The following is a 115,343-nucleotide window of genomic DNA, read 5'->3' as shown; positions in this document are numbered from 1 at the left end:
TGTGGATGTTCACGCCTTCGGCCTGGGCGGCAAGTGCGGGCCTTCTACCGCCGATGGCACCTGGGATAACGCCACCGGCAAGTTGGAAGCCGCCAATGTACCGATTGGCGAAGACTGCAAGATCAAGACGGTGTCGATCAAGATGCCGCCGAACTTCAAAGTTGTTGAATAGCGTGCTGCGGTAATTGAATTGAAATTTGGCTGGAAAGGGAAGTTCTGCAGTTTCACCGTGACCTCTCGTTCATGGCCATTACCCCCTGGCGAAATGACTCGCCATAACATGTGAGGAAAAACAATGAAAAGCTTGAAAACCCTCGTATCGTTGTCTGCTTTGGCTGTTTGCATGGGTGCTGCTTCGATGGCCAATGCCTATAGCATCACCCCGGTGAACTCGAGCTTCACTGCGCCAGGCACCATTTCGGTGAAGTCGCCATCGTCGTTCCAGGCCACTGTTAACTGCGGCGCAACTTTTACCGGGAACGTCGATGCCAGCGGTGTGGCAAAAATCACCGGTGTGGCGGTGACCGGCGGTGGTCTTTGTGCGCTGCCGAAAATCACCGGTCTGCCATGGACCTTGACCGCCACCGGTGCCGCTGCGGGCTCGGTCAGCAACGTTGGTTACACCATCGCCGCGTCGGTTCTGTATCCGGCGTCCAATTGCGGTCCATCCACCATCACCGTGGGCTACAGCGGGGGTGTGCTGACCGCCTCCAACCAGACCTTGAGCGGCAGCTGCACTGTGGTGAGCCTGAGCGTTACCCCAAGCCCGACATTTACCATCGTGCCTTGATGGGTAACTGACACACCGGGCTGATCACCTGTTGAAAGACTGGCGCCTCGATCGGGCGCCAGTTTGTGAACTGCCGGAAGCAAAACGAACCGGCGGGGCCGGCTCAGAGAAATAACAATAAGGAGTGCCGCATGAATAATAAGAAACAACACGTGCAGGTTTTGCTGGGGCTGGCACTGATAGGCGGGGCGATGGTGAACGCGCCTGCACAGGCCGGCGGTTTTTCAACACCGACCTACGGCGCACCCGGTTGGGGCCGGGCATTTGCCGGTGGCTCGTTGTTCAAGAACGATCCCAGTTCCGCGTACAACAACCCGGCGGCCATGGCGTTTGTCGAACACAACGTGGCGCAATTTACCGTCGACTACGCCCGCATCAAGATCAAATACAAAGGTGACGCCTCTGATTATGCAGGCAACCCGATTTCCAATACGCCCTTGGACGCCAATGGTTTTCCCGACGTCGCAGCGACCACGGTGAATAGCAACGACGGCGGTCAAGGCGGGTTCACTGCCTGGTTGCCAACCGGTTTCATGGTCATGCCCCTGGGGGATCGGTTTGCTTTCGGCCTGAGCCAGGTTGTGCCGCAAGGTATGCGCTCCACTTGGGATCAGGACTCGAAACTGCGCGACTTTGCAGTGGACACCAAAATTGAAACCGTAGGATTGACCGGATCCCTGTCCTTTAAGGTGAATGATCAATTTTCTATCGGCGGTGGCGTGATCGTGCAACACAGCAAGGGCTTCGTCAGCCAAAACGTGGACTTGTTGTCTGCCGCCGCGGTGTCCGATTCCGTGCTGGGCGGGATCAATTTTCCATCTGATGTCGGCAATGCCTTGATGCGTGTGAAGGTCGACAACATTTCAGCGGGCTGGTTTACCGGCATTGTTTGGAAACCCACGGAGCGAGACACCCTTGGCTTGAATTACCACGCCAAGATCAAGAACAAGATGACCGGCAAATACAATATTTACGCCGATCAGTTTTCCTACAACCTGATGACCCAGCCAAGTCCGTTTGGCGGTAGCGGTACGTTGGTGAATACCGCTTATCCAGGGTTAGAGCTGGCACCGGACGGCGCCCATGCCAGTGTCCAACTGGACATTCCTGCCACGGCCGGCCTGGACTGGGTGCACCAGTTCAACGATCGCTTCACGATGGGGGCCAGTGTGACCTGGACTGAGTGGTCCTCTTTCAAAGACCTGACGCTCGAGTCCGGTGGCACCACCATTGTGTCCATTCCCTACAACTACAAGAACACCTGGATGTACTCCCTCGGCGGTGACTACCGCTTGACCGATGAGTTGACCTTGCGTGCAGGTGTAGCCCTTGACCAGACACCTACACGCAATTCGACCCGCGACCCGCGAATCCCGGATGGCGACCGTACATTCCTGTCGTTGGGGGCTGGTTACGATGTGAAAGCAATCAAGGGCCTCAGTCTTGACTTGGCCTATTCCCACCAGTTCGTGCAAGAGGTCAAGCTCAAGACTCAAAACGTCGATCGCCTGGGTGGCGCAAGCCTGAATGGCAAGGCGGAGTCGTCGGGCGATGTGGTGAGCGTGTCGGCCACCTACGCGTTCTGATATTTCATAGAGGGTGATGGAAAAGGCACCAGGCGCATCTTGATGCCTTCACCCTCATTCCACGTCGACAGTTCCTTGAGTATTGGCATTCCAGGCTGATTCATTCAGCCGCTATTTTTTCGCCCAGGCATTAAATAAAAATTTCAAAACAAAATTTGAATTTGTCTTTCCAAGTTTGTAGTGTGGCTTTACGCCGCAGGTCGATCCGACCTTTCGCACGTAAACAACGCCCTGAATCGAGTAGAGGTATCCCTATGGTTATCTGGTTATTGGTGGGTGTCGCAGCCGCGATTGCCCTGGCGTATCGACAAGCTGCCGCCACCCTGTGGCTGGGCGCTGGCCTGATCTGGCTGACAGCGGGTTACCTGTTCAATGGGGTGGCGGCTTTCGGCGCCACCGTCGCGGCCGTGCTGGTGGTATTGCCGGCGTTGTTGATGAGCCTCAAACCGCTGCGCCGCGCGCTGTTGACCGGCAAGGCCCTCAATCTGTTTCGCACGATCATGCCGGCGATGTCCGACACCGAACGCGCCGCCATCGAGTCCGGCACCGTGTGGTGGGACGCCGAGCTGTTCAGCGGCAAGCCCGACTGGCAGCGCCTGTTGCAAGCGGCCCCGGCGAGCCTCAGCGCCGAGGAGCAAGCCTTTCTCGACAATGAAGTGGAAACCCTGTGCGACATCGCCAACGACTGGGAAACCACCCAGGTCTGGCAGGACATGTCCCCCGAAGGCTGGCAGTACACCAAGGACGCCGGCTTCCTTGGCATGATCATTCCCAAGCAGTACGGCGGCAAAGGCTTCTCCCACTATGCCCATTCCCAAGTGGTGATGAAACTGTCGACGCGCTGCTCGGCGGCGGCGATTTCGGTGATGGTGCCCAACTCCCTGGGCCCGGCCGAACTGCTGCTGCATTACGGCACCGATGCCCAGCGCAATTACTACCTGCCACGCCTGGCCCGGGGCGAAGACATCCCGTGCTTTGCCCTGACCAGCCCGTACGCCGGCTCCGATGCCGGGGCGATTCCCGATGTGGGCATCGTCTGTAAAGGCACCCATGAAGGCCAGGAGGTACTGGGGTTTCGTGTGACCTGGGACAAGCGCTATATCACCCTCGGGCCGATCGCCACGGTGCTCGGTCTGGCGTTTCGCGCGGAAGATCCGGACGGATTGCTGGGGCCGAAGGGCTCTCTCGGCATCACCTGTGCCCTGATCCCCACCTCCCATCCCGGCGTAAACAGTGGTCGCCGGCACTGGCCGCTCAACGCGGTATTCCAGAACGGCCCGACCACCGGCAAGGACGTGTTCATCCCGCTGGAGTGGGTGATCGGCGGCCGCGAACAGGTCGGCAACGGCTGGCGCATGTTGATGGAGTGCCTGGCCGCCGGCCGCGCGATTTCCCTGCCGTCGGCCAACGTCGGCCTGGGCAAGGTCGCGGTGCGTGGTACCACGGCCTACGCGGCGATGCGCAAACAGTTCGGCTTGCCCATCGGCAAGTTCGAAGGGGTGCAGGCGCCGCTGGCGCGCATGGCCGGGCATCTGTATGCCTGCGATGCGGTGCGCAAGGTCTCGGTGGCTTCATTGGATGCCGGTGAGAAGCCCTCGGTGATCTCGGCCATCGCCAAGTACCACGTCACCGAACGCGCGCGGATGATCGTCAACGACGGCATGGACATTGTTGCCGGCAAGGGCATCTGCATGGGCCCGAATAACTTCCTGGCCCGTGCCTATCAGCAAAGCCCCATCGCCATCACGGTGGAAGGCGCGAACATCATGACGCGCTGCCTGATCATCTTTGGCCAGGGCCTGATTCGTTGCCATCCCTATGTGTTCCGCGAAATGGAAGCGGCGCGCAACCCGGACCGGCGCCAGGCGCTGGAAGACTTTGATAGCGCGATGTTCGGCCATGTGAGCTTTGTATTGGCCAACACCGTACGTTCGGCGGTGCATGCCCTGACCGGCGGGCGCCTGATTTCCGTACCGGCCAAGACCGACCCGGCGCTGGCGTCCTACTATCGCCAGGCCAATCGCCTGTCGGTGGTGCTGGCGCTGATCTCGGATATTTCCATGGGCGTGCTGGGCGGTGCCCTCAAGCGCAAGGAAAGTATCACCGGGCGTTTGGGCGATATTCTGTCGCAGCTGTACATCCTGTCCTGCGTGCTCAAGCGCTTCGAGGATGACGGCCGGCCCCAGGCAGACCTGCCGCTGGTGCATTGGGCGGCACAGGACGCATTGCTGCGTGCCCATGAAGCCCTTGCCGAAGTGCTGGACAACTACCCCTCCACAGCGGCGGCGGCGGTGCTGCGTGGCTTGACGTTCCCGTTCGGTATTGCGTTGCGCAAACCTTCGGATCAGCTGCTGGCCCAGGTGGCCGATGTGGTGCAGACCCCCGGCGAAACCCGCGACCGCCTGCTGGCCAATTCCTACATTCCGCGTCCGGAAATCGACAAGCTGGCCTACGGCGAGTTGGGCTTGCGCCTGCTGCCGCAAGTCGAGCTGATCGACGCCCGGCTCAAGCCGGCCATCAGGCAAGGCCTGCTCGAACCGATGCCGATTGCCGCCACGGCCTTTACCGCCTGGCGCGTCAAGGCGCGGGCGCTGGACCTGATCAGCGACGACGAAGACGCCTTGCTGGCGCGCTATGTGGAATACGCCGACCACGCTATCCAGGTGGATGACTTCCCCCAGGACTTCGGTTTGCTGGAGGCGTTGCAGCAGCGCAGGCAGGCGTTGGAACCGGCGCCCAAACGCCGAGCCGCCCAAGGTGAAAACGCCCCGGTCAACTGATGTGGGAGGGGGCTTGCCCCCGATAGCGATTTGTCTATACCCATCCTGTGGTCTGACACACCGCTATCGGGGGCAAGCCCCCTCCCACACAGACCGGGTTTACACGGCAAGTTTGTGTGGTGAGTGGATCTATCTATGAGTGACAGCTACCTATCGTTCGTCAATTCCCCCTGGGGCCGTCGCCTGGCCCAGGTGGTGGGCTTGCCCCAGCCCGTGCCGTTGCAGCGCCATCGCAGCGGTCAGCCAGGCCTGGCCAACCCGGTGATTGTCGCCGGGGCAGGGCGCCTGGCTGCGCAGGTGCAACAGGTGTTCAGCGCCACCGACACGGTCACCGCCACCCCGGCGACGCCCAAGGCGCCGTCCACGGTCAAGGTGCAGGGCGCAGTGTTCGATGCCAGCGACATAACCGGCCTGCAGCAACTGGACGAGCTCTATGAGTTCTTCCACGCCAACGCCAGGCGCCTGGGCCAACACGGCCGCGTTGTGGTGCTGGGCACCGCGCCGGAACACTGCACCGAGTTGCCCCAGGCCATCGCCCAGCGTGCGCTCGAAGGCCTGGTACGTTCATTGGCCAAGGAGTTGCGCCGGGCGATCACCGTGCAGTTGTTGTACGTGGCGCCGGGAGCGGAAGACGCACTGGACAGCAGCCTGCGTTTCTTCCTGTCGCGGCGTTCGGCCTATGTGTCGGGGCAGGTGGTGCGCCTGGAAAAACCGGTGGATGGGCAGGTCGCCGTCAATTGGGACAAACCCTTCGCCGGCCGCCGCGCGCTGGTCACCGGTGCTTCCCGAGGCATTGGCCTGGCCATCGCCCAGGTCCTGGCCCGCGAGGGCGCCCATGTGGTCTGCGTGGACGTGCCCCAGGCCCAGGACTCGCTGCAACAGGCGGCCGCGAGTGTGGACGGTTCGGCGCTGCCGTTGGACATCACGGCAGCGGACGCCGCTGCCCAGTTGCATGCCCATGTCGGCCAATACGGTGCCTTCGATGTGGTGGTGCACAACGCCGGGATCACCCGCGACAAGACCATCGCCAAGATGCCTGAAGCGGCCTGGCGCAGCGTGTTGGCGGTCAACCTCGAAGCACCATTGCAGCTGAGCAGTGCCTTGTTGGACAGCCAGGGCCTGAATCCGGGGGGGCGTATCGTGTGCGTGTCGTCGATCTCCGGCATTGCCGGCAACCTCGGGCAAAGCAACTACGCCACCTCCAAGGCCGGCGTGATCGGCCTGGTGCAAGGCCTGGCCCCGCGTGCGGCGGCGCAACAGGTGACGGTGAATGCGGTAGCGCCTGGATTTATCGAGACCCAGATGACCGCCAAGATCCCGCTGATGATTCGCGAGGCCGGGCGGCGCATGAACTCGATGTCCCAGGGCGGGCAGCCGATCGATGTGGCCGAAACCATTGCCTGGCTGGCGCACCCGGCGTCGGGTGGGGTCAACGGCCAGGTCGTGCGCGTGTGCGGCCAAAGCCTGCTGGGAGCCTGAGCCATGGACTACGTGACGCAGATCATCGACCCACCGCCATCACGCGCGCGCCTGTTGCTGGACGGCGTACGTGCCCTGCGCAAACCCAAGCTCGACGGCGCACCGCTGTTGCCCAGGGAGCGCCTGGTGCGCTCGGCGGCGGAATTGTCCGCTGCGGGCATTGCGGCTTACGGCCGTGCCTGTGGCTTTCGCCGCGAACAGGGCGTGCCGCTGTCGTACCCCCATGTGCTGGCGTTCCCCCTGCACCTGATGCTGTTGACCCGTCCGAGTTTCCCGTATCCGGCCAGCGGCATGGTGCACCTGGCCAACCGCATTCGGCAGCACCAGCGCCTGCAGGAAGGCCAGGCACTGCGCCTGGAAGTCTTTTGCGAACGCTGGGTGGCCCATGCCAAGGGCCAGGCGCTGAGCATCGCCACCCGGGCCTACAGCAGCGGCACCCTGGTGTGGGAAAGCGACAGCCTGTACCTGCGCCGCGAGGTGAAAGGTCCCGTCGGCGAGCCATGGGAGGACGCGCTGGCGTTGCAGGAGGAGGGCCTGTTACGCACCCAGCGCTGGATACTGCCTGCGGACCTGGGCCGGCGCTTCGCCACGGTCTCGGGGGATTTCAATCCGATCCACACCTCGCTGATCGGCGCCAGGCTCTTCGGCTTTCGCCGCGCCATCGCCCATGGCATGTGGACCCTCGGCCGCGCATTGGCCGCTCAACAACCCCCCGGGGGCCTGGGTCAGGCCGAAGCCCATTGCGACTTCAAGCTGCCGATCTTTCTGCCCGGCCAGGTCGCCCTGTGGCAACACCCCGTGAGCGGCCCGCGGCGCGAATTCGAAGTGCGCAATTTCGCCGGCGACAAACCGCATATGCGCGGGCTATTTGTCTGGAATGAGAGCCCTACATGAGTGACTACAGCTTCAACCCGGCCCCGACCCGCCGCGTGGCGATCATCGGCGGCAACCGCATTCCGTTTGCCCGTTCCAACACGGTGTACGCCCACGACAGCAATCAGGACCTGCTGGTGGCGGCGCTGCAAGGCCTGGTCGACCGTTACAACCTGCACGGCCAGCGCCTGGGCGAGTTTGCCGCCGGCGCGGTGATCAAGCATTCGCGGGATTTCAACCTGGCGCGTGAATCGCTGCTGTCGACCACCTTGTCCCCGCAGACCCCGGCCTACGATGTGCAGCAAGCCTGCGGCACCGGCCTGGAAGCGGCCTTGCTGGTGGCGAATAAGATCGCCCTCGGCCAGATCGACGTGGGCATCGCCGGTGGCGCCGACACCACCTCCGACGCGCCCATCGGCATCAATGAATCCCTGCGCCACACCTTGCTCGCGGCCAACCGCGCCAAGGGCATGGGCGACAAGGTGAAGGCACTGCTGAAGGTGCGTCCGTCGATGTTGTTCAAGCCGCTGTTGCCGCGTAATGGCGAGCCGCGTACCGGTTTGTCCATGGGCGAACATTGCGAAGCAATGGCCCAACGCTGGCAGATCAAGCGCCTGGCCCAGGACGAGTTGGCCCTCACCAGCCACCAGCGCCTGGATGCCGCGTATCAGCGCGGTTTCTTCGACGACCTGATCAGCCCCCATCGCGGCCTGGCGCGGGACAACAACCTGCGCGCCGACGCCAGCCTGGAGAAACTCGCCGGCCTGTCCCCGGCCTACGACCGCCAGCACGGTACCCTCACGGCGGGCAACTCCACGCCACTGACGGATGGCGCCTCGGTGGTGCTGCTGGCCAGCGAAGAGTGGGCGGTGGCCCATGGCTGGCCGGTGTTGGCCTACCTGCGCACGGGCGAGACGGCGGCGGTGAATTTTGTCGACGGCAGCGAAGGCCTGCTGATGGCGCCGGCCTACGCCGTACCGCGCATGCTCAAGCGCGAAGGGCTGAGTTTCGCCGACTTCGATTTCTTCGAGATCCACGAAGCCTTTGCCGCCCAGGTGCTGTGCACGCTCAAGGCCTGGGAAGACGCCGACTACTGCCGCGAACGGCTCGGCCTGGAGGCGCCGCTGGGGGCCATCGACCGCGCCAAAATGAACGTCAACGGCGGTTCCCTCGGCTGCGGCCACCCGTTTGCCGCCACCGGTGGCCGGCAATTGGCGGCGCTGGCCAAGGCCATTCACGAGCGGGGCGGCGGTCGCGGCCTGATTTCCATCTGCGCGGCGGGCGGGCTGGGCATTACCGCTATCGTCGAAAAGTAGCCCCATCAAAAACAACAATAAGGAGACTGCCATGAACGCTATCAGCCTGGAACACACCGAACGGGTCTGGTTGAACGCTTACCTGCCCGGCGTCCCGGCGGACATCGATGCCGGTATCGAGGACTACCCGTCGTTGCGCGAGGTGTTCCTGGAGCACCTGGAGAAATTTCGCGAGCGGGTCGCCTACGTCAGCATCGGCACCGAAATGACCTACGCCGACTGGCAGGTGCAAGGCATTGCGTTCGCCGCCTGGCTGCAGGGCCAGGGCGTACAGAAGGGCGACCGCGTGGCGCTGATGATGCCCAACTGCTTGCAGTACCCGATCTGCCTGCTGGGCACGATCCTGGCCGGTGCAGTGGTGGTCAACGTCAACCCGTTGTACACCGCCCATGAGCTCAAGCACTTGCTCAAGGACAGCGGCGCTGAAACCGTGGTGATCTTCGAAAACTTCGCCCATACCCTGGAAAAAGTCATCGCCGGCAGCAGCGTCAAGCGCGTGGTGGTGGCCGCCATCGGTGATCTTCTTGGCAGCTTCAAGGGCGCGGCGATGAACTTCATCCTGCGTCGCGTGCAAAAGCAGGTGCCGGCGTTCAACCTGAGGGGCTCGGTGCGTTTCAACCAGGTGCTGAAACAGGGCCGCGCGCTCAACCACTTCCCGGTGGACATGCACCTCGACGACCTGGCCTTCCTGCAATACACCGGCGGCACCACCGGGGATGCCAAGGGCGTGATGCTCAGCCATCGCAATATCATCGCCAACCTGTTGCAGGCCAAAGCCTGGGTCGGCGACCAGCTGGACCAGGACAAGCAGGAAACCAACGTCACCCTGCTGCCGCTGTATCACATCTTTTCCCTGACGGTGAACTGCCTGATGTTCATGTGCCTGGGCGGGCGCAACATCCTCATCGCCAACCCGCGGGATGTGAAGCGGGTGCAGATGATCCTGCGCAAGGAGCGCTTCAATGGCATTGCCGGGGTCAATACGCTGTTCAACGGCTTGCTGGAGAATAAGGAGTTCTGCGCTCGGGACTTCTCCGACCTGCGCATGGTGATCGCCGGCGGCATGGCCACGCACACGGCGGTGGCCAAGCGTTGGAAGGACGTCACCGGGCTGCCGATCATCGAAGGCTACGGCCTCACCGAATGCTCGCCGGTGGTGAGCATCAGCCCGATCGACATTGCGCGCATGCGCGAAATGGAATTCACCGGCAGCATAGGTGTTCCTTTACCGTCGACCTGGGTACGGTTTATGCGTGAAGACGGCGAACTGGCCGATATCGGCGAGCAGGGCGAACTGCAGGTGCGCGGCCCACAGGTGATGCAGGGGTACTGGCAACGGCCGAAGGAAACCGCCGAGGTGCTGGACGCCGAGGGCTGGTTGTCGACCGGTGATATCGGCGTGATGGACGAACGCGGCTATATCCGCCTGGTGGACCGCAAGAAAGACATGATCCTGGTCTCGGGCTTCAACGTGTACCCCAATGAAATCGAAGACGTGGTGGCGCTGCACCCGGGCGTCGGCGAAGTGGCGGCCATCGGCGTGGAAGACGGCGTGACGGGGGAAAAGGTCAAGATCATCGTGGTGCGCAAGGACCCGAGCCTGACCCAGGAACAGCTCCTCGCCCATTGCCGGGAATACCTGACGGGCTACAAGGTGCCCAGGTATGTGGAGTTTCGCACTACCGAGTTGCCTAAAACGACGGTGGGCAAAGTGTTGCGTCGAGCCTTGCGCTAGAAAGGCAGGAACTGATTCGGACAGGCTTGCCACATAAGGACTACTTGCAACCCAGCGTTATCGCTGTGTATCTGCGTCCTGGTGCGACGCTGGACAGGCAGGTGAACACTTTTTGGCCAAACCGGACTGGAGACATCAAACGATGTTGGCGCCTGCTCTTGATAAACCTGTTACTTCCTCACGCCTGGACCCGGAGGTGGATCAGGGCAATAGCTCTTCCCCAAAACCAACGGCGAATGCGTCCGCCACTCCGCAAAAGAGCGCCTCAATCAGCTTTCAGTCGAGTGACACCCCGCGGTCGGCGGCGTTTTACGCGAACGCGGGTACCGCCGGCTTCGAGGCGCGTGACCGTGCACAGCAGATCAAAGCAGGTTATTGGCCGGCGGGGGTTATGAGCAATTTCAAGCAGTTCGTCCGTCACTGCTTTGGCGCCCATCGCCCTCCAAGGCCCGACCCGTTCCCCTGCAAGCCCTGCTACGGTTTTGGTAGCAAGAGCAATGCGGACCTATCACGCATGCTGCTCGACAGGTTCGATGACTTCAAGGCACCCCATGGGATCATCACCAAGGACGGCCTGAAGAATATGGCCGGCAAACCGCTGACCGGCGATTATGACAAAGACCAGAATATCCGCCTGGCACGGGAACTGATGAGGCGTGGAGACCTGGTCGACGATATGGACCGTCACCATATCACCGGCGGGCTGGATAGCCTGATCGATCGAAACAACCTCAACATCACGATGTTTAAAAACCAGAATGACAAAGAGTTGGCCCGAGAGCTGATGCGTGATTTCGATCTGTTCAAGGACCCGCAGTGGCCCATCCACCTCAGCCTCGAAAAACTGCATGAAGTTGCCAACTGGACCGTTACCAGGCATCCCTACTTCGGTCGCCAGGCCTGGCTGGCGAAGGAACTCCTCAGGCGTCCCGACATGCTCGACAGGCTTCACTTCCGCTGATTGAGAGGTGTGCAGGTGATCTGAAAGTTGGGAGGGGGCTTGCCCCTCCCACAAGGGTTTTGCATTGCGCTTCAGAGCGAGTTTAGGTTGACCCAGCGATCTTCACGGGCCGCCACACGAATCGCCGTCGCCAGCCGTTCCACCTCCCACGCCGCGTCAAAGTCGGTGCCATCCGCGCCTTGCCCCGCCACGGCCATGATCAACTCCTGCACCTCCAGGGTCTTCAGCTCGTTGTACCCCAGTTGATGCCCCGCCGCCGGGCTGAATGCCGCGTAGCCGGGCAGGGCAGGACCTGCCAGCAGACGCTGGAAACCGTCCTGGCCGACACGGCACAGGCGCAGTTCATTCAAGCGCTCCTGATCGAACGCCAAGGTGCCCTTGGTGCCGCTGATCTCGAAACTCAGGTGGTTCTTGTAACCGTGCTTGAGCCAACTGCTGCTCACCGTGCCGCGCGCACCGTTGGCGAAGCGCAGCAGGGCGTGCACCTGGTCATCCACGGCGATGGCTTTCTGCTCGGCGCTGCCTTTGACGGCCGGGCGTTGGGCGTGGACGGTCTGGGTGTCGGCACACACGCCGGTCACATCGCCCACCAGGTAACGCGCCATCGACAGCAAGTGGCTGCCCAGGTCCGCCAGGGCGCCACCGGCATGCTCCACTTCACAGCGCCACGACCACGGTGACGCCGGGTCGGCCATGAAGTCTTCGCTGAACTCGCCCTGGAAGCTGATGATGTCGCCGAGGTCGCCCTCGGCAATCAGTTGCCGCGCCAGGCCGATCATCGGGTTGTGCTGGTAGTTGTAGCCGACCCGCGTCACCACCCCGGCTTCGCGGGCGGCCTGGCGCATGGCATCGGCCTGCTCCAGGCTGACCGCCAGGGGTTTTTCGCAGTACACCGCCTTGCCCGCTGCAATGGCCGCCATCGCCATGGGAAAGTGCAGGTGGTTCGGCGTGGTGATGGCCACCACATCCACGGCCGGGTCGTCGATCAGCGCCTGCCAGTCGCCGTGGGCCTGGGCAAACCCCCAGGCCGTGGCACAGCGCTGGGCGCGCTCGGTATCGGCATCGGCCAGGGCGGCCAGCTTGAGGTGTACCGGCAGTTCAAATACCGCCCGGGCATTGTTGAATGCCAGGGCGTGGGCGCGGCCCATGAAGCCTGTGCCGATCAAGCCGATTCCGAGTTCACGCATAGCCGTGGTCCTTTGGATTATTGTTTTCAGGAAGGCTATTAATGGAATAAAAATTCCTAAATTTCAATAGATGGAATAAAAATTCATTAATCAGCCTGGTTGATACCCGCCTATTCAGGCATGGCCAAACGCCGTCAGTTAACAAAAGATAACGTAGCACCGATTGTCAGACGATTCGAAAGCCCGATAGGATGGCCCCTGCTTCCTCCAGGCGCTCTAGATTGCAGGTTTCAGGGCCCGGGAAGGCGAGACGACCTAACAATAATAAATGGGAGAAAGGTCTATGAGTGAGCCTGTCATGGGTTGGGTTGTTTGCCGCCCACGCGCCGCACGCAGGGTTGCGTTGCTGGCCGCAGCGCTCTCGCTGTTTGGGACTGTCGCGTTGCCGACCGTCGTCCAGGCCGCCAGCGATACCTCTTTTGCGATTGAATCCCCCAAGGCCGCCAAGGGCCTGATGATCGATGTCGTGCATGCCGGCAAGCGCCTGGTGGCGGTCGGTGATCGCGGGCACATCCTCTATTCCGATGACCAGGGCAGCACCTGGACCCAAGCCAAGGTCCCCACCCGGCAACTGCTCACGGCGGTGTATTTCGTCGATGACAAGCAGGGCTGGGCAGTCGGCCATGATGCGCAAATCCTCGCCAGCACCGACGGCGGTGCCACCTGGACCCAGCAGTATCAAGACCTCAAGCGTGAAGCGCCGTTGCTCGACGTGTGGTTCAACGATGCCCACCACGGCCTGGCCGTGGGCGCCTATGGGGCGCTGATCGAAACCACCGACGGCGGCAAGACCTGGGAAGACGTCAGCGACCGCCTCGACAATGAAGACCAGTTTCACCTCAACGCCATCGCCCGGATCAAGGACGCCGGCCTGTTTATCGTCGGCGAGCAGGGCAGCATGTTCCGCTCCAGCGACGACGGCCAGACCTGGGAAAAACTCGAAGGCCCCTACGAGGGCTCGCTGTTTGGCGTGATCAGCACCGCACAACCCCAAACCCTGCTGGCCTACGGCTTGCGCGGCAATCTTTACCGCTCCACGGATTTCGGCAGCACCTGGGAACAAGTCGAACTCAATGCCGCACGCGGGGCCCTGGAGTTCGGCCTGTCGGGGGCCACCTTGCTCGAAGACGGTTCGCTGGTGGTGGTCGGCAACGGCGGCAGCGTGGTGGTCAGCCATGACGACGGCCGGACCTTCAGCGTGTTCAATCGCCCCGATCGTATTTCATTGTCGGCCGTCACGGCGGCAGGCAACGGCAACTTGATTCTGGTCGGGCAGGGTGGTGTTCGCGTCGCCACACCCACTGGCGCCGAACCGACAAAACAATAAGAAGGCGGGGAACGCATGAGCAGTCATCACAACGATAAAGCGACCTTTCTTGAGCGCCTGATCTTCAATAACCGCCCGGCAGTCATCGTGATCTGCCTGCTGGTGAGCATTTTCCTGTTCTGGCAGGCGACGTTGATTCGCCCGTCCACCAGCTTTGAAAAGATGATCCCCCTCAAGCACCCCTTCATCGAAAAGATGATGGAACACCGCAACGACCTGGCCAACCTGGGCAACACGGTGCGTATCTCGGTGGAGGCCAAGGACGGTGACATCTTCACCAAGGAATACATGGAGACCCTGCGCCAGATCAACGACGAGGTGTTCTACATCTCCGGCGTCGACCGCTCGGGCCTTAAATCGCTGTGGAGCCCCAGCGTACGCTGGACCGAAGTCACCGAAGAAGGCTTCGCCGGCGGTGAAGTGATCCCGCAGAGCTACAACGGCTCGACGCAAAGCCTCGATCAACTGCGCAATAACGTGCTTAAGTCCGGCCAGGTCGGACGGCTGGTGGCCAACGATTTCAAGTCGAGTATCGTCGACATCCCGCTGCTGGAGTCCTACCCGGACCCGCAGGACCAGGGCAAGCTGCTGGCCCTGGATTACCGCAAGTTCTCCCATGAACTCGAAGACAAGATCCGCGACAAGTTCGAAGCCCAGAACCCCAACGTCAAGATCCACATCGTCGGCTTCGCCAAGAAGGTCGGCGACCTGATCGACGGCCTGGTGATGGTGGTGCTGTTCTTCGGCGTTGCCTTCGTCATCACCCTGGTTCTATTGCTGTGGTTCACCAACTGCCTGCGCAGCACCATCGCCGTGTTGAGCACCACACTGGTGGCGGTGGTCTGGCAACTCGGCCTGATGCACTTCTTCGGCTTCGGGCTGGACCCGTACTCGATGCTGGTGCCGTTCCTGATCTTCGCCATCGGGATTTCCCACGGTGTGCAGAAGATCAACGGTATCGCCCTGCAATCCAGCGAGGCGGACAACGCCTTGACGGCCGCGCGGCGCACCTTCCGGCAACTGTTCCTGCCGGGGATGATCGCGATCCTGGCGGATGCGGTGGGTTTCATTACCCTGCTGATTATCGATATCGGCGTGATCCGCGAACTGGCCATCGGCGCGTCCATCGGCGTGGCGGTGATCGTGTTCACCAACCTGATCCTGCTGCCGGTGGCGATTTCCTATGCGGGTATCAGCAAGCGGGCCATCGCCCGGAGCAAGAAGGACGCGCACCGAGAACATCCGTTCTGGCGCCTGCTGTCGAAATTCGCCAGCCCCAAAGTCGCGCCGGTCTCGGTCCTGCTCGCGCTGGTCGCCTTTGGCGGCGGCCTCTGGTACAGCCAGAACCTGAAGATCGGCGACCTCGACCAGGGCGCGCCGGAGCTGCGCCCGGACTCGCGCTACAACAAGGACAACAACTTCATCATCAGCAACTACTCCACCAGCTCCGACGTGCTGGTGGTGATGGTCAAGACCAAGGCCGAAGGTTGCTCGCGCTATGAAGCCATGGCGCCCATCGACCAGTTGATGTGGAAGATGCAGAACACCGAGGGCGTGCAGTCGGCCATCTCGCTGGTGACCGTGTCCAAGCAGATGATCAAGGGCATGAACGAGGGCAACCTGAAATGGGAAACCCTGTCGCGCAACCCCGACGTGTTGAACAACTCCATCGCCCGCGCCGACGGCCTGTACAACAACAATTGCTCCCTGGCGCCGGTGCTGGTGTTCCTCAATGACCACAAGGCCGAGACCCTCGACCGCGCGGTGCATGCGGTACAGGACTTCGCCAAGGAGAACAACAAGGACGGCCTGGAATTCATCCTTGCTGCCGGTAACGCCGGGATCGAGGCGGCCACCAACGAGGTGATCAAGGAATCGGAGCTGACCATCCTGATCCTGGTGTACCTGTGCGTGGCGACCATGTGCATGATCACCTTCCGCTCCTGGGCGGCGACCCTGTGCATCGTGCTGCCGCTGGTGCTGACCTCGGTGCTGGGCAACGCGCTGATGGCGTTCATGGGCATCGGCGTCAAGGTCGCGACCTTGCCGGTGGTGGCCCTGGGGGTGGGGATCGGCGTGGACTACGGCATCTACATCTACAGCCGCCTGGAAAGTTTCCTGCGTGCCGGTTTGCCGTTGCAGGAAGCCTATTACCAGACGCTCAAGTCCACCGGCAAGGCCGTGCTGTTTACCGGCCTGTGCCTGGCCATCGGCGTGTGCACCTGGATCTTCTCGGCGATCAAGTTCCAGGCCGACATGGGCCTGATGCTGACCTTCATGCTGCTGTGGAACATGTTCGGTGCGTTGTGGCTGCTGCCGGCGCTGGCACGCTTCCTGATCAAGCCCGAGAAGCTGGCGGGGCAGAAGGGTAACTCGTTGTTTGCCCACTGAGCCTGGCTAAAGAGCAGCGAGCGAACTGTGGTGGCGAGGGAGCTTGCTCCCGCTGGGCCGCGAAGCGGCCCCAACAATGGGACTGCTGCGCAGTCCAACGGGAGCAAGCGCCCTCGCCACAGTCCTGTCAGCGGGCCAGCGGCAGGAACCAGCGCTGCGCCAGCGCCTTGCCGATCAAGCCACGATGCACATCCACCACGGCCTGGGGGCTTTGGGCCCTGGCCAGTTGCGAGTAGTAACTGACCCGGCGCTGTTCGCGGGTCTTCAGGTGGGCGGCGGTGTAGGCCAGCTTGGGCGTGTCGGCTGCCGGGTAGTGGAAGTGGGCGTACCACAATGGGTAGCCACCCTGGTCGTTGATTGCGTATTCCTGGACAAAGTCCCGGCGGTCGCCGATCAGTTGAATGCGTTCGCCCAGCAGCGCCATGTTCGCGCGCTTTTGTTCGATCAGGAATTCCAGGTTGCCGTGGGTGGGGGGGAGCTCCAGGCACAGTTGAATACGCAGGGCCAGGCCGCGCTCGCTCAGGCGTGCCGCCGCCTGGCGCATGTCACGCTCCAGGTTCTGGTCCGCGAGCGTGCGGGCCTCGGCCGATTGGGCCTGGATGGCCTGATGCAGTTCGGTCGCCAACTTGTCGTAGCGCACCGACTCATACTGCAGCACCTCCTGGACCTCTTCCGGATGCCTGGAGATTTTCTTGTATTGATCGCCGCGTTTCAGGTGCTCTTCCAGCATGCCCAGCAGTTTGCGCGCTTCCCCCTTGACCAGGCTCAGGCTGCGGGGAGCCGGCGCGGTAGGTGAGGGCGGCGACTCCTTGAACTCGATCCATTGTTCGCCCCGTTGCGAGTAGGTGCCCAGCACCTCGCCCGTGACTTCCGAGCGAACCTCCACGGTTTCCAGCGTACCCAGCGGTTTGACCTCGCCGATAAAGGTGCCTTTTTTCGAGGTGCGGATGACCTTTTTCTGCGGTCTGCCCACCGCCGTCGGGCTGCGCCGGCTCGGGCGCGGGGCGGGCAGGGCAAGCGGCTTGATTTCGCTGGCCAACTGACTGGCGGCCTCCTCGTACAGCGCCTGCACCAGCTTGACCAGCTTGGCGAAATAGTCGACATCGAACTCATCGGCGTTGACGATGCCAACCCCCTGCAACGAGTCCAGCCCCCGGCCATAGTGCTCCACCAGGCTTTCCAGCACGTTGACGCGTTCCTCTGCCGACAGTTCCAGGTCGTTCAGGTCGGCCTGGGTACGCAAGTGTTCCTGGAGCGGCTCAAGGATATCGATCAGCACCTCCACCAAGGGATGACCAGGGTGTTTATGGGTCATCAGTTCGTAGTTGCGCATCAGCAGGTCCTTGACGGCCAGCACGCTGATTTCCTGGGGGCGTTCCGCGGTCAGGCGAATGTAGTCTTCCGCGCTGGCAGTGCCGAGGTTGAACAGCTGCTCGAGGTAGCGATCGCGCAGTTCGAGCCAGCGCACCGAGCGCTCATTGATGGCAATCATTGCGCGAATGAACTGGCGGTAGGCCGGGAAATCGGTCAGCACCGCTTCGGTCAGGCGGCCGCCCTTGGTAGTGAAGTGAGGGTGGCTGCGGTAGAGCGCCGCGCGGTCTTTTTCGGCCACCACCACGTGTTTGCGCACGTTGTTGATGACATTTTCCAACAGGCTCGCCACCGACCGGGGCGGCAGGGCAATCCCCAGCCTGCTGCGTTCCGGCAGGCTGTCCAGTTGCTGCTGGTAGCCCTGGGTCTGTTCCTGCAGTGCGGTATCGAATCGTTGGCGACTGTCGGCGTGTTGCGCTTCGCTGAAGCGCGAGTCTTCGGCGGTTCTGGTCATCACCGCCAGGATCACGTCGAGCCGTCCCTGCATGGCCACCTGGCCCTGGATGAACTGTTCGAAACTCTTCTTCAGTTCGCTGATGCGTTGCGCCTGGCGCTGGCGTTCGGCGGCAATCCGTTTCGGCGGCATGCCGCCACGCAGTCGCAGGCGGGTGTCTACCGACCACTCCCCGTGGCCGTCGCTGCGCAAGTACGGGCCGCTGAGGCTGGCGTCGCCAGGCATCACCACGCGGATATCGCCTTCCGGCTCCAGGGCAACTTGCAGCCACTGGTTGTCCACCAGGGCATGCCAGCGGTTTTCGACGGGGTAGAGCCCGCGGCGGGGCCCGTTCAACACCGGTTGGGGCAGGGGCGTTGGGCGAGGGGTGCTGAAACTGGCGAGGCGGCGGCGCTGGAGCGTGGTCAGGCGCGGGCGAGCCTGGGTAAAACTCAAGTCCAGCACGCTGTTTTCCACCCGCTCCAGCGCACCGGGCAGGATAACCGCGCCTTCGCGGATGGCGGGCGGGGGCGGTTGCGGCCACTGCTCGGCGACCCACGGGGCCAGGGGCGGGGGCAACGCTTGGTCCTTGAGCCCCGCCGCCAGCGCGGGGGGCGCGGCGGTGATCGCGGGCACGGCTTCGAACAACAGCAACCCCAGGTTGAGCAGCAGGTCGACGCTGGCCAGTTCGCGCGCTTGCGGGTCTTCGGAGGCCAGTGCCGGAATGTCCTCGCCCAGGCTGGCCATCAGGCCCCACAGCCAGCCGGTCAGCATGGCCGGCCCACGCAGCAGCGGAAGCAACAGGTTGCCGAACAACAGGCTGCTGCCTTCGCGCAGCACCTGCCAGCGGCTTTCGCTGTTGGACACCGATTCGCGGTTAGCCTGTTCGATCAGGGCCCGGGCGTGATCACTGTACAGGTACGTCATCAGGCGCCCGGTCACCAGGCACTGCTGCAACTCGTCATTGATGCCATCGGCGGCCAGGGTGGCCGGCGCCGGCCTGTGCAAGGGGGCAAACTCGTCGCCCTGGCCAAAGCGCAATGAGTGGGGCTCGCGGAACCCGCCATTGGCGTAGATCGGCCGGGCCCTGTCACTCAGCCAGGTCAATACGCTGTCCTGCAGCGGCCCGGTTTCGGCGATGGCCTCCAGCAGCGCCTCACGGCTGGCAAATTCCTGCAGCGCCTCGGCGTACAGCGGGCGATACAACACATGGGGGCCGCCGCCGATGTCCTGCGGCTCGATCAGGTACATGGCGCTGACCGTGTCCGGATGGGCGCCGGGTGCCGACAGCAGGGCCAGGTGACGGATCACCACCGGCTGCTGGTCGACCTTCTGGTTGGCGGCTTCGGGCTCCATCAGTGCCGCCACCAGGCGTGCGCCCCGGGCGCTCAGGCCGGCTTGCTGCTTGAGGGCCAATTCCAGGGCCAGCAACGGCAACTGCACGGCCTGTTGTTGGGCGAACAGGGTTTCGCGCCGGAGTGCCTCGGGGCTTTCCCCCAGCCAGTGGGCCTCCAGCAGCCGCGGGTAGTGCTGGCCGATGTCCACGCGCGCCACCGGGCCGTCGGCTCCCATCAGGTAGTCGGCGGTCAGCCAGGCCGGCAGGGGCAGGCCGTGGCGGTGGGTGAGGGTCACGCTGCCGCTGGGACGGCTGGACAAGTTGTCGATGGCCAGGTCGGTCAGGCTCATGCGTTCATGGCGAATGATCCCTGACGTACCTGGGTAGCCGGCGGCAATGGTGAAGGTCAGTTGCAGGTCATCGGGGTGCAAGGCGCCGACGGAAGGCAATGCGAGGGCCGAGCTGCCCAGGGTCACGGCATCCTGCTGCAAGGCCTGCAACAACGCCTTGACGGTGTAGGTGCGCAGGTCATCGATCTGGCTGAAGGCCGTACGCCCCGCCGCGCGCCGTTTGGCGCCGGCCATGGCGAGGGCGTAGCGCCTGTACGTGGCCTGGTCGTCGGCATCGGCGTCGCGCAGCCAGGCCGGCAGGTGCTGGCGCAGGGTGTCCAGGGTCTGGGGCGGGGCGGTTGGCGTGTCGCGGAAAAACCGCCCCGGGTCGGTGATCTCGGCGTACAGCGCCTGCCAGGTACTGAACGGCTGGCCGGTGGGCAGGCGCAGGTTGCCGAGGTCTTCGAGCTGGCGATCGAGGATCATCGACGCCTGGTGCTCGAAGATATCGCCATCGGGCTCGTAGCGTTGAATCAGGATGTCGTCGACCTGGTACTGGCGGCCCAGTCGCTGGCCACAGGCCTGGATCAGGGCGTCCATGCTCGGGAAAACCTCGGCGGTGTGCTGCGGGTCACACAGCACCACCGAGACCTTGCTGTTGACGGCACGAATCAATGCCAGCTGCGGCCCCATCCGTGTGACCGAGCGTTCGGCGTGGGTGAGGGTGGCTTGCAGGGCGTAGGCAAACACCGCATTCACCCCATGCCGCGCAAGGCGGGCCTCGCGGTCAGGGCAGTCGATCAATTGTTCCAGGGTTTCCCTGGCGGGTTGGTCCAGGCCGGCCTGGCCCAGGGCGCCGATGCGCAGGGTGTCCCGCAAGACGCCGGCCAGCCAGTGCCAGGGGCCGGTGTCCCAATACGCCGCCAGCGCATTCTGCAGGGCGATGGGCAGCGTTTGCGGCAGTTCGCCGACCTGCTTCGCGATGACCTGCATGTCGAGTTTTTCCTCGGTCAGGCCGGGCAGTTTCAGGCGTTTGGGTGGCTCGTCCGAAAGGTACCAGGGCGAGCCGTTGACCTCGCTGAAATCCAATGGCGCACCACTGGCCAGGGCATCGTGGACCACCGGCATAAAGGGTTGCAGCAGCCAGCCGCGGCGTTGTGGCCGGGCCAGGCGGGTGCGGCGCAGGTCCAGGCTGAGGCTGGGGTACGTGGCGCCGATGGCCGTGGCGAGTTGCTCGCGAATCACGGTTTCCAGCGCCGGGCGCTGGGTGAAGCGTGCGCTGACGGCGTGGGCAATAGGGTCAGGTAGTTGCATAAAAATCCTTTTCAGGCGATGCCATGCATGGCGGGGGTTCAGGCGGGCAGCAGGCTCAGGAACAGACGCTGATCCAGCGGTGCCGTGATCGGGTTGTACAGGTCGCGCACGATGCTTCGGTTATCTGCCCCGGCCTGGGCGATCAGGTCCCGGAGGGTGACAAAACGCTGTTCGGGGCGCTTGAGGTGGGCCGCCGTATAAGCGCCCGGCGGGCTGTCGGCCTGGCTGTAGTGAAAGTGCGCATACCACAGCACCGTGAGGCGGTTTTTCTCGCGCACGGCGAACTCCGACACATAGTCCTTGGCGGCGGTGCGTTGCGGGCCGTGGACCAGGCCGATGTCGACGGCGGCATGGGCGCGCAGGAATTCGATGTTTTCCTGGCGCGGGCGCTGGGCCTTGTAACCCTCGATGCAATGCTGGCGGCCTTGGGTGCGCAAATCCTCGGCGCGCAGGCGCAGGCGCTCGACGGTTTGGAGCACGTCCGGCTTGTCGGCCGCGTGGCTGGACAATTCTGTCGCGACGCTGTCGAGGCGCTCGGCCTGGTGCGCGAGCATGTCGTGCCAGTCACGCGGGTTGAGGTCATCGCGACGCGTCGGGTCGCTGAGTTTGCGTTTCTGGAAGTCGATGGAGCGCTCGATGGCCGGCACCTCTTCCAGCAATCGTTGCGCCTGGGCGCGCAGTGTGGACAGCGCCGGTGCCTGGGGTGGCTCGGCGGGACGGCTGGGCCTGGCCTCGACAATTTCCACCCAACCCTCGTTGGGGTGCTCCATAAAGCGCCCGCTGACCTGCTGGGTAATGGGGTTGCGGGTCACGATGGTGGGGAAGGGCTGGTCACGCTGCGCCGGCTCCAAGTCACCCACCAGGGGGCCCTTGTCCCGCGACTTGAACACCCGTTTGGTTCTTGACGGAGCCTGTACCGGTTTGAAGGCCCCCGGTTGCGGCGGCAGGAATTCATCTTCGCGCAGCAGCGCCGCCAGGTCGGCCTCGGCGCTGTCGCGCACGGTGTTCAACCGCTCGATCAGCAGCGGCATGTAGCGCGGGTGCGCCAGGGGCGAATCGAGTTCCAGCAGGCTCTGGTAAATCTGCAGGCGCCGGTTGTAGTGCCTGACCAGGTTGGTCAGCACCTCCTTGCGTTCGGTCGTGGTGAAACCTTCGGTGGTCAGCAGGTCCAGGTGGGAGTCTTCCAGGGCAGACAGGGAGGATTGCAGGTGCCCATGGCGCGCGAGGAAATAGTGCTCCTGCGGGGTGCTGGCCGGGATCGTCCGGTCGATGCTCAACTCGGTGAGCACATCCAGGGATTCGAGGGTGGCATTGAGGCGGTTGTAGAACCGGCGCTTGGGATGCCCGTTGAGGTAATTCAGGCGCTGGGCCGCGCCGGTTTTCAAGCGTGCGGCCATCGCCTCCAGGGTGTCCTCGATGGCAATCATCGCCTGGGCATGGCGCTCGGACACGGCAAAGTTGGTTTCCAGCAGGTCGTTGACATAGCGCAGCGCCTGCACATCCTGGGCGCTGCCTTGCAGCTCGATCAGCGATTCGCCCTGCTCGGACACAAACGTGGCCAGGTACAGGGACGACAACTGGCTGACGCGAATTTCATCGGTGGCCAGGATCGACTGATATTGCTCCACACATTGCCCTTCGTAGTCGAAGCGGCTGTCCACGGCTTTCATCCGCCCGTAGGCCTCGATCAAGGCGCGCCGTTGTTGCAGCAACTCGGCGGCGGCCGCATCGAAGCGCTCCTGAAACACCTGGAACCCGGCCCTGGCCCGGGAGCGCTGGGCGACGCTGGCGAGGTGCTCGGCCACCCGCGCCGGGTCGTCAGGTGCGCTGCGCAAGCGGGTGCGGGCCAGACCCAGGGCGTTATGGGCCTGCTCGAACTTCTGCCGGGCGGCATCCAGCACCTGGTCGATAGGCTGCAGGCGTTTGATCAGGCCGCTGACCTCATCACTGATGCGATTGATCTCCTCCGACGCTTGGGTGCGCTGCTGGTCGATGTGGGCCAGCTTGGCCTTGAGGCGGTTTTTCGGCCCGCCGCCGCGCAGTTTCAGGCCCAGGTCCAGGCCCCATTGGCCCTGGGCATTGCGCACCAGTACGAAGCCTGGATGCTGCGGTTTCTGCGGATGGATCAGCCACACCTCACCCAGGTCCGCGGCGATGTTTACCCGAAACAGCAGGCCGCCCACCGAGGCATGCCATTGCTGGTCGATGCGATACAGCCCTTTGAACATGCCGGCGTCCAGCGGCTCGGGGGCCGGCACCGGCCATGGCACATGCAGTTCGCGCAGGGCTTCGAGCAGGCGCCGGCGGCTGGCGTCGCGGGCGTTGGAATGGACAAAGTCGACCAGGGTGCGGTCGCCGGCCGGCGGCTCTGCGGGCAGGCCCACCGGGCCCAGTTCCACTGGTGTGGCCGGACGGGGCGCAAGGCCTGGCGGGCGCTGCAGGGCCGCGAGGGTGGCCGGTAAGGCGGGCTCCGAGGGTAACTCGAGGGTCGGGTGTTGCCGGGGGGCCATGTGCAGCAGGATCAGGCCGATGTTGAGCAGCACGTCGACCCAGGCCAGTTCGCGGGCGGCGGCGTCGTCGCCGTGCAGGGCGGCCATATCGTGCCGCAGGCTGACCGCCAGTTGCACCATCCAGCCTGCAACCAGCGCCGGCCCGCGCAGCAGCGGCAAGAGCAGGGCGTTGAACAGCAGCCAGCCACCTTCGAGCAACACCGCCCAACGGCTTTCGGCATTGGACACCGCGTCGCGATCCGCCAGGTCCACCAGCGCCCGGGCGTTGCTGCCGTAGAGGTACTGGGTCAGGTTGCCGGTGGCCAGGCATTGCGCCAGGGAACCCTCGACTTCGCTGCCATTGAACTCCTGTACCAACTGCGCGGGCGGCGGCGCCGGCCACTGCACCGTGTCGTCGCCCTGGCCGAAGCGCAGGATATGCGGGCTGCGGAAGCCGCCGTGGCTGTAGATCGGCCGGGCCTTGTCGCTCATCCAGGCCAGCACGCTGTCTTGCAGTGCACCGGGCTGGGCGATGGCGTCGAACAGGGCCGCGCGGCTGGCGAATTGCTGCAACGCGTCAGAGTACAGCGGGCGATAGAGAATCGACGGCCCGGCGTCGATGTCACGGGGTTCGATGATAAACATGTTGCCGACGATATCCGGCACGGCAGCGGGCTTGCGGGCGAAGGCCAGCGGGCGCATCACGATGTCGAGGGTGTCGACCACGCGCCCCGCCGCGCTGGCGTGCAGCACCGCCTTGACGTAGCGATACCCCAGGAAGCTGAAGCCCTGTTGCCCGCGAATCGCCAGTTCCAGGGCCTGGTGCGGCAGTTGCACGGTCAGCGCCTGGCCGAACAGCGTCTCACGCCGGCGTACCTGCGGGTTGTCGCCCAGCAGCAGGTCGCGCAGCTGTTGCGGGTAGCGCCGGCCGATATCCACTTGGCGGATCAGGCCGGGCGTGCTGTGGAACAGGCCTTTTTCCCCGAGGATATAGTCCTCGGTCAGCCAGGCCGGGAGGACGGCCCCGGAAGTGTCCTGCAGGGTCATGCGGCCGTGCGGCGCGGCGGCGAGGTTCTTGATCGCCAGCTCGGTCAGGCCCAGGGTCACCGGTGCCAGGTAGCCGCTGTGCAGGTCACCCACCGGGACGTGGAAGGTCAGCCGCAGGTTGTCCGGTTCCACGCTGGCGCCAGGGTGGTCGCGGCGCATCTGCTCGCGCAGGGTGCGGGAGGCAAAGGCCGGCAGGCTCTCGACCCCGTCCAGGAACGACGCCCCGGCCTGCAGGCGTTGCAGGCGGGCCTGTTCCAACAGCCCTTGGCGATAGGCGAAACGCTGCTGGGCATTGGCGCTCTGCAGCCAGGCGGGCAACGCCGTCTGGATGGCGTCCTGATGTGTCGGGTCGGGTGCCGGCGCAGCGACAAAGGCGGCGCTGGGGTCTGTCGCCAGGGCAAAACGCTGCTCCAGGCTGCGCACGCCGTCGGAGGCGGGCAGGGCGATGGCTTCGAGGTCATCCAGTTGCTGGTTGAGCAACAGGGCGGCCTGGGTATCGAAGAGATTGCCATCGGGCTCGTAGCGCCTGACCACCACCTTGTCGACCTGCAACCGCTGGCTCAGGCGCTGGCCCCAGGCCTGGGTGAAGACCTCCAGTGAGGCGAATGGCTCGACGCTGCCCGACGCCTGGCACAGCAAGGCCTGCTGGCCTTGCACCAACAGCAGGTCGCTGCTCAGCAGGCGGGCTTCACGGCCGTGCCGGATCACACAGGCTTCCAGGCAGTAAGCATGCACAAATCCGTTGGGCCCGGCCTGGCGTTCACGTCGGTCAGGCTGGCGGGTCACGCTGTCCAGCATGTTCCGAGGCGTGCCGGCGGGCAGCAGGCTGGCGCTGCTTTTGAGGGTGTCCGCCAGTAGATCGCCAAGCCATTGCCAGCGGCTGCTGCCGGTGTCGGCAGCGCCGTTCCAATAGGTGGCCAGGGTTTGCTGAAAAGCGATGGGCAGGGTGAAGGCCAGGTCCAGGATCAGCCGTTCGATCACCGCCATGTCCGGCTCGCGGGGGCCATTGGCCTCATAGGTCAAGCGCGAGGGCGGGCGCTGGGACAGGAAGCAGCGGCGTTGGTCGACCACCTGGGTCAGGTTCAGGGCCGTACCATTGCCCAAATGCTCGAGGACCACATCGGTCAAGCGCCTGAGGTCCCAGCCGCGCCGCTGGTTGGGGGTGGCCAGCTTGAGGGTGGGCAGGTCCAGGGGCAGCGCCGGGAACTGTTCCTGCAGGCGTTCGTGCAGGTGCCGTTCGACCACCTGGCGTAACGTCGGGCGTGTGGCGAACTGCTGGGCGACCGCCAGGGCCGGGGTGTTGCTGCGGTGTGCGAAGTGCAGCGGCCCTGCCGGCGGGGCGTTTGAAGTGTCTGGCATAGGAGATTCCATTCTGTGGGGAGTTCGCCCCCAGAATGGCAAGCGCCGGCCGCTGCCGTGCGGTAGCCCGCTATCGCGACACGACGGCGTGGCCGGATTGGCCTATCATCAGCGTTTTTTCCAGCGATGAATGAGCCTGATGACTGCCGCTTCCCTGCTTACTGAACTCCACACCAGCGACATGCTCGAAATCGATGGGCTGCATGCCTTTGATTTCAGCCTCGACGATCAACAGTTGCTGATCAAGAGCATGGACGGCCGGGCCGAGAAACGTTGGTCCTTCAGCCTGGTGCAGGTGCAGGCCGCAACCTTCGATGACGCCTTGCAAAGCTGGACCCTCACCGGTGATTCGGGCGAGCACCGCCTGGTGTGCATGGCCGCCTTCACCGGCAACAATAACGACGAGGAAGACGAGCATGATGATGCGTAAATTCTGGCCGCTGCTGATGGCCGGCAGTGTGGGTGCGATGTCGGTGCAGGCTGCACCGGCGGACACCTATGAGTTGCTGGTGGGCAGCTACACCGCCGGCTCCAGCGAAGGCATTTATCGCCTGCAATTCGACAGCCGCACCGGCCAGTTCCAAGGCAAGCCGGTACTGGCGGCGAAGTCCGCCAACCCTTCGTGGCTGACGGTCTCCAAAGACCAGAAGCACCTGTTTGTGGTCAATGAAAACGGCCCGGGCCAGCAAGACCCGGTCGGCCGCGTCAGCAGCTACCGCATCGACCCGAAGAATCATCAGCTCACCCTGGTCAATCAGGTGCAGAGCCTGGGCAACGAGCCGACCCATTCCAGCGTCGCGGCGGATGGGCGCTACCTGTTCGTCGCCAACTATTCGGTGCTGGAAGATCCGGGCGGCAGCCTGGCGGTGCTGCCGGTGGATGCCGAGGGCAAGCTGTCGGCACCGGTGCAGTTGAGTGCACACCCGGCCAGTCGCGTGAACCCTGAGCGCCAGGCCTCCAACCATGTGCATTCGGTGGTGTCGTCGCCGGATGGCAAGTACGTGTTTGTGCAGGACCTTGGGGCGGACAAGCTGTTCGCCTATCGCTACGACCCCAAGGCCAACCACGAGCTGCCGCTGACCCCGGCCGATCCGGCCTTTGTGCCACTGCCACCGGGCAGCGGCCCGCGTCACCTGTTGTTCAGCGCCGATGGCAAGCATGCCTGGCTGACCACCGAGATGAGCGCCCAGGTTGCGGTCTTCGATTACACCGATGGCAAGCTCAGCCAGACCCAACTGGTGGACTTCGCCGCCGGCCAACCGGTATCCGACAAGGCCGGCGCCGCACTGCACGCCTCCAGCGATGGCAAGTTCCTGTACGTGAGCAATCGCGGCACCGCCAACCAGATCATCGTATTTGGCGTGGACCCGGCCACCGCCCACCTCACGGAGCTGCAGCGCCGCAGCGTCGAAGGCGACCACCCGCGGGAGTTCAGCCTCGATCCGAGCGGCAAGTTCCTGCTGATCGCCAACCAGAAGAGCAACGAAATCGTGGTGGTCGAACGTGACCCCAAGACCGGCCTGCTGGGTAAAACCGTGCAGAAACTGCCGATCGATGCCCCCAGCGACCTCAAGTTCCTGGTGCGTCAATAAGCCACAGGCCCCGCCATGCGGGGCCTGACCCTTAGTATTAATTGTATTAATAGCGGCTACTGTTTCAAAGCATTTCTAAGGTTCAATCCTCGGGCGTAAGTTGGGTTCCAAGGCCTTCCCCGGCCATCCAACCGAACGAACACAAGGGTTACCGACATGAACTTGAATCTCTTCTCCGTCATCGCCGCCTCCGCCGTTTCCGCCACCGTCGCCCTGCCTGCCGCCGCCAGCGTGGAAGTCAGCGGCAAAAAATCCAGCACCAGCGCCTACACCCAGAAATACCTGCAACAAAGCGCCAACTTCTACGCCGCCCTGGATCACAAGACCCAGCAATGAGCGCTGATTGACCCTGCACACAAGCAGACGCCAAACCACTGGAACGTAAACGCGCGTTCGAGTGGTTTGGCGTTTGTGCAGCTGTCGAAGAAAAAAATGAGGTAATGGCGCATTGCCATGTGTTTAAATTGACGCTTAAATATTGACGCGCTCTTTCATGGAATCGACAGCATGGCACTTCGACTCGCCGCACTTATCCTCGCCCTTTATTCCACCCCGATCCTGTCATCCGTGCAGTTGACGGACGGCGAACCGGAGATCGCTCGCGAGCGGTTGTTGAGTCTGATCGAAGGCTAAGTCTTCGCCATCACGCCGATAAACAGGGGCGATTGCAGGAATTCTTCCAACCAGCGTTGCAACGCTTTGTACGGCGTACCGGCAAACCATTCGCGGTCCACGTGGGCAAACTGCCGTATAAACGGCGCGAGCGCCATGTCCGCCAGGCCAGGGTGGTCGGCCAGCAGATAGGCGCGAGTGGCCAGCAACCCCTCGAGCTTCTGCAAGAACACCTCGCCTTCGGCTCGATAGTGTTCCACCGGCTGCTCGGGATAGCGTTCGGGGTACTTGTATCGATTCAAGTGATGTTTAAAGGTTGAATCGTTCTCGGCGATCAGCTCAAGTACCGCCGGATCCCCCTGCAATAACCAGTGATCCGGATCATGCCGGGCCAAGGCCCATTGCATGATCGCCAGGCTCTCGTCGATCACCTCGCCATCCACCACCAGCACCGGCACCGTGCCCTTGGGCGACAGTGCCAGCATCTCCGCCGGCTTGGCCTTGAGGCTCACCTCGACAATCCGCACCGCCACCCCCGAGTAGCGCAGCGCCAGGCGTGCGCGCATCGCATAGGGGCAGCGCCGGAACGAATACAGCAGCGCCTCGCTCACTTGACCTCCAGGGTGCTCAGGCCGTTGCCCTGGCGCTTGACCTGGATCTGCACCGGGATGCGTTCGTGCATTTCCTGCACGTGGGAGATCACCGCCACCTTGCGCCCCTGGGCCTGTAAGCCGTCGAGGGCGTCCATGGCCAATTGCAGGGACTCGGGGTCGAGGCTGCCAAAGCCCTCGTCGATAAACAGCGATTCGATCTTCAAGGTGCTGGAGGCCATCGATGCCAGGCCCAGGGCCAAGGCCAGGGACACCAGGAACGTCTCGCCGCCGGACAACGAATGCACCGAGCGCAGTTCATCGCCCATTTCCGTGTCCATCACCAGCAGGCCCAACATGCTGCCGCCGCGCTTGAGACGGTAGCGGCGCACCAATTGGCGCAGTTGCACGTTGGCATGGTGCACCAGCAGGTCGAGGTTGTAGGCCTGGGCGATCTTGCGGAAGGTATCGCCGGTGGCCGAGCCGATCAGTGCGTTCAGGCGTGCCCAGCGTTGCCACTCGTCATAGGCCTTGGCGATCTGTTCGGCCAGGGCACTGTTGGCGTTCTGGCGACGCTGGTCTTCGGACTGGCGCGCGCGCAGTTCGGCGCAGTGTTTTTCGCCGTCGGCCAAGTGTTGATTGAGCGCAGCGAGGGCGCCGTCGAGTTGTTCGGCGTCCAGGTTGCCGTTGTGCAGGGCCTGGTGTTCGGCGAGGCGTTGTTCGCGTTCCAGCAGCAATACCTTGGCTTGCTCGACGGCTTTTTCGCTGCTGTGCAGATGTTCGCGCAGCGTGGCGATGTGTGTGTCATCAAACGCCAGCAGACGCGCCAGGCCCTCGTCATCCAGCTCGGGGTGCAGGGCGCGCCATTCGGTGGTGCGGGCATCGAGGCTGTGCTGTTCGGCTTCGAAAGCTTGCTCGCGCTCCTGCTGGGCCTTGAGGTCGGCGGCCAGTTGGATCAGTTGGTTGCGGATGTCCTGCAACTGCTGGTTGGCGTCCGTCTCGCTCTGGCGTGCCTGCTCCACGGCCTGTTCCAGTTGCTGTTGCCAGTGTTCGGCGCTGGCGTGCTCGCCCAGCAAGGCCCCGAGTTTTTCCTGGGCGGCCTGTTGCTGCGCGACCAGCTCGGTAAATTGCTGGTTGAGGGCCTCGAGTTGCTGTTGGCGATGCTGCTGGTGCGTGTGCTCTTTCTCGATGGCCTGCTGGCGTTCCTGCTGCTCGGCCAGCTCATCCTTCTGATGGCCCAGTTGTTCAAGGCGTTGGCTGACCTGCTGGTCCAACTGCATAAAGGTCGCGGCCGGGTCGCTGCGCAGGCCTTCCAGGGTGTCGGCGGGGAGCAGGCTGGCGAAGGCGTTGAGTTCTTCGTCGAGGCGCTCGCGGTCGTTGGACAGCTCGCGCTGCTGGTCCACCAGCAATTGGCGCGCCTGCTGGCTCGCGTCCTGGGCGGCTTGCAGTTGTTGCTGCAAGCGCCCGGCGTTTTGCTGAAGGTTGAGCAGGGCGCCCTGGCGCTGTTCGTCCTGGGTGATGCTTTGGGTCAGTTGGCTGAGTTGCTGGGCCAACCAATGGCTGCGTTTGGCTGCGTCCTGATTGAACAGCGAGGCTGCCAGTGGGTGCGCGTCCAGGCTGGGCTGGAGCGCCTGCTGTTGGGTGACCAGGTGTTCCTGTTGTTGCAGGAATTCTTTTTGCTGGGCGATCAGGCCGCCGACTTCACCGCGCAGTTCGGTGAGTTTTTCCTTGAGGGTATCGACCGCTTTCTGCGCCGTGGCCTCTTCGTTGTCGTCGTGGCGCCCGAGACTGTGCAGCAAGGCTTCGGGCTGGTGGTACGGGTGCTCGTGGCTGCCACACACCGGGCAGGGCTGGCCGTCCTGCAGCTGCTCGCGCAATTCCTCGACGCTGGCACTGCGGGCCAGGCGCTGGCGCTCCAAGAGTTGCTTGGTCACCGTCAGGGTCTGTTCAGCCACGGCCAGCTCGGCCTTGGTTTGCAGGCCGGTCTGGTTCAGTTGGTCGCGTTGCCGGGCGGCATCGGCGAGCTTTTGCGTGAGGGCGACCGCTTGCTGCTCCAGCTGCTGCTGGCTGTCCCACAGACGTGACAGGTCTTCGAAGGCGCGCTGCTGCTTGCGATTGTCCTGCAACAGGCTGGCCAGCAGTTGCACCTGTTCGGCCACGGCATGGGGTTCGGCGCCGGCTTCTTGATACAGCAGGTCGAGGGCTTCGCGTTGCTGGGCAAATTTTTCTGCGGCGCTGGTAGCACGCTGTTCAAGGTCTGGCAGTTCGGCCTGGCCTTTTTTCAGGCGATTACCGATCAGCATCAACTGTTGCAAGCGATCGCGGTAGGCGTTCCAGGCATCGCCCAGCGGCGCGAGGGCGCTGCTGCGCTCCAGTTCGGCGGCGAGGCGTTGCAGGCGCTCGTCGACTTGTTTTTGCTTGTCGAGCAAGCCATTCAAGTTGGCTTGACCTTCAGTGCAGGCGGTTTGCGCCAACTGTTTTTCAGACGCAAATTTGCCCAGGCTCTCGGTCAGGTGGGCGAGGGTGTTTTGCGCATCGAAGGCTTGGCGTAGCAGGGGCGCGGCGGCAGTTTGTTGCTGCTGTGCGTCAACCAGCGCCGTCTGGGCCGCGGTCTGCTGTTGTTGCAGTTGCACCTGGCGGGTCTGCAGTTCAGCCTGTTGCTCGGTGTACTGCTGAATCTGCGCGGCCAGTGGCGTCAGCAAGGTGAGCAGTTCAGCCCTGCGCGCAAACTGATGGCGCTGCGGTGCCAGTTGGTCGAGGCGGCTCAGGTCCTGGCGCTGCGTGGCCTGGTTGTCCCACTCCGCTTGCGCACGCTGGAGCTGCTCGGTGGCACTGCGCTGGCGGTCCTGCCATTCGCGCAGTTCCTTGAGCCAGGTGTGCTGTAACTCCAATTGCTTGAGTTGGGCCTGTTGGGTCTTGAGCTGTTGCTGGGCCGCGTCGAATTGCCGGTCCAGTTCGGCGCGCGCCTCGGGGGCCAGGGGCACCACGCCGGTGGCCTGGTCCTGCAGGTGTTTGTGCGCGTCCTTGGCGTCCTTGGCCTTGTCGAACGCACGGCGGCCGAGCTGGGTGTACAGCGCGGTGTCGGTGAGCTTTTCCAGCAGTTCGCTGCGTTCGTTGTCGTTGGCCTTGAGGAAGGCGCTGAACTCACTCTGGGCCAGCAGCACGGCGCGGGTGAACTGCTCGAAGTTCAGGCCCAGGGCCAATTCCAGCTGGGTCTTGTATTCGGTCTTCTGGCTCGCCAGCAGTTGGTCGCTGTCCAGGTCGATCAGGCTCTGCCGACTGTTCTGCAATTTGCCGCTGGCCTTGTCGCGGGCGCGATTGGCTTCCCAGCGCGCCCGGTAGCGACGGCCGCTGACACCGACAAAGTCCACTTCGGCGTAGCCGCCACCGGTGCCGCGCCGGATCAGGGTGCGTGGATCGCCGATGGAGATATCGCTGTCGGCATCCGGCATCTTGGCCTGGCCGGTATCGCCCAGGCGTGGCACGGCGCCAAACAGCGCCAGGCACAGGGCATCGAGCAGGGTGCTTTTACCGGCGCCGGTCGGCCCGGTAATCGCGAACAGCCCGGCACTGGCCAGGGGCTCGGCGGTAAAGTCGATCTCGAATGGCCCGGCCAGGGAGGCGAGGTTTTTCAGGCGAATGGCAAGAATCTTCATGGCTGTTCACCTGCCTGTTGCACTTCCTGGAGCAGCACGGCGAAATCCTTCAAGGTCTGTTCATCCACTTCACTGCCGTAGCTGTCCTGCCAGGCACGGCTGAACAATTCCTGGGGCGTGAGCTGGTCGAGTTCGATCAGTGCGTCTTCGTTGCTGTCGTCGCGGCGGCCTTGGCCGGCGTATTCGGCGGCGATGCGCACCAGGCGTACGGCCTTGCCTTGCAGGGCGGTTTCGATTTGCTGGCGCAGGTCCGGTTGCGGTTCGTCGAGGCGTACGCGCACTTCCAGCCAGGGGTGGCGCTGGGTTTCGGCGAGTAGGTCGATGTCGGGCAACTCTGCCAGGGCCTTGAGGATGTCCGCCAGGGGCGCGGCTTCCAGGCGTTGCAGGTTGACCGAGCGGGGAATCAGCAGCGGTTCGACGCTGACCAGTCGTTCGCCCTGGAACGTCACGTCGAGGATCTGGTGCTTATAGCCAATTTCGGAAAACGACAGCGGTATCGGCGAGCCGCTGTAGCGAATGCGCTCCTCGCCATTGACCTTTTGCGGCTTGTGCAAATGGCCGAGGGCAACATAGCCGACACTTTTGTCGAACAGTTTGGCCGGCAGCGCCTCGGCATTGCCGATGATCAGGCTGCGCTCGGAATCTTCCGACACCGAACCGCCGGCCATGTGCGCATGGCTGATGGCAATCAACGCCTGGCCTTTCTTGCGTTTGGCGTTGGCCGCCGCGATCAGCCATTCATGGACCTGGCCGATACCCTGCAGGTAGTCGTCACCCAGGTGGGCACCGGTGACTTCCGCCGGGCGCAGGAACGGCAGCGCCAGGCACCACGCGGCGACCTTGCCCTTGGCATCCGGCAGGGGAATCAGCAGGCGTTCGGCGTCCAGCTGGCCGTCGTCCAGCCACAGCACGCGGCCCAGCGCATGGGTGCGCAGGCGCCGCATCAACGGCGCGGGCAGCTCGATCCGCGAGCCGGAGTCGTGGTTGCCGGCGATCATCACAATGGTCAGCTTGGGGTTTTGTTCGTGGGCGCTGATGATGAAATCGTACAGGCGCTCCTGGGCCTTGAGCGGCGGGTTGACCGTGTCGAAGATATCGCCGGCGATCAACAGCACATCGGGTTGCTGGGCCGCGATCTGGCGCAGCAGCCACTCGAGGAAGCAGGCGTGTTCGAAGTCGCGTTCCTGGCCGTGGAGGTTTTGGCCCAGGTGCCAGTCGGAGGTGTGGAACAGACGCAAGGCGAACTCCGTAGAGGAAAAGAGGATGAATGGCCGCCGAAAACAAAGCAGGGCGATAAAGCTGGAGAGTTTACCTGTAAATACCCTGTTACCAGGCGCGCTTGGAACTGACCGCTGATGAACATGCACTCAAAACAGGTCCCAGCTGAAGGTGGGATACCTATGAACTGTTTGAAGGATAAATTGAATATGATTGAAACTAATCCCGGTGGTGATCACCTTCGTTACTCGTTCACCTTACCTCCCCTACATCATCAGACGCCGGAAAGAAAAAGCGAGTCAAAGGAAAAGCCAATGACTCCCAGGGAAGTGCTTGAAAGTGTGACCAATGGAAAGCGCGATCAAAAACTGGCTGAGGCTGGCGCTGATTACGCGCGGTTTATGGTCAACTGGTTCGATTCCGGAAAACCCACATCATAAGGAGCCGATGCAGGAGTGCTCATCGGCATTGTCTGCCAATCAGTAGGGCCTGCTTTAACGCCTTCGTGAACCTTTAGACGGTGGATGTCCTTTGATTGATTATTTCCACGCCCCACGCGGGAATATTCAAAGGAGGGTGTCCACCCTGGATGCGGCCCGCCGCTCCGTCGGCGAGGGTGGTGGCGTTGCTGATCAAATGCACGTCCTGCAATTTTAACGGGCTCTGGATTGCTGGCCTTTAACAATGCAGGTCCCCAGGCAGCACGAGTCAAATCTGGGAGGGCTTATTTGGGATACAGCGGCGGCAAACTGGTGGTGTCCGTCGCCGGGTCCTGCTCGCGCTCGGCCATGGGGATGGCCTTGACCGCACGCCACAGCTCTTCGCCCAGCCAGTATTGACCGCTTTCGCTGTACAGCGCGCCATTGAGCCCATCCAATGCATCCGACAACGGCACGAACCGTGCCGCCATATCCGCCAACGTTTCCGGCTGTTGCCGCGCCCAGGCATCCAGCGCCTGGCGGGTGGCCTGGGGGTCGTTGGCCTGGGTGGCACGCTTGAGGTCGTCGAGCAGGGTGCGCGGGCTCGGGCCGGTTTGCGTGGCGCGCAGTACCGCCGGTTGCCGACGGGCCCGCCACCACAGGCCGAAGCCCAGCAGGGTGGTGCAGGCCAGGAGCAGGGTGCTGAGTTGCCACAGCCACAGGCGGCTGTCGTCCGGTGCGGTGATGATGGTTGGGGTGGCCGGCGTGTCCACCGCCAGGCTGGGGTTGTTGGCCACTTGCAGGGTGCGGGCCGGCAGGCTGGTGCGTTCCAGATGGTCCTCGTGGGTGTTCCACCACACCACCTCGACGGCAGGCAGTTCCAGGGCGCCGACCCGGTTGGGCACCAGGGCCTCACGGTCCTCGCGACTGCCGATCAGGCCACGGTCACTGGTCTGGTTGCCGAGCACCGGCTGGTCCGGGTAGCGGCGCAGGCCGTTGATGTCGGTGCTGGGCAGGGCCGGCAGTTGGGCGCTGGACAGGCCCTCGGCCTTGACGGTCAGGCTGCGGGTCAGGGAGTCGCCGACTTGTACATGTTCCGGCTCCGGGTTCCAGCTCTCGGTGAGCGTGAGGCTGCGGGCCGGCAGCCAGGGGGCATCGACGGGGTACAGCGCGGGCTTGGGCTTGACCGCCAGTGGCAGCGCCGCCGAACTCACATGGATCAGCTTGCCGGGCTTGGTGCCCTGCAGCGTGTTTTCCTGGGGTGGACGCGACTCCACCAGCGTGGCGCTGAACGTCTGCGACGGAATCTCCAGGGTGCCGCTGTGCTGCGGGTAGATCGCGTAGCGGGTTTCGATCACGCCATGGCGGATGCTGTTGATGACCTTTTCGTAGGTGCGCGACTCGCCCAACTGTTCGACACGGGCATCGGGGATCTGCAACGGCGTGAGACTGCTGTCGTCATACAGCGACACCGAGTGGTACACGCGCACGGTCAACAATGCCTGGGCCTGCACATAGACGCTGGTCTGGTCGAGGTTGGCTTCGACAAACACCGGGGCCAGCTCGGCGTTGGTGTCCTGGCTGGTGGTTTCCAGCACTTGCAGGCTGATCGGCTGGGTCGTGTACTCACCCACTTGCAGTGGCGGAATCACCACCGTGCCGTTCTGCTTGGGCAGCAGGGTAATGATCCAGCGCGTGGTCGCATGGTTATCGCCACCCAGTGTCGTGAGTTGGTTGAGCTGGCGCGTGCCGCTGACTTCGAATTGCGCATCCAGGGGCGACAGGTCGGGCTTGCCGAACTGGGTGACATCGCTGGATTCCACCGTCAGTTCCACCGTTTCCCCGGAATTGAGACGGTTGCGGTCGACGCTGGCGACCAGGCTGGCCGCCTGGGCGTGGCCTGCCGACAACGCGAGCAGAAGCAGAAGGGTGGTGCGGCGGCTCATCGAGTCTTGTCCTGATGCTGTTGCTGTTCGTACCAGAATTTGCGTCGCAGCAGTTCGCCGGGATTGTCCGGGATCTCCTGCAGCCATTGTTCCAGGGCCTGGCGGTGTTCACCGTCGAGGTTGGCGTCGGCAGCAAGCAGCGGCGGGGTGGTGGTGTGCTCATCGCCCAACTCGCTGCCCGGCACGTCGTTGCCAGCGGCTGGCGGCGGGGTGCCGGCCTGGGTATCGCCGCTGCCGGCTTCGCCCTGGCCCTGGGACGACTGCTCGCCACCTGTGGCATTTTGCCCAGTGGCGCCCGGTTGCGCAGTTTGGCCGGGTTGGGTGGTTTCGTCATCCTCGTTTTTTGCCTGCGTTTGCGGCTCGGGTTCTGCCTGTTCCTGGATCAGGGCTTCTACCAGGGCCTTGTTTTTCAGTGCCGGTTGCAGGTCGGGCTGGGCTTCCAGGGCTTGTTCGTAGGCGTCGATGGCCGCTTCGAGTTCACCGGACCTGGCCAGGGCGTTGCCGCGATTGTAGTGGGAATAGGCGTCATTACCCTCGGCAAACCGCTTGATGGCCTCGGCATAGTTGCCGGCCTCGTACAGGGCGACGCCTTGCCATTGGGCATCCTCGAAATGTTCGGCGGCTTCGGCGGGGCGTTTCTGCTTGAGCAGGTATTGGCCTTGCTGGTCCGGACGCAGCCACAGATCCTGGAATTCAAAGGCATAGCTGGGTTGGGGCGAGCCCAACAGCAGCAGCGGTAGAAAGAACAACCAGCCGCGCCGCCCGGCGCAGGCGGCCAGCAGCAACAGCGGCAGCAGCAGCCAGTAACCCTGGTCGGCCCAGGTGTCGAGGTGCAGCAACTGGCCGTCATTGCGCAGGGCTTGGGGCGGGTCCAGCACGCCGAGCTGGCGCAGGTCTTTATCGTCCAGGCGTGCGGCCCGGTAGCGTCCGCCCATTTCGCTGGCGAAGGCCTTGAGCGTCGGGCTGTCGAGGCGCGGTACCAGGATTGCGCCTTGTTCGTCCTTGAGGAATTCGCCGCTTTCCTGGGTCACCGGCGTGCCTTCACGGCTGCCGATGCCCAGGATCGACAGGCTCGGCGCCTGGTTGCCCTGCAGCAGCAGGCGAATGCCCTGGCGTTCCTGTTTGGACAGCGATGAGCCGACCAGCAGCAGGCGACCCTGGCCCAGGCCGCCATGCTTGAGCAGGTCCAGCGCTTTCTCCACGGCCAGGTCGGCGCGGTGGCCGGACTCCGGCATGATCGAGGGGCGCAGGGCCTCGAGCAGGTTGCGGCTGGTGGCCAGGTCGTCCGACAGCGGCACCAGGGTGTGGGCGCTGCCGGCATAGACGACGATGGCGGTTTGCGCATCGCTGCGCGCCTGCAACAAGTCGTAGAGTTTGCGCCGTGCCTGTTCGAGGCGGTTGGGCGGGCTGTCGGTGGCGAGCATTTCCGGGGTCAGTTCGAGCAGCACCACCAACGGGTCGGAGGGTTTCTGGCTGGTTTGTTCAACCCGTTGCCAGCTGGGACCCAGCAACGCCAGCACCGCCAACAGCCAGGCGAGGCCCAGCAACACCCATGGCGATTTGCTTTCGCGCCCGCTGCCACCGCTGAGCAGTACGGCGTGGAAGGCCGGCGGCAGGATCATCTGCCAGCGCCCGGCGCGCTTTTGCCGGTGCCACAGCTGCCACAGCAACCAGCCAAGCAGCGGCAGCAGCAACAGCCACCAAGGGCGGAACCAATGCGGCCACAGGGCGATCATCGACGCCTCCGCAGACGCAGGCGTTTAAGGCGCTGGCGCCATTCCGGATGCTGTTGCAGGAAGATCCCCTTGCTCGACAGTTTGTTGAACCCGCGTTGCAGAGCGTTGTTCGGCCAGCGTTCGTGGATCACCAGCAACATGCTCAGGATCAGCGCCAGGGCCAGCGGTCCGCTGTACAGCGCCTGCGCCGGGCGCGCCTGGGTGGGTTGCTGTTCGACGGGCTCGAGCTTGTCCAGTGTCTGCTTGATCGCTTCCAGCTCCTGGCCATCGCGGGCACGGAAGTATTGGCCGCCGGTGGCTTCGGCAATCGCCCTGAGTGCCGGCTCGTCGAGGTCCAGGCTCGGGTTGACGCCAAGGATGCCCAGGGAACCGGTTTGCTCGGGGTCGGCACCGATGCCGATGGGGTAGATCTTCACCCCTTCTTCGGCCGCCAGGCGCGCGGCGGTCAGTGGGTTGATCTGCCCGGCGTTGTTGGCACCATCGGTGACCAGGATCAATACGCGGCTTTGCGCAGGCCGCTGGCGCAGGCGTTTCAACGCCAGGCCAATGGCATCGCCAATGGCGGTGTTCTTGCCGGCGATGCCGATGCGCGCTTCATCCAGCCAGGTGCGCACGGTGCGGCGGTCAAAGGTCAGCGGCGCCTGGAGATAGGCCTGGCTGCCGAACAGGATCAGGCCCACGCGGTCGCCTTCGCGGCCTTCAAGGAAGTCGCCGAGCAGGTGCTTGACCAGGTTCAGGCGGCTGACGTCTTCGTCCTGCCAGTGCATGTCGGGGAAGTCCATGGAGCCGGACACGTCCACCGCCACCAGCAAATCGCGGCCGCTGGCGGCAATCGGCAGTGGTTCGCCCAGCCATTCCGGGCGCGCAGCGGCGGTCAGCAGCAGCAGCCACAGCACCACGAAGGGCGCCTGTTGGCGCCAGCCCGGCAGGTTCACCCGCGCACGGCGGCGGGCCAGGCTTTCGAGATCGCCGAGGTAGCTGACTTTAAGGGCGGGCTCGCCGCTGTCGGCCGCCGGCAGGATGAACCGCATCACCCAGGGCAAGGGCAACAGGACGAAGATCCACGGCCAGGCGAACTCAAACATGTTTGCGAATCCAGGTGTCGACCGCTTGGGTCAGGCCGGCGATGGCCTTGTCGTCGAGTTTACATTCGGGTTTGTAGGCTCCCTCCACCAGCACCATCCAGCGCGTGAGGCCGGCGGCGGGGCAACGGTTGTCGAGGAATGCCAGCCATTTGCGGCCGTTGAGGGTATGGCTCTGGCTATAGGGATAGTCGTTGCGGCACAGGCGCTTGAGCAGGCCATTGAGCTGTTGCAGCCAGGCACCGGCGGGCGCGCCATCGTAGGGTTTGGGCATCAGCGCCAATTCCGCCAGGGCGGCGATGCGCAGCGGGTCCAGCGGTTGTTCGGCGCGGGCCAGGGGGCGTCGAGTCGGCAAGAAGCGGCGCAGCGACCACACCCCCCAACCCAGCAGCGGGATGACCAGCAGCAACAGCCACCAGCCCGGCGCGGGCGGCCAGAAGCCGATGGGCGGCGGGGCGATCAGCGGTTGCAGTTGGTCGAGGCTGCTCATTGCTTTTTAACCGGGCGTTGCGGGTTGAGGTATTCGCGCAGTTGTTCGACCATTTCGCTCTGGGTGCTCAGGGGCATCAACAGGATCCGCAGTTTCTGCGCGAGCAGTTCCCAGCGGGCGATGCGCGCTTCGGCCTGGGCCTTGTAGGCCTGGCGCAAATCGAAGTTCAGGGTATCCAGTTCCAATTGCGCCCCACGCTGCGCAAAACGCAGCAGCCCGGCGGCAGGGAGCGCGTGGTCCAGCGGGTCGGAGATCGGCAACAGCAGCAAGTCGCAATGGCGTGACAGCAGGCTCAATTGCTGCTCGGCGCCCTCGGTGAGGGCACGTTCGTCGCAGATCACGATTACCAGGCTGCCGGGACGCAGCACTTCGCGGCCACGGCGCAGGGCCATGCCCAGGGCGTCGGCCTCCGGGCGGCTTTCGGTGTCCAGGCTCTGGTTGACGCGCACCAGGCGGTTGAGCAATTGCAGCAGGCTTTGCTTGCTGCGGCGCGGCTTGATTTCGTAGTGCTCGTTGTCGCCGAACACTAGCCCGCCGACGCGGTCGTTGTGCCCCAGCGCGGCCCAGCCGATCAGGCTGGCGGCTTGAGCGGCGAGCACCGATTTGAACATTTGCCCCGAGCCGAAAAACAGCCGGCAGCTTTGCTCCACCATGATGAAAATCGGTCGTTCGCGTTCTTCGTGGAACAGCTTGGTGTGCGGCTCCTGGGTGCGCGCGGTGACGCGCCAGTCGATGGTGCGCACGTCGTCGCCGGCCTGGTACACGCGCACCTGGTCGAAGTCGACACCGCGCCCGCGCAGCTTGGAGTGATGCAGGCCGATCAGCGGGCTGCGCTGGCTTGGCGTGGAAAACAGCTGCACTTCGCGCACGCGGTGGCGCATCTCGATCAGCTCGCTGAGCGTGACGCGCACCCCATCGCTTGCGTTCATCGACTTCAAGCGACGGCAACGACGTCGAGAATGCGTTGCACCACACGGTCCTGGTCAATCCCGGCCGCTTCGGCTTCGAACGACAGGATGATGCGATGGCGCAGCACGTCGAACAGCACCGCCTGGATGTCTTCCGGGCTGACAAAGTCGCGACCGGCCAGCCACGCATGGGCGCGCGCGCAGCGATCCAGGGCGATGGAGCCACGGGGGCTGGCGCCGTAGGCGATCCACTCGGCCATCTCGGGATCGAACTTGGCCGGGGTGCGCGTGGCCATGACCAGTTGCACCAGGTATTCCTCCACCGCATCGGCCATGTACAGGCCGAGGATTTCCTTGCGCGCGGCAAAGATCGCCTGCTGGCTGACACGGCGCTCGGGCTTGGTTTCGCCGTTGAGGGCTTCGCCACGGGCCTGTTGCAGGATGCGCCGTTCGACGGCCGCGTCGGGGAAGCCGATCTTGACGTGCATCAGGAAGCGGTCGAGCTGGGCTTCGGGCAGCGGGTAGGTGCCTTCCTGCTCGATGGGGTTCTGCGTGGCCATCACCAGAAACAGCGGGGACAGGTCGTAGGTACTGCGCCCGACGCTGACCTGGCGCTCGGCCATGGCCTCCAGCAGCGCCGATTGCACCTTGGCCGGGGCGCGGTTGATCTCGTCCGCCAGTACCAGGTTGTGGAAGATCGGCCCTTGCTGGAACACGAAGCTGCCGGTTTCCGGGCGATAGATCTCGGTGCCGGTGATGTCGGCGGGCAACAGGTCGGGGGTGAACTGGATACGATGGAACTGCGCTTCGATGCCTTCGGCCAGCTCTTTGATCGCCTTGGTCTTGGCCAGGCCCGGCGCGCCTTCCACCAGCATATGGCCGTCGGCGAGCAGGGCGATCAGCAGGCGATCGATGAGCTTTTCCTGGCCGAGAATCTGCGTAGAAAGAAAGGTTCGCAGCGCGAGCAGCGCTTCACGATGTTCCATCGATGACGGTTCCTGGAGAGATGAGCCTGTGCGTCATGTAACAAACGACAGCCTGGGGCGCCTACTTTAATGCATGGCAGGGGGTGGCGACTAACGGCACGCGGGGTATTTTTAGCAAAACTTGTAGGAAAATTGTGTGAGAGGCACAAAGGGCGGTGAGCAGGCGTGCCCGCTCACCGCCTCTGCTTCAACGGCAGGGCACCCCGGGATGCCAAGGCTGGCTGTGCACGGCAGAGTTGAGATCCGGGCGTTTACCGAGGCTGTAGAAGTTCTGTTTGTAGACCATGCCGTTGTACGCCACCGCCTCTGCGTAGGTTGAATACACCTTGGTGGGCGACCACGCCGGAATATCGCCACAACTGCCCGAAGGTGGCGGGGCCTTGACGGTGATCGGTTTTTCCAGCCGCAGCATACCGCCGCGCCCGTCACTGACCACGACACTGACGGTGACGCGGGTATCGCCGGTGACGGCAGGGGCGGTGAGGGTGACGCTGCGGGTATTGCCGATGGTGCCGGTGAAGCCGGTCGGGCGCGTCCAGGTGTAGCTCATCGGGTCGCCGTCAGGGTCGCTGGCGTTGGCGATGAAGCTCACGACCTGGCCCGAATCGACCGTTTCGCTGCCCTGCAGGCTGCCGACGGGTGGACGGTTGGCGGGGGTGCCGGCGGTCACCGTGAGGGTGTGGCTGGCTGTCGCGCGGCGATCGCGTTCATCGGTGACGGTCAGGGTGATGACGCGTGTTCCCGCCGTATTCGGAGCAATAAAGCTGCTGGACGCTTGCGCCGAAGAGTCCGGGTTGAAGCCAGTGGCCGCCCAGGCGAAGCGCAAGCCTTGGCCCGTGGAGGAGGCCCCCGATAACAGCACCGCCTTGCCGGCTTCAACACTGGAGGGGCCAGTGATCCTGGCGACCGGCAGCCCGCTGCCGCAGGTGCCCAGGCGTCGCCAGGGCTTGGCGGAGCCGGTTTCAACAAAGTTCAGATCGGGACGAGCGTTTTGCGTCCAGTGCGCCACTTGGTAGCTGTAACCGCTGTAGGAGACTTTTTCGCCGACCACGGCATACACCTTGCTCGCAATCCAGGGAGCGGCGCAGTCGCCGACCGGAGGCGCGTCAGGGGCCTTGATGGTGATGTTTTCCCTCAGGTTGAGGGTGTGGGTGCCGTCGGACACCGCCACGGAAATCGAGGTCAGGGTATCGGCGGTTACGGGCGGTGCGGTCAATGACAAGGTCGGCCCATCCCCGTCCGGAGGGGTAAACCCGTCGGCATTCCAGCGATAGGTCAATGGTTTTTGCGTGGGCGATTGCGCATAGACATGGCCGTTGAACGTCTCTCCCGATTTGGCTTGCTCGGGGATGGCCAGCCGGCCCGTGGGCGGTTGTCCGACGCCGTCGGCAAGCAGTTTGCGGATGGCGGCCTCCAGGTCCGGCTGCACGCCAATCTCGGTGCGGTTGCCGTTGGCTTGTGGATAGCCGGTTTCTACCAGGATCCTGCGCAGCTCCTTGGGTGCGAGGTTGCCCAGGCCATTGGCCCGCGCCACACCTTGCAGCGATGCCATCACCCCAGCAATGATCGGGTTGGCGGACGAGGTGCCGCTGTAGGTGTGGGTATAGGCGCTGGTGGGGTTGGCGGTGGTCCAGGTCGTCGTGGTGACGGAGCCGCCCCAACTGAACAGGTCGACGCGTCGGCCGTATTGGGAGTAATAGGCTCTCAAACCGCTCGTGGGGTACACTGCGCCCGCGTAGATGCTGCCGGAATCGAATCTGTTGCGATCAAAGTAGCCGCTGAAGTAGGGGTGGTCCAGGTTGATATTGCCGTTTGCCGCAGCCAGTACGACATGCACACCTTTTTCCATGGTCAGGTAGGTGATGATGTCGCGTACCGTTCGGTTGTATTCCACGGGCATGTAGCAGTTCTGGCTGCAACCGACTGCTGGAAAGGGCGTGTAATTCATATGCACGCCCAATTGCACCACATCGCCGGGGCTCAGCAGTTCGGCGGTTTGCAGCAATCGGCTGGGGCCATATTGCGAATAACCCAGTTGTGCATGGGGCACGATGCCGGTGGTGCCGAAGCCATTGTCCCTGGAGCCGATGGTGCCGACGCTGGCCGTGTCGTGGTAGCCGGTGATGGCCCCTGCATCGACTTCCAGAAAAGGTTTGGGCAGGTCCACGTGGTTGTAGGCCCAATGATCGATCTCCGAAGAGATCACCCGCATGTTGTTGCCCTTGCCACCGGGTACGGTCCAGGCCTTCACCGCGTTTACACCGCCGATGTTGTAGGGCGGTACGGCTTGTCGGCCGAGCAGGTAGTACTGGCGTCCGGTATGGTCCGGTATGCCGCTGCGCGCACTGCCCGCGATGGGTTCGGCCTTGTCCTCGTGCATGCCCTCCACCACGGGTTCAAAGTCGACGTCTTCTATGACCGGGTCTTGCTTGAGTTGCTGGCGCAGTGCGTCAGCCTGCCTGTGGCTCAAGTGGCGGGTGTCGACGATGTAGTAGCGGTCCAGTCGATGCCGGCGCAGGGCTTCTACATCCGCCAGCGTGCGGGCCTTGCTCGGCGTTACCAGCGGCTTGATGTTGGGCACGCGGTGCTGGAAGGTGCTGGAGGGGTCGACGAGGTCCTGAAGATTTCGCGACCTGGATCCGTCATCTTTGATCAGCAGGATCAAATGTGAGTAGTCAATGTTGGCTGCGGATGCCGCCAGCGCTGATGAAGCCGTGGCCAAAAGGCCAATAGCCAGAAACTTGCTGAGGGATTTCATCGAGGCACCCGTGCAGTCACCGTTGCTTTGCTCAGCTAAGGCCGGAAACACGGGGCCGGGTACTGTTAGAAATAACAGTACCGACCAACGGTCAAGGGCGTCGGTGAAGGCTGCGCCAGTGCGATTCAGGCGCGGATGTAGGTGCCGGTGCCCTTGAGAATGTTCTGCAGGGTCTGTTCCACTTCTGCCATCTCCGCTGCGGCGGTGGCGTGGGTTATCTCCAATTGGTCCTTGCCGCCCAGTGCATCGGCATCGCCCGCCGCCAGCTCTACCCGCAATGTCGTATCGCTTAGGGTGACTTTCAGCCCATCCAGGGTCGACGGCTCGTAGTCCCAGGTCAGCTCCACTTCGTCTTCGTCGGGGTAGCGGGTGAGCATGAACATCTCGCCGTTCCTGCCGTGGCAGCAGAGCATGGCCATGTTGTCTTCTTCGTCGTCGCACGGGGTGGCCATCAGGGCGTCGGTTTTCACTTGCAGCATGGGGAATCCTGTCTGGGGTAGGGCGTTGCGTAGGCAATTGTGCCATCGCGGCGAATTTTGTGCTGCTTCCTGTGTCAGACCCAGTGCATGACCTGTCGGGCTCTACCAGTCATTTTCGGTACTCGGGGGCGGAAAAATAGCCGGTTTTTCCACCGGAAATTCCGGGTTGCCCAAGTCGCAACCCCAAGCCTGCGTACCGATGACCGAATATGTCGCAGCACCGCAAGCACCCGGCTTCCCACACTCGTTAAGCTGCGCAACGGATGTGCACGTGCCAGGCGCCTGACCTGCCCGTCGTACCGTCACCCGGCAAGGTGCGCATCTTATGGAAGTTGTATGTGACCTCATTGTCTTGTCCAGCTTCACCCACCTGTCACCCTGATTCGTTTATGGTGCTTAACTCGTTACCTGCGAACAGAGCCGACGGTCTCCCCACCAGGGGATAACACGCGACGCTTCCATCAATAACAAGCCCAAGCGGAGTACCACAGATGGCGTTCTTCACCGCAGCCAGCAAGGCCGACTTCCAGCATCAACTGCAAGCGGCACTGGCGCAGCACATCAGTGAACAGGCACTGCCACAAGTGGCGCTGTTCGCTGAACAATTCTTCGGCATCATTTCCCTGGATGAACTGACCCAGCGTCGCCTTTCCGACCTGGCCGGTTGCACCCTGTCTGCCTGGCGCCTGCTTGAGCGCTTTGATCACACCCAACCGCAAGTGCGGGTCTACAACCCCGATTACGAACGTCATGGCTGGCAATCGACCCACACCGCGGTCGAAGTGCTGCACCATGACCTGCCATTCCTGGTGGACTCGGTACGCACCGAGCTGAACCGCCGTGGCTACAGCATCCACACCCTGCAGACCACCGTGCTCAGCGTGCGCCGTGGCAGCAAGGGCGAGTTGCTGGAAATCCTGCCCAAGGGCACCCAGGGCGAAGGCATCGAGCAAGAATCGCTGATGTACCTGGAAATCGACCGCTGCGCCAACGCCGCCGAACTCAACGTGCTGAGCAAAGAGCTTGAGCAGGTACTGGGCGAAGTGCGCGTGGCCGTGGCCGATTTCGAACCGATGAAGGCCAAGGTCCAGGAGCTGCTCGACGGTATCGACGCCAGCCCGTTCGGCATCGACGGCGAAGAAAAAGCCGAGATCAAGAACTTCCTGGAATGGCTGGTGGGCAACCACTTCACCTTCCTCGGCTATGAAGAGTTCGTGGTACGTGACGAGGCGGACGGCGGTCATATCGAATATGACGCCAACTCGTTCCTCGGTCTGACCAAGCTGCTGCGCGCCGGCCTCACCGCCGACGACCTGCGCATCGAAGACTACGCCGTGTCGTACCTGCGCGAGCCGACCGTGCTGTCGTTCGCCAAGGCCGCGCACCCGAGCCGTGTACACCGCCCGGCTTACCCGGACTACGTGTCGATCCGCCAGATCGATGCCGACGGCAAGGTGATCAAGGAGTGCCGCTTCATGGGCCTCTACACCTCGTCGGTGTACGGCGAAAGCGTACGCGTCATCCCGTATATCCGCCGCAAGGTCGCGGAAATCGAGCGTCGCTCGGGCTTCCAGGCCAAGGCGCACCTGGGCAAGGAGCTTGCTCAAGTCGTTGAAGTGCTGCCCCGTGACGACCTGTTCCAGACCCCGGTCGACGAGCTGTTCAGCACCGTGATGTCGATCGTGCAGATCCAGGAACGCAACAAGATCCGCGTGTTCCTGCGCAAAGACCCGTACGGTCGTTTCTGCTACTGCCTGGCCTACGTGCCGCGCGACATCTACTCCACCGAAGTGCGCCAGAAGATCCAGCAAGTGCTGATGGATCGCCTGAAAGCCTCGGACTGCGAGTTCTGGACCTTCTTCTCCGAATCCGTGCTGGCGCGCGTGCAGCTGATTCTGCGGGTCGACCCGAAGAACCGCCTGGACATCGACCCGTTGCAACTGGAAAAAGAAGTGGTGCAGGCCTGCCGCAGCTGGCAGGACGACTACTCCAGCCTCGTTGTGGAAAGCTTCGGCGAAGCCCACGGCACCAACGTGCTGGCGGATTTCCCGAAAGGCTTCCCGGCCGGCTACCGCGAGCGTTTCGCTGCGCATTCGGCTGTGGTCGACATGCAGCACCTGCTCAGCCTCACCGAAGCCAACCCGCTGGTGATGAGCTTCTATCAGCCGCTGGGCCAGGTGTCCGGCCAGCGCGAGCTGCATTGCAAGCTGTATCACGCCGATACCCCGCTGGCGCTGTCCGACGTATTGCCGATCCTGGAAAACCTCGGCCTGCGCGTGCTGGGTGAGTTCCCGTACCGCCTGCGTCATGCCAACGGCCGCGAGTTCTGGATCCACGATTTTGCGTTCATCGCCGCCGAAGGCGTGAACCTGGACATCCAGCAGCTCAACGACACCCTGCAGGACGCGTTCGTGCACATCGTGCATGGCGATGCCGAGAACGATGCGTTCAACCGCCTGGTACTCACCGCCGGCCTGCCATGGCGCGACGTCGCGCTGCTGCGTGCCTACGCCCGTTACCTGAAGCAGATCCGCCTGGGCTTCGACCTCGGCTACATCGCCAGCACCCTGAACAACCACACCGACATCGCCCGCGAGTTGACCCGGTTGTTCAAGACCCGCTTCTACCTGGCGCGCAAGCTCACCGCCGATGACCTGGAAGACAAGCAGCAGCGCCTGGAACAAGCGATCCTCACCGCCCTGGACGACGTCCAGGTGCTCAACGAAGACCGCATCCTGCGGCGCTACCTGGACCTGATCAAGGCCACCCTGCGCACCAACTTCTACCAGACCGACGCCAACGGCCAGAACAAGTCGTACTTCAGCTTCAAGTTCGACCCGCGCGCGATCCCTGAGCTGCCCAAGCCGGTGCCGAAGTTTGAAATCTTCGTCTACTCGCCCCGCGTCGAAGGCGTGCACCTGCGCTTTGGCAACGTGGCCCGTGGCGGCCTGCGCTGGTCCGACCGTGAAGAAGACTTCCGTACCGAAGTGCTCGGCCTGGTCAAGGCCCAGCAAGTGAAGAACTCGGTGATCGTGCCGGTGGGCGCCAAGGGCGGCTTCCTGCCGCGTCGCCTGCCACTGGGCGGCAGCCGTGACGAGATCGCGGCCGAGGGCATCGCCTGCTACCGCATCTTCATTTCCGGCCTGTTGGACATCACCGACAACCTCAAGGATGGCGCCCTGGTGCCGCCGGCCAACGTCGTGCGCCATGACGACGATGACCCGTACCTGGTGGTAGCCGCGGACAAGGGCACCGCGACCTTCTCCGACATCGCCAACGGCATCGCCATCGACTACGGCTTCTGGCTGGGCGATGCGTTCGCCTCCGGTGGTTCCGCCGGTTACGACCACAAGAAAATGGGCATCACCGCCAAGGGCGCGTGGGTCGGTGTGCAGCGTCACTTCCGTGAGCGCGGCATCAATGTGCAGGAAGACAGCATCACCGTGGTGGGCGTCGGCGATATGGCCGGTGACGTGTTCGGTAACGGCCTGTTGATGTCCGACAAGCTGCAACTGGTCGCGGCCTTCAACCACCTGCATATCTTCATCGACCCGAACCCGAACCCGGCCACCAGCTTCGTCGAGCGCCAGCGCATGTTCGAGCTGCCGCGTTCGGCCTGGACCGACTACGACACCAGCATCATGTCCGAAGGCGGCGGTATCTTCTCGCGCAGCGCGAAGAGCATTGCTATCTCGCCACAGATGAAGGAACGCTTCGACATTTCGGCCGACAAGCTGACTCCGACCGAACTGCTGAACGCCTTGCTCAAGGCGCCGGTGGACCTGTTGTGGAACGGTGGTATCGGCACCTACGTCAAGGCCAGCACCGAAAGCCACGCCGATGTAGGCGACAAGGCCAACGACGCGCTGCGCGTCAACGGCAACGAGCTGCGCTGCAAGGTGGTGGGCGAGGGCGGTAACCTCGGCATGACCCAGCTGGGCCGTGTGGAGTTCGGCCTCAATGGCGGCGGCTCCAACACCGACTTCATCGACAACGCCGGTGGCGTGGACTGCTCCGACCACGAAGTGAACATCAAGATCCTGCTCAACGAAGTGGTGCAGGCCGGCGACATGACCGACAAGCAACGCAACCAGTTGCTGGCGAGCATGACCGACGAAGTCGGCAGCCTGGTGTTGGGCAACAACTACAAGCAGACCCAGGCCCTGTCCCTGGCTGCGCGCCGTGCCTACGAGCGTGCCGCCGAGTACAAGCGCCTGATGAGCGACCTGGAAAGCCGTGGCAAGCTGGACCGCGCCATCGAGTACCTGCCGACCGAAGAGCAGCTCACCGAGCGCGCTTCTACCGGCAAGGGCCTGACCCGTCCGGAACTGTCGGTGCTGATCTCCTACAGCAAGATCGACCTCAAGGAAGCGCTGCTCAAGTCGCTGGTCCCGGATGACGACTACCTGACCCGCGACATGGAAACCGCGTTCCCACCGAGCCTGGTGGCCAAGTTCGGCGAAGCCATGCGTCGCCACCGTCTGAAGCGCGAGATCGTCAGCACCCAGATCGCCAACGACCTGGTCAACCACATGGGCATCACCTTTGTGCAGCGACTCAAGGAGTCGACCGGCATGAGCCCGGCGAACGTGGCCGGTGCCTACGTGATCGTGCGCGACATCTTCCACCTCCCGCACTGGTTCCGCCAGATCGAAGCCCTGGACCACCAGGTCTCCGCTGACGTGCAATTGCAGTTGATGGATGAGCTGATGCGCCTGGGCCGTCGTGCCACGCGCTGGTTCCTGCGCAGCCGTCGCAACGAGCAGGACGCCGGCCGTGACACCGCGCACTTCGGTCCGCACCTGGCCGCGTTGGGCCTCAAGCTCGACGAACTGCTGGAAGGTCCGACCCGCGAAGGCTGGCAGACCCGCTACCAGGCCTACACCGAAGCCGGCGTGCCGGAGTTGCTGGCGCGCATGGTTGCAGGCACGACCCACCTGTACACCTTGCTGCCGATCATCGAAGCCGCTGATGTGACCGGGCATGACGCCGCCGAAGTGGCCAAGGCCTACTTCGCCGTCGGCAGCGCCCTGGACCTGCCGTGGTACCTGCAGCAGATCAGCGATCTGCCCGTGGCCAACAACTGGCAGGCCCAGGCCCGCGAAGCGTTCCGCGACGATGTGGACTGGCAGCAGCGGGCGATCACCATTTCCGTCCTGCAAATGGCCGACGCGCCACAGGACATGGAAGCCCGCGTGGCCCTGTGGCTTGAGCAGCACAAGGACATGGCTGATCGTTGGGTCGCAATGATGGTGGAAATCCGTGCTGCGGTCGGCACGGACTACGCCATGTACGCGGTGGCCAACCGTGAACTGCTGGACCTGGCGTTGAGTGGTCAGTCGGTGCTGCAACCGGCTTGATGCCTGGGTAAAACCAATGTGGGAGGGGGCTTGCCCCCGATAGCGGTGGGTCAGTCATGTATGTGTTGACTGACACTCTGCTATCGGGGGCAAGTCGAATCGTCGCACCGCCCCTCCCACATTTGGATCTTTATTTATCTGGTGGTCAGTGGTGTTTCAGTAATTTGCTTTCCAGGTGATCCAGGTGCCGGGTCATCAAGCCCACCGCAGCAGTCACATCCCGCTGCTCAATCGCATCCACAATCGCCACATGCTCCTGCCACGCGCAATACGTGCAGGCTTTCGCTTCGTACTGGGCAATGATCAGCGACGTCAATGGCACCAGGCTGTTGAGAAACTGCGCCAACGGCGCGTTGCCCGCCATCTGCGCCAATTGCAGGTGAAACTCCCCTGACAACCGAATCGCCGGCCCACGCTGGTTGCGTTCCATACCGTCGCGTTCCCGTGCTATCAGCTCGCGCAGCTGGCGTATCTGCGTGGGCGTGGCCTGGGCGCAGGCCAATTGCACCACCGTGATTTCGGTCATGCGCCGCGCTTCGAGAATCTGCCGCGTCTGCTGGGCATCCGGCGCTGCGACCTGGGCGCGCTGGTTGGGGCGCAGGATGACCACTTGCTGGTGGGACAGCTTGGCCAGTACCCGGCGAATCACGCTGCGGCTGACGCCAAAGGTTTCGCCCAGGCCTTCTTCGGTAAAGCGGCTGTGCGGGGCTATGCGCTGTTCGAGGATGGCGTCGAACAACCGTGGGTAGATGTCGTCCACCGAAGGTTTTTTACCGGCCACCAGGCGCAGGGCAGGAATGATCGGATCGCGTTGCAGGGCGTGGGCGGTCATGGCCTGTCTCCAAAAAATCAGTTGCCGAGATGGTCGTCCGGAATGTTCAAGTGAATGCCCATGCGCAGGCCTTCCTGGAGGATGTGCCGACGCATCTCGGCACTGGCCAGGGCGCTGTTCTTGTTGCGGATGGCGCGTACCACCGCTTCATTTTCCTGCAGGCGTTCCGCCAGGTGCTCGGGGGAGTTGCGCAGTACCTGGGCGCTTTGCTTGAGGGCGGTGCTGGTTTGCTGCACCACGTTCTGGAAGATCGGGTTGGCGGTGAGCGCGAACAGTTCTTCGTGAAAATCGAGGTAGGCGTTCATGCCGGCTTCGGCGTCACCGGCATCCAGGGCTTCGCGCATGTCCATCAGGGTCAGGCGCAATTGGCCGACTTCCTTGCTGCTGATGGACTGGGCCACCAGGCCGACGATAAAGGGTTCGAGGGTGTAGCGCAGTTGCAGGATGTCTTCGAGGCTGGCATCGGCCACGGCGTCGCTCGATTGTGGTTCGCTGACGCTGGTTTCCAGCACGACCACACCTTTGCCGGGCATGGAGCGCACCAGGCCGAGGGTTTCGAGCACGATCACCGCTTCGCGCAGGCTGGGGCGGCTGATACCCAGCTGTTCGGCCAGTTCGCGCTGGCCCGGGAGCATTTCGCCCCGGCGCCACTGACCCTGCTTGAGTGCGGCGCGGAGTTTTTCTACGACTGAATTGACGACGGTTGAGGTGCTGATCACGTCGATGGTTCCTTGATGGGGCGAATCCAGTGTGGGAGGGGGCTTGCCCCCGATAGCGGTGGATCAGTTACAGATAGATCAACTGACCGTCCTCATCGGGGGCAAGCCCCCTCCCACATTAGCCAGTGTTGCCCATGAGACAGCATTAGAATTCCTGGTGGACCGGCACTACCGGCTTCCTGGCCTGGAAGGCATAGCCTTGCTGGCCGTCGAGCACCTTGTTGGCGCGTTGGATATCGATGTCTTTTTCCCAACGGGCAATGGCCACGGTGGCGACGCAGTTGCCGATCAGGTTGGTCAAGGCGCGACCAATGCCCATGAACCAGTCCACCGCCAACACCAGCACCAGGCCGACCACCGGAATCGCCGGGATTGCCGTGAGCGTCGCCGCCAGGATCACCAGGGCCGAGCCGGGAATCCCGTGGGCGCCCTTGGAGGTGATCAGCGACACCAGCAGGATGGTCAGCAGATCGGTCATCGACAGTGGCGTGCCGGTGGCATTGGCGATAAACACGATGGCCAGGGTCAGGTAGATCGAGAAACCGTCGAGGTTGAACGAGTACCCGGTGGGAATCACCAGGCCCACGGTGGAACTGCCGATGCCCAGGTGTTCGAGTTTGCGCATGACCTGCGGCAGCACCGCGTCGGAGGAGGCGGTGCCCATCACGATCAGCAGTTCTTCACGCAGGTACTTGAGCAGCGGCAGCATGCGCAGGCCTGACAGGCGCATCACCACGCCGAGGATCAGCGCGACGAAGGCAAGGCAGGTCAGGTAGAACAGGCCCACCAGGCTGCCCAGGTGTTGCAGGGAGTCCAGCCCGTAGGTACTGGTGGTGAAGGCGATCGCACCAAACACGCCGATGGGCGCCAGGCGCACGATCATGCCCATGATGCGGAAAATCACATGGCTCAGTTCATTGATCAGCCGAGTGATACCGGAGGCCGCTTCGCCCACCAGGTTCAAGGCGCTGCCGAACAGCACCGAAAACAGCAGCACTTGCAGGACATTGTTGTCGGCAAAGGCGCCGATCACCGAGTTGGGGATCAGGTCCATCAGGAACTGGCTGGTGCCCTTGATGTGCTGGCCCTTGTCGGCCAGTTCATTGAGACCGGCGGAGGAGAGCTGTTCCAGATGGATATTGGCGCCGGTGCCGATCCCGGTGCTGAAGGCCATGACCAGGCCGATCACCAGGGCGATGGTGGTGAGCACTTCGAAGTAGATCACCGACTTGAGGCCGATGCGCCCGACCTTCTTCAAGTCGCCGGCCCCGGAAATACCACTGACCACCACGCAGAACACGATCAGGCCGATCAGCATCTTGATCAGTTTGATAAAGCCGTCACCCAGGGGTTTGAGTTGCGAGGAGAATTCGGGAAGGGCCAGGCCGCACACGATGCCGAGCATCAGGCCAATCACGACTTGCAGGAAAATCGAACGCGAGCACCATCTGAGCATGGGAGGGATCTCTATTCGGTGCCCCGGTGGTTCCAGGGCTTAATTGTTGTGGTCATACCGGTAAGTCCAGTGCGTCGCCAGTCTAGGCCAGGTATTTTTGAAATCACAAGTAAAAATTCGGCGGTTGGCAGGTCCCGGTCTGACCAGTTGGTCGCGAAGGTTGATGCTTGAGCGGTTGGCGGGGCGCAAATTTTTTCGCTTATCATCCGCCGCCTGGCACATGAGGTGATGGATGGACAAATCAGGACTGACCACCGACGAAGCAGGGCTGACCCACTGCACCTGGCGTACGACCGCACCGGAATACCCCCGTTATCACGACCACGAGTGGGGCGTACCGGTGGCGGATGATGTTCAGCTGTACGAGAAGATCTGCCTGGAAGGCTTCCAGGCCGGCATGGCCTGGATCACCATCCTGCGCAAGCGCGAGCCGTTCAGGGCGGCATTCGACGGTTTTGATTTTCGCCGGGTGGCGCAGTACGGCGAGGCAGATATCGCGCGGTTGATGCAGGATCCGGGCATCGTGCGTAATCGGGCGAAGATCGTTTCCACCATCAACAACGCCCGCCGGGCGTGCGAGCTGGTGGCTGAAACCGGCTCGCTGGCGCAGTGGTTATGGGCGTTCGAACCCGGCCCTGAAGAGCGCCCGGCAGTGGTGGACCTGGCTTACTGGACGGGCAATCCCACCTCGCCGGCCTCGGTGCGCCTGTCCAAGGCCTTGAAGAAACGCGGCTGGACGTTCGTCGGGCCGACCACGATGTATGCGCTGATGCAAGCGATGGGGATGGTCAATGATCACCTTGATGGGTGCGTGTGCCGCCCAAAGATCGAAGAACTGCGTCGCCAGTTCAAGCGCCCGTGAGCCGCTGACGGTGGGAGGGGGCTTCACCCATGCTGCTGATTGGTGATGAGGCCAATCCCATCAATGGTCGAACGCAAGCCGGCTCGCCAGGTTTGCCGAGGCCAGCTCGATAAAGCCTTGCAGGGCCGGCAGCCCGAAGTGTGCGTTGAGCGGTTCGGCACCGGCCCAGCAGCCATTGACGGTCCAGAGGTCGGGGTCCACCGGGCTGCGCTGTACGGCGTAATCGAGGCAGTCTGGGGTGGCGCGCACGAGCTCGGCGATCTGCCGCAGGCGCTCGCCCAGTTCCCTGGAGCGCCCGGCAGCCGCGCGGACATGAACAGTGTTGAAGGCACGGTCGGGCATGGCGATGGTCTCCGAGGTCGGGTGTCAGCGCACAGGCTAGAGCCTCGACGCGCCAGGACCAATGACCAATCCCTCGGAAAACCCCCTAGCCAATCTGCTGGAGAATATCGCACACCTTGTCCAGCGCCGGGTCGATGTCGAGGGTCTCGATGGCCCCAAACCCGATGATCAGGCCTGGGCGCACCGGCGTGTCGTGGAAGAACACGTCCAGCGGGTACAGGCCGACTTCCACCTGGCGTGCCAATTCCATCAGCAACGGGATATTCACCGGTACTTTGCACAACGCCGCCATATGGAACCCGGCGACGGTGGGCACCGCTTCGAACCATGGTGACAGGTCGCCCGCCAGGCGCTGCAAAATGCGCTCGCGGCGCCCGGCGTACACGGTGTGGCAGCGGCGAATATGCTTGAGCAAATAACCTTCGCTGATGAACTTGGCCAGTGCCCATTGCGGCAACGTGGAGCTGTGCTGGTCGGTCAATTGCTTGGCCTTGAGCACCGCGCCGTAGATCGCCGGCGGCAGCACCGCATAGCCCAGGCGCAGTTCGGGCAACAGGGTCTTGGAGAACGTCCCGACGTAGGTGACCACGCCACGGCTGTCCATGCTTTGCAGTGAGTCGGTGGGCCGGCCTTCGTAGCGGAACTCGCTGTCGTAGTCGTCCTCTATGATGATCGCACCCAGCTCGAAGGCCCGCGCCAGCAGCGCTTCCCGACGTGACAGGCTCATGGGCATGCCGAGGGGGAACTGGTGGGAGGGCGTGACGTAGATCAGCCGTGCGCCATCGGGGATCCGGTCGACCTGGATGCCTTGCTCATCGACGGGAACACCGATGACCCGCGCGCCCATCGCCATGAATAACTGGCGCGCAGGGCTGTAGCCGGGGTCTTCCATGGCGACGATGCTGCCCGGTTCCAGCACCACGCGGGCGATGAGGTCCAGGGCCTGCTGCGCGCCGTTGGTGACGACGATGTCGCTGTCGCGGCATTGGACCCCACGGGAAAACGCGATATGCCCGGCGATCGCACTGCGCAGGGCCGGCAACCCTTCCGGCTGGCTGTAGAACCCGCTGTCCCGGGCGATGCGCCGCAACGCGTCCTGGGTGCAGCGCCGCCATTCATCCTGGGGGAACTGGTTGCGGCTGGTGGCGCCGCCGATAAATTCGTAGCGCAACGTGCTGTCGCGAGTGGGGTGGCGCATGGGCGAGGGCAGTGACTGCCACTTCGCCAGGTTGGCGGCGCAGGCCAGGTCGGTAGCAGTTTGCAGGCGCCCGGTCTGCGGCGTACGGGCGTTGACGAAGGTGCCGCGGCCGGTCTTGCCGACCAGCAGGCCTTCGTAGGTCAGGGTCGCGTAGGTGTCGGATACGGTCTTGCGGGATACCCCCAGTTGTTCGGCCAGCAAGCGGCTGGGCGGCAGTTGCGCACCGGCGGCCAGGCGCCCGGAGCCAATGGCCTCGCGCAACTGCTGGTACAGCTGTTCGGCCAGATCCTTGCGGCCATTGATGACGACGTGCAGTTCCATGTTTTATCCCGGGGTCTTCGCTCTGCGCCAAGGTTACTCGCTCGCGAGGTGCGCTCAAAATGGTCCCTGGGTAAACCGTCGGATTGGCTATAGGGCTGACACCGTGAGAGTTCTAGGCTGAACGGTCATTGCCCCGAGAGCTGCCCATGGAATCCCGTCTGGACTACTACACCGCGTCACCGCAAGCGCTCAAGGGCATGTTGCTGCTGGAGGCGAACACCTTTGGCCTGTCCATCGAGCGGCCGCTGCTGGAACTCATCAAGATCCGCGTTTCGCAGCTCAACCACTGCGGCTTTTGCACCGATATGCATTCGATGGCGGCGCGTCAGCGCGGCGAAACGGAGCGACGCTTGTTCGCGCTATGCGTATGGCGTGACTCGCCGTTCTTTACGCCGCGGGAGAAGGCGGCATTGGCCTGGTGCGAATCGGTGGCGATGCTGCCGACTTCCAGTGTTTCGGACGAACTTTTCAGCGCCGTGCGCGAGGAATTCAGCGAACAGGAACTGGTGGACCTGACCATGGCGGTCTCCAGCATCAGTGGCTGGAACCGCCTGGCGGTGAGTTTTCGCCAGCAACCGCCGAATGCTTGAGCGGGATATTCACCCGCGCTCTACCTATGCACCCCAGGTTCATCCCTCAACACTTCAGTATCGACGCAGTGCGCACACAGGGTGTTCGCGTTGATAACGACGAAGCGTGCTTCGTCAGTGACTGGAGTGCCGTAATGGAAGAGTTGCAGGACGACGGCGCGTCGGTCTTACCGCTGCGTCAACAGACCTTGATGGATCTGGATACTGCATGGGGCCCGATGGGTATCGGTGAGACTTCGGTTGGCCGCGTGGCCCTGGATAGCATGGGCGCGCGCCTGGAGGGCGCGGAACTTGATGTGGAGCGGTATCGCGTCAAGGAAGCTGATCAGGCATTGATCGATCAGATCACGTTTTCTGCCGTGCACCTTAAAGCGTATATGACGTCCGCCAGCGGTGAAAGCTGTGACCAGGCCACTGCCGCACTGTTTGAACTGGCGTCATTGCGTTCGGAGTGGGCGCCCGGCATGTTGAGCCCGCCGGATGCTTCGGACGAGGCGATTGTCAAACTCGATCGATTGCTGCGGCGGGTACAGAGCGTCAACCTCAACGACGTGAGTGCCATGGAAAGCCTGCCCGGCTGGGCCGATAAGCTCAGGAGCGGGAGTGCGCAAACCTTGGGAGTCGGGCTGCAGCTCTACGGTTTTTACAGTGCCATTCGAGGCATAGGCGAAGCGCTCAGAACGGGGGATACGGGCGAGCTGTTGTTCGAGGGCGGCGCCTTTTCCGCAGAAGTGGCGTCCCTCGGTGTGGAGTTGGCGTTGGAGCGTATCGGCCAGAAAATGATGAGCGCCGGCCATACGGTTTATCGCGGGTTCTGCGCATCACGCGCGGGGTTGCTGTTGCGCCGTGGTGCCGGATTGATCGCCTCGGTATTGACCGTGCCTTTTGATATTGCCCAGGCGCTCATTGCGCTTTCAAAAGCGTTGAAAGCAGAAGGTAAACAGGCACAGGATCTCTATGTCGAGGCCGGTTTCAGTCTCGTCAGCGCAACCCTCAGTCTTGCACTGGGCGTCTCGGCGTTGGCGGGCTTCGGCGCGGCCGGGCCCGTGGGCCTTATCGCCGCAGCGGTGCTGATTGTCGGCGCGCGGATTTATGCCGCGTGTCGAGTGGTGGATGAGATCGATGATTACATCGAGCTGAGCACCCTTGAGCGCCTGCGCACTGGCTGGTTCGCGTTTGCGGGCGTGGAGTTGGATGACAGCGTACTCGATCGCTACAAGACCAGCCGCGCGCGCAGTGCCTACGCAGAAAGCCTCAAGGCCCAAGCCCGGGCATTGCTTGGCGCAGAGATGAAGAACAGTGTGCAGGCCATCGTCAATGGCAGGTTCGAGGTCCGCCTGCAGACGATACGGCACTGGAAACATCAATGGGATGAGCAGGCGGGTGAGTCCACTCACACGCTGGTGCGTGAACCGGTCATCCATGAGGTGGATGACTACTTCGACGCGAGCAAGGAGGGGGCCGTCGATTTATTGCCCGAAGCCACCTGGGGGGCGAAGGGCCCCGAAAAAGGTGTGCTCTGGCTGCTGGGTGGCGGGGATGACTCGGTGTTGGGCGTGCCGAATCGCCCGAACCACTTTCGCTATGGCGGTGGTCGCAAGCACCTGGTGGGCGGCAGCCAGGACGACGAATTCATGTTCGAGGTACCGCCGGATACTTTTTCTGGCGCAGAAGGGCGGGTGCCGATCTCGGTGTTGGTGGGCGGTACCGGGGCTGACACCCTGAGCTTTCTCGGCGAGACGCTGGGGCCGCGTGCGGCAGGCTTCAATGTCAATCTGGGGGCGGGCAGCGTGACGTTGATGACCGACAATGGCCGCGACGGTCTCAAGTGCATGGGGTTGTGGAGTATTGAAAATGTTGCGTCCCTTGCCGGCGCTTCCAGCGTGATTACCGGCAGTAACGAGGCCAACCGTATTGTCCTGAAGGGGGAGTACGACCAGGCCCACGCAATGGCCGGAGACGACCAGTTGTTGATACAGCGGGGCAGCGCCAGGGTGAATGGCGGGCCAGGTGCCGATTACTTCGAGATTCTTGAGAGCGCCAAGGACGTGGTTATCGAGGAGGACGGCCAGCAGCGCAGCCTCATCATGCTCAACTGGCCCTTCAGCCGGATTCAACGCTGGTGGATCTCGGGCAACGCTCTGAAGGTGGCGTCTACCCTGGGGCTGGACGGTGAACTGCCGGGCCCTTGTGTCGGGATCGAAAATGTCTACACGCTACGCGAGGGTAAACGCCACCTGGCCAACGCGCTTTTCAGCTTTCTCACCCAGGACGGCTATCGAATAGCGCCCTTGTTGCCTGAAACGTTGGACCCGACCGGGGAGCCGCAGGTGAGCATGGAAGTGCTGGCGCCTCCCGGCCCCAGGATCTCCCCGATTATTCTGGGACCCGGTCAGTCGGTTGCCTTGGCGGCAGGCACGTCCAGTTACTTTGTCAGCCGCGGCTACGGGATGACGGCCATTGATGCGCATGCAAGCCAGGAGCAGGGCCGATGCTGTGTGTATGTGGACTATGACAGCCAGGAATTGGCAGGGGTGTATACGACCTATCATGTGGCCACGCGACGCCGGAGCCACTTCGACTACCTGGATTACACGGACGCGAAGATAAAGTTTGAGTGGGCTGATGGCCGCACGCTGTATCTGGACGAATACGCAGCGCAACCCTCAGCGACGTGGACGAGCGTGGGCGGTTCATTACAGGCGTCAGCCTTGAAGTTGAAGGCTGAATTTGTCGTGGTGATGCGCGACGGTGTTTCGTACCGGCTATTATCGCCAGTGCAGTCTTACGTCAGTGATTTCGCCAGCCCGGGTTACAAAATCAAGGACGCAATGGCTTCGCTGAACCTGAGGTACGGGCACTACCCGTTCTTGAGGCCGCGCAGGCCTAAAAGCCTGAATCTGACCGCTCACTCACAACGGGTGCACCTGGGCGCGGCCCCTCACCTGGCAACCTGTGTGTTATGCGGACGGGGCGGGGTGTACGAAATCTATCTGACGTCCTGGGCGATCGTTGAGCTGTCAACACCGCAGGCGCTGAATAAAGAGTCCGATGCATCGACCTGGGACTTCTTTTGTACAGCGCTGGCGGAAGATATCCGGCTCGACAGCATTGTTGTCAGCCCCGGTCACATCAAGGTGGGCAGCGTGTCGATTCGGGTCCCCCGGTATGACGACCCCGACGTGCCCTTGGAGAACATCCGGATTCATTCAAAGGACGGCGGGCGTTTCGACGTCAGGCTGGACCTTGGCAAGGTGTACCTGGCCAGGGTCGCTGCCTCGGGCAATAGTTCGATTGCGCAACTGTTGAAGTCCTTGCGTCACCACCGGCAAAGAGCCGCCGTGTTTACGCCAACCATCAACGTGACCGGCATCGGCATGGCCGATGGGACAACGGGCACCGTTTACTACGACGTCATGGCGGATTGCTGGAGGCTGGAGGCTGGAGGCTGACAGGCATCGGCGGCTATCCAGTGAGGAGCTGGCTGTTTCAACCTGAACCCATCAGCAGCCGAGGTGGTTCTGACGGGTGGCTGAACAACATAGTCCAAGGACATTCTATGAAGCAATTTACTTCCCCTTCCGTGCCACCGGTTACAGGGCGTCCGGTCGATCGCCCCAGCGGCGCAGCACCCAGTGCGCGTACCGCGTTTCCTGTGGTTGATTTTGCCGGCGGGCCCCTGCCGCCTGAAGCGATACCCGTGCGCAACACGCCATCCGCAGCGGTTCCGAGCGCGACTTATCAGCGCATGACTGATCTGCCCACGCCCCCCGCCGTCACCCGAGACGCCATTTTCGCCGCCCTGGGTGACCCCATACCGGCGCCTGATCCCGCTACGGGGTTGCGTGAATATGATTCGCGCACTTACCTGAACCTGGACGACGGCACCACCGTCCTGGCGGTGCGCGATCCGCAGACCGGGGAATGGCGTGAAAGACTGCCGGATTCGCGTTTGCCACAAGGCCCGGCACTGCACCGGGTGCCGCAGACGAACACCTGGCGCAGTCACTCTGCGGCCAGTTCGTCCTCGTCTTCCCCGAGCCTGAGTCATAGCCCATCGGCGTCGTCACTGAGCCACAGTGCTTCGTCTTCCTCGCTGACCGCCCCACTGAGCAGTGTGAGCTTGTCGGCGACCCAGCGTATTGATCCGGTATGGGACCTGGGGCTTTACACGTTGCCGGTGAGTCCGGCCCCCACCAACACCCTGGCGTTCCCGGGCAAGAGAGCCTTCATGATCGGGGCTGAGCAATATTTTATGGATGCCAATTATGGCAACCCATCAGGTGCCGTGCCGAATGCGCTACCCCATCTGTTTGCTGTGGGGGCGGGAGGCAATCTGGTAAACGCCGGGCGTATCGAACCGGATGGCCTGTTCAGGTTAAACGACAACCGACATTATTTGCCGGTGGACACCGGCTTTTGCTCCGTGAGCTTCGATAGTGCAAGGCTGCGTTGGAAGGTGATGGAGGCGGGCGGGCATGGCGGGGCAGGGATTTTTATTGAAATGGGTGGCGCGCCCGATAGCTGGGTGCCGATGCTGGCTGTCGATCAACTCTCGAATCTTTTTCAAGCGGCGCGGAATATCAAAGGTTATGCCGGGCGTGTGGGGGCAGTCGATCTGCTCAACAGCAGTATCGACCAGCGGGTTTATCACTACATGCAGGGCTACTTGCGGCAAATAGTCGGGTTTTGCGAGCCGACTGTCCGCAGTGCGCCAACCGCGCAAAAAGGTCGACTGATCGATGCCTATATCTGGCGCAATGGTTACCCGTATGACTGTCTGGCTTCCATCTGCAGCGCCTTGAAAAGCCGACGCCCATTGCCGCCGGGGATGCCGATATTCGATGGGTTTCAAGGTTTGGGCACGGTCAGTTGCTCAAAAGACGGAAACTTCAATGTGGCGCGTATCAGCCGAACGATGCAACTGCACTATCCCGACAGAAGACGGTCGGTGGCCGAAGAGAAATTACTTGAGACGTGGCGGGAAAAAGACGCTGCCCGGGACAACAAACGCAAGGGCGAAGTGAACGAAGCGATGTATGAGGCCCGGTTGACGGAAGATGGCTATACGGTACTTCCCGGCGGAACCTACGGAGGCGGACAGAATGGCTTCGATCGGGTGTTTGAAGGCCCGGCAGGCGATATCTACATTCTGGAAGCCAAGCATGTCAGTCATACCTCTGCCGGCGAGCTTGCCAACGTCAGCCTGGGAGGGACGACAAACTCACGTCAAATGACCGACAGTTGGGTGCGGCAAGTGCTGGCGTTATCCCAACCCGATACGCCGGCGGCCAGGCGCGTTTCCGACGCGTTGTGGCGTGGCCAGTTATTCAAGTTATTAGGCGCGACGTCCAAGGACGGCAAACTTGTCATGTTCAAGATTGACATGAGCCCCGTGGACTTCTAGTCGTGCCGGTATGCCTGGGAGCAAGCGCACCTGCTCCCAGGCACGTGTTCAGGACAGGAAGCCGCCATCCACATTCAGCGACACACCGGTGGTGTAGCTCGACGCATCGCTGGCCAGGTACAGCACCGCACCGGCCATCTCGCTCGGGTCGGCCACGCGCTTGAGCGGGATCTGCGCCAGGGCCATTTTCAGGATCGCGTCGTTCTTCACCAGCGCCGAGGCGAACTTGGTGTCGGTCAGGCCCGGCAACAGGGCGTTGCAACGAATGCCGAACTCGGCGCATTCCTTGGCGAACACCTTGGTCATGTTGATCACGGCGGCCTTGGTCACCGAGTAGATGCCCTGGAACACGCCCGGCGAAATGCCGTTGATCGACGCCACGTTGATGATGCTGCCGCCGCCGTTCTCGCGCATCAGCTTGCCGGCTTCCACCGACATGAAGAAGTAGCCGCGAATGTTCACGTCAACGGTCTTCTGGAAGGCGCCGAGGTCGGTGTCCAACACGTTGCAGAACTGCGGGTTGGTCGCGGCATTGTTGACCAGGATATCCAGGCGGCCGAACTGTTCGCGGATGCCGGCGAACACCTGGGTAATCTGCTCCATTTCACCGATATGGCAGGCAATCGCCGTGGCCTTGCCGCCGTCGGCGATGATTGCATCCGCCACATGCTGGCAGCCTTCGAGCTTGCGGCTCGAGACGATCACGTGGGCGCCTTGCTGGGCCAGCAGCTTGGCGATGGCTTCACCGATGCCACGGCTGGCGCCGGACACAAAGGCAATCTTGCCGTCGAGGTCGAACAGGTGGGTCTTGGACATTAGCGATTCCTTAGAGGGCTGATTTACCGATGACATTCAGGCTCATCTGCTCCAGCAGCTTGTTCATGTGGATGAACTGCGCAAAGCGTTTGTCCTGGGTCTGGCCGTGGAAGAAACGGTAGTAGATCTGCTGCACGATGCCGGCCAGGCGGAACAGGCCGTAGGTGTAGTAGAAGTCGAAATTGTCGATCTGGATCCCGGCGCGCTCAGCGTAGTAATCCACGAACTGGCGGCGGGTGAGCATGCCGGGGGCATTGCTCGGCTGGCGGCGCATCAGTTGCACCGGCGCCGGGTCGTCGGCTTCGATCCAGTAGGCGAGGGTGTTGCCCAGGTCCATCAGCGGGTCACCGAGGGTGGTCAGTTCCCAATCCAGCACGCCGATGATCTGCATCGGGTTATGCGGGTCGAGGATCACGTTATCGAAGCGGTAGTCGTTATGCACGATGCTCGAGGTGGGATGGTCGGCGGGCATCTTGTCGTTGAGCCAGGCACGTACCTTTTCCCAGTTGGGGGCGTCGGGGGTCAGGGCTTTTTCGTAGCGGTCGCTCCAGCCACCAATCTGGCGTGCCACATAACCTTCAGGCTTGCCCAGGTCGGCCAGGCCGCAGGCGCGATAGTCGACCTGGTGCAGTTCGACGAACTTGTCGATAAAGCTCTTGCACAACGCCTCGGTCCGGGTGGCATCCAGGCCCAGTTCGGCGGGCAGGTCGGAACGCAGGATGATGCCGTTGACCCGTTCCATCACATAGAACTCGGCGCCGATCACCGACGCGTCGGTGCAGTGCACATAGGCCTTGGGGCAATACGGGAAACCATCCTTGAGCTGGTTGAGAATGCGGTATTCGCGGCCCATGTCGTGGGCGGACTTGGCCTTGTGGCCAAAGGGCGGGCGGCGCAGCACGAATTCCTGGCCGGGGTATTCCAGCAGGTAGGTGAGGTTGGATGCGCCACCGGGGAACTGGCTGATCGTGGGCGTGCCGCTCAGGCCAGGGATATGGGCCTTGAGGTAGGGATCGATCAGGTTGGCATCAAGTTCTTCGCCTGGGCGAATCTGGGTCGATTGGTCGTTAAGCGCCATGCTTATCCCTTCTGCTTATTCTAAAGGCGTCGGACTATTTCCTAATCTAATGCGCACCACCGCCCAGCGACAAGGTCGGGGCGGCTTAATAGGTTAGCGTGTTGAAGGGTGATCAGCCTGCCTGATCGGTCATTTTTCGGGCGCGGGCAGTACGACCGGGGTAAGCACCGGACGGCCGGCGAAGTACTCCACCAGGTTGTCGGCCACGCGCTGCACGGTGTCGTGGGCGGCTTCCGGTGACAGCCCGGCTACATGGGACGTGAGCACGGTATTGCTCAAGCGCTTGAGGGCATCCGGCACCTTGGGTTCATCGTCGAACACGTCCAGCGCCGCGCCCCCGATACGGCGTTGTTCAAGGGCGGTGACCAGGTCGGCGGTGACCACCACGCTGCCACGGCCGATATTCACCAGGTAACCGTTCGGGCCGAGGGCGTCCAGAGCGTGGCGGTCGATCAAGTGGCGCGTGCCGGCGCCGCCGGGCGTGGCCAGGATCAGGAAATCCGAGCTGCGCGCCAGCTCCACGGCCGTGGCGCAGTAGGTGTAGTCCACATCATCGCGCGGCTGGCGGTTGTGATAGCTCACTTCCATGCCAAAGCCCAGGGCCGCGCGCTTGGCGATTTCCAGGCCCACCGCGCCGAGCCCGAGGATGCCCAATTGCTTGCCGCCCAGGGACGGGCGCATGACCTTGGGCCATTCGCTGCGGCGTACCGCTGCGTCCGTCTGGGGAATGCCGCGCACCAGCGACAACAGCAGCGCCATGGCGTGGTCGGCCACCGACGGCGCATTCACCCCGGCGCCATTGGTGACCACGATGCCGCGATTGCTCGCCGCCTGCAGGTCGACATGCTCATAACCGGCGCCGATCACGCAGATGATCTCCAGCAGTGGCAGGGCGGCGATTTCCTCGGCATACAGGCCCAACGGGCCACGGGTCAGTACGGCCTTGATCTGGCCGCCGTGGGTTTTGATCGCCTGGGCGCGCTCGCTGGGTGTGGGCGCCAGGATCACATGAAAGTCGTTGCTCTCGATGATTTGCAGGTATTCATTGATGGTTTCAACCAGAACCAGAACAGTGGTGGTCATCGGAAGGCTCTTCCTGAAGGGTTTGAGGGCATCAGTATGCGGGATTCGCAGCAGGGCGCGTTTTGCCCGGGTAGAAAAAATCTACGACTGCAGGCGCAAGCACGCTTGCTCCTACAGTCTGTACCGGTCAGAACCGGACGTCAGCGGCTTTCACACTCAGCCCGAACGCCCCCGCCAGCGTGGCATTGTGATGCGCGATGATCGCCTCGGCCTTCAGCGCCGGGGTGTCCATGCAGGTATGGGCGTCTTCAGGCACGATCACCGAGAAGCCCAGCTCTACCGCCACGCGGCAGGTAGTGTCGATGCAGTACTGGGTTTTCATCCCGACGATCACCAGTCGATTAACCTCCAGGGCCCGCAGTCGTCGGGCCAGGTCGGTACCCAGGAAGCAACTGGGGCGGGTTTTGTCGAAGAGATGGTCGTGAGTCTCGTCTACCTGCAGCCCTTGCCACAGTTGCCAATTCGGACTGCCCGCAGCTATCGGCGAGCCCGCCGGGCCGGTATGGCGGGCGACCAGGATCGGCGCGCCGGCTTCACGGGCGCGGCCGATCAACGAGTTGATGGTGCCCAGCACGCGCTCCCGTTCAAAGGGTTTGTCGGGGCCATCGTACAGGCCGGTTTGCATATCGATGATCAACAGGGCGTCAGCCATGGTATTGCTCCTTGTGAGTGCCAGTCGACGGAGCAATAAAAAGGCCCCGTCCATTGCTGGCGGGGCCTTGGGTTGAATCTGGGTGGTGTCTAGCTCGAGCACCCACGGCAACCGCACGACCCGCCTGGAGCGGTCGTGGTGGTGGTGCGGGTGAGGAGCTGCTGGAAAAAGGTCATGCCTCGATCATGCTGGGACAGGGGCGAGGCTGTCAAATGCATCAGGTGCCGAAAAAGTTGCGCCCCAGCTGGAACAGGGGCGCTGCTGCCAGCAGGAGATCACTGCGGGGGGCTAAGTCGTGCCTTTTCCTGCTCGGCCTGAGCGATGGGCATGAAATTGTAGGTGGGGAAGAATTCCGTGGTGTAGACCCCCCATGCGGTGTTTTCAATCGCCAGGTTGACTTCCGCCAGGCGCGACGCTGGCAGGCGCAACACGACGACCTGCCCGATACCCATGGTGATGTTCCAACTCAGCACTTCCACCCCGGCAGGCGGGAACACCTTGTGAAATTCCTGCTTGGCCAGTTGTTGTTTCAATTCGCTCAAGGGGCGTGATTGATCGTGTTTAAGAAATACGGTCAACATGACGGCGTTGTCCGCTGTGGCAGCAGCGTTTTCTGCAGGAAGGGCTGTTGAAGTGTGTGCAATCGCTGCACCGGGTAACAGTGTCGCGGCCAGCAGTGCGGGTATTAACCGTTTGCGCATATTCATTATCAGGTGCCTTGTTTATTATTCGGTTTTATCACTAAACATGAGTGTTTAATCAGTTCGACATGACTGTCTTTATGGGGCCGGTGTAGGGGGCGTGTACCACATAAATTCGAACTGGCGGGTTAGTGCTGACCATGTCGCGCGACACTTCGCGGGAATAAGTGAATTCGCTGCTGTCGAGTTTTTCGAGTCTTCTGACAATGGTTCTGGTCGGACCAAGGTCAGGGACCAGGATATGGGTCTTTTTATCGCCGGTGACCAGGAAGTAACCGCCGCCGCCATCGGCGTATTTCGAGCGGCCGGTATCGGTGTAGAAGAACTCATAGCGATTGCGCTGCGGGTCCCACATCGATATGCCTACCACCCCGGGGTAGCTGGCCTTGACGTCGGTGTCCGGCTCGCCTTCGATATAAACCCTGGTGGTCAGCCATTGAGGCGAGGACGCCAGTGCGTGAACGTCAGTGGCGTAACTTTCGGACGAACAGAGTAGGCCCGTGATCAATAATCCAGCAAAAACAACAGTAGGTCTTCGCATATTGGAGTCCTTGTTATTTTAAATAAGCATGTTGTTCTTCGGTTGGAACGGGGCGATGTTAGTTGGGTTTTTGGCGATTGCTCAATGGCTATGTAGGGTTGTGTAACAATTGCAAAGGCGTCGTGGTTAAACTTTTAACTGGATACGAGAGATTTCTTTTTTTGCTGTAGGTGACTTCTCTAAAAGTATGGAGAGTCTATTGACTAGAGTCATGGATCGCTCTCGTCAATGGCGCCTGGCAGCCACTCGAGAAACCCGCGGCGGCTCCCCGAAACGACTGCCCAGGGCCGCGCTTGAGCCTCTGCACCGCATAACCGTTCCTCAGCTAAGTCTTTGCTTATTCACGAGAATCCCGGACAATCCGGCCCCTTCTATGGTCGGGGCGCTGCCTGTCAGGTTTTTCTGACTCGTCCCGGCCGTGTAAATGCGGAGATCCGACCGGATGAATGATCAGGCCAATAGCGTCGACGAACGCTATGCAACGACACCTGCAACCCTCTCAAGCTGGAGCCGCCAGGACACCACCTGGATGCTTGGCCTGTTCGGCACCGCCATTGGCGCCGGCACCTTGTTCCTGCCGATCAACGCCGGCCTGGGCGGCTTCTGGCCCTTGGTGATCCTGGCAGTGCTGGCGTTCCCGATGACGTTCTTTGCCCACCGTGGCCTGACCCGTTTCGTACTCTCCGGTCGTGCGGGTTCCGACATCACCGATGTGGTCGAAGAGCATTTCGGCGTCAAGGCCGGTGCGTTGATCACGCTGCTGTACTTCTTCGCAATCTTCCCGATCCTGCTGATCTACAGCGTGGCCCTGACCAACACGGTCAGCAGCTTCATGGAACACCAGTTGCACATCATGCCGCCGCCACGGGCGTTGCTGGCGTTTGTGCTGATCCTCGGCCTGCTGGCGGTGGTGCGTTGCGGTGAGCAGGTGATCGTCAAGGCCATGAGCCTGATGGTGTACCCGTTTATCGTCGCCTTGCTGTTCCTCGCGGTGTACCTGATCCCCCATTGGAACGGCGGCATCCTCAGCACCGCCAGTGTGGTGCCGGCGCCGTCGGCGTTGCTCAACACCTTGTGGCTGGCGATTCCGGTGATGGTGTTTTCGTTCAACCACTCGCCGATCATCTCGGCGTTTGCGGTCGACCAGAAGCGCCAGTACGGCGAACACGCCGATGAGCGCAGTTCGCAGATCCTGTCCCGCGCGCACCTGTTGATGGTGGTGATGGTGCTGTTCTTCGTGTTCAGTTGCGTGTTGACCCTGTCGCCGGCGCAACTGGCTGAAGCCAAACAGCAGAACCTGTCGATCCTGTCGTACCTGGCTAACCACTTCAACAACCCGACCATCGCGTTTGCCGCGCCGTTGATCGCGTTCGTGGCGATTGCCAAGTCGTTCCTTGGTCACTACATCGGCGCCAGCGAAGGCCTCAAGGGCCTGGTGCTCAAAAGCGGTCGCCGTCCGGCCGCCAAGACTCTCGACCGCATGACCGCCGCCTTCATGCTGGTGGTGTGCTGGATCGTTGCCACGCTGAACCCGAGCATCCTCGGCATGATCGAGACTCTGGGCGGGCCGATCATCGCGTCGATCCTGTTCCTGATGCCGATGTACGCGATCCGCAAGGTGCCGGCCATGGCCAGGTACCGTGGGCAGGCGTCCAACGTGTTTGTCACGGCAGTGGGCCTGGTGGCGATTACCGCATTGATTTACTCGCTGCTGTCCTGACCCCGGGGCTCACGCCCGCAAGCCGATTCGCGTCCACCGCGAATCGGCTTTTTTGCCTGCGCAAAAGCTGACGTGGCGCAACCGCAGTCGGGCAATGAGGGCTAAGCTTACCCACGCTTTTTGCCAGGATGGGTTGGGCCGATTGAAGACTGAAACCGATGCACCCGTTGCCGTACCGTCGAACCGCATCCAAGACCTGCTGGCCGGCTTATCCATTGCCGGTTTGCTGCTGCCGGAGGCCGTGGCCTATTCCAGTATTGCCGCGCTGCCGCCCCAGGCCGGGGTGATCGCCTTGTTTGCCGGGCTGGTGTGCTACGGCCTGTTCGGCAGCAGCCGTTTTGCGATTGTCTCGGCCACTTCGTCGTCGGCGGCCGTGCTGGCGGCGGCCACGGCGAGCCTGGCGGGTGACGACCCGGCGCTGAGGCTGTCCCTGGCCTTCGGGCTGGTGTTGCTCACCGGGGTGTTTTTCCTGTTGGCCGGGCTGTTCAAGCTCGGCGGCGTCACCTCGTTTATCGCCAAGCCGGTGTTGCGTGGCTTCGCCTTCGGCCTGGCGCTGACCATCATCCTCAAGCAATTGGCCGGTGTGGTGGGTGTGCACCTCACCGATAACAACCTGATCCGTTTTCTGCCGCAGTTGCTGGAACAGCTGCCGCGCTGGAACTGGCCTGCGGCACTGGTGGCGGGGCTGGCATTGCTGGTGCTGTGGCTGTGCGCACGCCTCCCGCGCCTGCCCGGTGGCCTGGTGGTCGTGGTGCTCGGCATCGTTGCCGGGCAGTACCTGGACCTGCAGGCCTATGGGGTGGCGCAGATTGGCATGATCGACCTGCGCCTGGAGCTGGGGCATTTGCCGGTGCTGCCGTTTGCCGACTGGCTGCGCCTGGGGGAATTGGCGTTTGCGCTGGTGATGATCCTGTACGCGGAGTCCTACGGCTCTATCAGTTCGTTCGCGCTCAAGCATGGCGACCGGGTGTCATCCAACCGTGACCTGCTGGCGCTGGGCGCGGCCAACCTGGTTTCCGGGTTGTTCCACGGCATGCCGGCCGGTGCCGGGTATTCGGCGACGTCGGCCAACGAGGCGGCCGGCGCCTATTCGCGCCTGGCGGGGATTGTCGCGGCGCTGGTGATCCTGCTGATTGTGCTGACGGTGCTGCCCTATGTCGCGCTCACGCCGGAGCCGGTGCTGGCCGCCGTCGTCATCTATGCCCTGGGGCGAGGCTTGAGCGTGCAGCCGCTCGGGCGTTATTTCCTGTGGCGGCGCGATCGCGTGCTGGTGATCTGTGCGGTAACGGCAGTGCTGGTGCTGGGTGTGCTGGATGGTTTGCTGCTCGCGGTCGCGATCAGTGTGATGTTGATGTTGCGCCAGATGTCCTCAGCCGACATCCAGGTGCTGGGGCGCCTGGGTGACAGTCATGACTTTGTCGATCGCCAGCACCATGCCGATGCCCTGGCCGTGCCGGGGGTATTGATCGTGCGGCCCAGCGAAGCGCTATTTTTTGCCAATGCCGAGCGCATCCTTGGCGCGGCCTTGCGCCTGATGCGCCAGTCGCCGGTCGAGGCGGTGGTGTTGAGCCTGGAAGAATCCCCGGACCTGGACGGCACCAGCATCGAAGCCCTGGCGGCGTTTTTTGCCCAGGTGCGCGGGGAGGGCAAGCGCCTGGTACTGGCCCGTGTGCGGCATGACGCCCGCGAGGTGTTGCAGGGGCTGCCCGAAGCGCTCGCGCCCCATGTGCTGCTCAGTGGCTTGAGCGTCGATGGCGCGGTGCAGCTGGCGCTTGAGGTGGGTAAAGCGTGACGCGTGAGGCTTGCTCCAGATAGCGGTGGGTCAGTGGCAGATGCGTCAACTGACACTCCCTCATCGGGGGCAAGCCCCTCCCACATTTGGAGCGATGTACATCAGTCGGCTCATTCTCAGGCTCAGGATCAGACGGTGGTGCAGCTGAAGGTATAAGGTCGCCTGGCGCGGTCAAAACTGTGGGAGGGGGCTTGCCCCCGATAGCGGTGGGTCAGTGGCAGATGCGTCAACTGACACTCCCTCATCGGGGGCAAGCCCCCTCCCACATTTGGAGCGATGTACATCAGTCGGCTCATTCTCAGGCTCAGGATCAGACGGTGGCGCAGCTGAAGGTATAAGGTCGCCTGGCGCGGTCGAAACTGTGGGAGGGGGCTTGCTCCCGATGGCGGTGGGTCAGTGGCAGATGCATCAACTGACACTCCCTCATCGGGGGCAAGCCCCCTCCCACATTTGGAGCGATGTACATCAGTCGGCTCATTCTCAGGCTCAGGATCAGACGGTGGCGCAGCTGAAGGTATAAGGTCATCGGGGTGTAGCCCCCTCCCACATTTGGAGCGATGTACATCAGTCAGCTCATTCTCAGGATCAGACGGTGGTGTGGTTGAGGGTATAAGGTCGCCTGGCGCGGTCAAAACTGTGGGAGGGGGCTTGCCCCCGATAGCGGTGGGTCATTAGCAAAGGGATCAACTGAATGTGTTGGTATTCCAGGCATAAAAAAACGCCGCGTACCTTGCGATACGCGGCGTCCTTCACATCAACACACCGTTAAGCCTGGATCACCGGGATGTTGGCGCTTGCTGCGATTTTGCGGAACTCGGCGATCTGGTCGAAGTTCAGGTAGCGGTAGACGTCACTGGCCATGGTGTCCAGTTTCGCTGCGTAGCCCATGTACTCTTCGACGGTCGGCAGGCGACCCAGGGTGGACGCGACTGCCGCCAGCTCAGCCGAAGCCAGGTAGACGTTCGCGCCGTCACCCAGGCGGTTCGGGAAGTTACGGGTCGACGTCGATACCACGGTCGAGTTCGGCTCTACACGTGCCTGGTTACCCATGCACAGCGAGCAGCCCGGCATTTCCATGCGCGCGCCAGCCTTGCCGTAGATGCCGTAGTAGCCTTCTTCGGTCAACTGGTGAGCGTCCATCTTGGTCGGCGGCGACAGCCACAGACGAGTTGGCAACTGACCCTTGACCTGCTCCAGCAACTTACCGGCAGCACGGAAGTGACCGATGTTGGTCATGCACGAACCGATGAACACTTCGTCGATCTTCTCGCCGGCAACACTGGACAACAGACGGGCATCGTCCGGGTCGTTCGGTGCGCAGAGGATCGGCTCGTTGATTTCGGCCAGGTCGATCTCGATGACTTCGGCGTATTCCGCGTCGGCATCGGCTTCCATCAGTTCCGGGTTGGCGACCCAGGCTTCCATCGCTTGAGCACGACGTTCCAGGGTACGGGCATCGCCGTAGCCTTCGCCGATCATCCAGCGCAGCAGGGTGATGTTGGAGTTCAGGTACTCGGTGACGGATTCTTTCGACAGCTTGATGGTGCAACCGGCAGCCGAACGTTCGGCCGAGGCGTCGGAGAGCTCGAAAGCCTGCTCCAGCGTCAGGTCGTTCAGGCCTTCGATTTCCAGGATGCGGCCGGAGAAGGCGTTTTTCTTGCCTTTCTTCTCTACGGTCAGCAGGCCAGCCTGGATCGCGTAGTAAGGAATGGCATGAACCAGGTCACGCAGGGTGATGCCAGGTTTCATCTTGCCTTTGAAGCGCACCAGGATCGATTCCGGCATGTCCAGCGGCATGACGCCAGTGGCGGCGGCGAAGGCGACCAGACCGGAACCGGCCGGGAACGAGATGCCCATCGGGAAACGGGTGTGGGAGTCACCACCGGTACCGACGGTATCCGGCAGCAGCATGCGGTTCAGCCAGCTGTGGATGATGCCGTCGCCTGGACGCAGCGATACACCGCCACGGGTCATGATGAAGTCAGGCAGGGTGTGGTGGGTGGTCACGTCGATCGGCTTCGGATAGGCCGCGGTGTGGCAGAAGGACTGCATCACCAGGTCGGTCGAGAAGCCCAGGCACGCCAGGTCTTTCAGTTCGTCACGGGTCATCGGACCGGTGGTGTCCTGGGAACCCACGGTGGTCATCTTCGGTTCGCAGTAGGTACCTGGACGAACGCCTTTGCCTTCCGGCAGGCCACACGCCTTGCCGACCATCTTCTGGGCCAGGGTGAAACCCTTGCCAGTGTCGACCGGTGCTTCAGGCAGCTTGAACAGGTCGGTAGGGCCCAGGCCCAGCTCGGCGCGCGCCTTGTCGGTCAGGCCACGGCCGATGATCAGCGGGATACGGCCGCCGGCGCGAACTTCGTCGAGCAGGACCGGGGTCTTCATTTCGAAGGTGGTCAGGACTTCGTCGGTGCCGTGTTTGCAGACTTTGCCAGCATGAGGGTACAGGTCGATCACGTCGCCCATGTTCATGTTGGTCACGTCGAATTCGATCGGCAGCGCGCCGGCATCTTCCATGGTGTTGTAGAAGATGGGAGCGATCTTGCTGCCGAAGCAGAAGCCGCCGGCGCGCTTGTTCGGCACGTAGGGAACGTCGTCGCCGAAGAACCACAGCACCGAGTTGGTCGCGGATTTACGCGAAGAGCCGGTACCGACCACGTCACCGACGTAGGCGATCGGGAAGCCTTGGCCGCGCATTTCTTCGATCTGCTTCATCGGGCCGGTCTTGCCTTGCTCGTCCGGCACGATGCCTTCACGTGCCATTTTCAGCATGGCCAGGGCGTGCAGCGGGATGTCAGGGCGGGACCAGGCGTCCGGGGCAGGGGACAGGTCGTCGGTGTTGGTTTCGCCGGTGACCTTGAACACGCGCAGGCTGATCTTGTCGGCCAGGGTCGGACGGTTGCGGAACCACTCGCCGTCAGCCCAGGACTGGATCACGGCTTTGGCGTGCGCGTTGCCGTTGCGGGCTTTTTCGGCGACGTCGTGGAACGCATCGAACATCAGCAGGGTGTGCTTGAGTTGGGCAGCCGCGACAGGCGCCAGCTCGGCGTCGTCCAGCAGCTCGACCAACGTCACGATGTTGTAGCCGCCCTGCATGGTGCCGAGCAGTTCAACCGCGCGTTTCTTGTCGATCAGGGGGGAAGTGGCTTCGCCCTTGGCCAGGGCAGACAGGAAACCGGCCTTGACGTAGGCAGCTTCGTCAACGCCCGGTGGAATGCGATTGGTGATCAGGTCAACGAGGAATTCTTCTTCGCCAGCCGGAGGATTCTTCAGCAGCTCAACCAGGCCTGCGGTTTGTTCGGCATTAAGCGGCTGGGGAACGATACCCAGTGCTGCACGCTCTTCGATATGTTTGCGGTAGGCTTCAAGCACAGTTATTACCCTCATCAGTGGTCCCACGGGACGCTCATCCAGAAATGAACGGCACGCATGCGCTCGGGGGCTTTTTGGGCCGCAAAGCCAGCGCTGCCGGCATTCCTTACAGAAGCTGCTTTCAAAGTTTTACGCCTGCAGAACGGAGCTGATGAGGGTTGGCGCTGATCATTACCTACCGGGTAATAACCATCGCCAACACCGTTCTGAAGGAACGACTGTGCTCGTGACGCTTTGAAAACAGCTTCCAGCGGATTATTGGCGCCTTACAAGGCCGGATGATTCTACGGCAAAAAATTTCGAAAGGTAAGTTGCATCACCAAGTTTGCTGGGTGATCAACCTTAGACAAAGGGCTAACATGGCGCACTGTTTCGCTGATTTGCGTGTCGTTGCCCATGTCCAACCAAACCATCAAGACCCCCTGCGTCGGCCTGTGCTCCACGGTCTACGGCGATCTCGTGTGCCGTGGCTGCAAGCGTTTCCACCACGAAGTGATCCAGTGGAATGGCTATAACGAGGAAGAAAAACGTGCGGTCTGGCTGCGGCTGGAGCAACTGTTGGTGCAGGTGATGGCCGGCAAGCTCGAGATTTTCGACCCCAAGACCCTGCGCGGCCAACTGGAGCAACGCAAGATCCGTTTCGTGCCGCACCAGTCCGAGTACTGCTGGGCGTACCAGCTGATTGCCCGCGGCGCGCGGGTGATCAATAACCTGGAGGCGTACGGCATGGTGCTGTTGCCGGAGTTTCGCGACTGGGCCTTGCCGGAACTGCGCGATGCCATCGACCGTGAGTTCTTTATCCTCTCCGAGGCGCATTACCAGCGCTATATCGCCCCGGGGTTCCTGAAAGACGCGCTCGCTGACTGACGACACACATCCAACTGTGGGAGGGGGATCGGCGTCAGGCCTTGGTCGCCAGTTCTTCCAGGTGATCCATCAACGTCTGCGGCTTGAGCACCAGTACATCACTGTCCACCGCATCCAGGATCACCTCCGCCGTATTGCCGATCAACGCCCCGGAAATGCCGGTGCGCCCCACGGTGCCGATGATGGTCACGGCCGCTTTCAATGTGTGGGCCAGGTGGGGGATCAATACATCCGCCGGGCCTTCCTCCACATGCAGGTGCGCGTCGTCCACATCGAATTCCGCCTGGAACGCCTTGCACTGCTCGCGATAACGCGCCTCGATGGTTTCCTTGAGCTGGAACGTCGGGTCCGCCGCCGACAACATCGGCGACGGATGGGCGCTGATCACATGCAACTGCGCCTTGGCCAGGCTGGCGATGTCGAAGCCATGGTCGATGATCGCGTGATGCAGCTCGCGGTGTTCCCCGTCGTTGTTGCCCACATCGATCGCCGCCAGAATCACCCCGCCCGCCCAAGGCGTGGACGTCTTGACCAGCAACACCGGCGTCGGGCACAAGCGCAACAGCTTCCAGTCCGCCGGCGTCAGCAGCGCCTTTTTGAGCGGGCTGTCGGGAAAGTGCTGCTTGATCACCAGCCCACAGCCTTCGGCCTGCTGCACGTCGATAATGGTGTCATGCAGGCTTTCATTCCACGCCTGCTCGGTGGTCACGCTGTAACCGTCCTCCTGCAAGCCGGCCTTGAGCAGGCTCAACAGCGCCGAATGCTCGTGTTTCTTATCGCAGACCAGCAAGTGCAGGTGCGCGCCGGTGACCCCGGCGATCAGCTTGGCGCGCTTGAGGGCCAGGCTTTCCGAATGCGCGGGCTCGATGACCACCAGGATGCTGCGAATGGCTTGCATGATCGGATCTCCAAAAGGGTGGGCGTGGAACAACTATAGTTGCTGCCCGCCAGACGTCATGTTGATGCACATCAAGGCCGGTGGCTGGTGGTCTGCGGTGCGGTGGGTATAATCGGCGGCCTTTTGTGATCCTTTGCCCGTGAGCCCGATGAACCTGCCCGAAATCCACGAATTCCTCGGTTGCCGAACCCCCGACGCCTGGGTGCAGGCCGCATTGGCCGATCAGGACACCCTGTTGATCGACCACAAGAACTGCGAATTCAAAGCGGCCAGCACCGCCCTGAGCCTGATCGCCAAGTACCACGCCCACGTTGACCTGATCAATATGATGTCGCGGCTGGCCCGGGAAGAGCTGGTGCACCATGAGCAGGTCATGCGCCTGATCAAGAAGCGCAAGGTCGAGTTGCGCCAACTGCACGCCGGGCGCTATGCCTCCGGTTTGCGCAAGGTGGTGCGCAGCCACGAACCGGTCAAGCTGGTGGATACCCTGGTGGTCGGCGCCTTTATCGAAGCCCGCAGTTGCGAGCGTTTCGAAGCCCTGGTGCCGCATTTGGACGAAGAACTCGGCAAGTTCTACTTCGGCCTGCTGAAAAGCGAGGCGCGGCACTTCCAGGGTTACCTGAAGCTGGCCTACCAGTACGGCGACGCCAAGGACATCGCCCAGGTGATCGAGCGGGTGAGGGCGGCCGAGCAGGAGCTGATCGAATCACCCGATATCGAGTTCCGCTTTCACAGTGGCGTGCCAGCCTGAGGCCACGGCCACGCCGATCAAGGCGGTGATCCCGGTCAGCAGCAGGATCACCGCTTGCGTGCCCAACGGCGCCGCCAGCAGTGCAATCACCAGGCCGGCCAGCGGCTGGGGCAGGTTGTTGAGCAAGGTGATCACGCCCACGGTCTTGCCGAAGTCCTGCACCGGAATGACCCGCTGGCGGGTGCTGCGCAGGTAAACGTTGAACATCTTGTCGAAGCCGGTGACCAGCAGGAAGCCCAGGGTGTATGCCCACAGGTTGGGACTGAGCGCCATGATCAACGCGCCGGCGCCGATCATCGAGTAAGACAGTCCGCCCAGCACTTTCAGGGGCAGGGTGGAGCGTGCCAGGTAAAACAGAATCGCAATGGTCACCCCCGCGCCGGCCGCCTGCAGCAGGGCATAGGTGTCCTTGTCGGCGGCGTACAGCCCGGTGACCATGGCGGCGGAGGTGGCCAGCGTCACCCCGATGATCAGGTTCACACCGACCGCCAGGGTAATGATCCGCTTCAGTTCCGCCAGGTGACGGATATGCCCGAAGGCGATGCGCAGCGGTTGCAGCCAGATATCCCGGTGCTGCCGATGGGTGTCCAGGCTTGCCGTGGTTTTACGCTGCCAGGCCAGCATCGCCAGGTCTGCCAGCACAAACAGCCCGGCAATCCCCAGCACCACCCAGTGCCAGGCCCACACCGCCAGCATCAGCGCGGCCACCAGCGGCCCCAGCACCAGGCCGCTCTGGTCGGCGATCTGCGAGTAGGAGAGGGTCTTGGCATAGCTGTACTGCTGGAAGACATGGGGCATCAGCACTTCGCGGGCCATGATGCCCTGGGTCGTCAGTACCCCGCATAACGCCGACAGCAGCACCAGCCAGTAGATACCGTCGAACATCCCATACAACGCCACCGCCACCACACAGGCCAGTGCCCGGTAAACCTGGCTGATATGCAGGATGCGCACCGGCGAATACTTGTCGCACAACGCCCCGCATACCGGAAACGCGAGATAGCGCGGCAGTGATTCGACGAAAAACGCCAGCCCGGCCCAGGACACGCTGTGGGTGGTCTGGAACACGATCAGTGGCACGATAAACAACAGGATCTGGTCCGCCAGCCGCGACAGGAACAGCGAAACGAAGAACGCCAGGTAATCCTTGCGCATACAACTCCCTGTGGATGGCGTTAAAAAGTGCAGGCTATTTGTTAAAAACTCTTAAAAGCATGAAGCTTCGTCGGCGACTGCTGGACCGTTGCTTTAGTTGCCCAGCTTGCCACCTATAATGCCCGCTCTTCAATCCGCCTTTGCACACTGAGAACTTATGGAAAACCTGGGTCTGGGCAAGGTCCTGCTCGTTGAGGACGACGAGAAGCTGGCAGGGCTGATCGCGCATTTTCTGTCACAGCATGGCTTTGAGGTGCGCGTGGTGCACCGTGGCGATGAAGCCCTGGCGGCGTTCCTCGACTTCAAACCCAAGATTGTCGTGCTCGACCTGATGCTGCCGGGCCAGAGTGGCCTGCATGTGTGCCGCGAGATCCGCACGGTGTCCGACACCCCCATTGTGATCCTCACTGCCAAGGAAGACGACCTGGACCACATCCTCGGCCTGGAGTCGGGTGCCGACGACTATGTGATCAAGCCGATCAAGCCGCCGGTACTGCTCGCACGCCTGCGCGCCCTGCAACGTCGCCAGGCGCCCGAGCCGACGGTGCGCGGCGCCCTAGCGTTCGGCCGCTTGGCGATTGACCGCAGTTGCCGGGTGGTCAGACTGGGGGACGAGCAGATCGACCTCACCACCATGGAGTTCGAATTGCTGTGGTTGCTGGCCAGCAGCGCGGGCAAGATTCTTTCCCGCGACGACATCCTCAACCGCATGCGCGGCATTGCCTTCGACGGCCTTAACCGCAGCGTCGACGTGTACATCAGCAAATTGCGCGGCAAGCTCAACGACAACCCCCGTGAGCCGGTGTGCATCAAGACCATCTGGGGCAAGGGTTATCTGTTCAATCCGTTTGCGTGGGAGGTCTAGATGCTGCGCCTGTTTCTGCGCCTGTATGTGATTCTGGCGATCGGCCTGGCGGGGGCGATCTGGCTGGTCAACTACACCTTCGACGAACTGCTCCCCGAAGCCAACGAGACCTATAACCGCGAAGCCATGCGTGGCCCGGCATACGGCTTGGTGGAGCAACTGCGGCCGTTGCCCGTGGAGCAGCGCGCTGCACGTCTGGCCGAGTTGCAGTCCCACTATGGCCTGCGCCTGAAGCTGGTGCAGAAGGATGCCCAGGCCCTCACCGAGCGCGAACAGAAGCTTCTGGAGCAGGGCTTGCTGGTGGTGCGCGGCGACTTCATGGAGTTTCTCACGGGCATCGACGGTGGCACGCAACTGCTGGAAATCAAACTGCCGGAAGAGCCCAAGTGGTTATACCTGTGGGCCTACGGTTTTCTCGGGCTGTGCCTGGCCATCGTCCTGTATTTCTGGGTGCGCCCGCACTGGCGCGACCTGGAACATATCCGCCTGGCCGCGCAGCGCTTCGGCGACAACGACCTCGGCTCACGCATCCTGCTGCCGCGCAGCTCCACCGTGCGTGCGCTGGCCGGGCACTTCAACCAGATGGCCGAGCGCATCGAAAGCCTGATCGCCAACCAGCGCGAACTCACCAATGCGGTGTCCCACGAGCTGCGTACGCCGATTGCACGGTTATCGTTCGAACTCGACCAACTCAAGCAACAGGCCGACCCGCACCAGCGGGGCGAATTGATCGCCGATATGTACGCCGACCTCGGCGAGCTGGAGGAGATGGTGTCCGAACTGCTCACCTACGCCAGCCTGGAGCGCGGCGCCACCCAGGTCACCCGCGAGCGCATCGAGGCCCACAGCTGGCTCGACAGCGTGATCGGCAGCGTCGCGCTGGAAGCGGAGGCGGCCGGCATCCAGTTGTCGTTGCGCACCTGCGAGGTCGACGTTATCCAGATCGAACCGCGCTTCATGGCCCGCGCCGTGATCAACCTGCTGCGCAATGCCATCCGTTATGCCGAGCGCCGGGTCGAGGTGTCGCTGGTGAAATTCGGCGAGGGCTACGAAGTGCGTGTGTGTGACGACGGCCCCGGCGTGCCTGAGGAAGGCCGGGCCAGGATCTTCCAGCCCTTCATGCGCCTGGATGCCAGTCGCGACCGCCGCACCGGCGGCTTCGGCCTCGGCCTGGCGCTGGTGCAACGGGTGTCGCAGTGGCATGGCGGGCACGTGCACGTGATGGATTCGGAGTGGGGCGGGGCGTCGTTTCGCATGACGTGGGCGTCTGCCGAATAAGTATCCGGAGAACAGTGGGAGGCAAATGTGGGAGGGGGCAAGCCCTCTCCCACATTTTCTGACGGGCTTACCCGGTCAAAAGGTGTATTCCAACACCCCCATCACCGAGGTCTGCAAGCGCCGCTCCACAATCGGGCTCTTGCCCGCGTCATCCGCCAGGTATTGCACATCCAGCAGGGTCGAGAACTGGATGTGCTCGCCGATCGGCAGGCTCCACACCAGATTCATGCCATTGCTGATGTTGCCCGCACCGGCCTTGTAGGCCTTGAAGCGACTTTGCGCGGCCTGGTCGGTGGTCACGCCGTACCAGGTCTGCAGGTAATTGCGGTCACCAAAGTGACTGTTGAGGCTGGCATCGACCGATCCGTAGCGGCCGTCGTAGAGCGTGGTGCCCAGGCTCAGCTCCAGGTGGGTGAACGCCTTGCCGCTGTCTTTGTGGTCATTTTCCTTGAGCGCGTGTTCCAGGGTCGCGCCGGCAATCACGCCACCCAAGTTATAGCTGGCACTCACCCCCACCTGCGGGCGGGCCTTGATCTCGCCCATGCCCTTGAGCCGCTTCGAGCCGGCGTGCAGGCTTTGATTCTTGTCCTTGCGTGAATGGCTGGCACCGATATAGGTGCTGAAGCTCAAGGCGTTGCCTTCATAGCCCCAGCCCAGGCCTTTGTCGGTGTCGAGGAAGATCCCCCAGGGGCTGACGACTTTGCCGCCCAGCACCGGCGCGGTCATGCGTTCATCGCTGCCGCTGTAGCGGGGCACGTTGGCCATGCCGGCCTTGAGGCTGTATTGCCAGTCTTCGGCAATTGCGCGGTCGGCAGCGGCCAGCAGGCACAGTGAGGAGAGCGACAGGTACAGGGGGGTTGAGCGCATAAAGGGTTCCATATGGGGGTTAGAAGGCCAAGGGTTTATAAGGGGCTCGAGTGCGTTTGAAGGCGTAGCCCGAAGCGCTGAGACCGTTGATCTGGCGGCTCACCGTATCGCCCAGGCCGTAGCCGTTACCGGCGAGGACGGCATGGGCGTTGTCGATCGGCAGCAGGATGTAGTCGGTCAGCGGTTCGTCGTGCAGTTGGCCGCGAATCACCAGGAAGCCGTCTTCCAGGCGCACGCTGATGCCGCTCAGGGGCGCGTCGGGCTCATGGGTGTTGAGCACTTGATAGGTGCCGATGGTGTCGGCCCAGGCCGAGGGCAAGGGCGGCGGTTCGATGCGCTCACCGATAGCCACGCGCTGGCCGTGGCTGCGGGCGGTGAGCATCTGGCGGCCTTGCACGCTGATCACGTCCAGTTGCACGCGGCCCAGTTCGCCGAGGTCCTTGAACCAGAAGCCGAGCACTTTCTTTTGCGCGCGCAACCAGCCATCGTCGTCGCGCAATAATTCGAAGGTGTAGCCGGCCAACTCGCCCGACAGCCGCTGATCGTCATCCTTGATCCGGAACACGCCCCAGGCGGTGGCGTAGAAGCCGGCCAGGCGCTTGCGGTCAATGGCGGCCGGTACGTGGCGCAGTTTCAGGCCGTTGCTGGGCGCCTGGCAGTCGTCGGCGCAGACCGCGTGGCCGGTTTGCGCCTGGAGCAGCAGGCGCAGGGTGTCGGTGGCCAGGCCGGCCACCAGGTCTTCGGCGTTGCTGTCATTGGCCATGATGATCACGGCCAGTTGCTGGTCGGGCAGCAGGCTCAACTGCGCGGCAAAATCGTCGCCACCACCGCTGTGCTGGTAAGTGCGTATACCGGGGCCGACGGGTTCGTCACCGCATGGGGCGAGGAACCAGCCCAGGCCCATCTGGCAATCGAAGTCCAGCGCATTGCCGGTGTTCTGCTGGGTGAACATCGCGTCAATCGAAGCGCTGCCCAGCACGCGGTTGCCTTTGTAGACGCCTTGGGCGAAGAGCATGTGCACGTAATGCGCGAGGTCTTTCGGGCTGGCCCACAGGCCGCTGGCGGCGAGGTCGCGCACCGGGGCATCGGTACTGGCAACGCCGTCCGTGTAGCCCAGGGCGCGGAACGCCTGCTGGCTGGCGGTGCCGACAAAACTCGACTGGTTCATTTCCAGCGGCTTGAGCAGGCTGTTTTGCAACTGGGCTTCAAAGCTTTTGCCGCTGCTGCGCTCGATGGCCGCGCCCACCAGGGCATAACCGAGGTTGGAATACGCCACCTGCGAGCCTGGCGGGCTGCTCAGCCAAACCCCCGACACGCGCATCGGCATCTGCCCCATGGCGTAGGTGCTGCGCAGGTCACGCAAGTGTTCGCTGGGCAGGCCGGACTGGTGGCTGAGTAAACGCCGCAGGGTGACAGCGCGGTCGGCAGCGGCCTGGTCGTCATGAAAGCGCGAGCGCACATAAAACTCGCGCAAGGTCTGCTGGATCGGCGCATCCAGCGCCAGCCGCTGTTGTTCCACACATTGCAGCGCGGCCGTGGCGGTGAGCAGCTTGGAAATGCCACCGGCACGGAACGCGGTGTTGGGCGTGACCGGCACGCCCCGGGCCTTGTCGGCCAGGCCGAAGCCCTGGGCCCAGATCAGCTCCTGGCCATTGACCAGGGCAATCGACAGGCCGGCGATATGCTCTTGGGCGATCGCCCGGGGAATGCGCGCTTGCAGGTAGCGGATGATGGCGTCGTAGTCACCCTTCTGAATGGGCGGCGGTGCCGGCGGCTGCCCATGGCAACCGAGGCTGCCCAGCAGGCAACCCAGCAGCGGAATACCGCGCAATCTGCGAAACATGAGGAGCACCCGAATGGCTGTTTGGATGCTCGAATGCTAGGGAAGGGCCGTCCAACAATCTTTGCGAGCTTTGTCGGGAAACTGTCAAAGACTGTTAACGGCTGAGCCCATGGCGTTCATGCCACTGCGCGATGGATTCTTCGGGGTATTCCTCAAACTGCAGGTCGCCCTTGCGCACGCTGACCTCGACCCACGGCGCCTTTGAACCCAGCATCAGGTGCGTATGCTCCGGCGGCACCGGCAACGGCGTGTCGATGGCCGAGGCAAACGGGTGGATCAGCTCCGGCCACTCCGGGCTGAACAGCCATAGCGCAGTGCCGCACTGCGAACAGAAATGCCGCTCGGCGCTACTCGCATGGGCACGGCTGGCGCCCTCGGGTTTGAGCCGGGCGTGGTAGATCGAAATCTGTTTGCGTCCGCGCACTTGCAAGCTGTTGGCATCCCCGGCCAGGTTGATCGCATAACCACCGCCGCCTTGGGTCTTGCGGCAGATCGAGCAATAGCAACGCTGGTAAGGGTACGGGTGGGCGCTGGTGAGGCTGAACGTCACGGCGCCGCAGTGGCAGGATCCCTCAAGCTGCATCGGGGCTGACTCCTCTTGGGTTTATGTAACAACGCTTTGCTAATACCTTAGCCTCAGGCAAGATTCCTTGCTTTGGTTTCAGGGAAGACACCCATGATTGCTCAGTTGCACAGCGCTGCCGCGCAAATTCGCCATGCCGTGCGTGCGGCCACCGAAGGCCTGGTCGGACGCGAGCAACTGGCCGAGCTGATTGTATTGGCCGCCGTGGCCCAGGAACACATCCTGGTCATCGGGCCACCTGGCACCGCCAAGAGTGCCGTGGTGCGGCGTGTGGCGCAGTCCATGGGCGGGCGTTATTTCGAGTACCTGCTGGGGCGCTTTACCGAACCCTCGGAATTGTTTGGTGCGGTGGACTTGAAGAAACTGCGCGAAGGCACCGTCGAAACCGACGTCAGCGGCATGCTGCCGGAAGCCGATATCGTCTTTCTCGATGAGGTCTTCCTCGGTTCGACCGCCATCCTCAACACCCTGCTGGGCGTGCTTAACGAACGCCGCTTTCGCCGTGGACACACCCAGATCCAATGCCCGCTGCGCGTGTGTGTCGGTGCTGCCAACGGCCTGCCGGACGACGAAGCGCTGGCGGCGTTCGGCGATCGTTTCCTGTTGCACCTGTTTGTCGAGTCGGTGCCGGATAACCAGTTGGAGGCCATGCTCGCGGGTGGCTGGCAGTCGGAACAGCGGCCGGTGCAGCAGTTGCTCGGTTTGACCCAGTTGGACACCCTTGGCCATGCGCTGAAAAGCGTCGATCTAAACACCGTACGTCCGTTACTGGCCCAGGCTATCCGCCGCCTGCGTGAAGCCGGCATTCAGTTATCGGACCGGCGCATCGTCAAGTCTCAACGGCTGATCGCAGCGGCTGCCTTGCTGGGCGGGCGCCTGGAAGCCAGCGATGCCGACCTGTGGCCGCTGCTGTACGTGCTGCCGACCCAGGAAACCCAGCAGCACGGTCGTGAAGTGCTGCGCGACCTGTTTGCCGCCTCCAGCAACCGTCATTTGTTCAGTGCGGTGGAGGAAGCCACCTTGCAGCCGATGTCACGACTCAATCGCCTGTTGGAAACCGCCGAAGATTACCTGGCACGCACCGAACCACCGGCGAGCCCGGCGCTGGAAGGCCTGCTGCGCGAGATTGACGCCAACTTCAACAGCCAGACCCTGCCTGAGCCGTTGCGACAGGTACGCGGGCAATTGGCGCGACTGCTGACGCCCACGCCATGAGTGCAGCGTTGCAGCGATGGACCTGGCGCCCACGGCAGGTGCCGACCGAGCCGCAGGCCGCTGTCGCCTGGGGTGACGCTGCTCGGCTTCTGCACGCGCGCTTGTTACAGCTGCCGGACGAACAGGCTGCGCGACTGCAAGCCACGGCCAGCGGTGAAGTGCTGGTGGTTACCGGCGCCGGTGTTGACCTGCCCTGGGTCGACGGGGTGGCCTACGCCGCACCGGGAGATGTCGCGCCAGGGCTGTGGTTGCCCACCAGTTGGGAGCCGACAGCTGCGGTAGATGTGCTGGGCCAGGCCCTGGCGGCACGCTTCAAACGTTCGCCGTTATTGCTGTGGCGTGAACCGCAGGCCGTGGTGCCGCTGGATCGCTTGCTGCCCGTCAGCCCCGATCATTTGCGGCGAATCGCTGCTCACTGGGGGATGCCCGATGCAACTGCCTGATGCCCTGCAACCCTGGCGGCAGTGGCTGGAATGGTTTGCGCCCCAGCACCTGCCGGTGTTCGCCGATCTGCTGGGCCGTCTCAACCCGCTGCTCGGCCCACTGCGGGGCAGGCAACAAGGCGGTGTGCCGGAGCCTGATGGCCTGGGCGACCTGCAACGCCGTGGCCCCTATGAGCGTCTGCTCTCCAGTGAATGGTTGCTGGCAGAGGAGGTACCCGATGAGTTTCTTCGCCGTGCGGTCGGGGGCGAGCATATGTTCCTCGCGCCCCAGTACCGTGCCCGTGAGGCCAACCGCCTGATAGTGGTGCTGTTCGACGCCGGTCCCTTGCAGTTGGGGGCCGCACGCCTGGTGCATATCGCATTGCTGATGCTGTTGGCGCGGCGTGCCGAAGAGGCGGGCGCCGAGCTGCGTTGGGGGCTGCTGCAAGGTCCGCCGGTGTTGCATGAACTGGATTCGCCTGCACAGATCAAACGTCTGCTTAACGCCCGCACCTATGAAGGGGTGAGCGACAGCCATTGGTATGCCTGGCGCGACTGGATGGCCGCGCAGGATCGTCCTGTGGGTGAATGCTGGATGGTCGGGCAACGCTTGCCGGTCGCCGACGCCAGGCATTGCAGCCACCGGGTCCAGGTCAAGCGCAGCCTGGATGGGCGTAGCCTGTCGTTTGAGCTGCAGGCAAGCCAGACGCGACGGGTGTTGCTGCCGATGCCGCAAGCGCAGCACGCGGTGCAATTGCTCAAAGGGCAGTTCGATCACGAGGTCAAGGCACCGCCCGCCAGCAAGACTGGTGTGGTGCCGCGCGTGGTCCTGACCTTGCCGCCGGTGATCTCAGGCTCCGGCAGCCATGTCGCCCTGCGCATGCTGGACGAAACCGGAATGGTGGTGATCAAGCTGCCGTCGAGGAACCAGAAAAAATCCCTCGAGGTGCGTCGGCGCCTGTGGTCAAGCCACCAACGCGCGTTGAGCATGAGCTTTCACTACCGCAGCCTGGGCGCGGTGCTCAGCAGTGACAACACCTTGAGCTTCTGGAACATACCGGGCATTGCCCCGATCGACAAACCGCCCGCCGAACGACTGCACCTTCCTCCAGGCACCGCGACGTTCCTGCCCTCGGTGTGGTTGCGCAGTCAGAAAAGCGAACGGCTCTACCTGCTGGACAGCAAGGGCCGGCTCGCCTGCTGGCAAGGCGCGGTGCTCCGCGCCCCGGCGCGTGAGGGCTGCGACATCACCGACAATGTCATCGGCCTGGCCCAGGTCGACACCTTGACCCTGGCCTACGCCCGCAGTGAAGGCGGGCAAGTCGTCGTGTATGCGGCTACGGGCGATGGGCTGAGGTCCGGTGGTTACGCGGTGGGTACGGCCAATGGCGTGAGCCAGGTACTGTTTGCAGGCACCGCCTATTGGCGGCAGTACTTTGGCGGCTGTGCACTGCTGACCGATAATCTTGGCAGCCAACGTTGGCGCGTGGTCACCCACGACAGCTTCCCCTCGAAAAAAGCCCAGATCGACCTGGCCCCCGGCTGGAAGGCCATCGGCCTGCACCATGAGGTTGGCCCCCAGGAACTGCACGCGCTGGTACTGCTGGGCCCGAACCAGTACACCGTCGGTTTGTATATCGAAGGGCAGCAGCGTGTGCTGTTCACCACCTCGGCAGCGATTGCGCGGGCAACGTTCTGCCCGATGAGTGGCCTGGTCGCCGTTATCACCAGCGCCCGTGAACTGTTGGTGTATTCGGTGCCCGAGCGTGCCATGCGCCTGCAAGTGCTGTGTAACCAGGTCGCGTTGTTAACTCATGAGCGTGAGCATGCTTGAACAGGACGGAATGCTGATCAGGCGCCCGCTGCTGACGGGGCATCAACACATTGATGGGCTGTGGTTTTCCAGCGACCGCTTGGATTTGCACGAGCGCGCCGGCTTGATCCTCGAATACTGGCAGCCCGGCGCCCGTGCCTACCGCTTTGCCGACGGCGATGTGTTGCAGTTCGCGCGGCCTGAATCGGTGTTGTGCGAAACCCTGGTCGGTTGGCCGCTGGTGCGCCAGGGCCGTGGTTTGTCCTCCGCGTTGCTCGACCCGCAGGAGCTGCGGGCCTTGCCGGCTGCCGACCTATGGCTGGTGCGTGGCAGCCAGGTGCAGGCCTTGCAGTTGCGCGATGCGCAGTTGCTGGCGCCTGGGCAGTGGCTGGATATCAGCGCCTGCACACTGTTGGATACCTTCGACTGCCATGCACCGGTACTGGAACCGGTGCCGCCGCTGCGGGTCACCGATGTGCGTGAGATTCTCGGCGGGGCACTGGGACCCGTCAGCCCGGAGCGGGAAGGGGTGATGCAGGCGCTGATCGAATGTCAGCGCCATGCGCCGAAGAGCCCGCCGGCCAAAGCGACCGCGCCTGGCAACAGCGAGTGGGGCTCACGCGAGCCTGCCGCGTTCCCGGCACTCAAGCTTGGCGCGACCTTGGCGCTGGTGACTGCTGTGCTGTGGATGGCCAACCAGGGTCAGCACGCGCCCTTGACACCCATGCCGACGCTGAGCAGCGACCAGGTTTTTGCGGTGGTCGGCTTGACGTTGGTCGGTGGGCTGTTCTTGACCGGCTTTTTATGGGGCCTGAACCGAGCGCTGCGGCGTGGGCGCACGCCAGTCGCCGGCACGCCAACAGCACCGGTCGCCCCAGGCATCGCTGCGCGCAGCGAACCGCGCCAGCACAAACCCGCCGCATGGCGCCGCTGGCTGACCCGCCTGACCCTGCATTCGCGTTTGTCCACGTTGTATGGCAAGCGTCAGGCTGCTTATGTGCGGCGGATGCTTGAGATGTTCGAGGACGGCAATTTCGAAGAAGCCTTGCGCCATGCCATTCCCTTGAATGGTGAGCAGTCCGGTGACGAGCAGAGCTTTGGAACGCCCCAACGCCGCCAGGACCTGGCCCTGGACCGGCAGAACGGGGCAAGCCGTTCGATGTTCTTCGAAGAGGGGATGACCGAGCACCTGCGCCAGGTCTACCGCCAGACCTATGAGCGCCTGGACCGCGCCGGGCGCATTGAAGAAGCGGTGTTTATCCTCGCCGAGTTGCTCAAGGAGCGACAGCAGGCCCTCGATTACCTGGAAAAACACGCGCGCTATCAACAAGCCGCCGACCTCGCCCTGGCCTGGGATATGCCACCTGGGGTGATCGTACGCCTGTTGTGCCTGGCCGAGAACTGGCAGCGCGCCTTGCTGGTGGCGCGCCGTGACGATGCCTTCGGCGATGCGGTGTTGATGCTCCAGGCCAAATCACCGGAAACCGCCGACCGCCTGCGCCTGGAGTGGGCCGAAGCGTTGATCGCCAAGGGATTGTGGCTGCAAGCGGTCGATGTGATCTGGAGTCTGCCGGCTGAACGCCCACGCGCCGCGCAATGGCTGCTCAATGCCGAAGCGGCCGGTGGGCGCCTGGCCATTGGCGCGTTGGTCAAGCGCGCCATCCTGCTGCCGGACACCCTGGAGGCGTACGGCGAATGGGTCGAAGACGTGCGTGACGACCCCGCGCGCGGCAGCGAGCGCGCCGCCCTGGCCGAGGCATTGCTGGAACATAAAGCCCAATCCTCGGCCCTGGCCTGGCTGGCAGGCGCTACCGTGCACGCGATTCTTGCCGACCAGTTCAGTGGGCACGGGCGTCTGAACTTCAATCAGTTGCAGGCGCTGGTCAAAATGAGTCGGGATAAATTGCTTCAGGCGGACCTGCCGGGCCAGGCGCTGAAACGTCCAGCCGTTGTGTCGCTGGACCGCGTGGGCAGCACGCTGGAGTGGTCCGCACCGGCGGCGGGCAATCGGCCGATCCTGGATGCCGTGCCCCTGCACGATGAGCGTTACCTGTTGGGGCTGGGCGAGGCCGGCGCGATGGTGGTGGATGCGCAGGGCAAGACGCTGTTTCATTTTGCGGTGCCGGCGCAGCAGATTGTCATCGGCCGCAGCCGCCAAGTGGCCTTGGCGCTGACGCGTCGAGACCGGCTGTGGCGTATCAGCAAGCTGGACCTGGTAAGCCGCACGGCCACGGACCTTGGTGTCTTGGCGCTGGACGTATTTGCCAAGGTGTTTGACGGCACTGCCTGGACCGTCGGCCGTGACCGGGAACTGCGGGTGGTGGACGTCGATCGTGGGTTTGAAACGTTATGGCACGTGGGCGATCTACCGGCACGGGTGCATGCCCTCGAGACGGATCAGCACAACGAATACCTCTGGCTGTTGGAAATGGGCGGGATCCTGGCGCTCTGGCATTATCGTTTGCCGGAGCGCCGCTTGATCAGTCGCGACCCTGGAATCGATGTCATAGAAGCGGATTTCGGGCTACCCAGTGCAACCGGTCAGGCGGCGCAATACTTGATCAAGTACGACAGCGAAGGGCCGCCGATCCTCGTCCTGAAGCAGGGTGGGGCGCGCAAGGGCTATCGTTTGCCCGGCAACCTGCGGGAGGAGGAGTGGGATCAAACGGTCTGGCCATTCCTGTTCGAGGACTGGCTGCTGATCCGCTATGGCGTGGAGGAAGAAGAGACCCGTTGGCATTTCATTCATCGCGCCAGCGACCGGCTCTGCGTCAGCCTGCACTGGCCACAAGCGCAAGTCCAGGCGCGGCGCCTGGGGGCGGACTGGCTGTTATTCGATGATCAAGGCCGCTTGAGCCACATCAACCTCGACCACGCCAGCCAGCACAACCTCACCCTGCATTGACCGTTTCCGGCATCAACGTGGCAATCAATGCCCGTATGGTGCCGGGCAGTGCCTCAAGCTCCCTGACCAGAATACTGCGCTCGCGAATCGCCCACGGCTCATCCAGCGTCACCGCCACCAGTTGCATGGTGCGGCTGTGCCGTACGGCGGCGGACTCGGGGATGATGCCGATGCCCACGCCCGCTTCGACCATCCGGCAAATCGCCTCGAAGCTCGACACCTGGATACGCAGGGACAAATGCTTGCCCAGCCGCTCGACGTGTTCACGCAGGAAGCTGAGCAAGGTGCTGCCTTCATGCAGGCCGATATGCTGATAGGCCAGGGTCTGCTCCAGGGTGACCGAGGCTTGACCGGCCAAGGCGTGGCCGACGGGCACCATCAGCACCAGTGTGTCGGTGCTGAAGTGCAGCACCTGCAAACCCGCCGCCTCCACGGGGCCGGCGATGATGCCCATGTCACTGGTGCCATCCAGCACGCCGCGCACGATATCGCGGGATAAGCGCTCCTGCAGGTCGACGGTCACGCCAGGACGTTGGGACAGGAAGCCGGCCAGCACCTCCGGGAGGAACTCGGTGACCGCCGTGGTGTTGGCGAAGATGCGGATATGCCCGGCGGAATCCACGCCGTATTGGGTGAACTCACTCTTGAGGTAATCCACCTGGCGCATGATCAACCGCGCATGGTGCAGCAGCCGTTCACCCGCCGGGGTGATCTCTACGCCACGGCTGTCGCGGTACAGCAGGCGCGTGTCGAGTTGGCCTTCCAGCGCCTTGATCCGCGCACTCGCGGCGGCCGGCGAGAGGAACGCGCGCCTGGCGCCCTGGGTCAGGCTGGGGGATTCGGCGATATGGATAAACAGGCGCAGGTCGGCCAGGTCGAAGTGCATGCAAAACTCCAGGCTTGCGAAGACCTGTGGCGAGGGAGAGCTTGCTCCCGTTGGGGCGCAAAGCGGCCGCAAAAAACCAGGCCTGCTGCGCAGTCCAGCGGGAGCAAGCGCCTTCGCCACAAATGGTACGGGTTGGAATGCGGCGTTCAGCATAACCGAACGCTGGTTTATTGAAATGCAAATTCTCAGAACGGGCCGGCGCTTGCATGATCCGGGGCAGACACTCACTGCCCGAGGACCTGTACCCGATGAGCGCCACTGACTGGATCGGCCAAAGCGAAACCGCCCACGACCACCTGAGCCATAACCTGCTCAAACGCATTGCCGCCACCTTTGGCGAAGCCGTCCCCGAGCAGGGCGCGGACCTGCCGCCGCTGTGGCAGTGGTGCTTCTTCCAGGACCCGCTGCCGGAAAGCGCCCTGGGCGGCGACGGCCACCCGGCCCGTGGCGGCTTCCTGCCGCCGGCGGATAACCGCAATCGCATGTGGGCGGGCGGGCGTATCGAGTTCCTGCACCCGCTGCGGGCCGGCGAGGCGGCCACCCGCGTGTCGACCATCACCCAGGTCGAAGAAAAGACCGGCCGCAGCGGCTCGCTGTTGTTTGTCACCGTGCGTCATGACTATGCCCAGGACGGTCGCCTGGCGATCCGCGAAGAACAGGACATCGTCTACCGCGAGCCGACGCCGCCCAAGCCGGGCAGCGGCGAGGCCCCGGCCCAGGGCGAGTGGCAGGAAACCATCGACCCCACGCCGACCCTGCTGTTTCGCTACAGCGCCGTGACCTTCAACGGTCACCGCATTCACTACGACTACCCCTATGTCACCGGCACCGAAGGCTACGCCGGGTTGGTGGTGCATGGCCCGCTGATCGCGACCTTGAGCCTGCGCGCGTTTTGCCGCGCCCATCCCGAAGCCAGCGTGCGGCGCTTTGCCTATCGCGGCGTGCGCCCGTTGATTGCGCCGCAGCCGTTCGACGTGGGCGGTCGCCTCAGTGAAACCGGGGTGGCGGCGTTGTGGGCCGGGAATACCGATGGCCTGGCGCAGACCGCTGAAGTGCATTTCGAATAAGCCAAGAACAACAGGCGGAGAGCCATGAGATGAACCCGAATGACAACGAAGCACTCAATGCCATCCGCGACGGCGTGCGCGCCTTGTGCGCCGCATTCGACGCGGCCTACTGGCGCCGGATCGACGAAGAAAAGGGCTTCCCCGAAGCCTTCGTCAAGGCGCTGACCGACGCCGGCTGGCTGTCGGCGATGATTCCCGAGGAGTACGGCGGCTCCGGCCTGGGCCTGGCCGAAGCCTCGGTGATCCTCGAGGAGGTGAACCGCTGCGGCGGTAACTCCGGCACCGTGCACGGGCAGATGTACAACATGTTCACCCTGTTGCGTCACGGCAGCGAGGCGCAAAAACGCTTCTACCTGCCCAAGCTCGCCAGTGGCGAATTGCGCCTGCAATCCATGGCCGTCACCGAGCCCACCACCGGCACCGACACCACCAAGATCAAGACCGCCGCGATCAAGCGTGGCGACCAATACGTGATCAACGGCCAGAAAGTCTGGATCTCGCGGGTGCAGCATTCCGACCTGATGATCCTGCTGGCCCGCACCACGCCGTTGGCCGAGGTGAAGAAAAAGTCCGAAGGCATGTCGATCTTCCTGGTCGATCTGCGTGAGGCCATCGGCAACGGCCTGACCGTGCAGCCCATCGCGAACATGGTCAACCACGAGACCAATGAGTTGTTCTTCGACAACCTTGAACTGCCCCTCGATAGCTTGATCGGCGAAGAGGGCAAGGGCTTCAAATACATCCTCGACGGCCTCAATGCCGAACGCACCCTGATCGCCGCCGAATGCATCGGCGACGGCCGCTGGTTTATCGACAAGGCCAGCGCCTACGCCCGCGACCGCGTGGTGTTCGGCCGGCCCATCGGGCAGAACCAGGGCGTGCAGTTTCCGATTGCCGAAGCCCATATCGAAGTCGAAGCGGCCGACCTGATGCGCTGGCGCGCCTGTACGGAATACGACAGCGGCGCGAATGCCGGCGCCAGCGCGAACATGGCCAAGTACCTGGCGGCCAAGGCGTCCTGGGAAGCGGCCAATGCCTGCCTGCAGACCCACGGCGGCTTTGGCTTTGCCTGTGAGTACGACGTGGAGCGCAAATTCCGCGAGACGCGCCTGTACCAGGTGGCGCCGATCTCCACCAACCTGATCCTGTCCTACGTGGCCGAGCACCTGCTCGAGCTGCCACGCAGCTTCTGAGGGCCTGCCCATGAGCCATACCCAAGCCCTGTGTCGGTTCCTGGCCGAGCTGGCCTACGAGCAGTTGCCCGAACCCGTGCTGGCGCGCACCGAAGACCTGTTCCTGGATTGGCTGGCGTCCGCGTTGGCCAGCCAGGGCGCGCACCCGATCCCATTGTTCGAGCGCTATGCCCAGAAGATGGGCCCGAGCAGCGGCCCTGCCCAGGTGATCGTCAATGGCACCGGCAGCAGCGCGTATTTCGCCGCGCTGGTCAACGGCGCCTCGTCCCACCTGGTGGAACAGGATGACCTGCACAACAGCTCGGTGCTGCACCCGGCCACCGTGGTGTTTCCCGCTGCCTTGGCCGCCGCCCAGGACCTCGGTAAATCCGGCCGTGACTTGTTGCTGGCCTCGGTGGCCGGCTACGAGGCCGGGATCCGCATCGGCGAATTCATGGGGCGCTCCCACTACCGCATCTTCCACACCACGGCCACGGTGGGCACCCTGGCGGCGGCCGTGGCGGTGGGCAAGTTGCTGGGTTTCAATCAGGACCAGTTCATCCATCTGCTCGGCAGCGCCGGCACCCAGGCCGCCGGGCTGTGGGAGTTCCTGCGCGATGCCGCCGACTCCAAGCAACTGCACACGGCCAAGGCGGCCGCGGACGGTTTGCTCGCCGCGTACCTGACGGCGGATGGCCTGACCGGTGCGCGCAATATCCTCGAAGGCGACCAGGGTCTGGCGGCGGGCATGTCCACGGATGCCGAGCCGAGCAAGTTGTCGGCTGGCCTTGGCAGCCGTTGGGCGCTGCTGGAGACCTCGTTCAAGTTCCACGCGTCGTGCCGCCATACCCATCCGGCCGCCGATGCGTTGCTGGCGTTGATGCAACGCGAAGGCCTGGAAGCCGTCGATGTCGCCCGTGTGGAAACCCGTGTGCACCAAGGCGCCATCGATGTGCTGGGACGGGTAAGCGTGCCGACCAGCGTGCATCAGGCCAAGTTCTCCATGGGCACCGTGCTGGGGTTGATCGCCGTGCATGGCAAGGCCGGGCCCACCGAGTTCCATGAGTACGCGTTGACCGATCCCGCCGTCGCCGCCTTTCGCGACAGGGTCAGCATGACCCTCGACCCCGAGGTCGATGGCGCCTACCCGCAGCGCTGGCTCGGCCGCGTCACCGTCACCACGGTTGACGGCCGCACCCTGCACGGCGCCATCGACGAACCCAAGGGGGACCCGGGCAACACCCTGAGCCGTGCAGAACTGGCGGATAAATTCCAGCGCCTCGCCCGGTTCAGTAACGCTCGCACACCGGCCCAGGCCGACACATTGATCGCCAAGGTCTGGGATGTGCGCAACGCCGCGTCCATGGCCCACTGGCTCTGAGGAACTGTCATGACTGACCCACGACCGCTGGACGGCATCACCGTTGTCAGCCTGGAACACGCGATTGCCGCGCCCTTTTGCACCCGTCAACTGGCCGACCTCGGCGCCCGCGTGATCAAGATCGAACGCCCCGGTGCCGGTGACTTCGCCCGTGGCTACGATGAGCGCGTGCGTGGCCTGGCCTCGCATTTCGTGTGGACCAACCGCTCCAAGGAAAGCCTCACCCTGGACCTCAAGCAGGACGAAGCCGACGCCATCCTCGACAGCCTGCTGGCCGATGCCGATGTGCTGGTGCAGAACCTTGCACCGGGCGCGGCGGCGCGCATGGGCCTGTCGTTCGAGGCGCTGCATGCACGCTTTCCACGGCTGATCGTCTGCGACATTTCCGGCTATGGCGAAGGCGGGCCCTACGAGAAAAAGAAAGCCTATGACCTGCTGATCCAGAGCGAGGGCGGCTTTCTGTCGGTGACCGGTGGCCCGGGCGACGAACAGATGGCCAAGGCCGGTTGCTCCATCGCCGACATCTCCGCCGGCATGTACGCCTACAGCGGCATCCTTTCCGCGCTGCTGCTGCGCGGCAAGACGGGGCAGGGCAGCCGCATCGACGTGAGCATGCTCGAAAGCCTGGTGGAATGGATGGGCTACCCGATGTACTACGCCTTCGACGGTGCGCCTCCACCCCCGCGTGCCGGCGCGGCGCACTCGACCATCTACCCCTATGGGCCTTTTCCCACCGGTGACGGCGGCACGGTGATGCTCGGTTTGCAGAATGAGCGCGAATGGGCGGCGTTCTGCGACAAGGTCCTGCTCACGCCTGGGCTGGCGACGGATGAGCGCTTCAGCGCCAACTTCAAGCGCTCGGCCAACCGCGAGGCGCTGCGCCAGATCATCGTCGACAGCTTTGCCCAACTGGATGCCGAGGCCGTGATCCAGCGCCTGGAGGACGCGCAGATCGCCAGCGCCCGCGTCAACGATATGCAAGGCGTGTGGGACCACCCGCAGCTCAAGGCCCGCGACAGTTGGCGTGAAGTCGCAAGCCCTGCCGGCCCGCTGCCGTCGCTGCTGCCGCCGGCGCGCAACGGGGCGTTTACCCCGCGCATGGACGCCGTACCGGCGCTGGGGCAGCACAGCCAGGGCATCCTCGAGCAGCTCGGTTACTCCGGCGATGCCATCGACAGCCTGCGTGCGCGCGGCGTTATCTAATAAGGAAGTCCGTTATGCCAAATCCTCTTGTGCGCTCTGCGCTGTTTGTTCCCGGCAGCCGACCGGAACGCTTTGCCAAGGCGCTGGCCAGTGGCGCCGACGCCGTGATCGTGGATTTCGAAGACGCGGTGGAAGAGCCGCTCAAGCGCCAGGCGCGGGATAACCTCGGGGCGTTCCTGCAAAGTCACCCGCAGGCCCGGGTGTGGGTGCGCATCAATGCGCCGGAACATGCCGGGCATTTCGACGATGTGGCGTTTTGCAAAGCCTACGCCAACGTGGCGGGTGTACTCCTGCCGAAAGTGGAAAGTGCGGCCCAGGTGGCGGTGGTCGCCACGGCGGGCAAGCTGATCTGGCCGATTATCGAAAGCGCCCGCGGCTTGCTGGCGCTGGCCGACATCGCCCAGGCGCCGCAGGTCGAACGTCTGTCATTCGGCGGCCTGGACCTGGCGCTGGACCTCAACCTGAGCAGCAACTCCCCGGCCGCGCAGTTCGCCCTCGACCAGGCACGCCTGGCGCTGATCGTGCACTCCCGCGCGGCTGGCCTGGTGGCGCCACTGGATGGCGTGCACCCGGCCATCGACGACCCCGACGGCCTGCGCCGTTCGATCCGGCATGCCTATGAAATGGGCTTTGCCGGCGCGTTGTGTATCCATCCCAGGCAGGTGGCGGTGATCCATGAAGCGTTGGCGCCCAGCGCCGCAGACCTGGCCTGGGCGCAGCGGGTGGTGGACGCCGGGGCGCATGGGGCGGGGGCTTACCAGATTGATGGGCAGATGGTGGATGCGCCGGTGTTGTTGCGGGCGCAGCGGTTGCTCGCACAGTCATAGCTGACGGAGCCGAATCAAATGTGGCCGGGGGAACTGCATTTTTCTTGAGGTTGGTGTTCGGCGTGGCCGAACGCAGGTATCAAAAATTCGAAATTCACTACACGCGTCATATCAGGCACCTTGCCCTACAACACAACAATAAGAAGGTGATTTCCATGCTCAAGCTTTCTCGGGCGCTGTTCTGCGCCGCCACCTTGTTTGCCGCAGGCCTGGCCCAGGCGGCGGACCCGATCGTGATCAAGTTCGCCCACGTGGTCGCTGAAAACACCCCCAAGGGCCAGGGCGCGTTGCTGTTCAAGAAGCTCGCCGAAGAACGCTTGCCGGGCAAAGTCAAGGTCGAGGTGTACCCCAACTCGTCACTGTTCGGTGACGGCAAGGAAATGGAAGCGCTGCTGCTGGGCGACGTGCAGATGCTGGCGCCATCCCTGGCCAAGTTCGAGCAATACACCCGGCAAGTGCAGATCTATGACCTGCCGTTCCTGTTCAACGACCTGGCCGCCGTCGACCGCTTCCAGGCCGCCGAGGGCAAGCAACTGCTGACCTCGATGCAGAACAAGAACATCCTCGGCCTGGCTTATTGGCACAACGGCCTCAAGCAACTCTCCGCCAACAAGGCGCTGCATGAACCCAAGGACGCCCGTGGCCTGAAATTCCGCGTGCAGGCCTCCAGCGTGCTGGAGGAACAGTTCAAGGCGATCCGCGCCAACCCGCGCAAGATGAGCTTTGCCGAGGTGTACCAGGGCTTGCAGACCGGCACCGTGAATGGCACCGAGAACACCTGGTCGAACTATGAAAGCCAGAAGGTCAACGAAGTGCAGAAGTACTTCACCGAATCCAACCATGGCCTGATCGACTACATGGTCATCACCAATGCCACCTTCTGGAACGGCCTGCCGCCGGACATCCGCGGCACCCTGGAGCAGGTCATGGTCGAGGTCACCGTCGAGGTGAACAAACAGGCCGAAGCCCTGAACCAGTCGGCCAGGCAGAAGATCATCGACGCCAGGACCAGCGAAATCATCGAGCTGACCCCCGAGCAACGCCAGCTGTGGCGCGACGCGATGCGCCCGGTATGGCAGAAGTTCGAAGGGGACATCGGGGCTGATCTGATCAAAGCGGCGGATGCCGCCAACCACTAAGGCCGGTTTCCGCCCTGACATCTCATTTTGCTTTCGCGAGGTTTTGCCATGCAAACGCTAAGGCGCGTCTGGGAGCACCTGGAGGAAGGCTTTATTGCCTTCCTGCTGGCGGCCATGACCCTGGTGACATTCGTCTACGTCATGCTCAATAACATCTACACGCTGTTCTTTGCCCTTGCCGACAAGTGGGCCTTCAGCAGCAACTTCTTCAGCGCCCTGGGCGACGGCACCATGACCTGGGCCCAGGACATGACCTGGAGCGTGGCGCTGACCAAGGCCATGTTCGGCTGGCTGATTTTCTTCGGCATTTCCTATGGCGTGCGCACCGCCGGGCACCTGGGGGTGGACGCGCTGGTCAAGCTGACCCGGCGTCCGGTGCAGCGCGTGCTGGGCATGCTCGCCTGCCTGTGCTGCCTGGCCTATGCCGGTCTGTTCATGGTCGCCAGCTACAAGTGGGTCAGCGCGGTGATGACTGCCCATATCGGCGCCGAAGACCTCGATAAGTTCGGCATCGACGTGGGTGACATCGTGATCATCGTGCCCATCGGTTTTGCCCTGGTGTTTATCCGCTACCTGGAAATTTTCTACCGCATCTTTACCCGCCGTCAGGTCGGGTTGGGGCTGGCCGACGAGGCCGGTGAGGCCAGCAAGTTGGCCGGCAGCCATGGGGAGCGTCACTGATGGCCGTGCTCTGTCTGTTCCTGTTGTTGTTCGTGTTCATGTTCCTCGGCGTGCCGATTGCCATCGCGCTGGGTTTGTCGGGCGCGGTGTCGATCCTGATGTTCAGCCCGGACTCGGTCAGTTCCCTGGCGATCAAGCTGTTCGAAACCTCCGACGCCTATACCTTCCTGGCGATCCCGTTCTTCCTGCTCTCCGGTGCGTTCATGACCACCGGCGGCGTGGCGCAGCGGCTGATCGACTTTGCCAACGCCTGTGTCGGGCATATCCGTGGCGGCCTGGCGATTGCGGCGGTACTGGCGTGCATGCTGTTTGCGGCGCTGTCCGGCTCATCCCCGGCGACGGTGGCGGCGGTGGGTTCGATTGCGGTGGCGGGCATGGTGCGCTCCGGTTACCCGAAGGAATTCGGCGCGGGGATCATCTGCAACGCCGGCACCCTGGGCATCCTGATTCCGCCGTCGATCGTGATGGTGGTGTACTCGGCGGCGACGGAAACCTCGGTGGGCAAGCTGTTCATGGCCGGGGTGATCCCGGGCTTGCTGCTGGGCCTGATGCTGATGGTGGCGATCTACATTGTCGCGCGCATCAAGAAGCTGCCGGCCCAGCCACGGGCGACGTTTCGTGAGTGGCTGAGCTGTGCGCGCCGCGCCTTCTGGGGCCTGTTGCTGCTGGTGATCATCCTCGGCGGCATCTACAGCGGCATGTTCACCCCCACCGAAGCGGCGGCGGTGGCGGCCGTGTACTCGGCCTTTGTGGCGTTGTTCGTCTACAAGGACATGAAGCTGCGCGACTGCCCCAAGGTGCTGCTGGAGTCCGGGCGCCTGGCGATCATGCTGATGTTTATCATCGCCAATGCCATGCTCTTCGCCCATGTGCTGACCACCGAGCAGATCCCCCAGGAAATCACCGCCTGGGTGCTGTCCGAGGGCCTCACGCCGATTGGCTTTTTGATCATGGTCAACGTGGTGCTGCTGATCGCCGGCAGCTTCATGGAGCCTTCGGCCATCGTGCTGATCCTGGCGCCGATCTTCTTCCCGATCGCCATGAAGCTGGGCATCGACCCGATTCACCTGGGCATCGTGATGGTGGTCAATATGGAAATCGGCCTGGTGCACCCACCGGTGGGGCTGAACCTGTTCGTGACCTCGGCGGTGACCGGGTTGACGCTGGGGCAGACCATTCGTGCGGCGTTGCCGTGGCTGATGATCCTGTTGGTGTTCCTGATCATGGTCACGTACTTGCCGTTTATCTCGCTGGCCTTGCCGCATTGGCTGGGGATGTAGCGCGGGTCAACAGGTGGGAGGGGGCCAGTCGAATCGTCGCACCGGCCCCTCCACCGTTAGTGGTCCAGCGCACTCAAGATTGCATGGGCGACCTTTACCCGTTCGGCATTCGGGTAGTTCTTGTTCGCCAATATCACCACGCCCACTCCCTTGCTCGGCACGTACGCCACGTAGGCGCCAAACCCATTGGTGGAGCCGGTCTTGTTCACCAGGGTGTCGGCGTGGGGCGCCTGGGGCGGGGTCAGCCAGTTGACCGCGTGCGGTTCCATTGCCATGGGGGTGGAGTTGCCGGCCATCAACCCATCGAGCGGGATGGGGTAGGGGTACATTTCCCAACCCAGGCCCTGGGTCATGCCGTCCACGTTGTAGTAACCCGTGTGAGTCACGCTGATCGCCTGCTGCAGGGTTTTATCCAGCGTCGCCGGATGCATGTTCGCGTCAACGTACTTCAGCAAGTCCGCAGCGCTGGTCTTGATGCCGTAGGCCTCGCTGTCCAGGGCGCCGGGGCCGACGCGTACCGGTTTGCCATCTTTGCCATAGCCCTGGGCGTACAGGCTCATCTGGCTCTGCGGCACCTTGATGAAGGTGTGCTTGAGCCCGAGCGCGGGCAACAGGGTCTTTTCCATCGCCTGATCGAACGGCTGCTTGAGGCTCTGCGCCGCCAGGTAGCCGAACAACCCCAGGCTCGGGTTGGAATACAGGCGCTGGGTGCCAGGGGCGAAGTCGGGTTGCCACTGCTGGAAGTAGCTGATCATGCGCTGGCTGTTATCCGCGTTGGCGGGGAATTGCAGGGGCAAGCCGCCGGCGGTGTAGGTGCCGAGGTTGAGCACGCTGATGTGGTCGAACTTGCCGCCGCCCAGTGCCGGCAGGTAATGGCTGGCCGGGTCGGAAAGCGTGAGTTTGCCGCTGGCTACCGCGTAACCGGCCAGGGTCGCGGTGAAGGTCTTGCTCACTGAGCCCACTTCGAACAGGGTGTTTTCGCTGACCGGCTGGCGAGTGTCGGTGGCGGCGACGCCGTAGTTAAAGTATTGCGCCTTGCCGGCCCGCACCACGCCGACCACCAGGCCGTTAATCGACTGCTGCTGCATCAGCGGTTTTACATTGGCATCCACCACCGCCTGCAGGTCGGTGGCCGCCAGGCAGTTGCCGGCGGCGATAAACACCGCGAGGGCGGTGAAATTACGCACGCCAGACAGTAAATGTTGGGGCATGATAACGCTTCCATGAGAATGATCGATTGAATGAAGAGCCTGCGCGGGCGAGGCAAATGTAGGCCGTTCGCCGGCCCTGGGCAAACGATGATATCTCGCAGTAGCCATTAGAAATATTGGGGTCAATATGCTCCGCTCCCACTTACCGTTGAACGCCTTGCGCGCCTTCGAAGCGGCCGCCCGACATTTGAGTTTTACCCGCGCCGCCATCGAGTTATGCGTGACCCAGGCGGCGGTCAGCCATCAGGTCAAGAGCCTGGAGGCGCAGCTCACTGTCACCTTGTTCAAGCGCCTGCCCCGCGGGTTGATGCTCACCCGCGAGGGCGAAACCCTGCTGCCGGTGGTGCGCGAGTCGTTCGACCGTATTGCCCACACCTTGGGTCAGTTCGAGGGCGGGCATTACCGCGAGGTACTCACCGTGGGCGCGGTCGGCACCTTTGCCGTCGGCTGGCTGCTGCCACGTCTGCCGGACTTCCAGAGCCGCTACCCGTTCATCGACCTGCGCCTGTCCACCCACAACAACCGCGTCGACGTGGCTGCCGAAGGCCTGGATTACGCGATCCGTTTCGGTGCCGGTGCCTGGCACGGCACGGATGCGCTGGAGTTGCTGGAAGCGCCGCTGACGGTGCTGTGTGTGCCGTCACTCGCCGCGCAGTTGCACACGCCGGCCGACCTGTTGAAACACACGCTATTGCGCTCCTACCGCGCGAATGAGTGGAGCCTGTGGCTTCAGGCCGCCGGGCTGCCCGCCGACACCCTGGTACCGCGCAGCATCGTGTTCGACTCGTCGCTGGCGATGATGGAGGCGGCGCTGCAAGGCAGCGGCGTGGCGCTGGCGCCGGCGATGATGTTCTCGCGGCAACTGGAGAGTGATGTGATTCGCCAGCCCTTCGACGTCGGCATCAGCACCGGCAGCTACTGGCTGACGCGCCTGCAGTCGCGGGCCGAGACCTCGGCCATGCAGGCCTTCAAGGCGTGGTTGCTGGAGGAGAGTGGGCGGGTCTGAGTTTATTTTTGAAACATAATGAAACATTTGCTCAGGACCGGCGTTCTACCGCTACACCTGCACTGAGTTATTCCATGAAAATACCGCGCCCCTCCGCTCGCATGCCACACCTCACCCAACTGCGTAATTTGAAGATGGCACGCTCCGCCCACGCGTATGTGCGCGGCAGCACCGTGCAATTCTACGAGTGGCTGCACAGCCAGATGGGCAGGCGTCTGCCTCAAGGCCCGGCGATCTGGATCTGCGGCGACTGCCACGCGGGCAACCTGGGGCCTACCGGCGACAACAAGGGCCGCATCGATATGCATATCCGCGACCTTGACCAGGCCGTGATCGGCAACCCGGCCCACGACCTGGTGCGCCTGGCGCTGTCCCTGGCCACCGCCGCGCGCGGTTCGGACCTGCCGGGCGTGACCACCGCGCGCATGCTTGAAGAAATGATGGTGGGCTATGAACAGGCGTTCAAGGACAAGCCCGACGAGGTACCGCCGCGTCCGTCCCAGGTCAAGGCGGGGATGCGCAGCGCCGTCGAGCGCACCTGGAAAAGCCTGGCCCGTGAGCGCATCGACAACGTGCGGCCGACGATCCCGCTGGGCAAGCATTTCTGGTCGCTGTCGCGGGCAGAAAAAAGTGCGCTGGAAAGCGTCTGCGCGTCGGATGACATCCATCAGTTGGTCACCTCGCTCAAGGGCCGCCCCAAGGACGCCAAGGTCCAACTGCTGGATTCGGCTTACTGGGTCAAGGGCTGCAGCTCCCTCGGCCTGCTGCGCTACGCCGTATTGCTGGGGGTGGGCGACAAGGACGATGAGGAATACTGCCTGATCGATATCAAGGAAGCCGTCGGCGCCGCCGCACCGCGCGCGGCACGGGCGAAGATGCCCAGGGACAACGGCCGCCGAGTGGTGGAGGGCGCCCGCCAGCTGTCGCCGGGCCTGGGTGAACGCATGGTGGCGACACGGTTTCTGGACCATGGCTTTTTCATCCGCGAACTGTTGCCCCAGGACATGAAGCTGGAACTGGACGAACTGAGTGAACTCGATGCCATGCACGCCGCCGGTTACCTGGCGCGCGTGGTCGGTATCGCCCATGCCCGGCAGATGGACCGGGCGACGCGCAAGGGCTGGATGGCGGTGCTGCAGGAAAACCGCTCCAGGCAATTGGATGCGCCATCGTGGTTATGGACCAGCGTGGTGCAGTTGGTGGGCAGTCATGAGCAGGGCTACCTCAACCATTGCCGCCGGTATGCGCTGGAACACTGAGCTGGAATGCGGTGACGATCAATGTGGGAGGGGGCTTGCCCCCTCCCACATTTGGACTGCACTTAGGCCAGGTATTTGTGGAACCAACCGAGTGTCCTTTCCCATGCCAGATTCGCCGCGGCCTCGTCATAACGCGGTGTCGAATCGTTATGGAAGCCATGGTTGGCGCCCTTGTAGATGTACGCTTCATAAGTCGTGCCGGCGGCCTTCAGGGCCTTTTCATACGCCGGCCACCCCTCGTTGATCCGCGTATCCAGCTCGCCGTAATGCAGCATGATCGGCGCCTTGATATGCGGCACGTCCTTGGCTTCCGGCTGGCGCCCATAGAACGACACCGCCGCGCCCAGTTCCGGGTAAGCCACCGCCGCCGCATTGGTCACGCCGCCGCCATAGCAGAAGCCGGTGATGCCGACCTTGCCGGTGCTGCTGTCGTGGTGCATCAGCCATTCGATGGCGGCGAAGAAGTCGTTCATCAGCTTGGTCGGGTCGACTGTCTGTTGCAGCGCCACGCCTTTTTCATCGTTGCCGGGATAGCCGCCCACCGAGGTCAGGCCGTCCGGCGCGAGGGCGATAAACCCGGCTTTGGCCAGGCGCCGGGCTACGTCTTCGATGTAGGGGTTGAGGCCACGGTTTTCGTGGACCACCACCACGGCCGGCAGCTTGCCGGTGGCCTTGGCCGGGCGCACCAGGTAGCCACGCACGGTGCCGTTGCCCTTGGGCGAGGGGTAGGTGATGTAGTCGGCAACGATGTCCGGGTCGGTGAATTTCACCTGTTCGGCCAGGGCATAGTTGGGGCTCAGGGCCGCCAGCAGGGCCGAGGCGGTCAGGCCGCCAAAGGTGAACAGCGCCGCGCGGTCGAGAAATTCGCGGCGGTTGAGCTTGCCGTGGGCGTAGCCGTCGTAGAGTTCCAGCAGTTCGGGGGCAAAGTCTTTCGCGGTGAGACGAGTCATCGGTTCGGTCCTCGATTAGCGGTGCCAGTCAATGTAGACCAGGATCAGCCGTCACGGCCATGGGCGGCCGCAGCCAGTTCGCGGGTGTCGACGCGCACGAACAGCGAATCGCCGATGGCCGTGAGCACCTCGCCGGCGTACACCTCGCAGACCACGCGGCTTTTGCGACCCACGTCGCCCTCGACCCGCGCACGCAAGGTGAGCGGCACGCCCATGGGGGTCGGCTTGATGAATTTGATCGCCAGGTTGCCGGTGACGCAGTCGATGCGCGGCAGGCTGCCGGGTTCGCGCTGTTCGGCACGGTAGTGGTAGGCCATGGCGGTCCAGTTGGAATGGCAGTCCACCAGCATGGCGATCAGGCCGCCGTAGACCAGATCGGGCCAGCCGCTGTATTTTGCCTCGGGGCGATGTTCGGCGATGAGATGGACACCATCGGCATCCCAGCGGCTCTTGATATGCAAGCCATGGGGGTTACTGCCGCCGCAGCCGTAGCAGATGCCTTCCGGCGCGGTGATGTCCTGTAGAGAAGGGGTGGGCATGCAGCGTCCTTATTGTTGTGAGCGGCTAATCTGTTTAGCAGGACAGGCACCTGATGGGAATACATCCTTTTTTTGCGGAGCGTGGCATGAAGCGTCGAATTCTCCCGTTGGTCCTGGTCCTGGGTGCTATCGGCTGTGCCCAGGCGGCGGAGTACACCGACGTCAATCGCACCGCCAGCCAGATCAGTTTTACCTATAAGCAGTTGGGGCAGCGGGTGTATGGCACCTTCGGCGACTTCGAAGGCACGCTGAGCTTTGACACGCAAAAGCCCGAAAGCGGACATGCCTTGCTCAAGATCCAGCTGGCGAGTATCGATGCCGGCAGCCCCGATGCCAACGACGAGCTGCAACGGGCCTCGTGGTTCGATACCGCGACCTATCCGGTGGGCGTGTATGAGTCCACCGCTGTCAAGGCCCTGGGGGATAACCGCTTCAACATCAGCGGCAACCTGACGATCAAGGGCACCACGCGCCCGGTGGCGGTCAACGTGGTGCTCAAGGAGCTGGATGGCATTGGCGTGTTCGACGGTGAGTTCATCCTCAAGCGCGGCGACTTCAGGATCGGCGAAGGCGAATGGGCCGGCAACAGCGTGGTGTCCGACGACATCAACATCAAGTTCAAGATGGTCGCGCCCCAGCGTTAGCGCGCGAAGCGCTTGGCCCCGGCCACGCAGCCGATCACCGCGACCGTCACCAGCAGCATGCCCAGGCTGACCTGTTCATGCAGCAAGCCCGCTGCCAGCGCCAGGCCGAAGAACGGTTGCAGCAGTTGCAATTGGCCGACGGCGGCGATGCCGCCCTGGGCCAGGCCGCGATACCAGAACACAAAGCCGATCAGCATGCTGAACAGCGACACATAGCCCAGGCTCAGCCAGGCCGGCAGGCTGATGCCGCTGACGCTCGACGGCGCCAGCACCAGGCTCAACGGCACCACCACCGGCAACGACACCACCAGCGCCCAGCAGATCACCTGCCAGCCGCCCAGGCTGCGCGACAGTGTGGCGCCTTCGGCATACCCCAGGCCGCACACCAGCACCGCCAGCAGCATCAGTACGTCACCCGCCGGTGCGGCGCTCAAGCCCTGGGCGAAGGCGTATCCCATCACCAGCAGACTGCCGAGGATCGAAAACAGCCAGAACACCGGGCGTGGACGCTCGCCGCCACGCAGTACAGCAAACACGGCGGTCGCCAGCGGCAGCAGGCCGATGAAGACGATGGAGTGTGCGGAGGTCACGTATTGCAGGGCCAGCGCGGTGAGTAACGGAAAGCCGATCACCACGCCGAGGGCGACGATGGCCAGGGGCATCCATTGCTGGCGTGCGGGACGTTGCTCCTTGAACAGCCCCAGCAAGGCCAGCCCCAGCAGCGCGGCAATGGCGGCGCGGATCATGGTCAGGAACACCGGGTCGAATTCCATCACCGCCAGGCGCGTGGCCGGCAGCGAGCCGCTGAAGATCACCACGCCGATAAAACCGTTGATCCAGCCTTGGGTGCGGGTGTCGAGGTTGCTGAGGGGAGCTGTACGTTCCATAAGGGGTGTCCGAAAAGGAAGAGTTGCGTGGCAGGCATCCTAGGATTGAAGATAAAGACAATCAAAAAATTGTCATGGATACATCGCTTATGCCCCGTGCCCGCTACAAGTCGTTGGTCGACAGCTTCGCCGAGGCCATTCGCTCAGGCCGCATGCCCCCCGGCACGCGACTGCCGACGCACCGCCAACTGGCCGCCGAGCATGGCCTGGCGCTGGTCACCGCGAGCCGGGTGTACGCCGAGCTGGAGGCCATGGGCCTGGTCAGTGGCGAGACAGGCCGAGGCACGTTTGTGCGCGAGATCTCGCTGCCGCCGGGGCAGGGCAGCGGGCAGATGAGTGTGGCGGCGGGCATGCTCGATCTGAATTTCAACTACCCGTCCTTGCCGGGCCAGGCCGACTTGCTGCGCTCGGCCTTGCGCCAGTTGGCACTGTCCGGCGACCTCGACGCGCTGCTGCGTTACCAACCCCACGCCGGTCGCCTGCATGAGCGCGCGGCTGTCGCGCGGCACCTGTTGAGCCGAGGGCTGACGGTCGAGGCCGAACAGGTGCTGGTGGTCAGCGGCGCCCAGCACGGGTTGGCCGTGACCATGATGGCCTTGCTCAAGCCCGGTGATGTGATCGCCGTCGACGCCTTGACGTATTCGGGGTTCAAGGTGCTGGCCGAGACCCTGCACCTGGAAATTGTCGCCATTCCGGTCACCGCCGACGGCCCGGACCTGGACCACCTGCACAGCCTGTGTCGCAAGCGTCCGGTGCGTGCCGTGTACAGCATGCCGACCCTGCATAACCCGTTGGGCTGGGTGCTGAGCCTGGCGCAGCGCGAGCAGTTGGTGGCGATTGCCCGTGAGCACAACCTGATGATCATCGAGGACGCGGCCTACGCGTTCCTGGCCGAGGACGCGCCGCTGCCCGTGGCCAGATTGGCGCCGGAGCGCACGGTCTACGTGGGCGGGCTGTCGAAAAGTGTCGCGACCGGCCTGCGCGTGGGGTTTATCGCTGCCCCGTCGGGTTGGGTCAAAGCACTGGAGCGCACCATCATGGCCACCACCTGGAACGTCCCGGGGGTGATGAGTGCGATTGCGGTGGCCTGGCTCGAGGATGGCACGGTGGCGCAACTTGAAGCACAAAAGCGCCAGGATGCGCAGGCGCGGCAAGCCTTGGCCGCGCAGGTGCTCAAGGGGCTTGCCTACACCAGCCACCCGTCATCGTATTTCTTGTGGCTACCCCTGGCGGAAGAGGCCCGCGCCGATCAAGTCGCAATGACCTTGCAGCGCGACGGTATTTCCGTCTCCACCGCCGAGCCCTTCGCCGTTTCGGCCCACGTGCCCCATGCGTTGCGCCTGGCCTTGGGCTCGGTGGACATGCCGGCGCTGCGCGAGGCGTTGCTGAAGGTGCGCAAGGTGGTGCAGTGGTGAGCCCGATGGCCCACCGCTAGCCATCAGAATTTGAACGCCTGGCGCCCGATCAGCAGCCAGTGGCCTTTCTGTTTTTGCCAGATCTGGAAGTTCTCGATTTCGGTGGGCACTTCCTTGCCGCTGTTCACCGCCAGGGCGGAGAAGTGGTTGCGTACCAGGGCGGTATCGCCACTCAGGGTGATGGTCTGTTTCTGCATTTCCAGGGTCTTGAAGCCGCTGCGTCCGGTCTCGATGTCGGCGATGAATTCCTGCTTGTTCTGGATCTTGCCGCTGGAGTGGCCGTAGGTGAGGTTCTCGGCGGTCAGGCTCTGGAGCTGCTTGAGGTCTTTATGCAGCATGGCCTGGGTGAGGTGGTCGACCGCTTGGGCGACGTCTTTGTCGGCGGCAGGGGCGGCGGCCACATAGCCGCTGAACAGGCACAGAAAACCGATCAGCACTTTGACGTTTTGCATGGATGTTTCCTTATTGTTGTTGGGGGCGGATATGACTCGCTAAGTCATCGTACAACCATGCAATATTTTCCCCAGGGAAGGAAAGAAAAATTTGAAATATCTCGAAAGGATTGGTGTTTCAAGGGGTGTGGACATCTGGGTTTCTTATACGATGTCTCAACACCTCGTTTGGCTTAAACCTCGCTTCCGGTGCAAGTAGCACATCGCTATGCTACTGCCCGACCCCCAGATCTCCGGAGAGACAAAATGGATGTTGACTGGCACAGCGAACCCATCACCCGCGCCACTCCCGTGACCCCACACTATAAAAATACCCAGAACGTGCGCCGCTTCATGCTTGAACACTGTGGGCCGGGGTTCAAGTTCGACCGGCCTTTCATGGCGTGGATTCGCAACGCAACACCCAAGACGATGGGCGACGTGGTGGATGAGTGGCAGCGTCGCAACGAGGACTCCCGAGCATGACACCGGATGAAAAATATCAAGCCGTGCAAAAACGCCTCGGCTATCAATTGGATGAATTCAAAGTCGGCGGCAACTACACGCCGCTGGTGCGCGACGGTAACCAGCTGTACATCAGCGGGCAGATCCCTCGCGTCGGCGACACGATCATGCTGCCGGGTAAAGTCGGTGACACCCTGACCCTGGCCCAGGCCCAGATCGCCGCCGGCATCAGTGCATTGCGCTGCCTGGGCCTGCTCAAGCAGGCGCTCGGTTCGCTGGACCGGGTCAAGGCTATCCCGCGTATCACCGTGTATGTACGCAGCGCCGAGGACTTCGATCAGCAGAGTGAAGTGGCCAACAGCGCCTCGGACCTGTTGCACGAGATCCTCGGCGGTGCCGGGGTGCATTCGCGCACGTCGGTGGGGGTGATGCAACTGCCGAAGTCGGCGGCGGTGGAGATCGACATGGTCGCGGTCGCGCACGACTGATGGTCAGCCAAGGTCTGGTCGTCCTGCTCAACTATGGCCTGCACCTGGCGCCGGGCTTGCTGCTGTTTGGCCTGTGGTTCGGGTTGACGCCCACGTCGTTGCCGGCCATGCGCATCCTGATTCTGCTCGCGGCGTTCGTGCTGATGCGCGATGCGATGACGCCCCTGGGCATGTGGGCGCTCAGTGACGAGGTGCAAATCGCCTTCACCGCGAATGCCTTTGTCTTGGCGGCGCTGGGTGGCCTGTCGGTGCTGCTGGTCGTAGGGTTGGCCCGGGTGGCGCCGGAGTTGTGGCGTCTGGTGGTATGGACCAGGGGCCACCGCGCCCTGGGCCTGGCGGTGGGGCTTGCGGTCGGTTGCCTGATCGGTGTGCCGTTGCGGCTCTATCAAGGGATAGAGCCGCACGCGATCCCCGGCTACTGGGTATGGCTGCCGGGCATGGTGGTGTTGGCCTATGGCGCCAATGCGCTGGAGGAAGTGTTGTTTCGCGGGTTTTTGCAGGGCTACCTTGAACAGCAGGTGACACCGCTGCGAGCGGCGCTGATCAGTGGCGTGGCGTTTGCCGCCTGCCATGCCTTCCTGGCCTTGAGCGTGACTCAACTGGGCTGGCCGGTGTTGCTGTTTACCCTGATCGAAGGGCTGGCCTGCGCACTGGTGCGCATGCGTCATGGCGTGTTGGCGGCGACGGCCTGCCATGGCACGGCAATCCTGCTGATTGCCGTGCCCTATATGGCCTGACTTGAAATGCGGTTAGAACTGTGGGAGGGGGCTTGCTCCCGATTGCAGTGGGTCAGCCACCGATGCATCAACTGACACTCCCTCATCGGGGGCAAGCCCCCTCCCACATTTTTTACCGAGTACACCAGCCCAACTCCAGTTGGCTCCAAGGCCGAAAAAGCCAGAGTAAAAGCAGACCGAGATCTACCTGATATATGCAGTTCCAAATGTAAGAGGGGGCTTGCTCCCGATTGCAGTGGGTCAGCCACAGATGCATCAACTGACACTCCCTCATCGGGAGCAAGCCCCCTCCCACAGTGAATCAGTTAGTTTGTCGCCAGCGGCGGCGTGCGCGGCGGGATCAGGCGTTTGCTGCCGGTGGCTTCATACGCCGCCGCAAAGCGCAGCAATGCCGAATCATCGTAGGCGCGCCCGGCAAAGGTCAGCCCGACCGGCATGCCGATGTCCGCCATCACGCCCATGGGCACGGTAACGGTGGGCACGCCCAGGTGGCGGATGGCGAGGTTGCCGTTGGCCACCCATACACCATTGCTCCAGGCGATATCGGCACTGGCTTCGTTCACGTCGGCATCCGCCGGGCCCACATCGGCCACGGTCGGGAACAGCACAGCGTCGAGGCCGAGCTTATCCATCCAGTCTTCCAGGTCTATCCGCCGGGTTTGCTCCAGGCCGCGCAGGCCATCGGGCACGGTGCTGATCTCGTTCCACGGGGTGATGCCACGCTCGGCCATGCGCACGTACTCGTCCATGCCGGCGGCCAGGTCGTCTTCACGGTTGGGCAAGGTGCCGGGGTCGTGGGGGAAGATCTTCGGCCCGTCCACATCGGCCAGGCGGTTCAGGGCCGGGTCGTTGTTGGCGCGCAGGAAATCATCGAAGGCCCAGGCCGACAGTTCCCACAGTTCATCGTGCAGGAATTCCCTGGAGACCAGGCCACGGGTAAACACGGTCGGCGCACCGGGGCGGTCGCCTTCGCAGTTGGACACCAGTGGGAAGTCCACCTCGATGACTTCGGCACCGGCCGCTTCAAGGGCCTGGCGTGCGTCCTTCCATAAGTCGATCACGCTGGCGCGGGTGTTGATCTTCTGCCCGGTGGGGCCGCCGATGCCGGGCTTCTCGCTGGTGCCGGCCTCGGGGTCGGCGTTGATGTACATGCGCGGCACGCCGAAGCGTTTGCCGGCCAGGGATTCGGCTGTAGCCGCCAATTCGGGGTAAGACGCCGGGCGTACCGAGGCGACGCTGGGGATCGGCACCCACGGCTGCAGGCGCCACAGGTCGCCACGGGTGTGCGGGTCTTCAGCCACTACCACGTCGAGCACTTCCAGCAGGTCGGCCATGGTGCGGGCGTAGGGCACCACCACGTCCATGGTCGGGGTCAACGGCCAGTTGCCGCGCACCGAAATCACCCCACGGGACGGGGTGTAGGCGCACAGGCCATTGTTGGACGCCGGGCCACGCCCGCTGGACCAGGTTTCCTCCGCCAGGCCGAAGGCGGCGAAGCTGGCGGCGGTGGCGGTGCCGGCACCGTTGGATGAGCCGGAGGCAAACGGCGCGGTGAGGTAGTCGGCGTTGTACGGGCTTTCCGCGCGGCCATACACGCCGCGCTGCATGCCGCCATTGGCCATCGGCGGCATGTTGGTCTTGCCCAGGCAGATGGCGCCGCCGGCGCGCAGGCGCTCGATGGTGAACGCATCGCGCTGGGCGACCAGCTTGGCGAACGCCGGGCTGCCGGAGGCGGCGGTCAGCCCCTTGACCAGGTAGCTGTCCTTGGCGGTGTAGGGAATGCCATCCAGTGGCCCCAGGGTTTCACCCTTGGCCCGGCGTGCATCGGAGGCCTCGGCTTCCTTCAGGGCGTCGGGGTTGCGCACGACGACGGCGTTGAGTGCGGTAGCGGTCTGCGGACCGTCGTAGGCATCGATCCGCGCGAGGTAAGCCTGCACCAGTTCAACGGCCGTGGTCTGGCCGGATTCGAGCGCCGCGCGCAATTGGGCAATGGAGACTTCGGTAACTTGCATGACGTTTTCTTCGCCGCCTTAAGTTGAGGTATGGCGGCAGTCTACGTACAGATATTTCACAAAACCAGTGCGGCATTTTCCCCATGGGCGGCACGCATCACCTGCCAGGTGGCGTCGTCTGCGGGAATCAGATGCTCGATACGCAGGGAGGCGAGGGTGATGTCCTGGGGCATGCCGAAGGTGGTGAAGGTGGACAGAAAGCTCAGCTCGCCCTGGCTGGTGTGCACGCGGGTCAACACCAGCGGCGGCATTTCAGGCGGCGGCGTGGTGTGGGCGGGGGCGGGCAGGCTCGCCAGGAGAGCGGCCAGCGCAGGGTTGTCCAGCGCCTCGCGGCTTGCCCGTTGCCAGGCCAGGGTGCGGATTTCTTCGGCGTTGACCAGGTGGTCGCCCAGGCCGCCGGGTTGCAGCAGGGTGGTCAGCAGGTTCAGGCCTTCCAGCGGCGGTGTGACTCCCGCCAGTGCCAACAGCACGCCGGTACTCGCATTCGCCGCCAGCACTTCCCAGTGGCTGCCCAGCAGGATCGCCGGGGCCGGGTTGTTGGCGTGCAGGACATGGCTGACCGCCTCGCGAATTGCGGCCATGGCCGGTGACGCGAGCGGGGTAGCGGCGTAACGCGGGGCAAAACCGGCGGCGAGGAACACGCGGTTGCACTGCTCCAGGGGTGTTTCCAGGGCGCTGAGCAGGTTGTGCAGGGTGCCTGGGCTCGGCTTGGCACGGCCGGTTTCGAGGCAACTGAGATGGCGCTGGGAAATGCCGGTGATCAAGGCCAGGTCGAGCTGGCTCAATTTGGCGTGTCGACGCAGTTGGCGCAAGTGTTCGCCGGCAGTAGCGGGGTTATCCATGGCGTGACTATGACCTCCGAGGTCATTGCGAGGAGGGCAACCTTATCACTAGGGTGAGCTTCGATCACGTCAAGGAGCCGACCATGCACAAACCTTACCTGGCCCTCGCCGCTCTGCTGGGCTTTTCGCTGTACACCCTGTTCACGCTGCTCACGGCCGAGCAATCGTTGCTGGCCTTCGGGCGTGAGTTGATATCGCGCCCGGACACCGCGCAGGTCGTCATCGACCTGTACCTGATGGCCGTGCTGGCCTGTGTGTGGATGTACCAGGATGCACGGGCGCGGGGGCGGTCGCTGGCGTCGGTGCTGCCGTATTTCTTGCTGACGGCGGTGTTCGTGTCGGTGGGGCCGTTGCTCTACATCGTGCTGAAGGGATTTCGGGATGAATGAGCTGTTGCACATCTACGCCCTGTGCGTGCTGTTGCTGTGCCTGAAGATGTTCGGCATTTCCTGCTATCAGGGATTTTTCCGGCTTCGCGGGCTGGCGTTCACCAACCGCGAAGATGCGGCGGTCTTCAAGTGTGCTGCACATCCCGTGGAGTTACCCCAGGTGAGTCGGGCGGCCAGGGCCTGGGCCAATGACCTGGAGAATATCCCGCTGTTCTTCGTGCTCGGTGGGTTGTGTGTGGCGCTGGGCACTGCCGGTGCGCCCACTGCCTGGTTGTTCATTGGTTTCACCCTGGCGCGGATGGCCCATACGCTGATGTATCTGGCGGGATGGCAGCCGTGGCGCACGCTGGCGTATGGGCTGGGGGTGACTTGCCTGTTCGGGCTGGGTGCAATGGTGCTTTACGCATTGCGATGAACCGCAGCGACACCCCCGGTTTTTGTGGCAAGCCTTAACGTCGTTCAGTTAAACGAAGGTGATTCACTGACTGGCATTAGGACAACCGTTTATGGGTTGAGGAATGCCTGGTAGTTGTCCTTGGTGATCTGCTGGTAAGGAATGGTCAGCTCGGCGTCATACGGCTGTTTCTTGACCATCTTCACCGCCAGGTCAATGGAGCCCACGGCCTGCCCTTTGTTGTCCTGATACGCTGTCACCAGCAACTGGCCTTTCTTCACCGCATCCAGCCCGGCCGCACCGCCATCGCTGCCGGCCACCAGAATATCCTTGCCCGGTTGCATGCCGGCCTGGCTGATCGCCATGGCCGCGCCAATCGCCATTTCATCGGCATTCGCCGCCACGGCGTCGATTTTGCGCCCGGACACGATCCAGTTGTTCATCAGGTCAATCGCCTTGCTGCGCTGCCATTCGGCACTCTGCTCCTCGACGATCTTGATACCCGGATAGTCCTTGAGCACGTTCTTGACCCCCTGCGTGCGGTTGTGGGTGGCGTTGTTGGACAGCAGCCCGAGCATGATCGCCAGGTTGCCCTTGCCCCCCATTTTCTCGGCCAGGTAGCGCATCTGGATTTCACCGGCCTTGATCTCATCCGAGCCGACATAGCCAACCCCCGGCGGTACTTCCTTGAACTCGGGGCGGCGGTTGACGTACACCAGCGGGATCCTGGCCTGTTGGGCATTGACCGTCATTTTCTGGGTGGCGGCGGTGTCTACGGCGTTGACGATGATCGCGTCCATGCCCTGGGCGGTGAAGTTCTGCACCTGGTTAAGCTGGCGCACCACGTCGCCCTGGGCGTCTTCGAATTGCAGGGTCACGCCGGGCAGTTCCTTGGCGTGGGCGACCATGTAGTCACGCATTTGCGCAAGAAACACGTCGTCGACCTGGGCGATGCTCACGCCGATCCGTATATCGGCCAGCGCCCAGGGGGTGATGGCGAGGGTCAAGAGTGCCGCAAGGAGTTGCTTCTTCATGGTTGTGCTCCGTTGTTTTTGTTGTTGTTAAAGCATCACGCCTGGCGCTTGGCCCGCAGTTGCGTCACGGCCGCAGCGAAGTCCTCATACGCCCAGCGCTCGTCGAGGGCTTGCAGCATGAGTTGTTGCCCGGTTTGCGGGGCCAGGCCCTGCAAGGGTGGGTCGGTGTCGAGGTTGGTGGGGAAGGCATAGCCGTCGGCGGTGCAGGCCACCACCGCTGCAATCGCCTGGGCGTCCAGGGCCGTGTTGGCCAGCAGGGCCGGGTACACCGCCAGCATCATGCGGTCGCGGTCGAGGGCTTCCATGGGCTTGCCGAAGGCCGAGGAGATTTGCAGCAGGTTGGCCATGCGCTGGTGGCCGGTCGTGCGGTTGGTGCCGGCGGCGTGGAACAGCGCCGGGTTGAAAAACAGCAGGTCGCCCTTGTCCAGCGCCAGTTGCACGGCGTGCTGCTGGAAGTGCTCGATAAATTCGGGGCGCCGCCAGGCCAGATAACCCAGGGCGTATTGTTGGGAAAACGGCAGCAACTGGGTGGGGCCGCTTTCCAGCGGCATCGCCGAGTGGGCCACGGCGCCCTGCAACGTCAGGTACTGGGACAGCACATGCAAGGGCAGGGGAAAGCGCTCCACCACCTCGGTGGTCTGGAAGCCCAGGTGATAGTCGCGGTGTGGCTGTTGCGCCTGGCCGCCGGGGTACACCACGTTCACTTGCGCCGTCACCTGATAGCTCGGGCCCAGCCACGCCTCGGCGATCAGCCCCAGCAGCGGGTTGGCGTAATACTCCACAAAGGATTGCGGCGACTGCAGCGCCGCCTTCTGCAATGAATTCCAGATACGCCCGTTACTGCCGGCCTTGGCAAAATGGTCGGCGGCCACGCCTTGGGCGGCCTCCTGGGCGAAGATCGCCTCGAACACCTGGCTGTGGCGATCCACCACTTCCAGGTCCTCATAGGCGCGGCGCACCACCATCACGCCCGGTCCATCGCGAAACAAGCGGTGCAGCTCATTCATCACCGTGTGGCGGTCGCTGTTGCGCAAGGTGCGGGCCTGATAGACCGGCACGTTGCCGAGCACTTCCGCAGCCAGGGGATAGTCCTCGGCACGCGCCTGTTGCGCGCAAATCCGCTTGAAATCCTCAATGCGTACATCCTGCGCTGTCGCAAATGCCGACATTACTCACCTCCCAGGCTCAGGGCCTTGAAGGGCTGCGGGCTGCCGCTGTCGGTGCAGCCGACCACGCCTTGCTCCAGGTCGATCACCGCGCCGGTCATCATCCCCGACTCGCGCGACAGCAGGAACGCCACGCTTTGCGCCACCTCTTCGGGCTTGAGCAGGCGACCGAACGGCTGCGCGCGTTCAGCCTCAGCCAGCCAACCGTCCTGGGCGCCGTGGTACTGACGCTGGATCTGATCCTCATGGGGCGTGTCCATCCAGCCGATGTTCAGGCCGTTGACGCGGATCCGGTTGCGCAGCGCACTGAACGCCACGTTCCTGGTCAGGATCGCCAGCGCACCTTTGGACGCCGCATACGCGCAAAGGAACGATTGCCCGCCATGCCCGGTGATGCTCTGGATATTCACCACGGCGCCTTCCACGCCCTGGCTGATCATCAATTTCAACGCGTCCTGCATCAGGAAAAACGGCGCCCGCACATTCACCGCCATCAGCCGATCGAACAGCTCCGGCGAGGTGTCGACAATGGTGCCGCGGTCCGACATCCCGGCGCAGTTCACCAGGCCATGCAAGGTGCCGAAGTGGGTGCGCGCGGCCTCAATGATCGCGCGGCAATCCTCGACCTGTTCAAGGTCGGCCTCGACAAAAAACGCCTGGCAATCCAGCTGCGCCAACTGCCGCACCTGTTCTTCGCCCTGGGCGCGGCGCCGCCCGCAAATGATCAGCCCGGCGGCGCCGCGTCGCGCCAGGGTGTGGGCCACGGCGGCGCCCAGGCCCTGGGTGCTGCCGGTGACGACAAAATATTGGCCGTTGAAGGTACTGGCGAGGTCGGCTCTAGGCATGGGGTTCTCCTGGATTGTTGTTGTTTTGATTGCCCGGCTCGACGCCGGACAAAACTGAGACTAGCATTGCAAAACCTCAGTAATACCTAAAAAAGACCTCATAAACACCTC

90 protein-coding genes (1 of these 90 only partly in view) are annotated in these 115,343 nt (G+C 63.1%); 48 read left to right on the top strand and 42 right to left on the bottom strand.

The features are described from left to right. The 9 genes from praA to B9N88_RS32195 form a co-directional block, all read left to right on the top strand. Window positions 1–172, top strand: partial view of an alkane oxidation protein activator PraA gene (praA, locus tag B9N88_RS01990; protein ID WP_027608592.1) — the 3' end only. 323 nt of this gene lie to the left of the window's left edge; 172 of the gene's 495 nt are visible here — the last part of the coding sequence; the start codon falls outside the window, past its left edge; it ends in the stop codon at window positions 170–172. A 123-nt stretch (window positions 173–295) separates the two neighbouring features. Further along, on the top strand, window positions 296–790 hold the full coding sequence (gene praB / locus B9N88_RS01985) for an alkane oxidation protein activator PraB (RefSeq protein WP_027608591.1): 495 nt from the start codon (window positions 296–298) through the stop codon (window positions 788–790). Between the two features lie 131 nt (window positions 791–921). Continuing rightward, window positions 922–2,376, top strand: a complete 1,455-nt coding sequence (locus B9N88_RS01980; RefSeq protein ID WP_027608590.1) for an outer membrane protein transport protein — start codon at window positions 922–924, stop codon at window positions 2,374–2,376. 254 nt (window positions 2,377–2,630) lie between these two features. After that, the gene (locus tag B9N88_RS01975) at window positions 2,631–5,156 is read left to right on the top strand and encodes an acyl-CoA dehydrogenase (protein ID WP_027608589.1); all 2,526 of its coding nucleotides are present in this window, start codon (window positions 2,631–2,633) and stop codon (window positions 5,154–5,156) included. Between the two features lie 135 nt (window positions 5,157–5,291). Then, window positions 5,292–6,635 carry a 3-oxoacyl-ACP reductase gene (locus B9N88_RS01970; protein WP_027608588.1) on the top strand — a complete coding sequence of 448 codons (1,344 nt, stop codon included), beginning with the start codon at window positions 5,292–5,294 and terminating at the stop codon, window positions 6,633–6,635. A gap of 3 nt (window positions 6,636–6,638) precedes the next feature. Further along, a complete protein-coding gene (locus B9N88_RS01965; protein ID WP_027608587.1) occupies window positions 6,639–7,529 on the top strand; it encodes a MaoC/PaaZ C-terminal domain-containing protein in 891 nt (296 codons plus the stop codon). Further along, window positions 7,526–8,824 (top strand): acetyl-CoA C-acetyltransferase, encoded by a 1,299-nt coding sequence (locus B9N88_RS01960; protein WP_027608586.1) that lies wholly within the window; start codon window positions 7,526–7,528, stop codon window positions 8,822–8,824. Before B9N88_RS01965 ends, B9N88_RS01960 begins: the two co-directional genes overlap by 4 nt. Before the next feature lie 31 nt (window positions 8,825–8,855). Next, the gene (locus B9N88_RS01955; protein ID WP_027608585.1) at window positions 8,856–10,559 is read left to right on the top strand and encodes an AMP-binding protein; all 1,704 of its coding nucleotides are present in this window, start codon (window positions 8,856–8,858) and stop codon (window positions 10,557–10,559) included. A gap of 142 nt (window positions 10,560–10,701) precedes the next feature. Further along, window positions 10,702–11,520 carry a hypothetical protein gene (locus B9N88_RS32195; RefSeq protein WP_133822097.1) on the top strand — a complete coding sequence of 273 codons (819 nt, stop codon included), beginning with the start codon at window positions 10,702–10,704 and terminating at the stop codon, window positions 11,518–11,520. A gap of 71 nt (window positions 11,521–11,591) precedes the next feature. Here B9N88_RS32195 and B9N88_RS01945 read toward each other — a convergent pair whose 3' ends face one another. Then, window positions 11,592–12,707, bottom strand: a complete 1,116-nt coding sequence (locus B9N88_RS01945; protein ID WP_027608584.1) for a Gfo/Idh/MocA family protein — start codon at window positions 12,705–12,707, stop codon at window positions 11,592–11,594. A 298-nt stretch (window positions 12,708–13,005) separates the two neighbouring features. On the opposite strand from B9N88_RS01945, the gene B9N88_RS01940 reads away from it, so the two are divergent. Both B9N88_RS01940 and B9N88_RS01935 read left to right on the top strand, forming a co-directional pair. Next, entirely contained in the window at window positions 13,006–14,034 is a 1,029-nt protein-coding gene (locus B9N88_RS01940) for a WD40/YVTN/BNR-like repeat-containing protein (protein ID WP_027608583.1), read from the top strand. A gap of 15 nt (window positions 14,035–14,049) precedes the next feature. Further along, window positions 14,050–16,425 (top strand): efflux RND transporter permease subunit, encoded by a 2,376-nt coding sequence (locus B9N88_RS01935; protein ID WP_027608582.1) that lies wholly within the window; start codon window positions 14,050–14,052, stop codon window positions 16,423–16,425. A 127-nt stretch (window positions 16,426–16,552) separates the two neighbouring features. On the opposite strand, the gene B9N88_RS01930 is transcribed toward B9N88_RS01935, so the two are convergent. Further along, complete coding sequence (locus B9N88_RS01930; RefSeq protein WP_043293892.1) at window positions 16,553–21,208, bottom strand: hypothetical protein; 4,656 nt, start codon at window positions 21,206–21,208, stop codon at window positions 16,553–16,555. 38 nt (window positions 21,209–21,246) lie between these two features. Continuing rightward, the gene (locus B9N88_RS01925; RefSeq protein ID WP_027608580.1) at window positions 21,247–26,103 is read right to left on the bottom strand and encodes a hypothetical protein; all 4,857 of its coding nucleotides are present in this window, start codon (window positions 26,101–26,103) and stop codon (window positions 21,247–21,249) included. Window positions 26,104–26,242: 139 nt separating this feature from the next. On the opposite strand from B9N88_RS01925, the gene B9N88_RS01920 reads away from it, so the two are divergent. From B9N88_RS01920 to B9N88_RS32785, 4 genes are all read left to right on the top strand, one after another. Next, window positions 26,243–26,533, top strand: a complete 291-nt coding sequence (locus tag B9N88_RS01920; protein WP_027608579.1) for a DUF5629 family protein — start codon at window positions 26,243–26,245, stop codon at window positions 26,531–26,533. Then, on the top strand, window positions 26,520–27,695 hold the full coding sequence (locus tag B9N88_RS01915; RefSeq protein ID WP_027608578.1) for a lactonase family protein: 1,176 nt from the start codon (window positions 26,520–26,522) through the stop codon (window positions 27,693–27,695). The genes B9N88_RS01920 and B9N88_RS01915 overlap by 14 nt, the downstream gene beginning before the upstream one ends. Window positions 27,696–27,851: 156 nt before the next feature. Then, the gene (locus B9N88_RS01910; protein ID WP_027608577.1) at window positions 27,852–28,031 is read left to right on the top strand and encodes a hypothetical protein; all 180 of its coding nucleotides are present in this window, start codon (window positions 27,852–27,854) and stop codon (window positions 28,029–28,031) included. Between the two features lie 171 nt (window positions 28,032–28,202). Next, on the top strand, window positions 28,203–28,328 hold the full coding sequence (locus B9N88_RS32785) for a hypothetical protein (protein ID WP_256097795.1): 126 nt from the start codon (window positions 28,203–28,205) through the stop codon (window positions 28,326–28,328). Here B9N88_RS32785 and B9N88_RS01905 read toward each other — a convergent pair. Genes B9N88_RS01905 through B9N88_RS01895 form a run of 3 tightly spaced genes read right to left on the bottom strand, consistent with a single transcriptional unit; the run spans window position 28,325 to window position 33,791 of the window. Further along, on the bottom strand, window positions 28,325–28,918 hold the full coding sequence (locus tag B9N88_RS01905; protein WP_027608576.1) for a glutathione S-transferase: 594 nt from the start codon (window positions 28,916–28,918) through the stop codon (window positions 28,325–28,327). The two genes, B9N88_RS32785 and B9N88_RS01905, sit on opposite strands and share 4 nt — an antisense overlap. Then, window positions 28,915–32,553, bottom strand: coding sequence for an AAA family ATPase (locus tag B9N88_RS01900; protein ID WP_027608575.1), 3,639 nt, complete (start codon window positions 32,551–32,553; stop codon window positions 28,915–28,917). The genes B9N88_RS01905 and B9N88_RS01900 overlap by 4 nt, the downstream gene beginning before the upstream one ends. Continuing rightward, window positions 32,550–33,791 (bottom strand): exonuclease SbcCD subunit D C-terminal domain-containing protein, encoded by a 1,242-nt coding sequence (locus tag B9N88_RS01895; RefSeq protein ID WP_027608574.1) that lies wholly within the window; start codon window positions 33,789–33,791, stop codon window positions 32,550–32,552. Before B9N88_RS01895 ends, B9N88_RS01900 begins: the two co-directional genes overlap by 4 nt. A 189-nt stretch (window positions 33,792–33,980) precedes the next feature. On the opposite strand from B9N88_RS01895, the gene B9N88_RS32185 reads away from it, so the two are divergent. Continuing rightward, entirely contained in the window at window positions 33,981–34,211 is a 231-nt protein-coding gene (locus B9N88_RS32185) for a hypothetical protein (protein ID WP_133822098.1), read from the top strand. 284 nt (window positions 34,212–34,495) lie between these two features. Here B9N88_RS32185 and B9N88_RS01890 read toward each other — a convergent pair whose 3' ends face one another. The 8 genes from B9N88_RS01890 to B9N88_RS01855 all read right to left on the bottom strand — a co-directional run bounded on the left by B9N88_RS01890 (window position 34,496) and on the right by B9N88_RS01855 (window position 44,575). Then, window positions 34,496–36,136 (bottom strand): BatD family protein, encoded by a 1,641-nt coding sequence (locus B9N88_RS01890; protein ID WP_027608573.1) that lies wholly within the window; start codon window positions 36,134–36,136, stop codon window positions 34,496–34,498. Continuing rightward, window positions 36,133–37,872 (bottom strand): tetratricopeptide repeat protein, encoded by a 1,740-nt coding sequence (locus tag B9N88_RS01885; protein WP_027608572.1) that lies wholly within the window; start codon window positions 37,870–37,872, stop codon window positions 36,133–36,135. The genes B9N88_RS01890 and B9N88_RS01885 overlap by 4 nt, the downstream gene beginning before the upstream one ends. Further along, window positions 37,869–38,957, bottom strand: coding sequence for a vWA domain-containing protein (locus B9N88_RS01880; protein WP_027608571.1), 1,089 nt, complete (start codon window positions 38,955–38,957; stop codon window positions 37,869–37,871). The genes B9N88_RS01885 and B9N88_RS01880 overlap by 4 nt, the downstream gene beginning before the upstream one ends. Next, window positions 38,950–39,444: a DUF4381 domain-containing protein gene (locus B9N88_RS01875; RefSeq protein WP_027608570.1), complete on the bottom strand. Its 495-nt coding sequence runs from the start codon at window positions 39,442–39,444 to the stop codon at window positions 38,950–38,952. The genes B9N88_RS01880 and B9N88_RS01875 overlap by 8 nt, the downstream gene beginning before the upstream one ends. Then, window positions 39,441–40,373 carry a DUF58 domain-containing protein gene (locus B9N88_RS01870; RefSeq protein WP_027608569.1) on the bottom strand — a complete coding sequence of 311 codons (933 nt, stop codon included), beginning with the start codon at window positions 40,371–40,373 and terminating at the stop codon, window positions 39,441–39,443. Before B9N88_RS01870 ends, B9N88_RS01875 begins: the two co-directional genes overlap by 4 nt. Before the next feature lie 5 nt (window positions 40,374–40,378). Beyond that, window positions 40,379–41,338, bottom strand: a complete 960-nt coding sequence (locus B9N88_RS01865; protein WP_003174327.1) for an AAA family ATPase — start codon at window positions 41,336–41,338, stop codon at window positions 40,379–40,381. Window positions 41,339–41,525: 187 nt separating this feature from the next. Continuing rightward, entirely contained in the window at window positions 41,526–44,096 is a 2,571-nt protein-coding gene (locus B9N88_RS01860; protein ID WP_051429437.1) for a S8 family peptidase, read from the bottom strand. A 125-nt stretch (window positions 44,097–44,221) separates the two neighbouring features. After that, window positions 44,222–44,575 (bottom strand): hypothetical protein, encoded by a 354-nt coding sequence (locus B9N88_RS01855; protein WP_027608568.1) that lies wholly within the window; start codon window positions 44,573–44,575, stop codon window positions 44,222–44,224. Between the two features lie 491 nt (window positions 44,576–45,066). On the opposite strand from B9N88_RS01855, the gene B9N88_RS01850 reads away from it, so the two are divergent. Then, on the top strand, window positions 45,067–49,935 hold the full coding sequence (locus B9N88_RS01850) for an NAD-glutamate dehydrogenase (RefSeq protein ID WP_027608567.1): 4,869 nt from the start codon (window positions 45,067–45,069) through the stop codon (window positions 49,933–49,935). Window positions 49,936–50,080: 145 nt separating this feature from the next. Here B9N88_RS01850 and B9N88_RS01845 read toward each other — a convergent pair whose 3' ends face one another. From B9N88_RS01845 to B9N88_RS01835, 3 genes are all read right to left on the bottom strand, one after another. Further along, on the bottom strand, window positions 50,081–50,767 hold the full coding sequence (locus B9N88_RS01845) for a GntR family transcriptional regulator (RefSeq protein WP_027608566.1): 687 nt from the start codon (window positions 50,765–50,767) through the stop codon (window positions 50,081–50,083). Between the two features lie 17 nt (window positions 50,768–50,784). Then, window positions 50,785–51,486 carry a FadR/GntR family transcriptional regulator gene (locus B9N88_RS01840; RefSeq protein WP_027608565.1) on the bottom strand — a complete coding sequence of 234 codons (702 nt, stop codon included), beginning with the start codon at window positions 51,484–51,486 and terminating at the stop codon, window positions 50,785–50,787. A 145-nt stretch (window positions 51,487–51,631) separates the two neighbouring features. Next, window positions 51,632–52,957, bottom strand: a complete 1,326-nt coding sequence (locus B9N88_RS01835; protein WP_169899436.1) for a C4-dicarboxylate transporter DctA — start codon at window positions 52,955–52,957, stop codon at window positions 51,632–51,634. A gap of 217 nt (window positions 52,958–53,174) precedes the next feature. Between B9N88_RS01835 and B9N88_RS01830 the strand changes: the two genes are divergently transcribed. Then, window positions 53,175–53,804, top strand: a complete 630-nt coding sequence (locus tag B9N88_RS01830) for a DNA-3-methyladenine glycosylase I (protein WP_027608563.1) — start codon at window positions 53,175–53,177, stop codon at window positions 53,802–53,804. Between the two features lie 60 nt (window positions 53,805–53,864). Here the strand turns inward: B9N88_RS01830 and B9N88_RS01825 are convergent, their stop codons facing one another. Together B9N88_RS01825 and B9N88_RS01820 are read right to left on the bottom strand one after the other, a co-directional pair. After that, window positions 53,865–54,146: a putative quinol monooxygenase gene (locus tag B9N88_RS01825; RefSeq protein ID WP_027608562.1), complete on the bottom strand. Its 282-nt coding sequence runs from the start codon at window positions 54,144–54,146 to the stop codon at window positions 53,865–53,867. An 85-nt stretch (window positions 54,147–54,231) separates the two neighbouring features. Further along, entirely contained in the window at window positions 54,232–55,665 is a 1,434-nt protein-coding gene (locus B9N88_RS01820; RefSeq protein WP_027608561.1) for a MocR-like pyridoxine biosynthesis transcription factor PdxR, read from the bottom strand. 146 nt (window positions 55,666–55,811) lie between these two features. Here B9N88_RS01820 and B9N88_RS01815 point away from each other — a divergent pair, with 146 nt between their 5' ends. The 3 genes from B9N88_RS01815 to B9N88_RS01805 all read left to right on the top strand — a co-directional run bounded on the left by B9N88_RS01815 (window position 55,812) and on the right by B9N88_RS01805 (window position 61,662). Next, window positions 55,812–56,255, top strand: a complete 444-nt coding sequence (locus B9N88_RS01815) for a carboxymuconolactone decarboxylase family protein (protein ID WP_027608560.1) — start codon at window positions 55,812–55,814, stop codon at window positions 56,253–56,255. A 134-nt stretch (window positions 56,256–56,389) separates the two neighbouring features. After that, complete coding sequence (locus tag B9N88_RS01810) at window positions 56,390–59,707, top strand: calcium-binding protein (protein ID WP_143491231.1); 3,318 nt, start codon at window positions 56,390–56,392, stop codon at window positions 59,705–59,707. Between the two features lie 107 nt (window positions 59,708–59,814). Next, window positions 59,815–61,662: a hypothetical protein gene (locus B9N88_RS01805; RefSeq protein ID WP_143491230.1), complete on the top strand. Its 1,848-nt coding sequence runs from the start codon at window positions 59,815–59,817 to the stop codon at window positions 61,660–61,662. Window positions 61,663–61,710: 48 nt separating this feature from the next. Here the strand turns inward: B9N88_RS01805 and B9N88_RS01800 are convergent, their stop codons facing one another. The 6 genes from B9N88_RS01800 to B9N88_RS01775 all read right to left on the bottom strand — a co-directional run bounded on the left by B9N88_RS01800 (window position 61,711) and on the right by B9N88_RS01775 (window position 66,533). After that, window positions 61,711–62,478 (bottom strand): SDR family oxidoreductase, encoded by a 768-nt coding sequence (locus B9N88_RS01800; RefSeq protein ID WP_027608558.1) that lies wholly within the window; start codon window positions 62,476–62,478, stop codon window positions 61,711–61,713. A gap of 10 nt (window positions 62,479–62,488) precedes the next feature. Continuing rightward, complete coding sequence (locus tag B9N88_RS01795; RefSeq protein WP_027608557.1) at window positions 62,489–63,556, bottom strand: phosphotransferase family protein; 1,068 nt, start codon at window positions 63,554–63,556, stop codon at window positions 62,489–62,491. 129 nt (window positions 63,557–63,685) lie between these two features. Further along, window positions 63,686–64,639 (bottom strand): 2-hydroxyacid dehydrogenase, encoded by a 954-nt coding sequence (locus B9N88_RS01790; RefSeq protein ID WP_027608556.1) that lies wholly within the window; start codon window positions 64,637–64,639, stop codon window positions 63,686–63,688. A gap of 127 nt (window positions 64,640–64,766) precedes the next feature. Next, the gene (locus B9N88_RS01785) at window positions 64,767–65,291 is read right to left on the bottom strand and encodes a cysteine hydrolase family protein (protein ID WP_027608555.1); all 525 of its coding nucleotides are present in this window, start codon (window positions 65,289–65,291) and stop codon (window positions 64,767–64,769) included. A 275-nt stretch (window positions 65,292–65,566) separates the two neighbouring features. Further along, window positions 65,567–65,998 (bottom strand): hypothetical protein, encoded by a 432-nt coding sequence (locus B9N88_RS01780; RefSeq protein WP_371263391.1) that lies wholly within the window; start codon window positions 65,996–65,998, stop codon window positions 65,567–65,569. 52 nt (window positions 65,999–66,050) lie between these two features. Then, window positions 66,051–66,533, bottom strand: a complete 483-nt coding sequence (locus B9N88_RS01775) for a DUF4822 domain-containing protein (RefSeq protein ID WP_027608553.1) — start codon at window positions 66,531–66,533, stop codon at window positions 66,051–66,053. 442 nt (window positions 66,534–66,975) lie between these two features. Here B9N88_RS01775 and B9N88_RS01770 point away from each other — a divergent pair, with 442 nt between their 5' ends. Beyond that, a complete protein-coding gene (locus B9N88_RS01770) occupies window positions 66,976–68,253 on the top strand; it encodes a serine/threonine transporter (protein ID WP_027608552.1) in 1,278 nt (425 codons plus the stop codon). Between the two features lie 142 nt (window positions 68,254–68,395). Continuing rightward, window positions 68,396–70,045 carry a SulP family inorganic anion transporter gene (locus B9N88_RS01765; protein WP_027608551.1) on the top strand — a complete coding sequence of 550 codons (1,650 nt, stop codon included), beginning with the start codon at window positions 68,396–68,398 and terminating at the stop codon, window positions 70,043–70,045. Window positions 70,046–70,810: 765 nt separating this feature from the next. Here B9N88_RS01765 and acnB read toward each other — a convergent pair. Then, window positions 70,811–73,420: a bifunctional aconitate hydratase 2/2-methylisocitrate dehydratase gene (acnB, locus tag B9N88_RS01755; protein WP_027608550.1), complete on the bottom strand. Its 2,610-nt coding sequence runs from the start codon at window positions 73,418–73,420 to the stop codon at window positions 70,811–70,813. A 396-nt stretch (window positions 73,421–73,816) separates the two neighbouring features. Between acnB and B9N88_RS01750 the strand changes: the two genes are divergently transcribed. Beyond that, the gene (locus B9N88_RS01750) at window positions 73,817–74,287 is read left to right on the top strand and encodes a DUF1289 domain-containing protein (RefSeq protein ID WP_027608549.1); all 471 of its coding nucleotides are present in this window, start codon (window positions 73,817–73,819) and stop codon (window positions 74,285–74,287) included. A 34-nt stretch (window positions 74,288–74,321) separates the two neighbouring features. On the opposite strand, the gene B9N88_RS01745 is transcribed toward B9N88_RS01750, so the two are convergent. After that, window positions 74,322–75,185, bottom strand: a complete 864-nt coding sequence (locus tag B9N88_RS01745; protein ID WP_027608548.1) for a universal stress protein — start codon at window positions 75,183–75,185, stop codon at window positions 74,322–74,324. A 148-nt stretch (window positions 75,186–75,333) separates the two neighbouring features. Here B9N88_RS01745 and B9N88_RS01740 point away from each other — a divergent pair, with 148 nt between their 5' ends. Further along, a complete protein-coding gene (locus tag B9N88_RS01740; RefSeq protein ID WP_027608547.1) occupies window positions 75,334–75,936 on the top strand; it encodes a MiaE family protein in 603 nt (200 codons plus the stop codon). Here B9N88_RS01740 and B9N88_RS01735 read toward each other — a convergent pair. Beyond that, window positions 75,892–77,091, bottom strand: coding sequence for an MFS transporter (locus tag B9N88_RS01735; RefSeq protein ID WP_027608546.1), 1,200 nt, complete (start codon window positions 77,089–77,091; stop codon window positions 75,892–75,894). The two genes, B9N88_RS01740 and B9N88_RS01735, sit on opposite strands and share 45 nt — an antisense overlap. A 157-nt stretch (window positions 77,092–77,248) precedes the next feature. Here B9N88_RS01735 and B9N88_RS01730 point away from each other — a divergent pair, with 157 nt between their 5' ends. Continuing rightward, a complete protein-coding gene (locus B9N88_RS01730) occupies window positions 77,249–77,956 on the top strand; it encodes a response regulator (protein WP_027608545.1) in 708 nt (235 codons plus the stop codon). Beyond that, on the top strand, window positions 77,957–79,234 hold the full coding sequence (locus B9N88_RS01725; RefSeq protein WP_027608544.1) for an ATP-binding protein: 1,278 nt from the start codon (window positions 77,957–77,959) through the stop codon (window positions 79,232–79,234). Between the two features lie 75 nt (window positions 79,235–79,309). Here the strand turns inward: B9N88_RS01725 and B9N88_RS01720 are convergent, their stop codons facing one another. From B9N88_RS01720 to B9N88_RS01710, 3 genes are all read right to left on the bottom strand, one after another. Further along, window positions 79,310–80,101, bottom strand: a complete 792-nt coding sequence (locus B9N88_RS01720; protein WP_027608543.1) for a MipA/OmpV family protein — start codon at window positions 80,099–80,101, stop codon at window positions 79,310–79,312. Window positions 80,102–80,120: 19 nt separating this feature from the next. Continuing rightward, on the bottom strand, window positions 80,121–81,944 hold the full coding sequence (locus B9N88_RS01715; RefSeq protein WP_027608542.1) for a serine hydrolase domain-containing protein: 1,824 nt from the start codon (window positions 81,942–81,944) through the stop codon (window positions 80,121–80,123). A 94-nt stretch (window positions 81,945–82,038) separates the two neighbouring features. Continuing rightward, complete coding sequence (locus tag B9N88_RS01710; RefSeq protein ID WP_027608541.1) at window positions 82,039–82,527, bottom strand: GFA family protein; 489 nt, start codon at window positions 82,525–82,527, stop codon at window positions 82,039–82,041. Between the two features lie 93 nt (window positions 82,528–82,620). Between B9N88_RS01710 and B9N88_RS01705 the strand changes: the two genes are divergently transcribed. From B9N88_RS01705 to B9N88_RS01690, 4 genes are read left to right on the top strand one after another with little or no spacing between them, the layout of a single operon-like run. Beyond that, a complete protein-coding gene (locus B9N88_RS01705; RefSeq protein ID WP_027608540.1) occupies window positions 82,621–83,742 on the top strand; it encodes an AAA family ATPase in 1,122 nt (373 codons plus the stop codon). Then, window positions 83,739–84,185 (top strand): bpX5 domain-containing protein, encoded by a 447-nt coding sequence (locus B9N88_RS01700; RefSeq protein WP_027608539.1) that lies wholly within the window; start codon window positions 83,739–83,741, stop codon window positions 84,183–84,185. The genes B9N88_RS01705 and B9N88_RS01700 overlap by 4 nt, the downstream gene beginning before the upstream one ends. Beyond that, window positions 84,172–85,998, top strand: coding sequence for a hypothetical protein (locus tag B9N88_RS01695; RefSeq protein WP_027608538.1), 1,827 nt, complete (start codon window positions 84,172–84,174; stop codon window positions 85,996–85,998). The genes B9N88_RS01700 and B9N88_RS01695 overlap by 14 nt, the downstream gene beginning before the upstream one ends. Beyond that, entirely contained in the window at window positions 85,991–88,882 is a 2,892-nt protein-coding gene (locus B9N88_RS01690) for a bpX6 domain-containing protein (protein WP_027608537.1), read from the top strand. The genes B9N88_RS01695 and B9N88_RS01690 overlap by 8 nt, the downstream gene beginning before the upstream one ends. Here B9N88_RS01690 and B9N88_RS01685 read toward each other — a convergent pair. Beyond that, entirely contained in the window at window positions 88,869–89,768 is a 900-nt protein-coding gene (locus B9N88_RS01685; protein WP_027608536.1) for a LysR family transcriptional regulator, read from the bottom strand. The two genes, B9N88_RS01690 and B9N88_RS01685, sit on opposite strands and share 14 nt — an antisense overlap. A 248-nt stretch (window positions 89,769–90,016) precedes the next feature. Between B9N88_RS01685 and B9N88_RS01680 the strand changes: the two genes are divergently transcribed. The 8 genes from B9N88_RS01680 (at window position 90,017) to dctM (ending at window position 98,518) form a co-directional block, all read left to right on the top strand. Continuing rightward, entirely contained in the window at window positions 90,017–90,835 is an 819-nt protein-coding gene (locus tag B9N88_RS01680) for an HTD2 family dehydratase (RefSeq protein ID WP_027608535.1), read from the top strand. 29 nt (window positions 90,836–90,864) lie between these two features. Beyond that, window positions 90,865–92,028, top strand: coding sequence for an acyl-CoA dehydrogenase family protein (locus B9N88_RS01675; RefSeq protein ID WP_027608534.1), 1,164 nt, complete (start codon window positions 90,865–90,867; stop codon window positions 92,026–92,028). A gap of 10 nt (window positions 92,029–92,038) precedes the next feature. Beyond that, window positions 92,039–93,388 (top strand): MmgE/PrpD family protein, encoded by a 1,350-nt coding sequence (locus tag B9N88_RS01670; RefSeq protein ID WP_027608533.1) that lies wholly within the window; start codon window positions 92,039–92,041, stop codon window positions 93,386–93,388. Between the two features lie 9 nt (window positions 93,389–93,397). Continuing rightward, on the top strand, window positions 93,398–94,591 hold the full coding sequence (locus B9N88_RS01665) for a CaiB/BaiF CoA transferase family protein (RefSeq protein ID WP_027608532.1): 1,194 nt from the start codon (window positions 93,398–93,400) through the stop codon (window positions 94,589–94,591). Between the two features lie 14 nt (window positions 94,592–94,605). Further along, window positions 94,606–95,418, top strand: a complete 813-nt coding sequence (locus B9N88_RS01660; RefSeq protein ID WP_027608531.1) for an HpcH/HpaI aldolase/citrate lyase family protein — start codon at window positions 94,606–94,608, stop codon at window positions 95,416–95,418. 155 nt (window positions 95,419–95,573) lie between these two features. Further along, window positions 95,574–96,557: a TRAP transporter substrate-binding protein gene (locus B9N88_RS01655; RefSeq protein ID WP_027608530.1), complete on the top strand. Its 984-nt coding sequence runs from the start codon at window positions 95,574–95,576 to the stop codon at window positions 96,555–96,557. Window positions 96,558–96,605: 48 nt separating this feature from the next. Further along, complete coding sequence (locus tag B9N88_RS01650) at window positions 96,606–97,238, top strand: TRAP transporter small permease (protein WP_027608529.1); 633 nt, start codon at window positions 96,606–96,608, stop codon at window positions 97,236–97,238. Further along, entirely contained in the window at window positions 97,238–98,518 is a 1,281-nt protein-coding gene (gene dctM, locus B9N88_RS01645) for a C4-dicarboxylate TRAP transporter large permease protein DctM (RefSeq protein ID WP_027608528.1), read from the top strand. Before B9N88_RS01650 ends, dctM begins: the two co-directional genes overlap by 1 nt. Before the next feature lie 56 nt (window positions 98,519–98,574). On the opposite strand, the gene ampC is transcribed toward dctM, so the two are convergent. Further along, window positions 98,575–99,729 (bottom strand): class C beta-lactamase, encoded by a 1,155-nt coding sequence (gene ampC / locus B9N88_RS01640; protein WP_027608527.1) that lies wholly within the window; start codon window positions 99,727–99,729, stop codon window positions 98,575–98,577. Window positions 99,730–99,856: 127 nt separating this feature from the next. Between ampC and B9N88_RS01635 the strand changes: the two genes are divergently transcribed. Together B9N88_RS01635 and B9N88_RS01630 are read left to right on the top strand one after the other, a co-directional pair. Next, window positions 99,857–100,735: a LysR family transcriptional regulator gene (locus B9N88_RS01635; protein WP_027608526.1), complete on the top strand. Its 879-nt coding sequence runs from the start codon at window positions 99,857–99,859 to the stop codon at window positions 100,733–100,735. 74 nt (window positions 100,736–100,809) lie between these two features. After that, entirely contained in the window at window positions 100,810–101,994 is a 1,185-nt protein-coding gene (locus tag B9N88_RS01630; RefSeq protein ID WP_027608525.1) for a DUF2252 family protein, read from the top strand. A 62-nt stretch (window positions 101,995–102,056) separates the two neighbouring features. Here the strand turns inward: B9N88_RS01630 and yghX are convergent, their stop codons facing one another. Then, window positions 102,057–102,944: a YghX family hydrolase gene (gene yghX, locus B9N88_RS01625; RefSeq protein ID WP_027608524.1), complete on the bottom strand. Its 888-nt coding sequence runs from the start codon at window positions 102,942–102,944 to the stop codon at window positions 102,057–102,059. Window positions 102,945–102,988: 44 nt separating this feature from the next. After that, window positions 102,989–103,483 carry a PaaI family thioesterase gene (locus B9N88_RS01620; protein ID WP_027608523.1) on the bottom strand — a complete coding sequence of 165 codons (495 nt, stop codon included), beginning with the start codon at window positions 103,481–103,483 and terminating at the stop codon, window positions 102,989–102,991. Between the two features lie 86 nt (window positions 103,484–103,569). On the opposite strand from B9N88_RS01620, the gene B9N88_RS01615 reads away from it, so the two are divergent. Then, entirely contained in the window at window positions 103,570–104,127 is a 558-nt protein-coding gene (locus B9N88_RS01615) for a YceI family protein (RefSeq protein WP_027608522.1), read from the top strand. Here the strand turns inward: B9N88_RS01615 and B9N88_RS01610 are convergent. Continuing rightward, complete coding sequence (locus B9N88_RS01610; protein WP_027608521.1) at window positions 104,124–105,014, bottom strand: DMT family transporter; 891 nt, start codon at window positions 105,012–105,014, stop codon at window positions 104,124–104,126. The genes B9N88_RS01615 and B9N88_RS01610 overlap by 4 nt on opposite strands. An 89-nt stretch (window positions 105,015–105,103) precedes the next feature. Between B9N88_RS01610 and B9N88_RS01605 the strand changes: the two genes are divergently transcribed. Then, on the top strand, window positions 105,104–106,429 hold the full coding sequence (locus B9N88_RS01605) for an aminotransferase-like domain-containing protein (RefSeq protein WP_027608520.1): 1,326 nt from the start codon (window positions 105,104–105,106) through the stop codon (window positions 106,427–106,429). 23 nt (window positions 106,430–106,452) lie between these two features. On the opposite strand, the gene B9N88_RS01600 is transcribed toward B9N88_RS01605, so the two are convergent. Continuing rightward, window positions 106,453–106,881, bottom strand: a complete 429-nt coding sequence (locus tag B9N88_RS01600) for a nuclear transport factor 2 family protein (protein ID WP_024075865.1) — start codon at window positions 106,879–106,881, stop codon at window positions 106,453–106,455. Window positions 106,882–107,127: 246 nt separating this feature from the next. Here B9N88_RS01600 and B9N88_RS01595 point away from each other — a divergent pair, with 246 nt between their 5' ends. The 3 genes from B9N88_RS01595 to B9N88_RS01585 are packed head-to-tail and all read left to right on the top strand — an operon-like array spanning window position 107,128 to window position 108,550. Next, entirely contained in the window at window positions 107,128–107,346 is a 219-nt protein-coding gene (locus B9N88_RS01595) for a DUF6434 domain-containing protein (RefSeq protein ID WP_027608519.1), read from the top strand. Then, window positions 107,343–107,813, top strand: coding sequence for a RidA family protein (locus B9N88_RS01590; RefSeq protein ID WP_027608518.1), 471 nt, complete (start codon window positions 107,343–107,345; stop codon window positions 107,811–107,813). The genes B9N88_RS01595 and B9N88_RS01590 overlap by 4 nt, the downstream gene beginning before the upstream one ends. Continuing rightward, a complete protein-coding gene (locus B9N88_RS01585) occupies window positions 107,813–108,550 on the top strand; it encodes a CPBP family intramembrane glutamic endopeptidase (protein ID WP_027608517.1) in 738 nt (245 codons plus the stop codon). Before B9N88_RS01590 ends, B9N88_RS01585 begins: the two co-directional genes overlap by 1 nt. A gap of 305 nt (window positions 108,551–108,855) precedes the next feature. On the opposite strand, the gene B9N88_RS01580 is transcribed toward B9N88_RS01585, so the two are convergent. Together B9N88_RS01580 and B9N88_RS01575 are read right to left on the bottom strand one after the other, a co-directional pair. Next, window positions 108,856–110,562 carry an amidase gene (locus tag B9N88_RS01580; protein ID WP_027608516.1) on the bottom strand — a complete coding sequence of 569 codons (1,707 nt, stop codon included), beginning with the start codon at window positions 110,560–110,562 and terminating at the stop codon, window positions 108,856–108,858. Window positions 110,563–110,618: 56 nt separating this feature from the next. Further along, window positions 110,619–111,404, bottom strand: a complete 786-nt coding sequence (locus B9N88_RS01575) for a helix-turn-helix domain-containing protein (RefSeq protein WP_027608515.1) — start codon at window positions 111,402–111,404, stop codon at window positions 110,619–110,621. Between the two features lie 83 nt (window positions 111,405–111,487). On the opposite strand from B9N88_RS01575, the gene B9N88_RS01570 reads away from it, so the two are divergent. Next, the gene (locus B9N88_RS01570) at window positions 111,488–111,793 is read left to right on the top strand and encodes a DUF2834 domain-containing protein (RefSeq protein WP_027608514.1); all 306 of its coding nucleotides are present in this window, start codon (window positions 111,488–111,490) and stop codon (window positions 111,791–111,793) included. Then, the gene (locus tag B9N88_RS01565) at window positions 111,786–112,208 is read left to right on the top strand and encodes an MAPEG family protein (RefSeq protein ID WP_027608513.1); all 423 of its coding nucleotides are present in this window, start codon (window positions 111,786–111,788) and stop codon (window positions 112,206–112,208) included. Before B9N88_RS01570 ends, B9N88_RS01565 begins: the two co-directional genes overlap by 8 nt. Window positions 112,209–112,297: 89 nt before the next feature. On the opposite strand, the gene B9N88_RS01560 is transcribed toward B9N88_RS01565, so the two are convergent. Genes B9N88_RS01560 through B9N88_RS01550 form a run of 3 tightly spaced genes read right to left on the bottom strand, consistent with a single transcriptional unit; the run spans window position 112,298 to window position 115,232 of the window. Beyond that, the gene (locus B9N88_RS01560; protein ID WP_027608512.1) at window positions 112,298–113,221 is read right to left on the bottom strand and encodes a sugar ABC transporter substrate-binding protein; all 924 of its coding nucleotides are present in this window, start codon (window positions 113,219–113,221) and stop codon (window positions 112,298–112,300) included. 35 nt (window positions 113,222–113,256) lie between these two features. Next, on the bottom strand, window positions 113,257–114,390 hold the full coding sequence (locus B9N88_RS01555) for a phytanoyl-CoA dioxygenase family protein (protein ID WP_027608511.1): 1,134 nt from the start codon (window positions 114,388–114,390) through the stop codon (window positions 113,257–113,259). Then, window positions 114,390–115,232: an SDR family oxidoreductase gene (locus tag B9N88_RS01550; RefSeq protein WP_027608510.1), complete on the bottom strand. Its 843-nt coding sequence runs from the start codon at window positions 115,230–115,232 to the stop codon at window positions 114,390–114,392. Before B9N88_RS01550 ends, B9N88_RS01555 begins: the two co-directional genes overlap by 1 nt. Window positions 115,233–115,343 lie beyond the last annotated feature (111 nt).

Origin of the sequence: Pseudomonas sp. LAMO17WK12:I1, from assembly GCF_900177315.1 — a bacterium.
Classification (GTDB): Bacteria; Pseudomonadota; Gammaproteobacteria; order Pseudomonadales; family Pseudomonadaceae; genus Aquipseudomonas; species Aquipseudomonas marginalis.
The sequence above is the reverse complement of the archived record's forward strand: the minus strand, read 5'-3'. Positions and strand labels throughout refer to the sequence as shown.

Coding starts and splice junctions, on each gene's coding strand:
- B9N88_RS01930 (WP_043293892.1), bottom strand. CDS start 21,208: ATGCAACTACCTGACCCTATTGCCCACGCCGTCAGCGCACGCTTCACC.
- B9N88_RS01700 (WP_027608539.1), top strand. CDS start 83,739: ATGAGTGCAGCGTTGCAGCGATGGACCTGGCGCCCACGGCAGGTGCCG.
- B9N88_RS01870 (WP_027608569.1), bottom strand. CDS start 40,373: ATGAACGCAAGCGATGGGGTGCGCGTCACGCTCAGCGAGCTGATCGAG.
- B9N88_RS01820 (WP_027608561.1), bottom strand. CDS start 55,665: ATGGAACTGCACGTCGTCATCAATGGCCGCAAGGATCTGGCCGAACAG.
- B9N88_RS01600 (WP_024075865.1), bottom strand. CDS start 106,881: ATGCAAAACGTCAAAGTGCTGATCGGTTTTCTGTGCCTGTTCAGCGGC.
- B9N88_RS01575 (WP_027608515.1), bottom strand. CDS start 111,404: ATGGATAACCCCGCTACTGCCGGCGAACACTTGCGCCAACTGCGTCGA.
- B9N88_RS01610 (WP_027608521.1), bottom strand. CDS start 105,014: ATGGAACGTACAGCTCCCCTCAGCAACCTCGACACCCGCACCCAAGGC.
- B9N88_RS01800 (WP_027608558.1), bottom strand. CDS start 62,478: ATGTCCAAGACCCACCTGTTCGACCTCGACGGCAAGATTGCCTTTGTG.
- B9N88_RS01580 (WP_027608516.1), bottom strand. CDS start 110,562: ATGCAAGTTACCGAAGTCTCCATTGCCCAATTGCGCGCGGCGCTCGAA.
- B9N88_RS01790 (WP_027608556.1), bottom strand. CDS start 64,639: ATGACCACCACTGTTCTGGTTCTGGTTGAAACCATCAATGAATACCTG.
- B9N88_RS01675 (WP_027608534.1), top strand. CDS start 90,865: ATGAACCCGAATGACAACGAAGCACTCAATGCCATCCGCGACGGCGTG.
- B9N88_RS01780 (WP_371263391.1), bottom strand. CDS start 65,998: ATGAATATGCGCAAACGGTTAATACCCGCACTGCTGGCCGCGACACTG.
- B9N88_RS01680 (WP_027608535.1), top strand. CDS start 90,017: ATGAGCGCCACTGACTGGATCGGCCAAAGCGAAACCGCCCACGACCAC.
- B9N88_RS01815 (WP_027608560.1), top strand. CDS start 55,812: ATGGAATCCCGTCTGGACTACTACACCGCGTCACCGCAAGCGCTCAAG.
- B9N88_RS01635 (WP_027608526.1), top strand. CDS start 99,857: ATGCTCCGCTCCCACTTACCGTTGAACGCCTTGCGCGCCTTCGAAGCG.
- B9N88_RS01705 (WP_027608540.1), top strand. CDS start 82,621: ATGATTGCTCAGTTGCACAGCGCTGCCGCGCAAATTCGCCATGCCGTG.
- B9N88_RS01975 (WP_027608589.1), top strand. CDS start 2,631: ATGGTTATCTGGTTATTGGTGGGTGTCGCAGCCGCGATTGCCCTGGCG.
- B9N88_RS01770 (WP_027608552.1), top strand. CDS start 66,976: ATGAATGATCAGGCCAATAGCGTCGACGAACGCTATGCAACGACACCT.
- B9N88_RS01825 (WP_027608562.1), bottom strand. CDS start 54,146: ATGCCCGACCGTGCCTTCAACACTGTTCATGTCCGCGCGGCTGCCGGG.
- B9N88_RS01795 (WP_027608557.1), bottom strand. CDS start 63,556: ATGGCGCTTAACGACCAATCGACCCAGATTCGCCCAGGCGAAGAACTT.
- B9N88_RS01965 (WP_027608587.1), top strand. CDS start 6,639: ATGGACTACGTGACGCAGATCATCGACCCACCGCCATCACGCGCGCGC.
- B9N88_RS01850 (WP_027608567.1), top strand. CDS start 45,067: ATGGCGTTCTTCACCGCAGCCAGCAAGGCCGACTTCCAGCATCAACTG.
- B9N88_RS01945 (WP_027608584.1), bottom strand. CDS start 12,707: ATGCGTGAACTCGGAATCGGCTTGATCGGCACAGGCTTCATGGGCCGC.
- B9N88_RS01775 (WP_027608553.1), bottom strand. CDS start 66,533: ATGCGAAGACCTACTGTTGTTTTTGCTGGATTATTGATCACGGGCCTA.
- B9N88_RS01590 (WP_027608518.1), top strand. CDS start 107,343: ATGACACCGGATGAAAAATATCAAGCCGTGCAAAAACGCCTCGGCTAT.
- B9N88_RS01810 (WP_143491231.1), top strand. CDS start 56,390: ATGGAAGAGTTGCAGGACGACGGCGCGTCGGTCTTACCGCTGCGTCAA.
- B9N88_RS01915 (WP_027608578.1), top strand. CDS start 26,520: ATGATGATGCGTAAATTCTGGCCGCTGCTGATGGCCGGCAGTGTGGGT.
- B9N88_RS01615 (WP_027608522.1), top strand. CDS start 103,570: ATGAAGCGTCGAATTCTCCCGTTGGTCCTGGTCCTGGGTGCTATCGGC.
- B9N88_RS01690 (WP_027608537.1), top strand. CDS start 85,991: ATGCTTGAACAGGACGGAATGCTGATCAGGCGCCCGCTGCTGACGGGG.
- B9N88_RS01725 (WP_027608544.1), top strand. CDS start 77,957: ATGCTGCGCCTGTTTCTGCGCCTGTATGTGATTCTGGCGATCGGCCTG.
- B9N88_RS32195 (WP_133822097.1), top strand. CDS start 10,702: ATGTTGGCGCCTGCTCTTGATAAACCTGTTACTTCCTCACGCCTGGAC.
- B9N88_RS01665 (WP_027608532.1), top strand. CDS start 93,398: ATGACTGACCCACGACCGCTGGACGGCATCACCGTTGTCAGCCTGGAA.
- B9N88_RS01785 (WP_027608555.1), bottom strand. CDS start 65,291: ATGGCTGACGCCCTGTTGATCATCGATATGCAAACCGGCCTGTACGAT.
- B9N88_RS01940 (WP_027608583.1), top strand. CDS start 13,006: ATGGGTTGGGTTGTTTGCCGCCCACGCGCCGCACGCAGGGTTGCGTTG.
- B9N88_RS01605 (WP_027608520.1), top strand. CDS start 105,104: ATGCCCCGTGCCCGCTACAAGTCGTTGGTCGACAGCTTCGCCGAGGCC.
- B9N88_RS01735 (WP_027608546.1), bottom strand. CDS start 77,091: ATGCGCAAGGATTACCTGGCGTTCTTCGTTTCGCTGTTCCTGTCGCGG.
- B9N88_RS01745 (WP_027608548.1), bottom strand. CDS start 75,185: ATGCAAGCCATTCGCAGCATCCTGGTGGTCATCGAGCCCGCGCATTCG.
- B9N88_RS01865 (WP_003174327.1), bottom strand. CDS start 41,338: ATGGAACATCGTGAAGCGCTGCTCGCGCTGCGAACCTTTCTTTCTACG.
- praB (WP_027608591.1), top strand. CDS start 296: ATGAAAAGCTTGAAAACCCTCGTATCGTTGTCTGCTTTGGCTGTTTGC.
- B9N88_RS32185 (WP_133822098.1), top strand. CDS start 33,981: ATGATTGAAACTAATCCCGGTGGTGATCACCTTCGTTACTCGTTCACC.
- B9N88_RS01885 (WP_027608572.1), bottom strand. CDS start 37,872: ATGATCGCCCTGTGGCCGCATTGGTTCCGCCCTTGGTGGCTGTTGCTG.
- B9N88_RS01880 (WP_027608571.1), bottom strand. CDS start 38,957: ATGTTTGAGTTCGCCTGGCCGTGGATCTTCGTCCTGTTGCCCTTGCCC.
- B9N88_RS01570 (WP_027608514.1), top strand. CDS start 111,488: ATGCACAAACCTTACCTGGCCCTCGCCGCTCTGCTGGGCTTTTCGCTG.
- B9N88_RS01550 (WP_027608510.1), bottom strand. CDS start 115,232: ATGCCTAGAGCCGACCTCGCCAGTACCTTCAACGGCCAATATTTTGTC.
- B9N88_RS01845 (WP_027608566.1), bottom strand. CDS start 50,767: ATGACCGCCCACGCCCTGCAACGCGATCCGATCATTCCTGCCCTGCGC.
- B9N88_RS01970 (WP_027608588.1), top strand. CDS start 5,292: ATGAGTGACAGCTACCTATCGTTCGTCAATTCCCCCTGGGGCCGTCGC.
- B9N88_RS01830 (WP_027608563.1), top strand. CDS start 53,175: ATGGACAAATCAGGACTGACCACCGACGAAGCAGGGCTGACCCACTGC.
- B9N88_RS01685 (WP_027608536.1), bottom strand. CDS start 89,768: ATGCACTTCGACCTGGCCGACCTGCGCCTGTTTATCCATATCGCCGAA.
- B9N88_RS01740 (WP_027608547.1), top strand. CDS start 75,334: ATGAACCTGCCCGAAATCCACGAATTCCTCGGTTGCCGAACCCCCGAC.
- ampC (WP_027608527.1), bottom strand. CDS start 99,729: ATGCCCCAACATTTACTGTCTGGCGTGCGTAATTTCACCGCCCTCGCG.
- B9N88_RS01660 (WP_027608531.1), top strand. CDS start 94,606: ATGCCAAATCCTCTTGTGCGCTCTGCGCTGTTTGTTCCCGGCAGCCGA.
- B9N88_RS01910 (WP_027608577.1), top strand. CDS start 27,852: ATGAACTTGAATCTCTTCTCCGTCATCGCCGCCTCCGCCGTTTCCGCC.
- B9N88_RS01960 (WP_027608586.1), top strand. CDS start 7,526: ATGAGTGACTACAGCTTCAACCCGGCCCCGACCCGCCGCGTGGCGATC.
- B9N88_RS01860 (WP_051429437.1), bottom strand. CDS start 44,096: ATGAAATCCCTCAGCAAGTTTCTGGCTATTGGCCTTTTGGCCACGGCT.
- yghX (WP_027608524.1), bottom strand. CDS start 102,944: ATGACTCGTCTCACCGCGAAAGACTTTGCCCCCGAACTGCTGGAACTC.
- B9N88_RS01565 (WP_027608513.1), top strand. CDS start 111,786: ATGAATGAGCTGTTGCACATCTACGCCCTGTGCGTGCTGTTGCTGTGC.
- B9N88_RS01670 (WP_027608533.1), top strand. CDS start 92,039: ATGAGCCATACCCAAGCCCTGTGTCGGTTCCTGGCCGAGCTGGCCTAC.
- B9N88_RS01620 (WP_027608523.1), bottom strand. CDS start 103,483: ATGCCCACCCCTTCTCTACAGGACATCACCGCGCCGGAAGGCATCTGC.
- B9N88_RS01750 (WP_027608549.1), top strand. CDS start 73,817: ATGTCCAACCAAACCATCAAGACCCCCTGCGTCGGCCTGTGCTCCACG.
- B9N88_RS01560 (WP_027608512.1), bottom strand. CDS start 113,221: ATGAAGAAGCAACTCCTTGCGGCACTCTTGACCCTCGCCATCACCCCC.
- B9N88_RS01715 (WP_027608542.1), bottom strand. CDS start 81,944: ATGTTTCGCAGATTGCGCGGTATTCCGCTGCTGGGTTGCCTGCTGGGC.
- B9N88_RS01890 (WP_027608573.1), bottom strand. CDS start 36,136: ATGAGCCGCCGCACCACCCTTCTGCTTCTGCTCGCGTTGTCGGCAGGC.
- B9N88_RS01650 (WP_027608529.1), top strand. CDS start 96,606: ATGCAAACGCTAAGGCGCGTCTGGGAGCACCTGGAGGAAGGCTTTATT.
- B9N88_RS01875 (WP_027608570.1), bottom strand. CDS start 39,444: ATGAGCAGCCTCGACCAACTGCAACCGCTGATCGCCCCGCCGCCCATC.
- B9N88_RS01730 (WP_027608545.1), top strand. CDS start 77,249: ATGGAAAACCTGGGTCTGGGCAAGGTCCTGCTCGTTGAGGACGACGAG.
- B9N88_RS01900 (WP_027608575.1), bottom strand. CDS start 32,553: ATGAAGATTCTTGCCATTCGCCTGAAAAACCTCGCCTCCCTGGCCGGG.
- B9N88_RS01980 (WP_027608590.1), top strand. CDS start 922: ATGAATAATAAGAAACAACACGTGCAGGTTTTGCTGGGGCTGGCACTG.
- B9N88_RS01655 (WP_027608530.1), top strand. CDS start 95,574: ATGCTCAAGCTTTCTCGGGCGCTGTTCTGCGCCGCCACCTTGTTTGCC.
- B9N88_RS01595 (WP_027608519.1), top strand. CDS start 107,128: ATGGATGTTGACTGGCACAGCGAACCCATCACCCGCGCCACTCCCGTG.
- B9N88_RS01935 (WP_027608582.1), top strand. CDS start 14,050: ATGAGCAGTCATCACAACGATAAAGCGACCTTTCTTGAGCGCCTGATC.
- dctM (WP_027608528.1), top strand. CDS start 97,238: ATGGCCGTGCTCTGTCTGTTCCTGTTGTTGTTCGTGTTCATGTTCCTC.
- B9N88_RS01695 (WP_027608538.1), top strand. CDS start 84,172: ATGCAACTGCCTGATGCCCTGCAACCCTGGCGGCAGTGGCTGGAATGG.
- B9N88_RS01630 (WP_027608525.1), top strand. CDS start 100,810: ATGAAAATACCGCGCCCCTCCGCTCGCATGCCACACCTCACCCAACTG.
- B9N88_RS01585 (WP_027608517.1), top strand. CDS start 107,813: ATGGTCAGCCAAGGTCTGGTCGTCCTGCTCAACTATGGCCTGCACCTG.
- B9N88_RS01555 (WP_027608511.1), bottom strand. CDS start 114,390: ATGTCGGCATTTGCGACAGCGCAGGATGTACGCATTGAGGATTTCAAG.
- B9N88_RS01955 (WP_027608585.1), top strand. CDS start 8,856: ATGAACGCTATCAGCCTGGAACACACCGAACGGGTCTGGTTGAACGCT.
- B9N88_RS01710 (WP_027608541.1), bottom strand. CDS start 82,527: ATGCAGCTTGAGGGATCCTGCCACTGCGGCGCCGTGACGTTCAGCCTC.
- B9N88_RS32785 (WP_256097795.1), top strand. CDS start 28,203: ATGGCACTTCGACTCGCCGCACTTATCCTCGCCCTTTATTCCACCCCG.
- B9N88_RS01925 (WP_027608580.1), bottom strand. CDS start 26,103: ATGCCAGACACTTCAAACGCCCCGCCGGCAGGGCCGCTGCACTTCGCA.
- B9N88_RS01920 (WP_027608579.1), top strand. CDS start 26,243: ATGACTGCCGCTTCCCTGCTTACTGAACTCCACACCAGCGACATGCTC.
- B9N88_RS01720 (WP_027608543.1), bottom strand. CDS start 80,101: ATGCGCTCAACCCCCCTGTACCTGTCGCTCTCCTCACTGTGCCTGCTG.
- B9N88_RS01805 (WP_143491230.1), top strand. CDS start 59,815: ATGAAGCAATTTACTTCCCCTTCCGTGCCACCGGTTACAGGGCGTCCG.
- B9N88_RS01855 (WP_027608568.1), bottom strand. CDS start 44,575: ATGCTGCAAGTGAAAACCGACGCCCTGATGGCCACCCCGTGCGACGAC.